The 115,343-nt window shown below is 29.5% G+C and carries 117 protein-coding genes (2 of these 117 only partly in view); 52 read left to right on the top strand and 65 right to left on the bottom strand.

Features of this window, described 5'->3' with window-relative positions; translation table 11 throughout:
- Positions 1-736, bottom strand: partial view of an acyl-CoA carboxylase subunit beta gene (locus tag ACFQZW_RS13695; RefSeq protein ID WP_386783713.1) — the beginning only. 893 nt of this gene lie to the left of the window's left edge; 736 of the gene's 1,629 nt are visible here — the first part of the coding sequence; it begins with the start codon at positions 734-736; its stop codon lies off the left edge, out of view.
- 131 nt (positions 737-867) lie between these two features.
- Here ACFQZW_RS13695 and ACFQZW_RS13690 point away from each other — a divergent pair, with 131 nt between their 5' ends.
- From ACFQZW_RS13690 to ettA, 6 genes are all read left to right on the top strand, one after another.
- Positions 868-1,236, top strand: coding sequence for a DoxX family protein (locus ACFQZW_RS13690; protein ID WP_298263911.1), 369 nt, complete (start codon positions 868-870; stop codon positions 1,234-1,236).
- Positions 1,237-1,767, top strand: a complete 531-nt coding sequence (locus tag ACFQZW_RS13685; RefSeq protein ID WP_298263913.1) for an NADPH-dependent FMN reductase — start codon at positions 1,237-1,239, stop codon at positions 1,765-1,767.
- A gap of 2 nt (positions 1,768-1,769) precedes the next feature.
- The gene (locus ACFQZW_RS13680; protein ID WP_298263914.1) at positions 1,770-2,207 is read left to right on the top strand and encodes a MarR family winged helix-turn-helix transcriptional regulator; all 438 of its coding nucleotides are present in this window, start codon (positions 1,770-1,772) and stop codon (positions 2,205-2,207) included.
- Positions 2,208-2,930: a pirin family protein gene (locus ACFQZW_RS13675; protein ID WP_298263916.1), complete on the top strand. Its 723-nt coding sequence runs from the start codon at positions 2,208-2,210 to the stop codon at positions 2,928-2,930.
- Between the two features lie 197 nt (positions 2,931-3,127).
- Positions 3,128-3,304 (top strand): CAL67264 family membrane protein, encoded by a 177-nt coding sequence (locus tag ACFQZW_RS13670; RefSeq protein WP_298263917.1) that lies wholly within the window; start codon positions 3,128-3,130, stop codon positions 3,302-3,304.
- A gap of 51 nt (positions 3,305-3,355) precedes the next feature.
- The gene (gene ettA / locus ACFQZW_RS13665) at positions 3,356-5,047 is read left to right on the top strand and encodes an energy-dependent translational throttle protein EttA (RefSeq protein ID WP_386783708.1); all 1,692 of its coding nucleotides are present in this window, start codon (positions 3,356-3,358) and stop codon (positions 5,045-5,047) included.
- Positions 5,048-5,091: 44 nt separating this feature from the next.
- Here the strand turns inward: ettA and ACFQZW_RS13660 are convergent, their stop codons facing one another.
- From ACFQZW_RS13660 to ACFQZW_RS13605, 12 genes are all read right to left on the bottom strand, one after another.
- Positions 5,092-5,493 (bottom strand): DUF4878 domain-containing protein, encoded by a 402-nt coding sequence (locus tag ACFQZW_RS13660; protein WP_372800446.1) that lies wholly within the window; start codon positions 5,491-5,493, stop codon positions 5,092-5,094.
- Between the two features lie 23 nt (positions 5,494-5,516).
- On the bottom strand, positions 5,517-6,011 hold the full coding sequence (locus ACFQZW_RS13655) for a YiiX/YebB-like N1pC/P60 family cysteine hydrolase (RefSeq protein WP_372800448.1): 495 nt from the start codon (positions 6,009-6,011) through the stop codon (positions 5,517-5,519).
- A 291-nt stretch (positions 6,012-6,302) separates the two neighbouring features.
- The gene (ric, locus tag ACFQZW_RS13650) at positions 6,303-6,986 is read right to left on the bottom strand and encodes an iron-sulfur cluster repair di-iron protein (RefSeq protein WP_386783705.1); all 684 of its coding nucleotides are present in this window, start codon (positions 6,984-6,986) and stop codon (positions 6,303-6,305) included.
- 61 nt (positions 6,987-7,047) lie between these two features.
- Entirely contained in the window at positions 7,048-7,365 is a 318-nt protein-coding gene (locus tag ACFQZW_RS13645; protein ID WP_367181332.1) for a DUF6122 family protein, read from the bottom strand.
- A 1-nt stretch (position 7,366) separates the two neighbouring features.
- Positions 7,367-7,981, bottom strand: coding sequence for a WbqC family protein (locus ACFQZW_RS13640; RefSeq protein ID WP_298263926.1), 615 nt, complete (start codon positions 7,979-7,981; stop codon positions 7,367-7,369).
- Positions 7,982-8,018: 37 nt separating this feature from the next.
- Positions 8,019-9,560: a signal peptidase I gene (gene lepB, locus ACFQZW_RS13635; protein ID WP_298263927.1), complete on the bottom strand. Its 1,542-nt coding sequence runs from the start codon at positions 9,558-9,560 to the stop codon at positions 8,019-8,021.
- 53 nt (positions 9,561-9,613) lie between these two features.
- Positions 9,614-10,321 carry a 4-hydroxy-tetrahydrodipicolinate reductase gene (dapB, locus tag ACFQZW_RS13630; RefSeq protein WP_298263929.1) on the bottom strand — a complete coding sequence of 236 codons (708 nt, stop codon included), beginning with the start codon at positions 10,319-10,321 and terminating at the stop codon, positions 9,614-9,616.
- Between the two features lie 2 nt (positions 10,322-10,323).
- Entirely contained in the window at positions 10,324-10,905 is a 582-nt protein-coding gene (locus ACFQZW_RS13625) for a DUF5683 domain-containing protein (protein WP_298263931.1), read from the bottom strand.
- Positions 10,905-11,804, bottom strand: a complete 900-nt coding sequence (locus ACFQZW_RS13620; protein ID WP_298263932.1) for a ParB/RepB/Spo0J family partition protein — start codon at positions 11,802-11,804, stop codon at positions 10,905-10,907. The genes ACFQZW_RS13625 and ACFQZW_RS13620 overlap by 1 nt, the downstream gene beginning before the upstream one ends.
- Entirely contained in the window at positions 11,788-12,570 is a 783-nt protein-coding gene (locus tag ACFQZW_RS13615; RefSeq protein WP_298263933.1) for a ParA family protein, read from the bottom strand. The genes ACFQZW_RS13620 and ACFQZW_RS13615 overlap by 17 nt, the downstream gene beginning before the upstream one ends.
- A 221-nt stretch (positions 12,571-12,791) precedes the next feature.
- Positions 12,792-14,249: an aminoacyl-histidine dipeptidase gene (locus tag ACFQZW_RS13610; protein ID WP_386783699.1), complete on the bottom strand. Its 1,458-nt coding sequence runs from the start codon at positions 14,247-14,249 to the stop codon at positions 12,792-12,794.
- Positions 14,250-14,282: 33 nt separating this feature from the next.
- A complete protein-coding gene (locus tag ACFQZW_RS13605; RefSeq protein ID WP_298263935.1) occupies positions 14,283-14,915 on the bottom strand; it encodes an NAD(P)H-dependent oxidoreductase in 633 nt (210 codons plus the stop codon).
- A 123-nt stretch (positions 14,916-15,038) separates the two neighbouring features.
- On the opposite strand from ACFQZW_RS13605, the gene ACFQZW_RS13600 reads away from it, so the two are divergent.
- Positions 15,039-16,310, top strand: a complete 1,272-nt coding sequence (locus ACFQZW_RS13600) for a DUF2851 family protein (protein WP_298263937.1) — start codon at positions 15,039-15,041, stop codon at positions 16,308-16,310.
- Here ACFQZW_RS13600 and ACFQZW_RS13595 read toward each other — a convergent pair.
- Complete coding sequence (locus tag ACFQZW_RS13595; protein WP_386783697.1) at positions 16,307-17,068, bottom strand: MBL fold metallo-hydrolase; 762 nt, start codon at positions 17,066-17,068, stop codon at positions 16,307-16,309. The genes ACFQZW_RS13600 and ACFQZW_RS13595 overlap by 4 nt on opposite strands.
- 149 nt (positions 17,069-17,217) lie before the next feature.
- Here ACFQZW_RS13595 and ACFQZW_RS13590 point away from each other — a divergent pair, with 149 nt between their 5' ends.
- The gene (locus tag ACFQZW_RS13590) at positions 17,218-18,714 is read left to right on the top strand and encodes a YfcC family protein (RefSeq protein WP_386783695.1); all 1,497 of its coding nucleotides are present in this window, start codon (positions 17,218-17,220) and stop codon (positions 18,712-18,714) included.
- Here the strand turns inward: ACFQZW_RS13590 and ACFQZW_RS13585 are convergent.
- The 5 genes from ACFQZW_RS13585 to ACFQZW_RS13565 all read right to left on the bottom strand — a co-directional run bounded on the left by ACFQZW_RS13585 (position 18,706) and on the right by ACFQZW_RS13565 (position 25,157).
- Entirely contained in the window at positions 18,706-19,119 is a 414-nt protein-coding gene (locus ACFQZW_RS13585) for a hypothetical protein (protein WP_298263941.1), read from the bottom strand. The two genes, ACFQZW_RS13590 and ACFQZW_RS13585, sit on opposite strands and share 9 nt — an antisense overlap.
- Before the next feature lie 162 nt (positions 19,120-19,281).
- On the bottom strand, positions 19,282-21,075 hold the full coding sequence (locus ACFQZW_RS13580; RefSeq protein ID WP_298263942.1) for an acyl-CoA dehydrogenase family protein: 1,794 nt from the start codon (positions 21,073-21,075) through the stop codon (positions 19,282-19,284).
- 28 nt (positions 21,076-21,103) lie between these two features.
- Complete coding sequence (locus tag ACFQZW_RS13575) at positions 21,104-22,288, bottom strand: thiolase family protein (protein WP_298263944.1); 1,185 nt, start codon at positions 22,286-22,288, stop codon at positions 21,104-21,106.
- A gap of 4 nt (positions 22,289-22,292) precedes the next feature.
- Positions 22,293-24,692, bottom strand: coding sequence for a 3-hydroxyacyl-CoA dehydrogenase/enoyl-CoA hydratase family protein (locus ACFQZW_RS13570; RefSeq protein ID WP_386783691.1), 2,400 nt, complete (start codon positions 24,690-24,692; stop codon positions 22,293-22,295).
- Between the two features lie 12 nt (positions 24,693-24,704).
- Positions 24,705-25,157, bottom strand: coding sequence for a MarR family winged helix-turn-helix transcriptional regulator (locus ACFQZW_RS13565; RefSeq protein ID WP_298263947.1), 453 nt, complete (start codon positions 25,155-25,157; stop codon positions 24,705-24,707).
- A 128-nt stretch (positions 25,158-25,285) separates the two neighbouring features.
- On the opposite strand from ACFQZW_RS13565, the gene ACFQZW_RS13560 reads away from it, so the two are divergent.
- The 12 genes from ACFQZW_RS13560 (at position 25,286) to ACFQZW_RS13505 (ending at position 37,077) form a co-directional block, all read left to right on the top strand.
- A complete protein-coding gene (locus tag ACFQZW_RS13560) occupies positions 25,286-25,978 on the top strand; it encodes a hypothetical protein (protein WP_298287003.1) in 693 nt (230 codons plus the stop codon).
- Between the two features lie 70 nt (positions 25,979-26,048).
- Positions 26,049-26,984, top strand: coding sequence for an ABC transporter ATP-binding protein (locus tag ACFQZW_RS13555; RefSeq protein ID WP_372800466.1), 936 nt, complete (start codon positions 26,049-26,051; stop codon positions 26,982-26,984).
- Positions 26,977-28,290, top strand: a complete 1,314-nt coding sequence (locus ACFQZW_RS13550; RefSeq protein WP_298263950.1) for an ABC transporter permease — start codon at positions 26,977-26,979, stop codon at positions 28,288-28,290. Before ACFQZW_RS13555 ends, ACFQZW_RS13550 begins: the two co-directional genes overlap by 8 nt.
- 23 nt (positions 28,291-28,313) lie before the next feature.
- A complete protein-coding gene (locus tag ACFQZW_RS13545) occupies positions 28,314-29,138 on the top strand; it encodes a mechanosensitive ion channel family protein (RefSeq protein WP_298263951.1) in 825 nt (274 codons plus the stop codon).
- 54 nt (positions 29,139-29,192) lie between these two features.
- Positions 29,193-30,356: a sigma-54-dependent transcriptional regulator gene (locus tag ACFQZW_RS13540; RefSeq protein WP_298286999.1), complete on the top strand. Its 1,164-nt coding sequence runs from the start codon at positions 29,193-29,195 to the stop codon at positions 30,354-30,356.
- A 141-nt stretch (positions 30,357-30,497) separates the two neighbouring features.
- The gene (locus tag ACFQZW_RS13535) at positions 30,498-31,139 is read left to right on the top strand and encodes a peroxiredoxin (RefSeq protein ID WP_298263953.1); all 642 of its coding nucleotides are present in this window, start codon (positions 30,498-30,500) and stop codon (positions 31,137-31,139) included.
- A gap of 13 nt (positions 31,140-31,152) precedes the next feature.
- Positions 31,153-31,467 carry a thioredoxin family protein gene (locus tag ACFQZW_RS13530; RefSeq protein ID WP_298286997.1) on the top strand — a complete coding sequence of 105 codons (315 nt, stop codon included), beginning with the start codon at positions 31,153-31,155 and terminating at the stop codon, positions 31,465-31,467.
- Positions 31,448-31,705, top strand: coding sequence for a DUF6952 family protein (locus ACFQZW_RS13525; protein WP_298263956.1), 258 nt, complete (start codon positions 31,448-31,450; stop codon positions 31,703-31,705). The genes ACFQZW_RS13530 and ACFQZW_RS13525 overlap by 20 nt, the downstream gene beginning before the upstream one ends.
- 93 nt (positions 31,706-31,798) lie before the next feature.
- Positions 31,799-32,647 carry a PPK2 family polyphosphate kinase gene (locus tag ACFQZW_RS13520; RefSeq protein WP_372800474.1) on the top strand — a complete coding sequence of 283 codons (849 nt, stop codon included), beginning with the start codon at positions 31,799-31,801 and terminating at the stop codon, positions 32,645-32,647.
- 175 nt (positions 32,648-32,822) lie between these two features.
- Positions 32,823-33,641, top strand: a complete 819-nt coding sequence (locus ACFQZW_RS13515; protein WP_298263959.1) for a 3'-5' exonuclease — start codon at positions 32,823-32,825, stop codon at positions 33,639-33,641.
- Between the two features lies 1 nt (position 33,642).
- Positions 33,643-34,131, top strand: a complete 489-nt coding sequence (locus ACFQZW_RS13510; protein ID WP_298263960.1) for an ABC transporter ATPase — start codon at positions 33,643-33,645, stop codon at positions 34,129-34,131.
- 18 nt (positions 34,132-34,149) lie between these two features.
- Positions 34,150-37,077, top strand: a complete 2,928-nt coding sequence (locus ACFQZW_RS13505) for a glycoside hydrolase family 3 N-terminal domain-containing protein (protein WP_386783684.1) — start codon at positions 34,150-34,152, stop codon at positions 37,075-37,077.
- Here the strand turns inward: ACFQZW_RS13505 and ACFQZW_RS13500 are convergent.
- From ACFQZW_RS13500 to ACFQZW_RS13475, 6 genes are read right to left on the bottom strand one after another with little or no spacing between them, the layout of a single operon-like run.
- Complete coding sequence (locus ACFQZW_RS13500; protein ID WP_298263963.1) at positions 37,061-38,110, bottom strand: 1-acyl-sn-glycerol-3-phosphate acyltransferase; 1,050 nt, start codon at positions 38,108-38,110, stop codon at positions 37,061-37,063. The two genes, ACFQZW_RS13505 and ACFQZW_RS13500, sit on opposite strands and share 17 nt — an antisense overlap.
- Before the next feature lie 3 nt (positions 38,111-38,113).
- Positions 38,114-39,019, bottom strand: a complete 906-nt coding sequence (locus ACFQZW_RS13495) for a bile acid:sodium symporter family protein (RefSeq protein WP_298263965.1) — start codon at positions 39,017-39,019, stop codon at positions 38,114-38,116.
- Between the two features lies 1 nt (position 39,020).
- Entirely contained in the window at positions 39,021-39,713 is a 693-nt protein-coding gene (locus ACFQZW_RS13490; protein ID WP_298263967.1) for a DUF4159 domain-containing protein, read from the bottom strand.
- Positions 39,714-39,717: 4 nt separating this feature from the next.
- Positions 39,718-40,425: a 16S rRNA (uracil(1498)-N(3))-methyltransferase gene (locus ACFQZW_RS13485; RefSeq protein ID WP_386783680.1), complete on the bottom strand. Its 708-nt coding sequence runs from the start codon at positions 40,423-40,425 to the stop codon at positions 39,718-39,720.
- Positions 40,426-41,544: a GTP cyclohydrolase gene (locus ACFQZW_RS13480; RefSeq protein ID WP_372801476.1), complete on the bottom strand. Its 1,119-nt coding sequence runs from the start codon at positions 41,542-41,544 to the stop codon at positions 40,426-40,428. It lies immediately after the preceding gene.
- Between the two features lie 14 nt (positions 41,545-41,558).
- Positions 41,559-42,500, bottom strand: a complete 942-nt coding sequence (locus tag ACFQZW_RS13475; RefSeq protein WP_298263971.1) for a transporter — start codon at positions 42,498-42,500, stop codon at positions 41,559-41,561.
- A gap of 74 nt (positions 42,501-42,574) precedes the next feature.
- On the opposite strand from ACFQZW_RS13475, the gene ACFQZW_RS13470 reads away from it, so the two are divergent.
- From ACFQZW_RS13470 to ACFQZW_RS13430, 9 genes are all read left to right on the top strand, one after another.
- Entirely contained in the window at positions 42,575-42,868 is a 294-nt protein-coding gene (locus tag ACFQZW_RS13470) for a DUF4834 family protein (protein ID WP_298263973.1), read from the top strand.
- Positions 42,869-45,295: a YfhO family protein gene (locus ACFQZW_RS13465; RefSeq protein ID WP_386783674.1), complete on the top strand. Its 2,427-nt coding sequence runs from the start codon at positions 42,869-42,871 to the stop codon at positions 45,293-45,295.
- Complete coding sequence (locus ACFQZW_RS13460; RefSeq protein ID WP_298286982.1) at positions 45,285-45,803, top strand: methyltransferase; 519 nt, start codon at positions 45,285-45,287, stop codon at positions 45,801-45,803. Before ACFQZW_RS13465 ends, ACFQZW_RS13460 begins: the two co-directional genes overlap by 11 nt.
- A 2-nt stretch (positions 45,804-45,805) precedes the next feature.
- Entirely contained in the window at positions 45,806-46,996 is a 1,191-nt protein-coding gene (locus ACFQZW_RS13455) for a glycosyltransferase family 4 protein (protein WP_298263976.1), read from the top strand.
- Positions 46,993-48,276 (top strand): glycosyltransferase family 4 protein, encoded by a 1,284-nt coding sequence (locus ACFQZW_RS13450; protein ID WP_386783670.1) that lies wholly within the window; start codon positions 46,993-46,995, stop codon positions 48,274-48,276. The genes ACFQZW_RS13455 and ACFQZW_RS13450 overlap by 4 nt, the downstream gene beginning before the upstream one ends.
- Positions 48,273-49,352, top strand: a complete 1,080-nt coding sequence (gene wecB, locus ACFQZW_RS13445) for a non-hydrolyzing UDP-N-acetylglucosamine 2-epimerase (RefSeq protein ID WP_386783668.1) — start codon at positions 48,273-48,275, stop codon at positions 49,350-49,352. The genes ACFQZW_RS13450 and wecB overlap by 4 nt, the downstream gene beginning before the upstream one ends.
- A complete protein-coding gene (locus ACFQZW_RS13440) occupies positions 49,352-50,812 on the top strand; it encodes a lipopolysaccharide biosynthesis protein (RefSeq protein WP_386783666.1) in 1,461 nt (486 codons plus the stop codon). The genes wecB and ACFQZW_RS13440 overlap by 1 nt, the downstream gene beginning before the upstream one ends.
- 189 nt (positions 50,813-51,001) lie before the next feature.
- Positions 51,002-51,616 (top strand): LysE family transporter, encoded by a 615-nt coding sequence (locus ACFQZW_RS13435; RefSeq protein ID WP_386783664.1) that lies wholly within the window; start codon positions 51,002-51,004, stop codon positions 51,614-51,616.
- A gap of 40 nt (positions 51,617-51,656) precedes the next feature.
- Positions 51,657-52,148, top strand: a complete 492-nt coding sequence (locus ACFQZW_RS13430; RefSeq protein ID WP_298263983.1) for a DinB family protein — start codon at positions 51,657-51,659, stop codon at positions 52,146-52,148.
- Here the strand turns inward: ACFQZW_RS13430 and ACFQZW_RS13425 are convergent.
- The 7 genes from ACFQZW_RS13425 to ACFQZW_RS13395 all read right to left on the bottom strand — a co-directional run bounded on the left by ACFQZW_RS13425 (position 52,145) and on the right by ACFQZW_RS13395 (position 59,217).
- A complete protein-coding gene (locus tag ACFQZW_RS13425) occupies positions 52,145-53,197 on the bottom strand; it encodes a D-alanine--D-alanine ligase (RefSeq protein WP_386783661.1) in 1,053 nt (350 codons plus the stop codon). The genes ACFQZW_RS13430 and ACFQZW_RS13425 overlap by 4 nt on opposite strands.
- 2 nt (positions 53,198-53,199) lie before the next feature.
- Complete coding sequence (locus ACFQZW_RS13420) at positions 53,200-53,424, bottom strand: DUF6095 family protein (RefSeq protein ID WP_298263986.1); 225 nt, start codon at positions 53,422-53,424, stop codon at positions 53,200-53,202.
- Between the two features lie 304 nt (positions 53,425-53,728).
- Positions 53,729-55,957, bottom strand: a complete 2,229-nt coding sequence (locus tag ACFQZW_RS13415) for an NADP-dependent isocitrate dehydrogenase (protein WP_386783802.1) — start codon at positions 55,955-55,957, stop codon at positions 53,729-53,731.
- A gap of 779 nt (positions 55,958-56,736) precedes the next feature.
- Entirely contained in the window at positions 56,737-57,087 is a 351-nt protein-coding gene (rplS, locus tag ACFQZW_RS13410) for a 50S ribosomal protein L19 (RefSeq protein ID WP_298263987.1), read from the bottom strand.
- A gap of 89 nt (positions 57,088-57,176) precedes the next feature.
- Positions 57,177-57,854, bottom strand: coding sequence for a tRNA (guanosine(37)-N1)-methyltransferase TrmD (trmD, locus tag ACFQZW_RS13405; RefSeq protein ID WP_372802534.1), 678 nt, complete (start codon positions 57,852-57,854; stop codon positions 57,177-57,179).
- A 17-nt stretch (positions 57,855-57,871) separates the two neighbouring features.
- The gene (gene prmC / locus ACFQZW_RS13400; protein ID WP_386783658.1) at positions 57,872-58,726 is read right to left on the bottom strand and encodes a peptide chain release factor N(5)-glutamine methyltransferase; all 855 of its coding nucleotides are present in this window, start codon (positions 58,724-58,726) and stop codon (positions 57,872-57,874) included.
- Positions 58,726-59,217 carry a GNAT family N-acetyltransferase gene (locus tag ACFQZW_RS13395; protein ID WP_386783655.1) on the bottom strand — a complete coding sequence of 164 codons (492 nt, stop codon included), beginning with the start codon at positions 59,215-59,217 and terminating at the stop codon, positions 58,726-58,728. Before ACFQZW_RS13395 ends, prmC begins: the two co-directional genes overlap by 1 nt.
- A 22-nt stretch (positions 59,218-59,239) precedes the next feature.
- Here ACFQZW_RS13395 and ribD point away from each other — a divergent pair, with 22 nt between their 5' ends.
- Entirely contained in the window at positions 59,240-60,289 is a 1,050-nt protein-coding gene (ribD, locus tag ACFQZW_RS13390; RefSeq protein ID WP_386783653.1) for a bifunctional diaminohydroxyphosphoribosylaminopyrimidine deaminase/5-amino-6-(5-phosphoribosylamino)uracil reductase RibD, read from the top strand.
- On the opposite strand, the gene ACFQZW_RS13385 is transcribed toward ribD, so the two are convergent.
- Positions 60,290-61,342, bottom strand: coding sequence for an isoaspartyl peptidase/L-asparaginase family protein (locus ACFQZW_RS13385; protein WP_386783651.1), 1,053 nt, complete (start codon positions 61,340-61,342; stop codon positions 60,290-60,292).
- Positions 61,343-61,410: 68 nt separating this feature from the next.
- Between ACFQZW_RS13385 and ACFQZW_RS13380 the strand changes: the two genes are divergently transcribed.
- Positions 61,411-62,043, top strand: a complete 633-nt coding sequence (locus ACFQZW_RS13380) for an IMPACT family protein (RefSeq protein WP_386783799.1) — start codon at positions 61,411-61,413, stop codon at positions 62,041-62,043.
- Here the strand turns inward: ACFQZW_RS13380 and ACFQZW_RS13375 are convergent.
- Positions 62,030-62,446 carry an acyl-CoA thioesterase gene (locus ACFQZW_RS13375; RefSeq protein ID WP_298263996.1) on the bottom strand — a complete coding sequence of 139 codons (417 nt, stop codon included), beginning with the start codon at positions 62,444-62,446 and terminating at the stop codon, positions 62,030-62,032. The genes ACFQZW_RS13380 and ACFQZW_RS13375 overlap by 14 nt on opposite strands.
- A gap of 167 nt (positions 62,447-62,613) precedes the next feature.
- Here ACFQZW_RS13375 and dnaA point away from each other — a divergent pair, with 167 nt between their 5' ends.
- Genes dnaA through ACFQZW_RS13360 form a run of 3 tightly spaced genes read left to right on the top strand, consistent with a single transcriptional unit; the run spans position 62,614 to position 65,216 of the window.
- Entirely contained in the window at positions 62,614-64,041 is a 1,428-nt protein-coding gene (gene dnaA / locus ACFQZW_RS13370; RefSeq protein ID WP_298263997.1) for a chromosomal replication initiator protein DnaA, read from the top strand.
- Between the two features lie 4 nt (positions 64,042-64,045).
- Positions 64,046-64,507: a low molecular weight protein-tyrosine-phosphatase gene (locus tag ACFQZW_RS13365; RefSeq protein WP_298286959.1), complete on the top strand. Its 462-nt coding sequence runs from the start codon at positions 64,046-64,048 to the stop codon at positions 64,505-64,507.
- Entirely contained in the window at positions 64,500-65,216 is a 717-nt protein-coding gene (locus ACFQZW_RS13360; protein WP_298264000.1) for an SAM-dependent methyltransferase, read from the top strand. The genes ACFQZW_RS13365 and ACFQZW_RS13360 overlap by 8 nt, the downstream gene beginning before the upstream one ends.
- Positions 65,217-65,270: 54 nt before the next feature.
- On the opposite strand, the gene ACFQZW_RS13355 is transcribed toward ACFQZW_RS13360, so the two are convergent.
- From ACFQZW_RS13355 to dapF, 4 genes are all read right to left on the bottom strand, one after another.
- Complete coding sequence (locus ACFQZW_RS13355; RefSeq protein ID WP_363317283.1) at positions 65,271-65,888, bottom strand: peptidoglycan-binding protein LysM; 618 nt, start codon at positions 65,886-65,888, stop codon at positions 65,271-65,273.
- A gap of 204 nt (positions 65,889-66,092) precedes the next feature.
- On the bottom strand, positions 66,093-67,127 hold the full coding sequence (mltG, locus tag ACFQZW_RS13350) for an endolytic transglycosylase MltG (protein ID WP_386783646.1): 1,035 nt from the start codon (positions 67,125-67,127) through the stop codon (positions 66,093-66,095).
- 1 nt (position 67,128) lies between these two features.
- Positions 67,129-67,650, bottom strand: coding sequence for a GNAT family N-acetyltransferase (locus ACFQZW_RS13345; RefSeq protein ID WP_386783644.1), 522 nt, complete (start codon positions 67,648-67,650; stop codon positions 67,129-67,131).
- Positions 67,650-68,429 carry a diaminopimelate epimerase gene (gene dapF / locus ACFQZW_RS13340; RefSeq protein ID WP_372801581.1) on the bottom strand — a complete coding sequence of 260 codons (780 nt, stop codon included), beginning with the start codon at positions 68,427-68,429 and terminating at the stop codon, positions 67,650-67,652. The genes ACFQZW_RS13345 and dapF overlap by 1 nt, the downstream gene beginning before the upstream one ends.
- A gap of 163 nt (positions 68,430-68,592) precedes the next feature.
- Here dapF and ACFQZW_RS13335 point away from each other — a divergent pair, with 163 nt between their 5' ends.
- Positions 68,593-70,002, top strand: coding sequence for a trypsin-like peptidase domain-containing protein (locus tag ACFQZW_RS13335; protein ID WP_298264004.1), 1,410 nt, complete (start codon positions 68,593-68,595; stop codon positions 70,000-70,002).
- A gap of 118 nt (positions 70,003-70,120) precedes the next feature.
- The gene (locus tag ACFQZW_RS13330; RefSeq protein WP_298264005.1) at positions 70,121-71,566 is read left to right on the top strand and encodes a glyceraldehyde-3-phosphate dehydrogenase; all 1,446 of its coding nucleotides are present in this window, start codon (positions 70,121-70,123) and stop codon (positions 71,564-71,566) included.
- A gap of 64 nt (positions 71,567-71,630) precedes the next feature.
- Here ACFQZW_RS13330 and ACFQZW_RS13325 read toward each other — a convergent pair whose 3' ends face one another.
- The 9 genes from ACFQZW_RS13325 to sqr form a co-directional block, all read right to left on the bottom strand.
- On the bottom strand, positions 71,631-72,890 hold the full coding sequence (locus ACFQZW_RS13325) for a DUF885 family protein (RefSeq protein ID WP_372801575.1): 1,260 nt from the start codon (positions 72,888-72,890) through the stop codon (positions 71,631-71,633).
- A complete protein-coding gene (locus ACFQZW_RS13320; RefSeq protein WP_298264007.1) occupies positions 72,887-73,423 on the bottom strand; it encodes a hypothetical protein in 537 nt (178 codons plus the stop codon). The genes ACFQZW_RS13325 and ACFQZW_RS13320 overlap by 4 nt, the downstream gene beginning before the upstream one ends.
- Before the next feature lie 127 nt (positions 73,424-73,550).
- Complete coding sequence (locus tag ACFQZW_RS13315; RefSeq protein WP_298286953.1) at positions 73,551-75,080, bottom strand: hypothetical protein; 1,530 nt, start codon at positions 75,078-75,080, stop codon at positions 73,551-73,553.
- A 1-nt stretch (position 75,081) separates the two neighbouring features.
- The gene (locus ACFQZW_RS13310) at positions 75,082-76,449 is read right to left on the bottom strand and encodes a PDZ domain-containing protein (protein ID WP_298264009.1); all 1,368 of its coding nucleotides are present in this window, start codon (positions 76,447-76,449) and stop codon (positions 75,082-75,084) included.
- A 10-nt stretch (positions 76,450-76,459) separates the two neighbouring features.
- Positions 76,460-77,551 (bottom strand): DUF2911 domain-containing protein, encoded by a 1,092-nt coding sequence (locus ACFQZW_RS13305; protein WP_298264010.1) that lies wholly within the window; start codon positions 77,549-77,551, stop codon positions 76,460-76,462.
- A gap of 169 nt (positions 77,552-77,720) precedes the next feature.
- The gene (locus ACFQZW_RS13300) at positions 77,721-78,815 is read right to left on the bottom strand and encodes a helix-turn-helix domain-containing protein (RefSeq protein WP_386783638.1); all 1,095 of its coding nucleotides are present in this window, start codon (positions 78,813-78,815) and stop codon (positions 77,721-77,723) included.
- Between the two features lie 129 nt (positions 78,816-78,944).
- Positions 78,945-79,421: a DsrE/DsrF/DrsH-like family protein gene (locus ACFQZW_RS13295; protein WP_298264012.1), complete on the bottom strand. Its 477-nt coding sequence runs from the start codon at positions 79,419-79,421 to the stop codon at positions 78,945-78,947.
- A gap of 17 nt (positions 79,422-79,438) precedes the next feature.
- On the bottom strand, positions 79,439-79,747 hold the full coding sequence (locus ACFQZW_RS13290; RefSeq protein WP_298264013.1) for a TusE/DsrC/DsvC family sulfur relay protein: 309 nt from the start codon (positions 79,745-79,747) through the stop codon (positions 79,439-79,441).
- A gap of 24 nt (positions 79,748-79,771) precedes the next feature.
- Positions 79,772-81,001, bottom strand: a complete 1,230-nt coding sequence (gene sqr, locus ACFQZW_RS13285) for a type III sulfide quinone reductase, selenoprotein subtype (protein ID WP_372802719.1) — start codon at positions 80,999-81,001, stop codon at positions 79,772-79,774.
- A 210-nt stretch (positions 81,002-81,211) separates the two neighbouring features.
- Here sqr and ligA point away from each other — a divergent pair, with 210 nt between their 5' ends.
- Positions 81,212-83,215 (top strand): NAD-dependent DNA ligase LigA, encoded by a 2,004-nt coding sequence (gene ligA / locus ACFQZW_RS13280; RefSeq protein ID WP_386783635.1) that lies wholly within the window; start codon positions 81,212-81,214, stop codon positions 83,213-83,215.
- A gap of 10 nt (positions 83,216-83,225) precedes the next feature.
- Here the strand turns inward: ligA and ACFQZW_RS13275 are convergent, their stop codons facing one another.
- The 11 genes from ACFQZW_RS13275 to ACFQZW_RS13225 all read right to left on the bottom strand — a co-directional run bounded on the left by ACFQZW_RS13275 (position 83,226) and on the right by ACFQZW_RS13225 (position 93,695).
- Positions 83,226-83,879 (bottom strand): Crp/Fnr family transcriptional regulator, encoded by a 654-nt coding sequence (locus ACFQZW_RS13275; protein ID WP_298264016.1) that lies wholly within the window; start codon positions 83,877-83,879, stop codon positions 83,226-83,228.
- Between the two features lie 109 nt (positions 83,880-83,988).
- On the bottom strand, positions 83,989-85,035 hold the full coding sequence (locus ACFQZW_RS13270) for a porin (RefSeq protein WP_298264017.1): 1,047 nt from the start codon (positions 85,033-85,035) through the stop codon (positions 83,989-83,991).
- Positions 85,036-85,152: 117 nt separating this feature from the next.
- The gene (locus tag ACFQZW_RS13265) at positions 85,153-86,154 is read right to left on the bottom strand and encodes a rhodanese-like domain-containing protein (protein WP_298264018.1); all 1,002 of its coding nucleotides are present in this window, start codon (positions 86,152-86,154) and stop codon (positions 85,153-85,155) included.
- A gap of 46 nt (positions 86,155-86,200) precedes the next feature.
- Entirely contained in the window at positions 86,201-87,190 is a 990-nt protein-coding gene (locus tag ACFQZW_RS13260; protein ID WP_298264020.1) for a rhodanese-like domain-containing protein, read from the bottom strand.
- Between the two features lie 314 nt (positions 87,191-87,504).
- Positions 87,505-88,122 (bottom strand): rhodanese-like domain-containing protein, encoded by a 618-nt coding sequence (locus ACFQZW_RS13255; RefSeq protein WP_298264021.1) that lies wholly within the window; start codon positions 88,120-88,122, stop codon positions 87,505-87,507.
- 18 nt (positions 88,123-88,140) lie between these two features.
- Complete coding sequence (locus ACFQZW_RS13250) at positions 88,141-88,806, bottom strand: rhodanese-like domain-containing protein (RefSeq protein ID WP_298286945.1); 666 nt, start codon at positions 88,804-88,806, stop codon at positions 88,141-88,143.
- 15 nt (positions 88,807-88,821) lie between these two features.
- Positions 88,822-89,412 (bottom strand): DUF6691 family protein, encoded by a 591-nt coding sequence (locus ACFQZW_RS13245; protein ID WP_298264024.1) that lies wholly within the window; start codon positions 89,410-89,412, stop codon positions 88,822-88,824.
- Between the two features lie 22 nt (positions 89,413-89,434).
- Positions 89,435-89,959, bottom strand: a complete 525-nt coding sequence (locus ACFQZW_RS13240) for a YeeE/YedE thiosulfate transporter family protein (RefSeq protein ID WP_298264025.1) — start codon at positions 89,957-89,959, stop codon at positions 89,435-89,437.
- 10 nt (positions 89,960-89,969) lie between these two features.
- Complete coding sequence (nrfD, locus tag ACFQZW_RS13235; protein WP_386783629.1) at positions 89,970-90,911, bottom strand: NrfD/PsrC family molybdoenzyme membrane anchor subunit; 942 nt, start codon at positions 90,909-90,911, stop codon at positions 89,970-89,972.
- 10 nt (positions 90,912-90,921) lie between these two features.
- Positions 90,922-91,455: a 4Fe-4S dicluster domain-containing protein gene (locus ACFQZW_RS13230; protein WP_298264028.1), complete on the bottom strand. Its 534-nt coding sequence runs from the start codon at positions 91,453-91,455 to the stop codon at positions 90,922-90,924.
- Positions 91,452-93,695, bottom strand: coding sequence for a molybdopterin-containing oxidoreductase family protein (locus ACFQZW_RS13225; protein ID WP_298264030.1), 2,244 nt, complete (start codon positions 93,693-93,695; stop codon positions 91,452-91,454). The genes ACFQZW_RS13230 and ACFQZW_RS13225 overlap by 4 nt, the downstream gene beginning before the upstream one ends.
- Before the next feature lie 241 nt (positions 93,696-93,936).
- Between ACFQZW_RS13225 and ACFQZW_RS13220 the strand changes: the two genes are divergently transcribed.
- On the top strand, positions 93,937-95,826 hold the full coding sequence (locus ACFQZW_RS13220) for a hypothetical protein (RefSeq protein ID WP_386783626.1): 1,890 nt from the start codon (positions 93,937-93,939) through the stop codon (positions 95,824-95,826).
- Positions 95,827-95,841: 15 nt separating this feature from the next.
- Positions 95,842-96,519 carry a lysoplasmalogenase gene (locus ACFQZW_RS13215; protein WP_372800991.1) on the top strand — a complete coding sequence of 226 codons (678 nt, stop codon included), beginning with the start codon at positions 95,842-95,844 and terminating at the stop codon, positions 96,517-96,519.
- On the opposite strand, the gene ACFQZW_RS13210 is transcribed toward ACFQZW_RS13215, so the two are convergent.
- Genes ACFQZW_RS13210 through ACFQZW_RS13195 form a run of 4 tightly spaced genes read right to left on the bottom strand, consistent with a single transcriptional unit; the run spans position 96,499 to position 99,667 of the window.
- On the bottom strand, positions 96,499-96,882 hold the full coding sequence (locus ACFQZW_RS13210; protein WP_386783623.1) for a DoxX family protein: 384 nt from the start codon (positions 96,880-96,882) through the stop codon (positions 96,499-96,501). The genes ACFQZW_RS13215 and ACFQZW_RS13210 overlap by 21 nt on opposite strands.
- Positions 96,883-96,942: 60 nt before the next feature.
- On the bottom strand, positions 96,943-97,983 hold the full coding sequence (locus ACFQZW_RS13205; protein WP_298264035.1) for a GMP reductase: 1,041 nt from the start codon (positions 97,981-97,983) through the stop codon (positions 96,943-96,945).
- Between the two features lie 14 nt (positions 97,984-97,997).
- Positions 97,998-98,909 (bottom strand): bifunctional metallophosphatase/5'-nucleotidase, encoded by a 912-nt coding sequence (locus ACFQZW_RS13200; protein WP_386783620.1) that lies wholly within the window; start codon positions 98,907-98,909, stop codon positions 97,998-98,000.
- A 5-nt stretch (positions 98,910-98,914) separates the two neighbouring features.
- Positions 98,915-99,667, bottom strand: a complete 753-nt coding sequence (locus tag ACFQZW_RS13195) for a 5'-nucleotidase C-terminal domain-containing protein (protein ID WP_386783618.1) — start codon at positions 99,665-99,667, stop codon at positions 98,915-98,917.
- 52 nt (positions 99,668-99,719) lie between these two features.
- Here ACFQZW_RS13195 and ACFQZW_RS13190 point away from each other — a divergent pair, with 52 nt between their 5' ends.
- From ACFQZW_RS13190 to ACFQZW_RS13130, 13 genes are all read left to right on the top strand, one after another.
- The gene (locus tag ACFQZW_RS13190) at positions 99,720-100,241 is read left to right on the top strand and encodes a DUF6913 domain-containing protein (protein ID WP_372800998.1); all 522 of its coding nucleotides are present in this window, start codon (positions 99,720-99,722) and stop codon (positions 100,239-100,241) included.
- Entirely contained in the window at positions 100,241-101,116 is an 876-nt protein-coding gene (gene dapA / locus ACFQZW_RS13185) for a 4-hydroxy-tetrahydrodipicolinate synthase (protein ID WP_386783616.1), read from the top strand. The genes ACFQZW_RS13190 and dapA overlap by 1 nt, the downstream gene beginning before the upstream one ends.
- Before the next feature lie 48 nt (positions 101,117-101,164).
- Complete coding sequence (locus tag ACFQZW_RS13180) at positions 101,165-101,686, top strand: ferritin (RefSeq protein ID WP_298264043.1); 522 nt, start codon at positions 101,165-101,167, stop codon at positions 101,684-101,686.
- A 117-nt stretch (positions 101,687-101,803) separates the two neighbouring features.
- Positions 101,804-102,622, top strand: a complete 819-nt coding sequence (locus ACFQZW_RS13175; RefSeq protein WP_298264044.1) for an outer membrane protein assembly factor BamD — start codon at positions 101,804-101,806, stop codon at positions 102,620-102,622.
- Positions 102,622-102,945: a DNA-directed RNA polymerase subunit omega gene (locus ACFQZW_RS13170; protein WP_298264046.1), complete on the top strand. Its 324-nt coding sequence runs from the start codon at positions 102,622-102,624 to the stop codon at positions 102,943-102,945. Before ACFQZW_RS13175 ends, ACFQZW_RS13170 begins: the two co-directional genes overlap by 1 nt.
- Before the next feature lie 3 nt (positions 102,946-102,948).
- Positions 102,949-104,163 (top strand): bifunctional phosphopantothenoylcysteine decarboxylase/phosphopantothenate--cysteine ligase CoaBC, encoded by a 1,215-nt coding sequence (gene coaBC / locus ACFQZW_RS13165; protein ID WP_386783612.1) that lies wholly within the window; start codon positions 102,949-102,951, stop codon positions 104,161-104,163.
- A complete protein-coding gene (gene porD / locus ACFQZW_RS13160; protein ID WP_386783610.1) occupies positions 104,156-105,043 on the top strand; it encodes a type IX secretion system protein PorD in 888 nt (295 codons plus the stop codon). Before coaBC ends, porD begins: the two co-directional genes overlap by 8 nt.
- A gap of 24 nt (positions 105,044-105,067) precedes the next feature.
- Positions 105,068-106,720: a DNA repair protein RecN gene (gene recN, locus ACFQZW_RS13155; protein WP_386783608.1), complete on the top strand. Its 1,653-nt coding sequence runs from the start codon at positions 105,068-105,070 to the stop codon at positions 106,718-106,720.
- Positions 106,721-106,774: 54 nt separating this feature from the next.
- Entirely contained in the window at positions 106,775-107,620 is an 846-nt protein-coding gene (locus ACFQZW_RS13150; RefSeq protein ID WP_298264052.1) for an enoyl-ACP reductase FabI, read from the top strand.
- Between the two features lie 188 nt (positions 107,621-107,808).
- On the top strand, positions 107,809-108,684 hold the full coding sequence (locus tag ACFQZW_RS13145; protein WP_372802006.1) for an electron transfer flavoprotein subunit beta/FixA family protein: 876 nt from the start codon (positions 107,809-107,811) through the stop codon (positions 108,682-108,684).
- A gap of 15 nt (positions 108,685-108,699) precedes the next feature.
- Positions 108,700-109,728, top strand: coding sequence for an electron transfer flavoprotein subunit alpha/FixB family protein (locus ACFQZW_RS13140; protein WP_298286924.1), 1,029 nt, complete (start codon positions 108,700-108,702; stop codon positions 109,726-109,728).
- Between the two features lie 52 nt (positions 109,729-109,780).
- A complete protein-coding gene (locus ACFQZW_RS13135) occupies positions 109,781-111,514 on the top strand; it encodes an acyl-CoA dehydrogenase family protein (protein ID WP_372802008.1) in 1,734 nt (577 codons plus the stop codon).
- A 117-nt stretch (positions 111,515-111,631) separates the two neighbouring features.
- Positions 111,632-112,585, top strand: coding sequence for a glycosyltransferase (locus tag ACFQZW_RS13130; RefSeq protein WP_386783604.1), 954 nt, complete (start codon positions 111,632-111,634; stop codon positions 112,583-112,585).
- Here ACFQZW_RS13130 and ACFQZW_RS13125 read toward each other — a convergent pair.
- From ACFQZW_RS13125 to ACFQZW_RS13115, 3 genes are all read right to left on the bottom strand, one after another.
- The gene (locus ACFQZW_RS13125) at positions 112,582-113,139 is read right to left on the bottom strand and encodes a thioredoxin family protein (RefSeq protein WP_386783602.1); all 558 of its coding nucleotides are present in this window, start codon (positions 113,137-113,139) and stop codon (positions 112,582-112,584) included. The two genes, ACFQZW_RS13130 and ACFQZW_RS13125, sit on opposite strands and share 4 nt — an antisense overlap.
- Before the next feature lie 19 nt (positions 113,140-113,158).
- Positions 113,159-113,518, bottom strand: coding sequence for a hypothetical protein (locus ACFQZW_RS13120; RefSeq protein WP_386783600.1), 360 nt, complete (start codon positions 113,516-113,518; stop codon positions 113,159-113,161).
- Positions 113,519-113,624: 106 nt separating this feature from the next.
- On the bottom strand, positions 113,625-115,343 hold the 3' portion of the coding sequence (locus tag ACFQZW_RS13115) for an ATP-dependent Clp protease ATP-binding subunit (RefSeq protein WP_298264063.1). The gene runs 822 nt beyond the window's last position; the window shows 1,719 of its 2,541 coding nt (coding positions 823-2,541); its start codon lies beyond the right edge, outside the window; the stop codon is at positions 113,625-113,627.

The following is a 115,343-nucleotide window of genomic DNA, read 5'->3' as shown; positions in this document are numbered from 1 at the left end:
CTTTATCATCAATGGCTTTGTAATCAGTAACACCACTAATTTCACAATGTGTTGTAGCTCCACCTAATGTTTCATTATCTATGTTTTCGCCTATAGCGGCTTTTACTAAATAGCTTCCTGCTAAAAAAATACTACCAGTTTTGTCAACAATCATTGCTTCATCGCTCATTATAGGTAGGTAAGCACCACCAGCTACACAACTCCCCATCACTGCTGAAATTTGTGTAATTCCCATACTACTCATTACAGCATTGTTTCTAAATATGCGTCCAAAATGTTCTTTATCTGGAAAAATTTCATCTTGCATAGGTAAATAAACTCCTGCACTATCAACTAAATAAATTATGGGAAGTTTATTTTCAATTGCAATTTCTTGAGCCCGTAAATTCTTTTTCCCTGTAATTGGAAACCAAGCACCTGCTTTAACGGTAGCATCATTGGCTACAGCAATACATTGTTTACCTTTTATATACCCAATTTTTACAATTACTCCACCAGATGGACAACCTCCGTGTTCAGAATACATGCCTTCTCCAGCCAAAGCACCAATTTCTAGGGTTTCAGAATTTTTATCAAAAAGATAATCAATACGTTCTCTAGCTGTTAGTTTACCTTTTTCTTTATGTTTTAATATGCGTTGTTCTCCACCACCTTTATATACTTTTAGTAGTTTTCGTTTTAACTCCGCTATTTGCAGCTTATTATGATCTTCGTTTTTATTGAAGTTGATGTCCATTTATAATGAGTTTGATAGGTGCTAAAGTACAAAATGAATGTTAAATATTGTTGAATAGGTACCTGGAAAATAAATACCTAGGTAAATAATAAAAATTTATTGTATATTTGTCAAAAATTAAAATATAAAAAATGAATTTAAATAAAATTATTTACTGGGTTAGTACTACACTATTAGGAGTTTTATTATTAATGTCAGCAGGAATGTATATCTTTAATTATTTAGCCATTGAAGAAGCATTTAAAAGCTTTGGTTATCCTACATATTTAATATATCCTTTAGCAATAGCAAAAACTACAGCGGTTTTAGTATTAGTTATTCAAAAGCAATCAATAATTAAAGAATGGGTGTATTCAGCATTGTTTTTTGAAATAGTTTTAGCTTTTTTTGCTCATTTTATGATTGGAGATGGTGAGCAAACAGCGGCTGTTATTGCAATGGCGTTGTTAATTTTATCTTATATATTTGGAAAAAGAACCTTTAAAAATTCAATAGTTTAAATGAAAAATATAATAACATTAGGAGGAAGCTCGAGTAGAAATTCAATTAATAAGCAACTTGCTGAGTATGTTGGAGAATTAGTAAATAACGTTACTTTAATAAAAATTGATTTAAATAAATTTGAAATGCCGTTATTTTCGGTAGATATTGAAGCAAAACAAGGTTTTTCAGAAGGCACTAAAAAATTAAATGAATTATTTGAAAAAGCCGATGGCTTTATCATTTCATTAGCTGAACATAATGGAGCTTATTCTGCAGCATTTAAAAATACATTTGATTGGCTCTCAAGAGTTGAGGCTAAGGTGTTTAGAAATAAACCTCTAATTTTGCTTAGTACTTCTCCAGGAGTTAGAGGAGGTCAATCAGTTTTAGAAATTGCTTTGAACAGGTTTCCTTATCATAACGCTAATATTGTTGGAAGTTTGGCATTTCCTTCATTTAATGAAAATTTTAATAACGGTCAAGTTACCAATATGGAATTGAAACAAAAGTTACTATCTGTGGTTCAAAAATTTGAAAATACTATTTAGTTATGGGTGATATTGCTAAAGATATAAATTCGAAGTTTCCAAACGAAAAAATAAAGGCTTTAATAAATATAAAATATACTGCAAACTGGTTAGATGGTTGTGGGAATGAAATATTAAAACCTTATAAAATATCTGTTCAGCAATATAATATTTTACGAATATTAAGAGGAGCCAAAAGGGCCATTACAGTAACTACAGTTAAAGAAAGAATGGTACAAAAATCACCTAACTCTACTCGTTTAATGGATAAATTATGCGATAAAAATTTAATTGAACGAACACGCTGTGAAAACGATAGAAGAGTGGTTTATGTTAAAATCTCAAAAAGTGGATTAGAACTTTTGGAAAAAATAAATAATTCTGAATTTGATAATCAAATGAAAAATTTAACCGAAAGTGAAGCAAAAAAATTGAATTCACTTCTAGATAAAATTAGATAAATGGAAAAAAATATATACAGAGCAAGTGAAAGAGGTACGGCAGATTATGGATGGTTAAAAGCAAATTATTCCTTTAGTTTTGCTAATTATTACCATCCAGAAAAAGTGAATTTTGGTGCTTTAAGAGTTTTAAATGACGATATTATTGAAGGAGGAATGGGATTTGGAACCCACCCTCATGAAAATATGGAAATAATTACCATTCCTCTAAAAGGAAGTTTGAAACATAGAGATTCTATGAGTAATACTTGGATTTCTATTAAAACTGGAGAGGTACAAGTTATGAGTGCTGGAAGTGGAATTATGCACTCTGAAATGAATAATTTACCAAATGAAAGCATTAATTTATTTCAAATATGGATTGTTCCAAACAAACAAAACGCAACTCCAAGATATGATCAAAAAGCGTTTAGCGCATTAGAAAGAGCTGATAAGTTACAAGTATTGGTTTCTTCAATTGATGAAGAGTTAAAAGATTCTTTAAAAATTCATCAAAATGCACAAATTTCAAGAATAGATTTAAGTAAAGGTAAAGAGTTCACATATCAACTTAAATCAAAAAACAATGGAGTATATCTAATGGTTATTGATGGTGAAATTACAGTAGATAACACTTTTTTATCTAAAAGAGATGCTATTGGTGTATATCAAACATTACAATTTTCAATACACTCTCAAACAGCATCTGAATTACTTTTTATTGAAGTACCGATGCAGTTTTAATAAAAATGATTTTTCATTAAATTATAGTTTAGAAAAATTTAACCGAAGTAGTTTAATTTTAACATACAATCAGTTTATTTTTTTAATATAGCACCCTTTTAATAGCGGGTGTTTTTTATGAAATTCATTTTAAAATTACGATATTTGCAAACTGCTCATTAAATGGGAATTTAAAAAAATAAGAAAGATTTATAAAAATGAATAAAAATACAGTATTAGCTTGGGCAACAGCCATAATGATAATTGTTGGAGTAATTTTAATTGGGTTAGGAGCTTTTAGGTACAACGAAATAGCAGGTTGGGGATTTGCAGCAGTTGGTATAGGTTTTTTTGCAATTGCTTGGGTATTTAATGCTTTAAAGGGTAGAGTTTAGTGCATTCAACTCTTTAAACTAAAATTTAAATAATAATTAAAAACATAAAAAATGTCAGACGATAAGAAAGTTATCTTTTCAATGTCAGGTGTTAGTAAAACCTATCAAGGAGCTAATAAACAGGTTTTAAAAGATATTTACTTAAGCTTCTTTTATGGAGCCAAAATTGGAATTTTAGGATTAAACGGATCTGGTAAATCTACATTGTTAAAGATTATTGCCGGAATTGAAAAAAATTATCAAGGAGACGTTGTTTTTGCTCCAGGATATTCTGTAGGATATTTATCTCAAGAGCCTCAGTTAGATGATTCTAAAACAGTGTTAGATATTGTAAAAGAAGGTGTTGCAGAAACCGTTGCTATTTTAGACGAATACAACAAAATAAACGATATGTTTGGTTTGGAAGAAGTGTATTCAGATGCTGAAAAAATGGATAAATTAATGGCACAACAAGCTGTGCTTCAGGATAAAATTGATGCTGCCAATGCTTGGGAGTTAGACACAAAACTGGAGATTGCTATGGATGCATTAAGAACTCCAGATGGTGATACCCCTATAAAGCACTTGTCTGGTGGTGAACGAAGAAGAGTAGCTTTGTGCAGATTATTATTACAAGAACCAGATGTATTATTGTTAGATGAGCCTACAAACCACTTAGATGCAGAATCTGTACATTGGTTAGAACACCATTTACAACAATATAAAGGAACAGTAATTGCAGTAACTCACGACCGTTATTTCTTAGATAATGTTGCTGGCTGGATTTTAGAATTGGATCGAGGTGAAGGAATTCCTTGGAAAGGTAATTACTCTTCTTGGTTAGATCAAAAATCTAAACGTTTAGCTCAAGAATCTAAGCAAGCTTCTAAACGTCAAAAAACATTAGAAAGAGAGTTAGAGTGGGTACGGATGGCTCCAAAAGGGCGTCATGCAAAATCTAAAGCTCGTTTGGCAAATTACGATAAGTTAATGAGTCAAGATCAAGTTCAACTAGATGAAAAGTTAGAAATTTACATACCTAATGGGCCTCGTTTAGGAACAAATGTAATAGAGGCCAAAGGTGTTTCTAAAGCCTTTGGTGATAAATTATTATACGAAGATTTGAATTTTAATTTACCTCAAGCAGGAATCGTTGGTGTTATTGGACCTAATGGAGCTGGAAAAACGACCATTTTTAAAATGATTATGGGAGAAGAAACTCCTGATAAAGGAGAGTTTAAGGTTGGTGAAACCGCTAAAATAGCTTATGTGGATCAAAGCCATTCAAATATAGATCCTGAAAAAACCATTTGGCAAAATTTTTCTGATGAACAAGAGTTAATTTTAATGGGAGGAAAACAAGTGAATTCTCGCGCATATTTAAGTCGATTTAATTTTTCAGGAAGTGAACAAAATAAAAAAGTAAATACATTATCGGGAGGAGAGCGAAACCGTTTACATTTAGCGATGACATTGCGTGAAGAAGGAAATGTGTTATTGTTAGATGAGCCTACCAACGATTTGGATGTGAATACATTACGAGCTTTAGAAGAAGGTTTAGAAAATTTTGCTGGATGTGCAGTTGTAATTAGTCACGACCGTTGGTTTTTAGACAGAATTTGTACGCATATTTTAGCTTTTGAAGGAAACTCTCAAGTTTATTTCTTTGAAGGATCATTTACTGATTACGAAGAAAATAAAAAGAAACGTTTAGGAGGAGATTTAATGCCTAAACGTATTAAGTATAAAAAACTAGTTAGATAATTGAAAAAAATCCCAGAAGAAATTCTGGGATTTTTTAATAAATGTTACATTTTTATAAACCACTTACCATTCATTTTTATGAGTTTGGCATCTTCTTTTTCACTATCGCCATTTTTAAAATGTACCGTATATTTTACTTTAGCACTGTTTCCATCTTCTGAAATGGTTTCTTCATCAATAACTATATTCTTTAAACCATTTTTTTTATCAAATTCTTCTTTAGAAGCCATTCCTAATAAACCTTCCATTTTTTTTGCTTCTTCTTCTGAAAACTTTTCGCCATCATGATTTACGTATAAAGCAGCTACTTTTTTAAAATTTTTAGATTTCATTAAATCATAAGCTGTTTTTATGGTATCACTTGGAGCAGAGCCACTGCTACAGGAATTTATACTTAAAAATACTGTTGTTAAAAACAGAACGAGAAAAAATTTTAATTGTTTCATAATTGTTTTTTTATTGATTTATATTAGATAACTCTTTTAAAATGAGGTTTTTTAGTGAATTCTGAAGGGAAGATGATGGCATGATTACCAATTACATATTTTATTTTTTTTGTTTGAACATTTAAATGAATCCCTGCGTTTTGAAATGATTTTAAAATTAACTCCGTACAGTAAAGCTTGGTATTTGTTTGCAAATTGTACTCATTGTCAAAAATGTACTTTTTCTCAAAAAATGTATTTGCTTGCATCACTACATTTTTTAAAATGGTTGAATTAAAATTGGTTCTATAAATAGCAACTTTTGATGCCTTTTTTGGATTAAGGAATTCATTTAAGCGTTCTTTTTTAATAAAATTATTTTTATGAGGAACTGCATGAATTACGTATGGTATGTTATTTTCTATTTTAATTATGCCAATATGAGTAAATTCAGCATTACTATCTGCTAAATGAATGGCATAACTTTCTGTAGATCTTCCACATCTTAAAATCAAATCTCCATTTTTTACATCTTTCAATTTGATTTGTGTGATGTTTCTTTTTAAATGATTAAAATTTTTATAATTTATAGTTATAATAAAAGTACTGCTTAGTAAAATAAATACTATTATAATTACTAAAGTCGAGTATGAGCAATACTTTTTAATCATAGTAATTGATTTCGATTGAAATACTTAACAGCGATTAAATTAGTAGTAGTACTATAAAATTAGTGAGTTTATTTTAAAAATAGTTTTTAAAAGGTAAAAAGTATTTTTAAATCGTAAAAAAACTTCAAGAGTTAACTTGAAGTTTTTAAAGTTTTGGGATTAATTTAACGATTTTACTTTTGGAAATAGTATATTGTTTTCTAAATGAATATGTTGATACAAATCGTTGATAAATTCATCTAATTTATGATATAAAGCTTTGAAAGTATTACATGCCCATACAGGAGGTGTAAAGTTGTTACTTAATTCTTGAATTTTTTTAACAATAGTTCCAGCACTGTCATGTTCATCTTCTAAAATTGCAATAACATTTTTATCGTAGCTAAAATTAGGGTCTTTAAGTTTAGACTTTATAGCAGGGAATAAAATTGTTTCTTCTTTTTCTAAATGTGAAATTAATTCATTTGAAAGAGTAGTAAATAAATGATCAATTTCAATTGTTTCAGGAGCATGATGCCCATGTACACTTGCTACTTTTGTAGAAAACTCATTAATTATACTTAAATTTTCTTTAACATAAGTATGATGAACATTTACAATATAATCTGCTAAAAATTCAGGATTCCAGTCTTTAAAATTTAATGTAGGAGCATCATTTTTTGGAGTATTGGAAAGTAAATCGTTGATTACTTCATCTACATTTATATTTGCCTTAATACAAGCTTTTTCAACTGTTTTTCCACCTCCACAGCAAAAATCTAAATTGTATTTTTTGAAAACTGAAGCGGTACTTATATCATCGCTAACAATTTCAGCAATCGTTTTATTTTTTATATCTAACATTGTTGTAAAATTTATACTGCAAATATAGTAAAAAAATAATAAAAGACAAATAAGTCTTTTATTATTTAATCCAACAACAATCTAAATAGTCAGTTAGTATATGAAAGAGTAACCCTATTGCAATAATTCTAGTTTTGGATGGTGCTAGCATAAAAAAATATAAAACAATAGCGTAATTGGTATGTAAAGGATGAAAATTGATGCTACATCTATTAGGGCTAAAGATTGGAGTAGCAAATAAGTGGTCAATATCTATTAACATAGTTAGTATAAATATGAGCCAAGTGGTTTTCCATTTATCTTTAAAAAAAATAAAAGCAATAAAACCAGGAATTAAGAAATGCATTCCGTAGTGAGTAACAAACCTTAAAATTTCCAAATTAAAATGTTATGTTTTGATTTTCTAAATAATTTAATGCATTTGGACCTTCCATAAAAAGTAAGTCTAAGATACTTAAATTAGAAATAAATCCATGGTGTTGTTCAAATACTTGAATATATCTTGTTAAATTATATTCTTTTTGACCTTTTGCGATAGCTAGATTTCTAAAATCTTTTAAATCAGAATTTTTTATATATGCTGATGTGATTAATGTTGAAAGTTCTATTTGAAGTGCATCCATAATAATTTCATGACACTTTAAATTTAAGTCTAATAAAAAGGTGTATTTTTTTTCAAAAATTGGAGATAAATCGTCTATATAAAATTCAAAGAAAGGAGAGGAGTTATAAGCTGTTTTTAGGGTTTTTAAGTGGAGCTTATTCCAATCATCTTTATAATCTATTTTAATATCTTTAGTTTTTTGTTTTATTCCTTTTAAATGTTGAATTGGAACATTTAACAAGTGTTTGCCATTTGATGTATAAACATAACAACGATTTCTATAGGTCTGTTTTTGATAGTTATCTTCAACTTCAAAAACAATACCATTAGATTTTGAAATGGCTAGGTATTGAATTATTGGTGAAAAGTAAGTAGGTTGTATTAAAACCATTAAATAATAGTTATACTGTTTATTCTAAGTTTACGATTTAAGATCCTTCTTCTTTTTTACGTTTTCTGTAAGTGTTGTATCCAAACCAAAGGAGTAGGGCTCCTAAGAAATAATACAAATAAGAAACCGGTTTTCCACTACCATGAACTGTAGTAAATACACGTTCCCAACGTATTTTATTAGCTAAACCTTGAGCATTACCATCCCAACTCATCCAAATAAATACAGGCTTTCCAACTACATGGTCAAATGGAACATAACCCCAAGAACGAGCATCTTCAGAGTTATGTCTATTATCACCCATCATCCAATAATAATCTTGTTTAAATGTATAGGATGTCGTTAGTTGACCATTAATAAATATTTCATCTCCATTAATCGTTAGGTTATTTTTTTCGTAAACTTCAATAATTCTTTTATAAAAAGGTAACGATTTTTTATTTAGTTTAACTGTCTTACCTGCTTCTGGGATATAAATAGGTCCAAAATTATCTATAGACCAAGCATATTGTTTGTTATGTGGAAAAACACCAGATTCGTAGGTTCCTTTAGGAGTAATTTCTTTGTCAATACTTTTTACTAGCGGGTTGTTTTTTAGTTTAGCAGCATTTTCATCAGTTAAATTTAAAAGGTAATAATCTCCATAAAAACCACCTTCTGTAATATCATATCTACTTAAAGTAGTAGCACTTAATTGTCCGTTAGTAACTACTTTATGCATATATTGAGGTTTAGCTCTATCGGGAAGTATAGTTTTGTCACCATTAATGTAAATATAACCATCTTTAATTTCTAAAGAATCTCCAGGAATACCAACACAACGTTTTACATAATTTGATTTTTTGTCGATAGGTTTATCAATATGAATATTAGATGTATCAAAAAACCTTTGAACTGTATCTACAGGCCAATTAAAAACAACAATTTCATTTCGTTTAATTTTCTCAAAACCAGGAAGCCTAAAATAAGGCAATTGAGGTTTTTTTAAGTAGGAACGTAATTTGATAAAAGGTAAAGAATCATGTACCATTGGAGCAGCAATGGTTGTCATTGGAGTTCTAGCACCATAATGGAATTTACTTACAAATAAAAAGTCACCCACTAAAAGAGATTTCTCAAGCGATGATGTAGGTATGGTGTATGGTTGCATAAAATACGTATGCACTAAAGTTGCTGCAATAATTGCAAAAACTATAGAACTAACCCACTCACCAAGCTCTGTTCTCGATTTTAAGCTTCTATCTTCAATATAAGTAACATTAGCTAAATAATTAATGTAATAAGTGTAAAACCCTAAAGTTAAAACAGCTAAAAATGAATCTATAGTTGAATTTTTACCGAAACTTCGAATAGTTTCAATCCAAATTACAGGAAACATTAAAAGATTGATGATTGGAATAAATAGTAATACAATCCACCAAACAGGTCTGTTAATAATTTTCATAAGTACAATAGCATTGTATATTGGTACTATTGCTTCCCATGATTTTCTTCCTGCTTTTACATATAATTTCCAAGTTCCCAAAAAATGAATTAATTGAACTATTAAGAAAAAAATAAACCATTGAGTCATTGTCATAATAAAAATATTTTAAACTTTACTTACATCAAAATCATGTGTAAAGATGAGTATTATTTGTTTAAACCAAGAACATCTTTCATAGTAAAAACACCTGTTTTTCCTACAAGCCATTCTGCGGCTACAACTGCTCCTAAAGCAAAACCATCTCTATTGTGCGCTGTGTGTTTGATGTCTATTGTGTCAACTTTTGATTTGTATTTTATTGAATGTGTTCCAGGAACATCATCAATACGTTTTGCCACTATTGGTAATTCAGTTTCATTATTTGTTACATCTAATGTCCAACTATTTTTAGATGAATGTTTAATGATATCTTCAGCTAAAGTAATAGCTGTACCACTTGGAGCATCTAATTTTTTAGTATGATGAATTTCTTCTAATGATATTTGATAATCGTCTAAATGATGCATCATTTTAGCTAAATAATTATTTAATTCAAAAAAAATGTTTACACCTAAACTGTAATTAGAAGCATAAATAAAAGCCCCTTTTTGTTGTTTACAAATTGTTTTAGCTTCTTCAAATTTTGCCAACCACCCAGTTGTACCACTAACTACAGGTACATTGTTTTTGAAGCAATTTGTAATATTGTTGAAAGCTACAGAAGGAATGCTAAAATCTATGGCTACATCAGCTATGGTAATATCATAATTCTTTGTGTTTTCGTCTACTTTTAAAACAATTTCATGACCTTTTTGTAACGCAATTTGTTCAATTGTTTTACCCATTCTTCCATAACCTAAAAGTGCTATTTTCATTGTTAAAATTTAAAGTTTATAGATGCACCAACAATAGTTTTATTGGTGGCGGTATCTTTAATTAATTGAGGCTTTACCGAAAGGGCATCGTCAACATTATGTTGTAATAAGTGTGCATTTGTACTAGCCTCAACTACTTGTAATAAATATAAGCCAACGGTAACTAAAAGTGATAAATCTCGATCTTTTTTATAAGATTTTTGCGCCCTTACTAGAGCATCATCTGATAAGAGGATGTTACCATTTGTTCCGTCAAACTCGTGAGGTTTACCGTCAATAGACAACTTATAGGCATTTCTTGCCCTTTTATAATTGGTATTATTGTCACTATAAAAGTAAATTCCTGAGCCTAAGGCAGCATATATAATAGGTATTTTCCAATACTTTTTATTGTAAGCCTGTCCTAATCCTGGTAAAACAGCCGAGTAAAAAGCAGCAGTAGCTGGTGCTAGAGGTTTAAATTCTTTGGATATACTTCCAAATTTATTTTTTATTTTTAAGGTGTCAGTCACTTCTTGAGAGTGAATTGCTAGCACTCCAAAGCTAAATAAAATTAAAAATAAATACAGCTGTTTTTTTAACACTATTGTAGTAATTTTTTTAACCTGTTAAAATCTTCTTCTGAATGAAAAGGAATGATAATCTTCCCTTTGTCGTTTCCAGATATTTTAACGTCGATTTTATGTCCAAAGTATTCGCTAAACGTTTTAATTCCTTTACTAACATATTTAGGAACTTCAACATCTTTACTGTTGGCTTTAGGTTTTGTTGAGCCTCCTTCTTTTAAAGCTTTTACCAATTGCTCTGTTTGCCGAACAGATAATTTTTGTTGAATTATTTTTTCGTAAATACTTAATTGATCTTCTGTATCTTCAATGTTTATAAGTGCTCTTCCATGTCCCATAGACAAAAAACCATCGCGCATGCCAGTTTGAATAATTGGATCTAATTTTAATAAACGTAAATAGTTAGTTATGGTAGAACGTTTTTTTCCAACGCGTTGACTCATTTCTTCTTGTGTTAAATCAATTTCGTCAATTAAACGTTGATATGAAAGTGCTACTTCAATAGGGTCTAAATCTTTACGTTGAATATTTTCAACCAATGCCATTTCCAACATTTCTTGGTCATTGGCAATTCTAATATAAGCTGGAATAGTTTTATTTCCTATTAGTTTAGAGGCTCTAAATCGTCTTTCACCAGAAACTAATTGAAACTTATTTCCATCTAATTTACGAACTGTAATAGGCTGAATTACACCTAACTCTTTTATTGAACTAGCCAATTCACGAAGCGCTTCTTCATTAAAATAACTTCTTGGTTGGTAGGGATTTACTTCAATTGTATCTAATTCAATTTCAATAATATTTCCAACAACCTTATCAGCATTTTTATCGTTTGCAGAAGTGATATCTGAACTCGTTTCTTTTAATAAGGCAGATAACCCTCTTCCAAGCGCTTGTTTTTTAGTAGCTTTTGCCATCCTTATTATGATTTTTTAATATTTCGTTTGCTAAGTTAATATAATTTACGGCACCTTTACTAGTAGCATCATAAGCAATAATACTTTCGCCATAACTTGGTGCTTCACTTAATCGAACATTTCTTTGTATAATGGTTTTAAATACCATGTTTTGGAAATGTTTTTTAACTTCTTCAACAACTTGATTAGATAAACGCAAACGAGAATCGTACATGGTTAATAATAACCCTTCAATATCTAAATCAGGATTATGAATTTTTTGAACACTTTTAATCGTATTCAATAATTTCCCTAAACCTTCTAATGCAAAGTATTCGCATTGTATTGGTATTATTACTGAATCGGAAGCTACCAATGCATTTAACGTTATTAACCCAAGTGAAGGGGCGCAGTCTATTAAAATATAATCATAATCATTTTTAATTTCCTGAAGAACCTCTTTTAACATATATTCACGTTGGTCTTTATCTACTAATTCAATTTCTATTGCAACTAAATCAATATGCGCAGGTATTAAGTCTACATTAGGTGAATTTGTTTGAATTATAGCATTTTTAGCTGAAATGGCATGTTCAAGTAATTGGTAAGTTCCCAATTCAACTTCTTCAACATCTACACCAAGTCCAGAGGAAGCGTTAGCTTGAGGATCGGCATCAATAAGTAATACTTTTTTTTCTAATACACCTAAGGCTGCAGCTAAATTAACGGTTGTAGTAGTTTTTCCAACACCACCCTTTTGATTTGCAACTGCGATTATTTTTCCCATAAAAGAAATACGAATTATTTAAGATGTAAAAATACAATTATTTATGGTTTTTAAAAGGGAATAATGTTAACAAACCTATAAAAAGAAAAAGGCTTGTTAAATAGTAGGGCTACTCTTTGTTTCAATTAAAATGAAGTTAAAGAAGCGCTTAAAATCAGTCTAATAAATGCGGTGGTAAATAAATGACTAATTTAAACTATTGAACAAGCCTTTTTAAATGACTAGTTTTTAAATGGAATATTCTCTAAAATTGTTAATAAGAATTTCCAAAATTTTTGAGTAGATTTAATATTCGCTCTTTCATCAGGAGAATGGGCTCCTTGTATAGTAGGGCCAAAAGAAATCATATCCATTTCAGGGTAATTGGTTCCTAAAATACCACATTCTAAACCAGCATGACAAGCAACAACATCAGCTTTACTATCAAATAATTTTTCATAAGTATCTGTTAATACTTTTAAAATTGGTGAATTTACATTTGGTTTCCATCCTGGGTATGATCCAGACATGGTAACTGTATAACCAGCCAATTCAAATGTTGCTTTTAATGCATTAGCCAAATCAAATTTTGAAGTTTCTACAGATGAACGTGTTAAACACATAATTTTGATGTCTTCATCTTTAACAATTACTCTAGCGATATTGTTTGAAGTTTCTACAAGCCCTTCCATATCATTACTCATACGATAAACTCCATTATGAGCTGCGTATAAAGTGTTTAATAATGTAGTTTGACTAATAACCGTCATCACTCTTTCAGGTGTTTTTATTTTTGAAAGAGTTATTTCTAAATTAGGATCAACTGTTTTAAATTCAGTTTTAACTTCCTTTGTTACTTTTTTAATTTTTTTTAAGAATGCATCTTTTTTAGATTCATATACAGAAACTATTGCAAAACTTTCTCTTGGAATAGCATTTCTTAAGCTACCTCCATTGATTTCAGAAATTCTTGAAAAATCTAAAGTTTCATAAAGCAAACGATTCATTATTTTATTGGCATTTCCCAAACCTTTATGAATATCCATTCCTGAATGTCCTCCATTTAAACCTGTTACAGAAATGCTATATCCAACACTGTTAGATGGTGAATGTACTTCGTTATAAGTATTTTCAGCAGTTATATCAATTCCACCTGCACAACCTATATCAATTTCATCATCTTCTTCTGTATCTAGATTTAATAGTATTTCACCGTTTAAATATCCTTCTTCAAGCCCTTTAGCACCAGTCATACCAGTTTCTTCATCAATAGTGAACAGTGCTTCAATAGTAGGGTGTTGAATGTTAGTAGAAGCTAAAACACTCATAATAGCCGCAACACCTAAACCGTTGTCTGCACCCAAGGTTGTTCCTTCAGCTTTTACCCAATCTCCATCAATTATCATTTTAATACCTTCTGTATCAAAATCAAAATTGGTATCGGCATTTTTTTGATGTACCATGTCTAAATGTGATTGCATCACCACCGTTTTTCTAGTTTCCATACCTTTTGAGGCTGGTTTTTTGATAATAACGTTTCCTACAGGGTCAACAACAGTTTCAAGGTTTAATTTTTTTCCAAAATCAACCATAAATTCAATTACACGTTCTTCTTTTTTAGAACCTCTAGGAACTGCATTTAAGTCTGCAAAATTGTTCCATAGTGCGGTTGGTTCAAGTGCTCTAATATCTTTACTCATGATTTAATTTATTTTTTTGATTTTAATTTTAATTTATATTATTTCTATAATGGTTTCATTCAAAGGTTTTCTAACCTTTTTCATTTCACTCATAATATCATCATCAGCTCTATATCCAACAGGGAGCATTAAAACTGATTTTAGTTTTTTTTCTGTTAAGTTTAATAACTTATCTACTTTTTCAGGAATAAATCCTTCCAAAGGACAAGCATCAATTTTTTCTACAGCACAAACGGTCATTAAATTCCCTAAGATAATATAGGTTTGGTAAATGGCGGAAAGTTGTTTTTCTTCAATTGTTTTATTTTCATACATTTGAAGTAGCTGTTTTCTAAATTTTGAAATAGTAGCCTCACTAACATTTCTAGTTTCTTTTTCTAAATCAAAATAAGCATTGATATCTTCCGAAGTTGTATCGGTATCTATACAAAGAATGAGTAGGTGTGAAGCATCTGCAACTTGACGTTGAAAGTAAGAGAGTTCTACAAATTTTTCTTGGAGTTCTTTATTTTCAATTACAATCATTTTTACAGGTTGTAATCCAAAAGAAGTTGCTGTTAGGTTAAAGGCATTTTTAAGTACTTCAACTTGTTTATTTGATAGTTTTTTTGAAGGATCAAACTTTTTGGTAGCATATCTCCATTTTAAACTATTTATAATATCCATGTTACTAATTTTTATTCTTAATTCTTACAAAATTACTTTAAAAATATTGAAAAACAGGTAAGTTACGACTTCAATTTTTTTAACTAAAAGTTAATTTATATTTTTAGGAATAAAATAAACGCTATGAAAGAAAATTTACTTCATTTTATATGGAAGTTGAAGCTATTTCCGACTTCTAAAATTAAAACAACAAGTGGAGAATTGTTAGAAATAAAGTCTTCGGGATTACTAAATTATAATTCTGGACCAGACTTTTTGAATGCTCAAATTAGAATACAAGATCAGCTTTGGGCTGGAAATGTAGAAATTCATTTAAAATCATCAGATTGGTACATTCATCGTCATGAAAAAGATGAAAGCTATGATTCAGTGATTTTACATGTGGTTTGGGAACACGATGTTACAATTTTTAGAAAATCTAACAAAACAATTCCTACTTTAGAATTGAAAAATTATATTTCAAAAGAGTTGTTAGAGAATTATCAAAAATTATTTAGTACGCCTAAAAAATGGATTAATTGTGAACAGGAAATAAATAGGATTGATTCATTTATTTTAGAACATTGGTATGAGCGATTGTATTTTGAACGTTTAGAGCAAAAGTCTGTACAAGTTCAAGATATATTCATAAAAACAAATAATAATTGGGAAGCCACTTTATTTAGTTTGTTAGCTAAAAGTTTTGGTTTAAATGTGAATGGCGAAGCTTTTTTAAACCTGGCTTTATCGGTTGATTTTACTACTGTAAGAAAGGTTTCTAATAACTTAAACCAGTTTGAAGCGCTGTTATTTGGGCAAGCAGGTTTATTGTTCGATAACATTGAATCTAATTATTTTTTAAATTTAAAAGAAGAGTTTAAATACTTGCAAACTAAGTTTAAATTAGAACCAATATCAAAAAATCAAATTCAATTTTTTAGGTTACGCCCCAATAATTTTCCTACCATAAGAATTTCTCAACTTTCGCAATTATACCATACACATCAAAATTTATTTTCAAAAGTTATAGAAAATGAAAAATTAGAGGAATTTTACGAATTGTTTTCAGTTTCAGCATCAACTTTTTGGGAAACGCATTATACATTTTCTAAAGAATCTAAAAAAAGTATAAAAAAAATCACTAAACCATTTATAGATTTGGTATTGATAAATACAGTAATACCCATTAAATTTTGGTATTTAAAAAGTTTGGGTAAAAATGATTTTAGTCCTCTATTACAGCTTATTCAACAAATGAAACCTGAAAAAAATAGTATTATATCAAACTTTAATATGTTAAAGGTTAAAAGCGATAATGCATTTAAAACACAAGCCTTGTTACAATTAAAAAATGAATATTGTTCTAAACAACGTTGTTTAGAATGTTCTATTGGAAAAGAATTACTTAAAAATTAGTTTTTTGGATACCAATTTCGTAAGCGTACTTCAATGTTTTTATTTTTGCTATTTACTAATTTTTTAAACTCCGCAATGTCACTTAAACCATCAGTTCCCCTGTAATGATATGGATATACAACTTTTGGTTGAAATTCTAAAACAGCACTTGCAGCCTGATTGATGTCCATTGTGTAAGGTAAATTCATGCAAATAAAAGCAATATCTATATGTTGTAAAGTTCTCATTTCGGGAATATCTTCGGTATCTCCAGAAATGTACAGTTGTTTATCATCAATACTTAAAACATAGCCATTTCCTCTACCTTTAGGATGTTTAGAATTTTCAATCTCAGGTAAATTGTACATTGCAATTGCTTTAAAAAAAATGTTTAATCTATGGATACCTTGTCCATTTTTCAGTACCTCTACTTTAGAAATCAAACTTTTGGGTAATTTTGAAGCAACTTCTTTTGGAGTAATAAATATTGTGTTTGAAGTATCAATAACATCTAATGTTTTATGGTCTAAATGATCTCCATGAATATCAGTTATCAACACAATATCAGGAGATTTAAAGCTTTTGTATAAGTCTGCACCACCATAAGGATCAACATAAATAGTTGTATTGTTATAAGTTAATACCAAGCTTCCATGTAAAATAGGATGAACTTTAATGATCCCATTTTGTGTTTTAAATTCATCAATTTCATTTTTTTGACTCCAAATGAAAGAAACTGTAAATATGAATGTGATTGTTAAAATACCTTTTAATTTCATAGGTGGATGTTTTAAATTTTAAAGAACAAAAATTCTGCTATTTAATATTAAAATTTATAGCGTTATAAATATACTATTAATTTAATTACTACTACTTTTGCATATGTTTTTATGTGCTAAAATGGATACATTCTTTTAAATATTTAAAAATGAAATTTTCCTTTAAATTCCCTTCTCCTTATACCGTTTTAATGATTGCTATTATGCTAAGTGCTATGGCAACTTGGCTTTTACCTGCAGGATCTTACGATACATTATCATACAATTCAAACACTAATGAATTCACCATTAATTCTGAGGTAAAACAAGAAAGTATTGCAGCTACTCAAAAGGTTTTAGATGATCATAATATTTTAATCTCTTTAGATAAATTTAAAGAAGGTAAAATTAAAAAGGCAATTTCTATACCAGGAACTTATAAAGAAGTAGCCTCAAAACCACAAGGAATTTTAGAAATTATATATGCTCCAATTAAAGGTATTTATGAAGCAATTGATGTAATTTTATTTGTTCTTATTATAGGAGGTTTTATAGGGGTTTTTAATAATTCAGGAGCTTTTAATGAAGGAGTTGGGTTTTTAGCAAGCAAATTAAAAGGAAGGGAAAGTGTTTTAATTATTATTGTTACCTCTTTAATTGCAGTTGGAGGAACTACTTTTGGTTTAGCTGAAGAAACGTTAGCTTTTTATCCAATTTTAGTTCCTGTTTTTTTGGCGGCTGGATACGATTTAATTGTACCAGTTGCAGTAATTTATATAGGATCCTCAATAGGAACTATGGCATCTACAGTAAACCCATTTTCAACCATTATAGCCTCAGACGCAGCTGGTGTAAATTGGACGATTGGAATTTATAGTAGGGTAGCTATGTTAATTTTAGGACTGGTGGTTTGTATTTGGTATATTATGAGATATGCAAAAAAAGTTAAAAAGGATCCAACAAAATCTCTACTATATGGTTCAAAACTAGAAAACCCATTTACCAAGGTTACTGAAACTGAATCTACAAATAAACTAAAAGGAATAACCAAAGTATTGTTAAGCCTGTTTGCATTAACATTTGCAGTAATGATATACGGAGTGTCAGTTTTGGGTTGGTGGTTTCAGGAAATGACGGCGTTATTTTTAGTTGCAGCTATATTAATAGCAGTTTTACAAAGAGTTGGAGAGCAAAATTTTATTAAAGAATTTATTAATGGAGCTAAAGATTTACTTGGAGTGTCATTTATTATAGGAATTGCTAGAGGAGTTACTTTTGTTTTAAATGAAGGGCAAATTTCAGATACCATTTTATTTTATGCTACAAACTTAGTAGAAGGAATGCCTCCTGGAATATTTTTGCCAATTTTAATGATGGTATTTTTTGTACTTACTTTATTTATATCCTCCTCTTCAGGAATGGCTGTAGTTACTATGCCAATTATGAGTTCTTTGGCTCCAGTAGTTGGGGTTCCTCCCGAAGAAATTGTAAATACTTATTTATTTGGAATGGGATTAATGAGTTTTATTACACCAACAGGATTAATTTTACCATCATTAGCAATGGTAAACGTTAATTATAATACTTGGTTAAAGTTTATTTGGCCTTTATTAACGTTGCTAGGTTTGCTATCCTTTTTGATTCTTTGGGGTGGGTTGTTAATCTAAAGATTTAAAATAATCTTTTACCCAAGCAACTATTTGATTTTCAGTTAAATAATTTACGCTAGAAACCCCAGCTAGTTTGTGGGTTAATTGCATATTATTTCTAATTTCTTTTTCAAAAATATTTTTCATTTTTGAAGGGCCAAAAACAACAACAGAATCACAAGTTTCAATTTCTTTTAATAAACTTTTTAGAAATTGATTGGTCATTTGAATGCGTTTGTTTTCTCTGTTTTTTTCGTATGTTAAATATTGACCTCCAAATCTTCCATATTTTTTAGTTTCTCCTTCAACTCTTTCACGAGTTTCAATATTAGATTCAATAGTTTTAAAAGTGTGTGAATTGTTAGAAAGTCTAATTACAAAAGCGTGTTTGGTATCTATCCAAATTCCAATGTTTTTTTTCATAATAGAAGTTTTTAATGATGAAACAATTGGGGCAATAAAGCTTATTTGTATGCTTATATAAAATTACAAAAAAAATAAACGAAAAGGTTAAAAAAATAAAAAAAGATACAACGAATTTGTTGTATCTTTTTAACGCGTAATTAAATTGATTGAATTTTAAAATTAAAAACAATAGCTGTTTTCAGTAATTACTTTTTCAGCAATTATTTTTCTTAAAGCTATAGGGTTAGGGTTGTTAGTGTACTTGGTAAAACGCTTTAATCCCATTAATAACATACGTAGTTCGTCACCTTCGGCAAAATATACGATAGCTTCTTTCCCCATTGTTGCTGATTTTTCTACGGCATTAAATAGATTTAATTTTGCCATAGCTATTTGACATTCAGCTTCTTTTTCTGAAGTTAATTTTGCAACTTTTTCAGCTTTTAAAATAGCAGATTCAGCCATATAAACTTCAATCATTACTTCAGCAGCAGCCAAAATTAATTGTTGATGATTTTCTAGATCCATACCATATGTTTGAACTGCTTTTCCAGAAATCATTAAAAAGGCTTTTTTTAATTTAGCAATCATTTCTTTTTCTTCTGAAAATAAAACAGTATAATCTGGCGTGTCAAATGAAGGTATTCCCAACAAGCTATTTCCAACTTCCATAGCTGGAGTTAATAAATCAATTTCACCTTTCATAGCTTTTTTAAGTAGCATTCCAACAGTTAAAAGTCTGTTTATTTCGTTGGTTCCTTCATAAATTCTAGTAATTCTAGCATCTCTCCATGCACTTTCCATTGGAGTGTCTTTTGAAAATCCCATTCCGCCAAAAATTTGAATTCCTTCATCAGAAACAAATTGAGAAACTTCTGACCCAAATACTTTTATAATAGCACATTCAATAGCATATTCTTGAAAAGCTGCTAGTTCTGCATCTTGGTGCGATTTCCCTTCAGCTAAGCCAGCATCAATCATATTTTGTATGTCTTTTGCAGCTCTATAGCAACCAGCATCAATTGTAAATGTTTTGGCACTCATTTCAGCATATTTTTTTTGAATTGCTCCAAAATTTGATATGGCGGTTTTAAATTGTTTACGCTCATTACCATATTTAACTGATTCTGTGATAATTCTTCTACTAGCATCTAAACAAGCAGCCCCTAATTTTATACGACCCACATTTAAAGAGTTCATGGCAATTTTAAACCCTTTTCCTCTATCGGATAACATGTTTTCTACTGGAATTAACGTGTCACTAAAAAACACTTGACGGGTTGAAGAAGAGGTAATTCCTAATTTTTTTTCTTCTTCACCTAGAGTTACACCATTTGGATTGTTTTTGTCAAATTCCATAATAAATGCAGTGATATTTTTATCATCCTCTATACGTGCAAAAACGATAAATATTTCGGCAAAACCTGCATTTGAGATCCACATTTTTTGTCCGTTAATTTTGTAATGTTTACCATCAGCTGTTAATTCAGCTGTTGTTTTTCCAGAATTTGCATCACTTCCAGCATCTGGTTCGGTTAAACAATATGCGCCAAATTTTTGACCAGAAGTTAATAATGGTAAATATTTTTGTTTTTGTTCTTCGGTTCCGTATAAAAATATTGGCATAGTACCAATTCCTGTATGTGCACCAAAAGCAGTTCCCAATGATCCGGTTGCTGATGAAATATAATCAGTGACTAACATAGTAGAAACAAACCCCATTCCAATTCCACCATATTGCTCGGGTATTGATACTCCTAAAAAGCCCATTTCTCCAGCTTTACGCATCACTTCTTCAGTTAATGCATAATCTTTATTTTCAAAACGTTCTTTATGAGGCCAAACTTCGCGGTCTATAAATTCGATAACCGCTTCTTTCATCATTTTTTGTTCTTCATTAAATTCTTCAGATACGAAGATATCTTCCGATTTAATTTCTTTTATTAGGAATTCTCCTCCTTTTATTGTTGCCATTATTCTGATAGGTTTTGATTTTAATATTTTATTTTAAAAGTTCATAAACACCTGCGGCACCTTGCCCAGTACCTACACACATAGTTACTATTCCGTATTTGTTTTTTCTTTTTTTCATTTCGTTGAACAACTGCACTGAAAGTTTTGCCCCTGTACAACCAAGAGGGTGTCCTAAGGCAATAGCTCCACCATTTACATTCACAATATCTTGATTAATGTTAAGCTCTCTCATTACTGCCAAAGATTGGGAAGCAAATGCTTCGTTTAATTCAATTAAATCGATATCATTTAAAGTTAAATTTGCTTGTTTTAATGCTTTTGGAATTGCTTTTACAGGACCAATTCCCATAATGCGTGGTTCTACACCTACAGCAGCAAAAGAAACCATACGTGCTATGGGTTCAATATTTAATTCTTTTACCATTTCTTCACTCATCACCAATAAAAAAGCAGCGCCATCACTCATTTGAGAGGAGTTGCCAGCGGTTACACTGCCTCCTTGAGCAAAAACAGGACGTAATTTAGAAAGTGCTTCTATTGAGGTTCCTTTACGTGGACCCTCATCTACAGAAACCGTATAATTTTTAGTTTGTTTTTTACCATTTTCATCTAAAAATATATTTTCAACGGTTATAGGAACAATATCTTCTTTAAATCTATTTTCAGCTTGAGCTTTTAATGCTTTCATATGTGAATTATAAGAAAATTCATCTTGGTCTTCACGTGAAACTTTAAACTGTTGAGCAACAGCTTCTGCAGTTAACCCCATTCCCCAATAATAATCTTCATGACCTTCTTTGGCTGATTTGTAATTTGGGACAGGACGGTAACCACCCATAGGAATATAGCTCATACTTTCAACGCCACCAGCGATGATACAATCTGCCATTCCAGATTGAATTTTAGCAACTGCAATACTCACAGTTTCTAATCCTGATGCACAATATCTATTCACAGTCATTCCAGGGACATCTTCAATTTTTAGTCCCATTAACGAGATTAAACGCCCCATATTTAAACCTTGTTCAGCCTCAGGCATGGCATTTCCAACAATAACATCATCAATTCTTTTTTTATCTAATTGAGGTATATCTTTTAATAAATGTTCTATGGTTTCTGCTGCCAATTCATCAGGTCTTTTAAATCTAAAAACTCCTCTAGGTGCCTTACCTACCGCTGTTCTATATCCTTGTACTATATATGCTGTTTTCATTTTTTTAGTTTCTTAGTGGTTTACCTGTTTTTAACATATGTTCTATGCGTTCTAACGTTTTTCTTTCTGTACACAAACTCATAAAAGCCTCACGTTCAATGTCTAATAAATATTGCTCAGATACGTAAGTTGGTTCCGATAAATCTCCACCAGCCATTACATATCCTAATTTATTGGCAATTTTTTTATCGTGTTCAGAAGCATAATGGCCTTTTTCTAAGCTATCAGTTCCAACTAAAAACATACCCAATGCTTGTTGACCATAAACCAATACTTTTTTTGGTACAGGTTGTGTATAGCCATCTTCCAATAGTTGAATTGCATGACGTTTAGCTGTTGCAATTTGTCGGTCTTTATTAACAACAACAATGTCTTTATATTCTTTTAAGAAGCCTAAATCATATCCTTCGTATGCAGAAGTTGCCACTTTAGCCATGGCTACATTAATGAAGTAATCGCGAAGTTTATTTAATTTTACATCATCTTTTAAAACCCCTTCCGAGGCTCTTAAAGCCATTTCTTTAGAACCTGCTCCACCTGGTATAATTCCTACGCCAAATTCTACTAAACCTATATAAGTTTCTGCAGCAGCTACTACTTTATCTGCGTGCATACTTAATTCGCAACCACCACCAAAAGTATAGCCGTGTGGAGCAATTATAGTTGGACAAGATGAATAGCGCAGTCGCATTACTGTGTCTTGGAAATATTTAACTGAGAAATTTAATTCATCGTACTCTTGTTCTACAGCCATCATAAATACCATTGCTAAATTAGCGCCTACGGTAAAATTAGCTGCTTGGTTTCCAAGAATTACAGCTTCGTATTCAGTTTCAGCCAAATCAATTCCTTTGTTGATTGCTTGTAAAACTTCACCTCCAAGCGTATTCATTTTAGATTGGAATTCTACATTTAAAACACCATCGCCTAAATGTTGAATAGATGCACCTGAATTAGACCAAATTGTTTTTGCTTCGCGAATATTATCGAGAATAATAAAGCTATCTTGACCAGGGATTTTTTCTTGTTTTTTTGAAGGAATTGAATAATAGTATTTAGTACCTTCTTTAACTGAATAGAAAGATATATTTCCACTAGCAATCATTTCAGTTACCCAATTTGCTATAGGAATATTTTCAGCTTGCATTAATTCAATCCCTTTTTCAACACCTATGGCATCCCAAATTTGGAAAGGACCGTGTTCCCAACCAAAGCCAGCTTTCATAGCGTCATCTAATCTGTATAATTCATCAGAAATTTCAGGGATTCTATTTTGAACATAACCAAACATAGCAGCGAAATTTTTTCTGTAAAATTCACCTGCTTTGTCTTTTCCTTTGATTAAAACTTTAAAACGATCAATAACTTTATCAATGGTTTTTGTTAATTCTAAAGTTGCAAATTTGGCTCTTTTATTTGGACGGTATTCTAAGGTGTCTAAATCTAAAGATTGAATTGATTTTTTTCCATTTTCAACAACTTTTTTATAAAATCCTTGACCTGTTTTGCTTCCTAACCATTTGTTCTCCATCATTTTATCAATAAATTCAGGAAGTTTAAATAGTTCGTGTGCTTCATCATTTGGACAATTTTCATAAATTCCATTTGCCACATGAACCAAGGTATCTAAACCAACAACATCAACAGTCCTAAATGTTGCAGATTTTGGACGACCAATCACTGGCCCTGTTAATTTATCGACTTCTTCTATGGTTAAGCCTAATTCTTTTACTTGATGAAACAAACTCATAATTCCAAAAATACCAATTCGGTTTCCAATAAAAGCAGGAGTATCTTTTGCTAAAACAGAAGTTTTTCCCAAGAATTTTTCACCATACATCATTAAAAAGTCGGTAACTTCTTGATTGCAGTTTGGTCCTGGAACTACTTCAAATAATTTTAAATAGCGTGGTGGATTAAAAAAGTGAGTTACAGCAAAATGTTTTTGAAAATCTTCGCTTCTACCTTCATTCATTTGACTGATTGGAATTCCAGAAGTGTTTGAGGTAACTAATGTTCCTTTTGTTCTATATTTTTCAATTTTTTCAAAAACTAGTTTTTTAATGTCTAGTCGTTCAACCACCACTTCAAGTACCCAATCTACATCTTTAATTTTATGTAAATCATCTTCTAAATTTCCTGTTGAAATTCTGTCAGCAAATTTTTGATTGTAAATAGGAGATGGTTTAGACTTTAATGAAGCTTTTAAGCTGTCATTTACTAAGCGGTTTCTAACAGCTTTATTTTCAAGAGTAAGTCCTTTAGCTTTTTCAATATCAGTTAATTCACGGGGAATAATGTCGAGTAATAAAACTTCAACACCAATATTTGCGAAATGACATGCAATGCCTGATCCCATAATTCCGGAACCAATAACGGCTACTTTTTTAATACGTCTTTTCATTATTTTGATTTTTTATTTAGTTGGTTCATGTTCAAAAATTGATTTTTCAGCAATTAGCTTATTGATGGTTTGGGTAACTTCAAAAAAGTGTTTAATTTTTTCTTCAGACACGTGTTGTTTTACAACTTTATTAAATTGAATTACGTGTTCTCTAGAAATATTTCTTTTTTCTATTCCAAACGCTGTTAGTTTAATTAAAACACCTCTTCCATCATCTGGATTTTTTTCTCTGTAAATAGCACCTTTTTCTTCCATGTTTTTTAAAATACGAGAAAGACTGGTAGGTTCCATTCCCATTTGTGGACCTAAAGCAGTTGATGGAGTTCCGTTTTCAATGTCTACATTTAATAAAACAAAAGCCATTGCCATGGTACTGTCATGTTTTACCGCTTGTTCGTTATACATCTTAGCTACTGATTGCCAGGTAGCTCTGAGTACATGATCTATTGTTTGTTCTTTTTGCATTTCTCAAATATATAAAAAAATACTATGCACGCATAATAAATATTTAAAAATTATTTGTTAAATTATTTTACTTGTTTATTTTAAAAAAAAAGGATAAGTTTAAAACACTAATCACAAACCATAAAACAATGAAAGCAAAAGAACTAATAGGAAAAATTATTATTCAGGAAAATATTGATACTGTTGATGAAAATAAAATACCAAAAACTTTTGTAATCAATGTTCCAGATCCATACGAATCTTATTATAGTCGTTTTACAGATATCAATAAGCCAATTTCAATTATTTTTGTTACAAAGAACCCAACGTCGTTTGAAAATATTTTAAGAGCTACTAAAAAAATTAATGAAGAGTATCATTTAGAATTAGATGCAGCAAAATGTGAAGTTACTATAGACTCAAGGAAGCTAAATGGAATAAGAGTTAAAGGAATTAATAGATATACGGAGATTGGTGAAATTCAACAACATTATGCAGATGAAGGATATGAGTTTGCCAAAAGTGAAAAGTTTACAGATGTTGATTCTTTAATAAGAATAAATAAGTTTTTTAATGTAATAGAACTAGAAAATGGTATTTATCAAGACCATCATGAAAATGATGTGTACTATATAGAAGTCCCTAGGTTAATGAGTTGGAGTGAGTTTAGAACCATTACTTTTGAAGTTAAAAATAACATGACTGATAAAAATTATGATATCGCCAAAGGAATATTTTACACCAATGGAGGTATTACAGAAATGTTAAGGATAGTTAAACCCAAAGCTACCATAGAACTCCTAAAAATAATTCAACAAAAATATATTGATAAACTTGATTAATTTTTTAAAAGATTAATTAAATATCTAACAAAATAAATCTATTTTCGTTTCGAAAAACAAAAAATTTAGAATGGAAAATGTATTAACGGTTGAAAATGTAAGTAAAAATTACGGGAATTTTACTGCATTAAACAACGTTTCTATCTCAGTACCAAAGGGTAGTGTATTTGGGCTATTGGGACCAAATGGTGCTGGTAAAACATCCTTAATTAGAATTATCAATCAAATTACTTTGCCAGATAGTGGAACTATTTATTTAGGAGGTGAAAAATTGCAACCTCAACACGTACATCAAATAGGCTACTTACCTGAAGAAAGAGGCTTATATAAAAGCATGAAAGTTGGTGAGCAGGCTTTATACTTGGCACAATTAAAAGGATTAAGCAAATCTGAAGCAAAAAAGAAATTGCGATTATGGTTTGAAAAATTTGATATTTCCAATTGGTGGGATAAAAAAATTCAAGAACTTTCAAAAGGAATGGCACAAAAGGTTCAATTTATTGTAACTGTTTTGCACTCACCAAAATTGTTGATTTTTGATGAGCCTTTTAGTGGTTTCGACCCTATAAATGCTAATTTAATTAAAGATGAAATTTTAAAATTAAGAGATGAAGGTGCGAGCATCATATTTTCAACACATAGAATGGAGTCTGTTGAAGAATTATGCGATAATATTGCATTGATTAATAAGTCGAATAAAATATTAGATGGAAAATTAATTGATATCAAAAAGCAATATAGAACCAATCAGTTTGAAGTGGGACTTTTAAGTAATAAAAATACTAAAGAAGTATTATTAAATCAAGTAAAAGAACACTTTAATGTTGAAACAGCAGCTACTAAATCTTTTTACAATGATTTAAGGTTAATTGTTAGTTTGAAGAGCAATGAAACTTCTACAGATTTGATTAATTTTTTAAATGATAAAGCTCAAATCAATCATTTTACAGAAATAATTCCAAGTACAAACGATATATTTATAAAAGCAGTTGGCGATAATGAATAAGTTAAAATTAATAATTAAAAGAGAGTTTTTAGCAAAGGTTAAAAACAAATCATTTATTGTAATGACTATTTTGAGCCCGCTTTTAATGGTTGGACTTTTTATGTTAATTATTTTTTTAAATCAAAAAAATAGTGAAGAAATACGTACCGTTGCTTTTGTTGATGACTCACAATTACTAACCGCAGTTTTTAAAGATACTGATAAAACAAAATATGTTGATTTAACAGCTATTGGATTAGAAGAAGCAAGAAAGCAAACAGAAAACTCTTATTACGGAATACTTTATATTCCTAAAAGTGATACGTTAGAAAACCTTTCCAAAGGTATTTTATTCTATTCTGAAGATTCTCCAAGTTTAAACTTAATAAGTGCTATTGAAAATAAACTTGAAAAAAAAATTAGAGATTTAAAAATTGAACAATTAAACATAGATATTAACCAAGTTAAAAGCGCTGAAACAGATGTAGAAATTACTTCCGAAAATTTTTCAGGAGAAAAATCTTCAAAAATAGGAAGCATTTTAAAAATGATAACCGGTGGCGGATTTGGATATTTAATATTCATGTTTATTATTATTTATGGCACTTCAGTTATGCGAAGTGTAATTGAAGAAAAAACCAGTAGAATTATTGAGGTAATTATTTCTTCAGTAAAACCATTTCAATTAATGCTGGGCAAAATATTAGGAAATGCTTTAGCAGGAGTTTTACAATTTATTATATGGATGGTTTCTGCAGGGTTTTTAATGTTTGTTATAGCCTCTGTTTTTGGTTTAGAGTCAGCAAGTTCTAGTTCAGCTATGGGACAAATGAATCCAGAAATGGTACAACAAGTTCAAGAAACAGCAATGAGTGAATTGCAGTTAGCATTTTTGGAGGTTAAAAACTTACCAATTTTAACCATATTTTTTTCGTTTATAGTATATTTTATTGGAGGTTATTTAATTTATAGCTCTATTTATGCAGCCATTGGAGCGGCAGTTGATAGTGAAACCGATACGCAACAATTTATGATGCCAGTAATGCTTCCATTAATTATTGCAATTTATGTTGGTTTCTCTGTAATAGAAAATCCACATGGACCAATAGCTTTAGGGTTTTCATTATTTCCATTAACATCGCCAATTGTAATGTTAATGAGAATTCCTTTTGGGGTACCATGGTGGCAAATTTTAACATCTATGATATTGCTGATAGGAACTTTTATTTTAATTGTTTGGTTTGCAGCAAAAATATATAGAGTGGGTATTTTAATGTATGGAAAAAAACCTACTTATAAAGATTTATATAAGTGGTTGAGATATTAATTTTTTAATTTAATTTTTTTTAAATGAAGAAGTTACTTGAAATTTTAAACTATGAATTTACATTTAGTAAAGATGTTCATATTTCAGTTAAAGCAATTATTATAGTTATTGTTGCATTAATTGTAACCTCACTTGTGTTAAAATTAATTAGAAAATTAATTACAAGAAAACTACCAGATGATGACAAAGTAAAATTTGTATCCTTGTTTTCATATAGCAAATGGTTTATTTATGTGATAATTATTTTAATGACATTTCACAATATTGGTATTAATGTAACAGCAATTTTTGCTGCCTCTGCAGCTTTACTAGTTGGTGTTGGTTTGGCATTACAAACGTTATTTCAAGATATTATTTCAGGTATATTTATCTTAGTAGATCAGTCGGTGCATGTTGGAGATATTATAGAATTAGATGGTAAAATTGGACGTGTTGAAAATATTAAATTACGAACAACTAGAGCTGTGACTATTGATAATAAAGTTTTGATAATTCCTAACCATTTATATTTAACAAATAGTTTGTATAATTGGACAGAAAATGGCTCAGAAACACGAGAACATGTATTTGTAGGCGTAGCTTATGGGAGTGATGTTCAATTGGTGAAAAAATTATTATTACAAGCGGCAAACTCACATCCATTAGTTTTAAAACAACCTGAACCAACAGTGTTTTTTTTAAATTTTGGTGATAGTTCTCTAGATTTTAAATTGGTATTTACTTTAAATAATAGTTTTGAAGCAGCAATGCCTAAAAGTGATATTCGTTTTGAGATTGATAAATTGTTTAGAGAACATAATATATCAATACCATTTCCACAAAGAGATGTTCACCTATTTCAAAAATAATTGTAAAACAAAAATTGGCTTAATATTTGCAATTTCTACTTAAAATTAAATTACATGCCTAAAATATTAATTATTGAAGACGAAGCTGCAATCCGCAGAGTATTAAAAAAAATAATTTCAGAAGAAAACGAAACCTACGAAGTTGAAGAAGCTGAAGACGGTTTAAAAGGAATTGAAATGATTTCAAAATCTGATTTTGACCTTGTTTTATGTGACATTAAAATGCCTAAAATGGATGGTGTTGAGGTGCTTGAAAAAGTAAAAAGTCTAAAACCTGAAATTCCAATTGTAATGATTTCAGGTCATGGAGATCTAGATACAGCTGTAAATACCATGCGTTTAGGAGCTTTTGATTATATTTCTAAACCACCAGATTTAAATCGTTTATTAAATACTGTTAGAAATGCGCTTGATAGAAAAGAATTGGTAGTAGAAAACAAGCTTTTAAAGAAAAAAGTGAGTAAAAAATACGATATGATTGGTGAAAGTGAAGGAATTACTCATATCAAAAACATGATAGAAAAAGTAGCGCCTACCGATGCACGTGTATTAATTACTGGACCTAACGGAACAGGAAAAGAATTAGTTGCGCATTGGTTACATGAAAAAAGTGATAGAACTAAAGCTCCTATGGTGGAGGTTAATTGTGCAGCTATTCCGTCAGAATTAATTGAAAGTGAACTTTTTGGACACGTAAAAGGTTCGTTTACAGGTGCAAATAAAGATAGAGCTGGAAAGTTTGAGGCTGCCAATGGAGGAACTATTTTTTTAGATGAAATAGGAGATATGAGTTTGTCTGCTCAGGCTAAAGTATTGAGAGCGTTACAAGAGAATAAAATTTCTAGAGTTGGAAGCGATAAAGATATTAAAGTAAATGTTCGTGTAATAGCAGCTACAAATAAAGATTTACAAAAAGAAATAGCAGAAGGAAAGTTTAGAGAAGATTTATACCATAGACTTGCGGTAATTTTAATTAATGTGCCTGCATTAAACAATAGAAGAGAAGATATTCCGCTTTTAATACAATTTTTTGCAGAACAAATTGCCCAAGAACATGGAACAACAGCTAAAACTTTTTCAGCTTCAGCAATAAAATTATTGCAAGAATATGATTGGACAGGTAATATTAGAGAGCTTAGAAATGTGGTGGAAAGATTGATAATTTTAGGAGAAAAAGAGGTTTCTGAACTCGATGTAAAACTCTTCGCAAGTAAATAATAAATATTGATACCAATTTTCAAGGTATAAGAAAAGTTTATATTGGAATAAAAAATAAGGATAAAAATTTAGGAATATCTTTAAAATACTCGCTTAAATTTGTCCTAAATAAAAAATATAAACAATAAAAAGATATTAATTATGGCAACACAAGTAGGTAAAAAATTTCCAGATTTAAATGTAGATGCAATGAATGAAATGGGAGATACATTTAAATTAAACATTTTAGAAGAAGCAGTTAATAATAAAAAGAAAGTATTACTTTTTTGGTATCCAAAAGACTTTACTTTTGTTTGCCCTACAGAATTACACGCATTTCAAGAAGCTTTAAATGAATTTGAAAAAAGAAATACCATTGTAATAGGTGCTTCATGTGATACACCTGAAGTTCATTTTGCTTGGTTAAATACTTCAAAAGATAATGGAGGTATTGAAGGAGTTACTTACCCTATTTTAGCAGATAGTAACCGAAATTTAGCAAGTAGATTAGGTATTTTAGATATTTTTAATGAAACCTATGATGAAGAAACTGGAACAATTCAAGTTGAAGGAGATAATGTAACTTACCGAGCGACTTATTTAATTGATGAAGAAGGAACTGTTTTTCATGAAGGAATTAATCATATGCCTTTAGGTAGAAATGTAAAAGAATTTTTACGTTTAATTGATGCCTACACCCATGTACAAGAAAAAGGTGAAGTTTGTCCAGCTAATTGGGAAGAAGGAAAAGATGCAATGAAAGCTAACAGACAAGGAACTGCAGAATATTTAGCTTCACATTAAAAATAAACTATCGATGTATCAAGAATTAACACAAGATAACTTAGAACAACTCGTTGCTGATAATACAACAGTGGTTGTGCAATATGCAGCAACTTGGTGTGGAAACTGTAGAATAATGAAGCCTAAATTTAAAAAATTAGCTTCTGAAAATACCGATGCAGTATTTGTAATTGCAGATGCCGAAAAATTTCCAAATTCAAGAAAGTTAGCCAATGTTGATAATTTACCAACTTTTGCAACTTTTACAAATGGAACTTTTGTAAATCAAGTGCAAACAAATAAGTTCGATGTATTAAAAAATTTAGTAGATGAAGTTACCAATAATTAAACATTTAATAAGTTTTATTGAAGAAAACGATGAAGATTATATTGTAGAAACTATAGAGACGTTAGAAGCGTTGACAGAAGTTTCTTCTTTAAAAGATGAAGAATTAGATGTTATAGGTGAATTAATTTCTAATTTATATGGCGCTCTTGAAGTTGATAAAATGGTAAAAGAAGGAACACCAAAAAAAGAAGCTTTAAATACTTTTATGAAACGTGTTTTAGGTTCTATTGATACTTAATAAAGAAATTACTACTAACTAAAAATTAAAAAATCCCGATTTATTCGGGATTTTTTGTTTGTGTCAATTATATTTATAAAAAAAATAAAACTTATGAATAATTATCTAGTAAAGAGCTCCATTCAATTAAAAAAAACTGAAACTAAAGAGGTTATTGACAAAGCTAAAAAAGAACTTAAAAAAATAAGAAAAGAAATTAGCAAGCTACAAGATACCATGTATGCAGAGGGTAAACACGCAGTTTTAATATGTTTACAGGGTATGGATACTTCTGGAAAAGATAGTTTAATACGCGAAGTTTTTAAAGACGTAAATGCTAGAGGTGTAGTAGTTCATAGTTTTAAAGTACCTACTGAAAGAGAACTAAAACATGATTATTTATGGCGTCATTACATTGCTTTACCCGAACGTGGTAAAATAGGTGTTTTTAATAGAACACATTACGAAAATGTATTGGTTACTCGTGTACATCCAGAATATATTCTTGGAGAAAAGATTCCTTCTGTAAAAAGAATAACGGATTTAGAGGACAGTTTTTATCATAAAAGAATGGAAGAAATCAACAACTTTGAACAGCATGTGGCAGCTAATGGTACAATCATTTTAAAATTCTTTTTAAACTTATCTAAAGAAGAACAAAAAAATAGACTTTTAAGAAGGTTGCGTTTAAAAGAAAAAAACTGGAAATTTTCTCCAGGAGATTTAAAGGAACGCAAATTATGGGATAAATACCAGTTTTGTTATGAAGAATTATTGAACAAAACTTCAAAAAAGCATGCGCCATGGTATGTGATACCTGCAGATGATAAGCCTACAGCAAGACTGCTAGTTGCTCAAATTATTTTAAATACCTTAAAGCAACATAATTTTAAAGAACCTGAATTACCAGCAAAATATAAAGTTGAAATTGAAAACTATAAAAAAGAACTTGAGTTAGAGTAGTTTAAGCTTTTTAATTTTGATGTTAGTAATGTTTGTTTATTACTATGAATGATTTTATAATTTATTTCTTTCTATAGAATTGTTTTTTATTTAAATTTTAACAAAAACAACTTCATTTAAGTCAAAATCGTAAATTACAAATTGTATCTTTACACTTCAATTTTTATAAAAAACTATGGAATTAAAATTAAAAAAGCCAATCATTTTTTTCGATTTAGAAACAACAGGAGTCAATATAGCAACAGATAGAATTGTAGAAATATCTATTTTAAAAGTGTTCCCAAACGGAAACAAAGAAAGTAAAACTTGGCTAGTAAATCCTGTAATTGAAATCCCAAAAGAAGCTTCAGATATACATGGCATAACCAATGAACAAGTGTTAAATGAACCAACTTTTAACGAACTTGCACCTTTAGTTAATGAAATGATAAAAGGCTGTGATTTGGCAGGGTTTAATTCCAATCGTTTTGATATACCTTTATTGGCAGAAGAAATGATACGTGCCAATGTAGATTTTGATATGAAGGGAAGAGTAGCAATTGATGTACAAGTAATTTATCATAAAAAAGAAGAAAGAACACTAAGTGCTGCCTATAATTTTTATTGTGGTAAAAGTTTGAAAAATGCACATTCAGCTGAAGCAGATACCAATGCAACTTACGAAATTTTAAAAGCACAATTAGATAAATATTCAGATTTAAAAAATGATGTTAAATTTTTAAATGAATATTCAACATTTAATAAAAGAGCCGATTTTGCTGGTTTTATTATGTATAACGAAGATGAAAAAGAAATGTTTACCTTTGGAAAGTATAAAGGAAGAACTGTTGCTGAAGTTTTAAAAGAAAATCCAGGGTATTTTAGTTGGATTCAAAATGCAGATTTTCCATTATACACCAAAAAGGTTTTGGCAGAGTTAAAAGAAAATTTATTTCCAAAAAAGAAAGTAAATACCTTAGAAGATTTACAAAATAAATTTAATAAAAAAATATAAAATGTTTGTTGATTTTGAAAGTTTAAAAGATGATTCAAGAGTTTGGATTTATCAAGCTGATAGAGAATTTTCAACTAATGAAGTAGAAGAAATTAGTGAAAAAATTAAGAACTTTGTTGCCACTTGGCAACGACATGGTGAAGATTTAAAAGCTTCATTTCAAATAAAATATAACCAATTTATTGTTTTGGCTGTAGATGAAAGTTTTAACAATGTTTCGGGTTGTTCAATTGATGCTTCAGTAAATTTAATAAAACAACTTGAAAATACACTAAATATGGATTTAACTAACAAGTTAAACATTTCATTTAAAGATGGTAATAATATTAATGTAGTTAAATTAGCTGATTTTCAAAAATACGCCAAAGAACAAAAAATTACAGTAGATACGGTAGTTTTTAATAATATGGTAGCCACTAAATCTGAATTTGAAAATAATTGGGAAGTCACTGCAAATAATAGTTGGCACCAACGATTTTTAGTAAAATAATAAAAATCCACTTATAGAATGTTCAAAAGAATACTATTTATAGTAGTAGTTTGTAATGCTCTTTATTTGAATGCTCAAATTAAAGATCCATTAATTGCTAAAGACACTTTAGCACAACAAAAGTGGGTAGATACTATGTTAAGTAGTATGACACTTGATGAAAAAATTGGTCAGTTATTTATGGTAGCTGCGTATTCTAATAAAGATAAAAATCATGAAAAATTTATAGCTAACTTAATAGAAAAGTACCATATAGGTTCATTGATTTTTTTTCAAGATGATCCCATAAAACAGGCTGAGTTAACAAATAAGTATCAAGCGTTGTCTAAAATTCCCTTACTTATAGGTATTGATGGGGAATGGGGATTAAATATGAGGTTAAAAGATACCTATCGTTTCCCTTGGAATATGACTTTAGGTGCAATAAATGAAAATTCGTTAATTACAGCCTTTGGAGTTCAAGTTGGTAAGCATTGCAAGCGGTTAGGAATTCATATGAATTTTGCTCCTGTTGTAGATGTAAATACGAATCCTGAAAATCCAATTATTGGTAATCGCTCATTTGGAGAAAATTATTTAAATGTAGCTAATAAATCGGTAGCTTTTACCAAAGGGCTTCAAAGCGAACATGTACTTGCTAGCGCAAAACATTTCCCAGGTCATGGTGATACGGCTACGGACTCACATCATACATTACCCACAGTTGATTTTGCAAAAGAACGGTTAGACTCTATTGAGTTAGTACCGTATAAAAAAACATTTGAAGCTGGTATTGCAGGAGTTATGGTAGCCCATTTAAGCATTCCAAGTTTAGAACCAACAACCAGTTTACCTTCTTCTTTATCAAAAAACATTGTAACAGGTTTGTTAAAAAATGAATTAGGTTTCCAAGGTTTAATTATAACAGATGCCTTAAATATGAAAGCCTCAGCTAATTTTGCATCTTCTGAAGAAATTAATCTAGCTGCAATATTAGCAGGAAATGATGTGTTAGATGTACCTTTAAATATTCCTGAAACAGTTATTAGATTTAAAGAAGCATTGCAAACAGGTGAATTAACAGAAGAACGTTTAGATTACTCTGTTAGAAAAATACTAAAAACAAAATATTGGGCAGGATTAAATAGCTACAAACCCATTGAAACACAGAATTTACTAGCAGATTTAAATTCTTTTGAAAATGAATTATTACATAGAAAATTAATCGAACATTCAATTACATTGCTAAAAAATAAGGAGGCTATTTTACCAATTAAAGAACTAGATAAAAAGAAAATTGCATATGTAAAATTAGGTGATGGAGAAAATGATAGTTTTATTTCCATGCTAAGGAATTATGACAATATTGATGTGATTTCAAGTGACAATTTAGATGAATTAATTTCAAAATTAAAATCATACAATTTGGTAATTATAGGTTACCATAAATCCAATACCAATCCTTGGAAAAATTATAAATTTAATAATAAAGAATTGGTTTGGTTATATGAAATTGCAAGAACCAATAAAGTAGTTTTAAATATTTTTGCAAGCCCATATAGTTTATTACAAATAAAAACCTTTGAAAATATTGAAGGATTAGTAGTTTCTTACCAAAATAGTGAACTCTCTCAAGAAATCTCGGCTCAAATAATTTTTGGAGCACTCGAAGCAAAGGGCAAATTACCAGTTTCTGTAAATAATGCATTTGCTGAAGGAGAAGGTTTAAAATCAACTTCTTTAAAACGTTTAGCTTATTCTATTCCTGAAGAAGTGGGTTTAAGTAGTAAAAAATTAAACAAAATTGATTCTATGGCCAATATTGTTATCAAAGACCAAATGGCTCCTGGATTACAAGTTTTAGTTGCTAGAAAAGGAAAAGTTGTTTATAGGAAAAGTTTTGGATATCACACCAATGAAAAAAAAGAAAAAGTTAAAAATTATGATATATATGATGTTGCTTCATTGACTAAAATTTTAGCAACATTGCCTTTAATTATGGAGTTAGAAGAACAACATGTTTTTCAACTAGAAACTAAGCTAGGTGAGTTATTACCAAGTTTAAAAAAATCTAATAAAGATACATTAACAGTTAAAGAAATTTTATCTCATACTGCCAGATTAAAAGCTTGGATTCCATTTTATAATAAAACTTTAGACAGTATAACCAAAAAGCCATCGGAAGAATATTATCAAAAGAAAATGTCGAGTAGATACAATATTAAAGTTGCTGACAAGCTGTATTTAAGGAATGATTATAAAGACTCTATAAATTTTATTGTTAAAACTGCAGAACAAAGAGAAAGAAATGGTTATAAATACAGTGACTTAACTTTTTTTATTTTTAAACAATATATTGAAGATTATTATAAAAAAGATTTAAATGCACTAACTCAAAATCACTTTTATAAACCATTAGGAGCCAATAGAACTACTTATTTACCTTTATCAACCTTGCCAAAAAGTAGCATTGTGCCTACTGAAATAGATGACTATTACCGTTATCAATTAGTGCATGGCTATGTTCACGATATGGGAGCAGCCATGCAAAATGGAATAGGAGGTCATGCAGGGCTGTTTTCAAATGCTAACGATGTTGCTAAAATTATGCAAATGTATTTGCAAAAAGGATATTATGGTGGAAAAAGATATTTTTTACCTAGTACAATGGATAAATTTAACCATCGTTATTTTGAAAAACAAGAAGTTAGAAGAGGTTTAGGGTTTGATAAACCTCAAATAAAAGAGAATGAAAAAGCAACTTGTGGTTGTGTTTCAGATAAAAGCTTTGGACACAGTGGCTTTACAGGAACTTATACTTGGGCTGATCCTGAAACGGAAATAGTGTATGTATTTCTATCCAATAGAGTTTACCCTACAATGGAAAATAAAAAATTAATTAAAAGTAATATAAGAACAGAAATTCAACAATATATTCAAGAAGCTATAATTAACGAACAATACTAGTTTTGGTAGTAATTAAACTCAAAACTATACTCATTGTAAAATAAATGAGTGCGTACCTAAAATTAAAAAAGTAATAAACTACAACCGCTTGAAGGCTATAAAAAAGTGGAAATAAAGTAGTAATTACTGCAAATCTAAATGTATGTGAAAATATAACTTCTTTTATGTTTTGCTTTAAATATTTCCATATAATCAATGGAAAAATACTATTAATTTTTGCAAGCAGGTGTAATGGATAAAACCAGTTAATATGATTGGTTTTTATTTTTTGAACCTTAGAAAGTAATTTGATATTTTTTATCATTTCATTTCCTTTTATAGGATTTAGGTAATCAATATTGTTATTTTCTAAAATTTTTATAGTTGTTTCATATTCCAAATCATTATTTACGTGCAATGTTAATTTTTTTAATTCATCAGAAGTAGATTTTAAGATATCATGATAATTTAAAGTCTTTTTATTGAAGTCAAAAAAACGGTTTGCTAAAATAGGTTTCCCATAATATATGGAAGTACTACAAGGAAAATTTAAATGAGAATCGTAATTAATTCCAACAGGTATAATCTGAATAGCTAATTCTGGATATTTTTTTAGTGCACCTTCAATAATTCTTGTGAATCCTTTTTTAAAAGGGAGCACTTTTCTTTGTAAATGATGTTCGCCTTCAGGAAAAATTTGAATGGCCTTTTTTTGCTGTAAAATTTCAATACATTGTTCAAAAACCTCAAAATTTTTCCCCATTTGATGTACGCCATCTCTAATTCGGTAAACAGGAATCATATTTAAACTCCTTAAAATTTTATTAGCTAAATTGTTTTTAAAAGCACTGGCTCTAGCTAAAAAATGAATATTTCTTGAAGTAGTTGTAGGTATTAATATGGCATCAATTAATGCGTTTTGATGATTTCCAATAAAAATGATGGCTCCTTTTTTAGGAATATTTTCTCTACCATGTACAGTTATTTTTTTTATTAGAAAAAACAAACCTGTTTTTACATAAATTCTCATTAAGTGATACCAAAAATGCTTCAAAATTTATGATTTTACTTTTTGTTTAGACCAATAACTTGCTAATAATAATCCTGAAAAGATATCCCAAATAGCCCAAAAAGCAACTAATAAAGCCATTCCTCCTAAGCCATGAAAAAAGCTAAAAATTAATAACAGTCCCAATCCAGAATTTTGAATACCTGTTTCAATAGCCAATGTTTTTTGATTTTTAAAGGAAAGTTTCATTGCTTTTGCAAAATAAAATCCTGTTAAAATTGCTAAAATATTATGTGCAATTACCAATAGTAAAACGTAATGTACATAATTAATAAAAATATCAAAATTGTCATAAAATGCAATAACAATAAAGAGCATAAAAATTATAAGTGAAATGGGTTTTAATATTTTGGCTAGTTTATTCGCTAAAACAGCTTTATGCCGTCTCACCCACATTCCAATTATAAGTGGGATTCCTAAAATAAGTGTAACTAATTTAACAAGCTGCCAAGGACTTAACTGAATGGTTTGTAAAATTTCGGCAGTAGGCGCATATAAATTACCCCAAAAGGAGAGGTTAAAAGGTGTCATAACCAGAGAAACTAACGTGGCAAATGCAGTTAAGCTAACAGATAAAGCAGCATTTCCTTTAGCCATTTGAGTCATAAAATTTGAAATATTTCCTCCCGGACAGGCCGCTACCATCATCATTCCTAAAGCTATACTTGGCATAGGATTTACTAATTTTATAAAAATAAATGTAACAAATGGAAGTAATAAAAATTGAGAAACAATTCCAGTTAATAATATTTTAGGATTGCTAAAAAGTCTTTTGAAGTCATTAGTTGTAATTCCCAAAGCAACGCCAAACATAATAATTGCTAAGGTAATATTTAAAACCCAGAGGCCTTCGGTATCAAAATTTATTTCGAGAGAATCTAAGTTTTCTTCCATATTAGTTTTTAAAGGCGTATTCAACAATATTAGCTCCCATTTTTAATGCTTTTTCACGAATTTCAAAAGAATCATTATGAATTTCTTCGTCTTCCCAACCATCACTTAAATCGGCTTCATAATCGTAAAAACAAACCAACCTTCCTTCATAAAATAAACCAAATCCTTGAGGCGGTTTATTGTCGTGCTCATGAATTTTAGGCACTCCATTTTCAAAATTAAATGTTTGATGAAAAATGGGGTGATTATAGGGTATTTCTTGAAATTCTAATGTAGGAAATATTTTTTTAATTTCAGTTCTTATAAATTTATCTAATCCATAATTGTCGGAAATATGTAAAAATCCACCAGCAATTAAGTAGTTTCTTAAATTTTTGGCATCCACTTCTGAAAAAATAACATTTCCATGACCTGTCATAAAAATTATGGGATAGTTAAATAAATCTAAGCTATTTATTTCAACAGTTTCTATGTTTTTTTTAATGGTAGTGTGAATGTTTTCATTGCAAAATTCAACTAAGTTAGGAAGTGCAGTTGGATTTGCATACCAATCGCCTCCACCATTGTATTTTAAAATTGCAATTTGTTGTGCTTGTATTATAGTGATATTTAGTAAAAAAAGAATTAAGCTACAAATCCAAATTTTGCGTATTAAAAATTGCTTTTTATAAGGTTTGTTAGAAAGTAAAATCATTTAGTTATTCATTTACAAAAGCAACACTATGAGTGGCAACAACTCCTGCAGTTTCTGTTCTTAGTCGGCTTTTTCCCAAAGATACAGGAATAAATTTATGTTCCAAACTTTGAGTAATTTCTTTGGTTGAAAAATCTCCTTCAGGACCTATTAGTATGGTAGTTTTTGTTGAAGGGTTTAATACTAATTTTAATGATTTTTTTTGGGTTTTTTCACAGTGTGCAATAAACAAATCTCCTTCAAACTTTTGGGTAATAAAATTTTGAAAGTTCATGGGCTCATTCAATTTTGGAAAATGAAATTTAAGTGATTGTTTAGCAGCTGACTGAATAATTTTCTCCATTCGATCAAGCTTCAAGGTTTTTCTTTCGGAATATTTACAAATAATGGGTGTAATTTCATCTATACCAATTTCTGTAGCTTTTTCTAAAAACCATTCAAAACGATCGTTTAATTTTGTAGGTGCAATAGCTATATGTAAGTAATAATTCCAAGGTTTTGGGTGATTTTCAATTTTTGAAATTTTAACCAAACATTTTTTGTCGTTTGCAACTAAAACTTTAGAACAAAATAATTGTCCTAATCCATTGGTAATATAAATTGCATCACCTTCTTTTTTTCTTAATACCCTAACTATATGCCTACTTTCTGTTTTATCAAAAGTAAATTGAGAAGTATTTTGAGTTATTTGAGAATTGTAGAATAATTGCATTTATAAGTTTTTTTTATAAGTACATCTTTTTTTATACGTAATAGGGTTGAAATTTTTCCATACCGCAGCTATAGCTTTGTTACTAGCTAATTCTGGAGTTCTAATACAATTTTCGATATTCATTTCTTCAAATGTTTTTTGATACTCATTGAAAATCAACGCATGAATTCCTTTATTTTGATAAGATGGATGTACTCCAATTAAATAAAAGATAACATCTTTACTTTCTTTTTTAGCTTTTAATAAATGAAATATTCCAAATGGAAATAATGTACCATTTGCCTTTTGTAATGCTTTTGAAAACGAAGGCATTGTAATTGCAAATGCTATCATGTTATGGTCTTTATCAACTACAAATTTTATATATTCTGGATTGATAAATGAAATGTATTTCTTTTTAAAATATTCAATTTCAATGGTTGAAATAGGAACAAATGAAGGTAGAGCAGCATAGGTAATGTTAAATAATTCAAACATTTTATCCACATAAGGCATTAAATCCTTAGTTTTTGTAAAATTAAGAGAGGTAAGCTGATACCTTTTTTTTAAAATAGTACTAATTTTTTCGATAGGCTCTTTAACCACATTTTTAAAAGGAAATTTATTTTCTAAATATTCTTTTTCAACGTTAAAGCCTAATTTTTTAAAGTGATCTTTGTAATAAGGGTAATTGTACCAAGTAATCATAGTTCCAATATGATCAAACCCCTCTGTAAGAACACCTACTTTATCTAAATTTGAAAAACCAACAGGACCTTCCATAAATTCTAGTTGATGTTGAATACCAATTTCTTCAATTTTTTTTAAAAGCATTTTAGAAACTTCAAGATCATCAATAAAATCAAACCATCCAAAACGCATTTTTTTTATTTTTTGTTCATTCAATTCTGTATAATTAATGATAGCGGCTATACGTCCAACAATTTCATTATTTTTTAGTGCAATAAAAAAACGAGCTTTTGCATGTTTAAAAACGGGATTGATGTTTTTATCAAAAGAGTCAAGCTCCTCTTTAATAATTGGAGGTACCCAAAAAGGATTGTTTTTATAAAGTTTAAAAGGAAATTTTACAAATAATTTTAATTCCTTTTTTGAAGTTAGTTCTTTAATGGTAATCATAAGTTGTAGGTCAGTTAATTGCGCTTTTTACTAAATAATCTTCCAAAGAAACCTTTTCTTTTAGAACGTTTTTTAGATGGTTGTTTAGGTTGGTTTTTGTATATAAATGAATCTTGATGCCTATCTAAACGCCAAGAAAAACCAGCGGTTAAATATAAATAAGAATAATTGTCAAAAAAATTGGTTCTAGCCGAGGCATCAATTTGTAAGTTAGGAGATAAAAGATAGGCGATTCCTGTTCCGAACTGTTGTTCAGGAGCAAGTTCTTCATAAATATTTCCTTGGTTTTCAATAAAATAAGACCATCTTTCATTAATGGCGTAAGTCATAGTTACAATATATGAATAGTACTGCTCTTCAGTACTTATTTTATCAGCTATTAAATTGGTAAGTAGTACTAAACGGTCAGTAAAATCGTTTTGTAATAATATAGCTCCTTTAAAACTTATACCTTCATCACTTTTATAATCTTTGCCTATAAAATTAGTATTTACACCAGCATAAACACCTACAGAAGGAATCAATCTTTTTTTATCAAAAGCCATTTTCCTTTTCCAGCTTCTAATTTCTTTGGACTTGTCTTTATAATTTTGTTGGTAAATTAAGTACTTACCACCAATAGTAATTTTGCTAATTCCATTAGTTTTAAAATTAGATTCAAATTCATGATTAAATTCATCTTTTTGATAAGCGATATGGGCATTAAACTCTAGCTTTTCAGAAAATCGAGCATATCTTAAAAACAATTCACCTCCAAATGATTTTGTATTGGCTAATGGCGCTTTATGGTTGCTGTCTTTAAAAAATAAACCACTTTCTACTTGATATACACCAGTACCTATCCCATAAGGACTTTCAGAAAAACCAGGTCTTTTAGAGTTGATAATTTCCGTGTATTGGGCTTTAGAAATTTGAAAAATGTGAAAGAAAACAAAAAGTAGAAAAACTCTTTTCATAGTTAGGTTGTTTAATGTGTCAAATATAAGATTTTATATAATTAAACGTTTTAGTTCTTTTCAAATTGTTATTTTTGAAAATTATAAAATACTTGAATGAAATGGGATTGTTAAGAACTATAGCAATTATTATAATTGTATATTATGTGTTGAAGTTTATTAGTAAGTATATTTTGCCTTTATTTTTAAAAAAAATGGTTGATAATGTTCAAAAAAAATATACAGAACAACAAGAACAACAACAGCAAAATACGTATGAAGGTAAAGTAGGTGAAACTATAATTGCAAAAAAACCAGCCGAACCAAAAGAAAGTAACAAAAATGTAGGTGATTATGTAGATTATGAAGAAGTAAAAGATGATAAATAAATGAATTTTTCTATTAAAAAAACTGTTCCATACCTAATAGCATTCGTAATTTTTACGGTTGTTTCTGTAGCTTATTTCTCTCCTGTTTTAGAGGGAAAGAAAATTTTTCAAAATGATATAAAGCACTTTATTGGAATGGCTAAAGAAGTAAACGACTTTAGAGCCGAAAATAAAACAGAACCTTATTGGACAAATGCAGCATTTGGTGGAATGCCAACCTATAGTTTAAGTGCAAAATACCCCAATAATTATATCAAACAATTAGATAGTTTATTGCGATTTTTACCTAGACCTGCGGATTATTTATTTCTTTATTTTTTAAGTTTTTTCATTTTACTCACAGTTTTAAAAGTTGATTGGAAATTATCAATATTAGGTGCACTAGCCTTTGGTTTTTCAACGTATTATATTATTATTTTAGGAGTAGGTCATAATGCAAAAGCACATGCTATAGCATATATGCCATTGGTTTTAGCAGGTATTTTAATGGTGCTGCAAAAAAAATATTTGTGGGGTTTTGTATTAACTACCATTGCAATGGCATTAGAAATTAATGCAAGTCATCCGCAAATGACTTATTACTTATTATTTACAGTTCTTATTTTAGGAATAATTTATTTAATTGATGCTTTTAAAGAAAAAGATTTAGCAACCTATTTTAAAGGTATTGGAATTTTAGTTGTTGCTGTAACCATTGCGGTTGGAGTTAATGCATCTAGTTTATTAGCTACAAAAGAATATGCTAAATACAGTACTCGAGGTAAAAGTGAATTAACTATAAATCCAGATGGATCTACAAAAGAAGCTGTTAATGGACTTTCTAAAGAATATATAACACAGTATAGTTATGGGATTTCCGAAACCTTTAATTTATTCATTCCGCGTTTTATGGGTGGAGGCAATTATGAAAATGTAGGTTTAGAATCTAATATTTATGAATTTTTAAAAGATAAAACTGATCCACGGCAAGCAAAACAATTTTCTGAGTTTGCACCTATGTATTGGGGGCAACAACCCATAGTTGAAGCACCTGCATACATTGGGGCTATTTTAATATTTTTATTTGTACTAGGAATTTTCTTAGTGAAAGGGAAATTGAAAAAATGGTTAGTTGGAGTGGTAATTTTTTCAATTTTACTTAGTTGGGGAAAGAATTTTGAGATATTGACTAACTTTTTTATTGATTATATTCCTTTATACAATAAGTTTAGAGCAGTTTCTTCTATACAAGTTATAACAGAATTAGCAATTCCATTATTAGGAATTTTAGCTTTAAAGGAATGGTTTTCCAATACTATTTCTTCGGAAAATAAATTGAATGCATTAAAAAAAGCATTTTATATAGCAGGAGGTTTTGCTTTAATTTTCACTTTATTTGGTTCAAGTTTATTTGCTTTTGAAGGGTTAAGAGATGCTAGTTACGATCAAATGTTACCTGGTTTATTGGATGCAATTATGGCAGATAGAAAAGCAATTTTCTTTTCAGACAGCTTGAGAACCTTAATTTTAGTTACATTATCAGCTGGAATATTGTGGTTATATTTAAAAAATAAATTAAAATTAAATACAACAATAATTGCTTTAACAGTTTTGATTTTGTTTGATTTAATAACTGTAGATAGACGCTATGTTAATAACGATGATTTTGAAGCAGCAAGTAAAATTGAAAAGCCATTTGTAGCTTCTGAAATTGATAAAGAAATTTTAAAAGACACAAGCTATTACCGAGTGGCTAACTTTATGGTTGATCCAATGAACGATGGAAGTACATCCTATTTTCATAAATCTATAGGAGGTTATCATGCTGCTAAATTGGGTATTTATCAAGAACTGTTTGATTTTCAAATTGCTAAAAACAATATTGAAGTATTAAATATGTTGAATACCAAATATTTTATTTTTGAAGATGGTAGTCAGCGAGCAACAGTTCAGCAAAATATTCAAGCAAATGGAAACGCTTGGTTTGTAAATACTATAAAAGTTGTTGAAAATGTCAATGAAGAAATGATGGTCTTAGATAGTTTAAAAACGAAAAATGAGGCTGTACTTACTAAAAATCGTATTCCAAATAGTTTCAAAACCAATTATGAGATAGATTCTTTGGCAACTATTAAATTAATTTCATACAAAGCAAATGAGTTAATTTATCAAGTTTCATCAACTAAAAACCAGTTTGCTGTGTTTTCAGAAATTTATTATAAAGAGGGATGGAACGCCTATATTAATACTAAATTGCAACCTTATTATAGAGTAAATTATGTGCTACGTGGTATGGAAATTCCTAAAGGAAAACACACCATTACTTTTAAATTTGAGCCGTCTGTAATTAAAAAAGGAACAAGCATCTCATTAGTATCATATGCTTTACTTTTATTAATTCCTGTTGGATGGTTTTTTGTTCAAAAACGAAAAAAAGATGTATCATAAATTACCTGTAAAACGTTATAAACATACGCTTGATTTTTTACAAAGTGTATTACCAGCACCTGCAACAATTTTAGATTTAGGTGTACGAAATCCTTTTTCTGAGATTATGGAAAAAAATGGATATACCGTATTTAATACATTAGGCGAAGATTTAGATGAAGTACCAGAAATTGTAAAAAAATACAAGGTAGATGCTGTTACTGCTTTTGAAATTTTTGAGCACTTGCTGTCTCCTTATGAGGTGTTAAAATCAATTGAAGCTAAAAAAATTATCGCAACAATACCGCTCAATTTATGGTTTGCAAAGGCATATAAAAGTTCAACCGATATGAGAGATAGACATTATCATGAGTTTGAAGACTGGCAGTTTGATTGGTTATTGGAAAAAACAGGTTGGGTTATTTATCAAAGGCAAAAATGGACAAGTCCTATTAACAAAATAGGAATACGACCAATTTTAAGAAAATTTACACCACGTTATTACGCTGTGTATGCAGAAAAAAAGTAACGATGCGTATAGGAATGATTTTAGACAAAACCTATCCACCTGATCCTAGGGTGGAGAATGAAGCTGTTTCATTAATTGAAAACGGTCATGAAGTTTTTTTGTTTTGTTTAAAATATGCAAATGAAAAAGGAGAAGAACTAATAAAAGGAATTCAAGTAAAAAGATATATTTCAAATAAGTTTATTTATAAATCTTCAGCTTTAGCTTATACCATCCCTGTATATTCTAAATTAATGTCTAATAAAATTCGTCATTTTTTAATTTCAAATAAAATAGATATTGTTCACATACACGATATTCAAATTGCGAAAGCAGCTTTTAAAGCAATAAAAAAAACAGGTTTAAAAACCATATTAGATTTACATGAAAATAGGCCTGAAATAATGAAGTTTTATCCTCATTTACAAAAATTTCCTGGGAGATATTTAATTGCAATAAAAAAGTGGAAACAAAAAGAAGAAGAGTTTATAAAAAAGGCAACTAAAGTTGTGGTTGTTACTGAAGAATCAAAACAGGAAATTATAAATAGAGTTGGGGTTCATTCAAATAAAATAGTAGTTGTACCAAATACGGTTCATCAATCGTATGTAAACAATGCAACTTTTAATCAAGAAATTATTGAAAAATATAGCACACAATTTACGTTATTGTATGTTGGTGATACCGGTTTAAGAAGAGGATTATCTACTGCTATTGAAAGTATGGATGTTTTAAAAGAGAAAATTCCAAATATTAAATTGGTAATCGTTGGAAGTAATTCTTCGGATGTGTTTTTAAAACAACAAGTAGCAGATTTAGAAATTCAAGATTATGTAGATTTTGAAGGGTGGAAAAATGAAAATTTGTTTCCTTCTTACATTAAAGCTAGTTCAATTTGTATATCTCCTTTGCATCGAAATTTACACCATGATACTACTTATGCTAATAAACTTTTTCAATATATGAGTTTTGGGAAACCGTTATTGGTTAGTGATGCTACGGCACAAAAAAATATAGTTGAAAAAGCAGCATCTGGATTAGTACATAAAGCAGAAGATATTGTAGATTTCACAGAAAAAGTATTGGAATTATATCATGTCAAAGTTTTGCAATCTAAATTGGGAGAAAATGGAAAATCTTTTATCGAAAATGAATTCTATTGGGAGAAAACTTCGAAAGATTTAATTGAGTTATATGCTAATTTAAATCTATGAAAAAAGTCTTAATTATAACATATTATTGGCCGCCAGCAGGTGGGTCTGGCGTACAACGCTGGTTAAAGTTTGTAAAATATTTTCGAGATTTTAACATTGAACCTATAGTATATACAATAGCCAATCCAAACTACCCAATTATTGATGATACACTAATAAACGAAATACCAAAAGATATTGAAATTTTAAGAAAACCGATTTTGGAACCTAATAATTTTCTTTCTTATTTTGGCAAAAAGAAAACGGAGAGTTCTGGATTTTTAAATCCTAATCCTTCTTTTATTGGTAAAATAATACAATATATTAGAGCCAATTTTTTTGTTCCTGATGCTAGAGTATTTTGGGTCAATCCATCTGTAAAATATCTAAAAAAATACCTTTCAAAAAATAAAGTTGAAGTTATAATTACTACAGGTCCTCCGCATAGTTTGCATTTAATTGGACTAAAATTAAAGCAACAATTAAAAGTTAAGTGGATTGCAGATTTTAGAGATCCTTGGACAGAAATAGACTATTTTCATCAATTACCATTTTCAAATCGAATACTAAAAAAACATCATAAGTTGGAAGAAGAAGTTTTAAAAACTGCCGATAATGTGATGGTTGTTGGTAATACAATGAAAGATAATTATAGGAAGTTTATTAAAAATATAAGTGTTATTACTAATGGATTTGATGATGAATTTACCAATAAAAATAACGAAGTTCAATTAGATTCAAAATTTAGTATTACTCATGTAGGTTTATTAAATGCTGATAGAAATTCAAAAACATTGTGGAAAGTTTTATCCGAGATATGTAGGGAGAATGTACAATTTAAAAAAGATTTAGAAGTTAAATTAATTGGAAAAGTTGATATTTCTGTAACACAAAAAATATTAGAATTTGGGCTCACCAAAAAAGTAAATATAATTAATTATATTACCCATAATGAGGTAGTTCAATTTCAAAAAAAAGCCCAAGTATTATTGTTATTAGTAAATAATGTACCTAGTGCAAAAGGCATTTTAACAGGTAAAATTTTTGAATATTTAAATGCCAAAAGACCTGTTTTAGCTGTTGCTCCATTGGATGGAGATTTAGCTGAAATTTTAAAAAGCACCCAAGCAGGTTTTGTAGTTGATTTTGAAGATGAAATAGGATTAAAAAATCAACTTTTAAAATTATATAAAGAATTTAAAAAAGGAAGTTTAAAAATACATTCAAAAAATATTGAACAATTTCATAGACGAGAACTCACAAAAAAAGTATCAGAACTAATAGAACAAATTACAGAATGAAAAAAATTGTAACCATTTTAGGTGCGCGTCCTCAATTTGTAAAAGCTGCTGTATTGAGTAGAGTGATTTCAAACCACAAAGAACTTGAAGAAATTATTGTTCATACAGGGCAACATTATGATGTAAATATGAGCGACATTTTTTTTGAAGAAATGGAAATTCCTAAACCAGCCTATAATTTGGCAATTAATGGTTTAAGTCATGGTGCTATGACCGGTCAAATGTTAATAAAAATTGAAGAGGTTTTAGAGTTCGAAAAACCAGATATAGTAGTGGTTTATGGGGATACAAATTCAACTTTAGCTGGGGCATTGTCTGCCAAAAAACTACACATTAAAGTTGTTCATATTGAAGCAGGTTTACGATCTTTTAATATGACTATGCCTGAAGAAATAAACCGTATTTTAACCGATAGAATTTCTGATTTATTAGTATGTCCAACTGAAACCGCAGTAAGTAATTTAGTAAACGAAGGTTTTTCAAATATGCCTTCAAAAATTGTGAAAAGTGGAGATATAATGAAAGATGCTGTTGAGTATTATAGTAAATTTTCGAAAGAAAAATCAACGATAATTTCCAATTTAAATCTAACACCAAATAACTTTGTTTTAGCTACAATTCATCGCCAAGAAAATACAGATGATTTGGAAAGTTTAAAAGCTATTTTTAAAGGGCTAGAAAAAATTAGCAAAATAAAACAAGTTGTATTACCATTACACCCTAGAACAAAAGCTATTTTAGAAGAAAATAAGTTAGTATTTGATATTAAAATAATTGAACCTGTGGGGTATTTTGATATGTTAGAGTTATTAAAAAATTGTAATTTAGTTATTACTGATAGTGGGGGACTTCAAAAAGAAGCCTATTTTAATAAAAAGCATTGTATTATTGCTCGTGATGAAACTGAGTGGATTGAGCTTGTAGAAAATAAATTTGCTGTAATTGTTGGGAATAACCCTCAAAAAATGGAAGATGCTTTCAAAAATTTTCAAAAGTCAACAGCTCATTTTAATTTAGATTTATATGGAACAAATGTAGGTGAAAGCATTTATCAAGAAATTTTAAATATTATATAATGGGAATTGTTTTAAAACAATCATTTATTAATACAATAATTCTATTTTTAGGTTTTGCTATTGGTGGAGTAAATGTATTGTTTTTGTTTACCCATTTTTTACATGAAGATTATTTTGGCTTAATCATTTTTTTGCTTTCTGCTGCAAACATATTACTTCCTTTATTGGTTTTTGGAATGCAGCATACCGTTATTAAATACTATTCATCCTATAAAACTCAAAAAGAAAAAGATGGTTTTTTAATTTCAACACTACTTATTCCGTTGTTAGTAATAATTCCAGTAGGTTTGATTGGAACTTATTTATATGAAACTATTGCAAATTGGTTATCATCAGAAAATATACTAATAAAAAAATACACCTATTTAATATTTATTGTTGCTATTTTAATGGGGTATTTTGAAGTTTTTTATGCTTGGACCAAAGTTCAATTCAATTCTGTTTTTGGAAATTTTATTAAAGAGATATTTGCACGTATTTGCACTACATTTTTATTGTTTGCAGTATATTTTGAATGGATTACAAACGAGCAATTTATTTATGCAATAGTAGTAGTATATGCTGTAAGAACTTTACTAATGAAATTATATGCATATATTGTTTATAAGCCTCAAATAATATTTAAAATACCTTCAAATATTAAAGAAATTTTATCATTTTCATTGTATATAGTTGTTGCTGGTTCTGCAGCTGGGATATTGTTGGAAATAGATAAATTCATGATTCCAAAACTGGAACAAATTGCCGAAGTAGCTTATTATTCTGTGGGTATATATATTGCAAGTGTAATAGCAATTCCTACACGAGCCATGCAGCAAATCACCACTTCAATTATTGCTAAAGAGATGAATGAAAATAAGCTGTTTGAAGTAGGTAAATTGTATAAACAAACCTCCATAAATTTATTGGTAATAGGAGGGTTACTTTTTTTGTTAATTAATTTAAATGTAGAAGATTTATATTTACTTATTAATAAACCTGAGTTTACAAAGGGTATCTCTATTGTATTAATAATTTCTTTAGCTAAATTAATGGAATTAGCCTTTGGAACGGGAAATGCAATTTTAGTAAATTCTAAATATTACAAAATATTTTTTTATTTGTCACTAGCAATGGCTATTACTGTTGTTGTTTTAAATAACTGGCTAATTCAATTAATTGGTATAAAAGGTGCGGCACTTTCAAGTTTAATTGTGGTAGTGTTATATACAATAATAAAAATAGGTTACATTAATTTAAAGTTTAACATTAAACCATTTAGTTTACAAACAGTGAAGTTACTTTGTTTAATAAGTTGCATTTTTATACTTTTTTATTTTTGGAATTTCTCTTTTCACCCACTTTTAAATATATTTTTAAAAGTAATATTAATTACTATTTTGTATGTTTTTTTAATTAAAAAGATGAACATTTCAGAAGATATCAATATGCTTTTTAAAACATATTTTAATAAAAAATAAAAAACCATCAGAATTTAAGTTTGATGGTTTTAATTATTAAAATTAAGAAAAATCTTAACTTTCAGCAGTATTGTTATAAGAATTAATTTCTAATACAAATTTAAGCTAATCTTTCATATAAGATTGTAATAAAAGTCACAGGAAAGACTCATTATAAATTAATATATTCGCAAAATTATATTTAAAAAGATGGATTATTTTTTACATGTATTTTATGGGGTTTTAATGGCTTATATTGGTTTAATTTCACCAGGAATGTTAAATATGACGGCCTTGAAAATAAGCTTATCTACAAATAAAAAAGAAAGTATCAAATTTGCTTTAGGAGCTTCTTTAGTAGTATTTTTTCAAGCTGGAATTGCATTGTTTTTTGCTGATTATTTTGTGAAAAACCCTAAAATAATTGAAGTATTAAAAGTTATTGGAGTTTTTGTTTTTTTTATACTTTCTGTCCTTTTTTTTATACTATCTCGAAAGGTATTGAATGCGAAAACGACCAAAGGTGCTAGAAATTATTTTTTAAAAGGTATTGCTATGTCAGTTGTTAATATGTTGGCTGTGCCATTTTATTTAGGAATAAGTATTTATTTAGCATCAATTAATAAAATAATAATTGAGCAACCATTTATCATATTATTTGTTTTTGGGTCAGCTTTAGGTTCTTATTTATTGTTTTACACCTATATTATTTTGGCGGATGTAATTAATAATAAAATAGCATTTATAGCTAAAAATATCAATTTAATATTAAGTATTTTATTTTTGATTTTAGGAATTTTAACATTGTTTAAGTTACTTCGCTAAAAATATTTTTATATTTACAAAAATTAATATTATTTAAAATATGATTGAAGCTATAGAGCACAATTTACGTAGAGGTCTTAATCTTTTAACGTGTATTTCTGATGAAGAATATAGTAATACGTCAATTGCTCCATATCATTCAAGCATTGGTGGTCATATGCGTCATATATTGGATGTTTTTGATTGTATATTTGAAGGAATTGAGTCTAAAAACATCAATTTAATTCAACGAAAAAGAAATCCATTAGCTGAAAATTATACCAAACATGGAGTTGATTATTTTAATTCAACTATAAAAAAACTTCATAAATTAAAAGAGGTAGATTTTAATTCAATGGTTTCTGTAACTGATGATTTAGGTCTTGGAGTTATAGCTACCAATTATACCTTAAGTGCCATATTAATACAAGCACACAGTCATGCAATTCATCATTTTGCCAGTGTTGGTTATGTAATTTCACAATTAGGAATTGAATTGCCTGATGAAGATTTTGGATTTAATCCAACAACACCTAAATCCAAGGTAAATTAAGAATTGTTAAGTTTTTTAATTTGTTTTAAATATTTTTTATACCTAAAATATAAGTTTATAAAATAGCTTAAGTTAGTAAACTCTCCGTTCCCTGTTTTTTTATTTTGAAGACTGATTTGATATAAAATTTTCCAATGGTTTTTTATAGATTTTAGAGCTTTTAAATAGGTTCCTTTAGAAGCATCATAAATATGAGTAGGCTCAGATATAATACCGTTAAGTTCTAAAACTTTAAAATTTTTACCTTCTACTAATTCTTCAAAAGTTGTATATTTTACATCAATTCTTCCATAATTCCAACCATCTATTTGGGTGTTTAAAGTATTTAAAAATGTAGTTAACTTTTCATTAATTAAATGGTTACCATTTATAAATTGAGTTCCTTTTGAATGATTTCCAATGATATTCAAAATTAATGCCTCATTGTTTTTTGGAATATATGAAAGTCTTTCTTTGTTAATTTCAGAAATCAATTCTGAATAAATTCGAGCCCTAGGATCTATACTAATTAATTGACTCAAATTGTTAATACCATCTCCAATTATAGTTAAATATTTTTTTAATGTGATAGAAGATATTTTTCCTTTTTGTTGGTTTGGAAATCTATAGAAAAAAATACCACATTCATTAGGTAAATTAATGTACTCTTGAAGTAATAAATTTATAGAGTTGTATTTGTTTACATATTTTATAAGTTCAATTTCAGAATTGAGTTTTTTTACTAGCAATCCTCTAAAACCAATATCTGGTTTAATTATTAAAGGGAATGTAAGTTGTTGTTCATTTATTTTTAAAGAAACAGCATCAAAACTTTCACCTTTAGCTATGTAAATTGTTTTAGGACAATATTTTTTTGGAATTAATTGAAGAGTTTTAAATTTTGATTCTAAACCATTACCAGCTCCTTCAATTGATGGATTTACAGCAGAAAAAAAACCAAAACTTTTTGCTTTTAAAGCCAAATAAAAAGCATAAGGTAGAATCGGAATGTAAAACATATAGGATGGCCAATATTCCCATTTAGTAATTTTATGTAACGTTGTATTCACTTTTATTTTTTGTTAAAAAGTGCATTTAAAATAATTTGGATACCCAAAAAGCCTAAGACAACAGCTAAAATTGCTAAAAGAATACCAATAATTAACCATAAATAGTTATTTTGTTGTTTTATAGCTTTATAACCAATGGTAATTAGTATAGGTGCCAAAAACAATAGCGGTAGAGCCGCTAATTCATATTTTAGTCCTCTAAAAAGTTCTTTTTTATCTGTTGCCATTCGTAAATTTTTCAATTGTTTTTTTACACTTTTATATGTTGAAAGTACTCCCTGAATTACAAGTAATGCAAGCGGTTAATATAATGTTCATTACATTTTTTTAAGTCACTATTTACATGATAAAACTCATAAAGCCAAAAATAATAAAATGTTGGTTATATTTTAAAAAAGGTAGTTTTTTTGTGACTTAATTTAATGTAAAGTGTCATAATTATAAATAGTTGTAAGGTTTAGTATAATTAGTTGGTAAAAAAAGAGCGAAAACATATGTTTTCGCTCTTTTGATTTTTAAATTGTTTAAGGCTTAATCAATAGATTTAATTATTTGGTTAAATGTTGTGCTAGGTCTCATTGCATTTTTTGTCAAATCTTCATTAGGTTCATAATAACCTCCTAGGTCAACGGGTTTTCCTTGAGCACCATTAAGTTCGTTAAGAATTGTTTGTTCATTTTCTTTTAAAGCCAGTGCAATTTTAGTGAATTTATCTTTTAATTCGATGTCTTTGTTTTGTTTAGAAAGTGCTTCGGCCCAATACAAAGCTAAATAATAATGACTTCCTCTATTGTCTAATTCACCAACTTTACGAGAAGGAGATTTTTTATTATCTAAAAACATATCAGTTGCATCATCTAGCGTTTCAGCTAAAATTAGTGCTTTAGAGTTGTTGTTAGTTTCTCCTAAATGTTCTAAAGATACTGCTAGAGCTAAAAACTCACCTAAAGAGTCCCAACGTAAATGTCCTTCTTCATTAAATTGTTGTACATGTTTTGGAGCGGAACCTCCAGCGCCAGTTTCAAATAATCCTCCACCATTCATAAGAGGAACAATAGATAGCATTTTTGCACTTGTACCCAATTCTAAAATAGGAAATAAATCAGTTAAAAAGTCGCGTAAAACATTTCCTGTAACTGAAATAGTATCTAAACCATCTTTTAATCTTTTTAAGGTATAAAGGGTAGCATTTTTAGGAGACATAATTTGGATATCTAAACCTTTGGTATCAAGTTTTGGAAGGTATAAATTTATCTTTTTAATAATTTCTGCATCATGTGCTCTGTTTTCATCTAACCAAAATATTGCTGGAGTTTGGCTCGACTTAGCTCTTTTAACAGCTAATTTAATCCAGTCTTGAATTGGTGCATCTTTTACCTGACACATTCTCCAAATATCTCCGGTTTCTACATTGTGTTCAATTAAAATATGGTTAGATTCATCTATAACTTGGACTACTCCGTTAGCAGTAATTTCGAACGTTTTATCGTGAGAACCATATTCTTCTGCTTTTTGTGCCATTAATCCAACATTAGGTACAGTACCCATTGTGGTTGGGTCAAAAGCTCCATGTTCTTTACAAAAATTAATAGTTGCTTGGTAGATACTTGCATAGCTACTATCAGGTATAACAGCTTTAGTATCTTGAAGTTTTCCTTCGGCGTTCCACATTTGACCAGAAGTACGTATCATTGCAGGCATTGAAGCATCAATTATCACATCACTTGGCACATGTAGGTTAGTAATTCCTTTGTCAGAATTTACCATTGCAAGTGAAGGACCATTTTTAAAACAAGTCTTTATATCTGTTTCAATTTCAGTTTTTAGATCCTCAGGAAGTGTTTTTATTTTAGAGATTAAATCTCCAAAGCCGTTGTTTTCTTCAACACCAATTTTTTCTAGTACCTCATGATGTTTATTAAACACTTCTTTAAAAAATACTTTTACTGCATGTCCAAAAATAATTGGATCAGAAACCTTCATCATAGTAGCTTTCATGTGTAGAGAAAATAAGATATTTTTCTCTTTAGCATCTTTAATTTGAGCTTCAAGAAAATTAATTAATGCTTTTTTGTTCATTACTGTTGCATCAATTATTTCTCCTTCTAACAATGAAGTTTTTTGTTTTAAAACAGTAGTGTTTCCGTTATTATCTTTAAAAACTATTTTTACATCCCCAGCTTTTGAAATGGTTACAGATTTTTCATTGGAGTAAAAATCACCACCATTCATTGAAGCTACATGAGTTTTAGAGTTTGGAGACCAAGCACCCATAGAGTGTGGGTTCTTTTTCGCATAATTTTTAACAGCTTTTGGAGCTCTACGATCTGAATTTCCTTCTCTTAACACAGGGTTTACAGCAGACCCTTTTACTTTGTTATATTTTTGTTGAATTTCTTTTTCTTTATCTGTATTCGCTTCTTCAGGATAATTAGGAATGTTATATCCTAAATTTTGCAACTCTTTTATAGCGGCTTTTAGTTGTGGAACTGAAGCAGAAATGTTGGGTAATTTAATAATATTTGCTTCTGGTTTTTTTGCCAATTCTCCCAATTCAGTTAATGCGTCAGAAACTTGTTGTTCAGGGTTTAAATATTCAGGAAATAAAGCTAAAATTCGATGTGCTAAAGAAATATCTTTTACCTCTATTTCAATGTCAGAAGTTTTTGTAAAAGCTTCAACTATAGGTAAAAATGAATAGGTAGCTAGAGCAGGAGCTTCATCAGTTTTTGTGTAAATAATTTTTGCGGTTTTACTCATCATTTTTTCATATTTTAAGTTTATAAATTGAATTTAAATTCAATTTATAACTGTACTAATTATTTTTAATTTGAAGTAGTGCAAATGTAGTAAATATAGATATAAAAACACCTATCGAAAACGTTATAAATATGGCATTTTTTTGGTTTTTTGATAAAAATAAATATAGAAAATTATGGGAATTATAATTGATAAAAACAAAAGCCATAATATTGATTTCTCACTATTATGGCCTTTTGCTGAAACATTTAACTTAATAAGTCTAAAGTTAACTTGTTAAAACTGATTTGTTGTTTTTCTTGTTAAAGAATCACACAATTTTAAAGTCTTTCAATAGCTTGTTGCTTTCTTACGAAACAACTTCTTATTAGCTTAAGTATTTCGTTTAAAACAAGTCTAAAGCTTTGTTGTAATTTCTAAAAATTACTCGCTTTAAAACACTATTTTAAAAATGCTTTTAAAACCATGTTTCCATCTATTCATGCTAAATACTTGGGCACATTACTCTTTTAAAGTTGGTTTTAAAAACGATGTTCAAGAACATTAAGAATGTTACTTTAAAATGTTTTACAGTATTAAAATTTGCATTTCAACAATGTAAATTAACATTTCTCCGTTAATTCTTTTGTAAAATAAATAGGTAAAATTCTAATTTCCAAATTTATAATGGGTTTTATATCAACAAGTTGTAAACTGTAGTTATTAACAAATGTTAATAACTGAAAAAGCCCAATTTTCAATTGAAAATTGGGCTTAAATTTTGTTGTAGAAAGTAGATCTTAACGTCTTCTTTCTTGGATTCTAGCTTTTTTACCAGTTAAACCTCTAAAGTAGAAAATACGAGCTCTACGTACTCTACCGTGTTTGTTAACTTCAATTTTTTGAATTGCTGGTAAATTAACAGGGAAAATACGCTCTACACCAACGGTTCCAGACATTTTTCTAATGGTAAATGTCTCTGAAGCTCCAGTTCCTCTTCTTTGAATAACTGTACCTCTAAAGAACTGTGTACGTGTTTTTTCTCCTTCTCTAATTTCGTAGTATACAGTAATAGTATCTCCTGCTTGAAATTGAGGAAATTCTTTTTTTGCTACAAATTCGTCTTGTACAAATTTTACTAAACTTTCCATTTTAAAATTTAATTAATGGTTTTTCATAAATCAACATTCACGAGTATCGTCAGAGGTTAATTTTGAGAGTGCAAATTTAGTAAAAAAGATTAGTCTTCCAATAAATCGGGTCTAATTTTTTTTGTATGTTCAAATGCTTTCTCATTTCTCCACTCTTCAATTTTAGGAAAATTGCCTGATAATAAGATATCGGGGACTTTAAGTCCTTTATATTCAGAGGGTCTAGTATATACTGGAGGCGATAATAGATTGTCTTGAAAAGAATCTGTAAGAGCAGAAGTTTCATCTCCTAAAACTCCTGGGATTAATCTTATAATTGTATCACATAAAACTGCAGCACCTAACTCTCCTCCGCTAAGTACATAATCTCCTATAGATATTTCTTTGGTTATAAATAAATCTCTAACTCTTTGATCTACTCCTTTGTAATGTCCACAAAGTATAATGATATTTTCTTGTAAAGAAAGTGTATTGGCAGTTTGCTGATTTAAAGTTGGCGCATCTGGAGTCATATAAATGATTTCACCATATGTTCTTTCTGATGTTAATTTTGAAATGCATTTATCAATAGGTTCAATCATTAAAACCATACCAGCTCCACCACCAAATTGATAATCATCTATTTTACCATATTCATTTAAAGCATAAGTTCTTAAATCATGAAAGTGGACTTCAACTAAGTTTTTATCAATGGCACGTTTGATTATTGAAAATTCAAACGGACTTTTAATCAATTCAGGTGAAACAGTAATAATATCTATTCGCATTTTGCAAATATACTTAATTATAGAAAAGCTTTTATCATTCTGTTAACTTCAAAAATATCTTTTTTTAATTGTATTTCTTTAAATCCTTTTTGGTGTAACAGTTGAACAGTTTCTTCTCCTAAATATTGATTGATTTCAAAATAAAGTGTTCCATTTTTTTTAAGATGTGTTTTAGCTAAATCAGCAATTTTATCATAAAATACTAATGGGTTTTCATCTTTTACAAACAGGGCTAAATGAGGTTCATTTCCTAATACATTTTGTTGCATTTGATTTTTTTCCAATTCTCTAACATAGGGGGGGTTGCTTACAATAATATCAAATTGATGCGGTAGCTTTTTAATGCTGAGGATATCTTCAGTAATAAATTGGATAGCTACGTTGTTTTTTAATGAGTTTTCTTCTGCAACTTTTAGTGCTTTTTTGGAAATGTCTAGTGCATAAACGTTAGTATTAGGTAAATTTTTTGCTAAAGAAATTGCAATACAACCACTTCCTGTACCAATATCAAGAATTTTTAATTCAGAATTTTGAACCTTATCTAGGTGGTCCTTTATAATCCAATGTACTAATTCCTCTGTTTCAGGTCTTGGAATTAAAACGTCATTAGTTACCTTAAATGGCAATCCAAAAAATTCCGTTTCACCAATTATATATTGAACAGGAATTTCTTTTTTTAATTTAGATATAGCATCTTGAAGAAAAATTAAATCATCTTTACCAATTATTAGGTTGGGCTGAAGAGCTATTTCAACACGATTCATTTTTAACAGGTGTTCAATTAATAAATTAAAGAATGATTGAATTTCTGTTTGAGGATAATTATCAGAAAGCTCTTTAAAAAATAACTGTTTAAATTCTTGAATTTGCATTATAAATCTTTAAGCATCCATAAATTACAAGAATAATGTCCTGTATCTCCCATTGGTTTATCCAAGTCTTTAAATCCAACTTTTCTATACAGTTTTCTGGCTTCTTCCATATAAGGAAGGGTTTCTAAATAACATTTCTCAAAACCAAAGTCTTTGGCTTTTTGTAAGCATATTTGCATCATTTTACTACCTAGTCCTATGCCTCTTGCAGCGGGTAGGAAATACATTTTTTGAAGTTCACATACTTTTCCAGTATAATTGTCCAATTGTTTTATTCCTGCGCCACCTAAAATTTCATTATTTTTTTCAACTACATAATAAATTGCATTTTCAACATTGTAGGCTTCAAATAAGGTGTCTAAAATTTTGTCGGCATATGCAGTGCCAACTTTAGGAACGCCAAATTCAATTAAAACTTCACGAATTGCTTTGGCTATTTTAACATTGTCTTCAGGTTTAATTTCTCTAATTGTAAAGTTATTAAGAGTCATTTTAAAGTACTATTTTTACGATGTGAAGATACACGAAAAATATATAAAAAGATGCATACAATTAGCTAAAAATGGTTTGGGCACTACGTATCCTAATCCTATGGTTGGAAGCGTTATTGTATACAATGATACAATTATAGGTGAAGGGTGGCATCAAAAAGCTGGAGAGCCTCATGCAGAAGTGAATGCAATTAACTCGGTTAAAGATAAATCGCTGTTAAAAGATGCTATTATTTATGTTAGTTTAGAGCCTTGCTCTCATTATGGAAAAACACCTCCATGTGCTAATTTAATTGTTGAAAGTGGAATTAAAAAAGTAGTTATAGGAATTATAGATTCTAATAGTGAAGTATGTGGTAGAGGGATTTTACATTTGCAGAAAAATGGTTGCGACGTTATTATAGGTGTGTTAGAACAAGAGTGTTATCATTTAAATAAACGGTTTTTTACCTATCATCAAAAACAGCGCCCATTTATAATCTTAAAATGGGCTGAAACTAAAGATAAGTTTATAGATAAAAAAAGAGAAAAAGGAGGGAGTAATTCTCCTAATTGGATTTCTAATAAATATTCTCAACAGTTAGTTCATAAAATGAGAGCAGAAGAGCAAGCTATTCTAGTAGGAACCAATACAGCTTTAAACGATAATCCAAGTTTAACCGTTAGAGATTGGTGTGGAGAGAATCCAATAAGAATCCTTATTGATAAAAATTTAAAAGTACCAAAAGATTGTAATTTATTAGATGATAGTGTTAAAACCGTAGTTTTAACGAATAAATTACCCGAAAAAAGTTTATTTAAAAATACGTATTTTGAGAAAATAAATTTTTCAGAAAATGTTCCTCAACAAATAATTAAGATTTTGTACAAGTATAAAATACAGTCTGTGCTAATTGAAGGAGGAGCTTATACTCTAAAAGCTTTTATAGATAAAGGTTTATGGGATGAAGCATATGTATTTGAAGGGAATACAAATTTTAAATATGGATTAAAAGCTCCAAAATTTAAAAAAGCACCATCTGAAATCCGAAAAATTTCAGATGATACGTTGTATATTTATAAAAATAGTTGATTAGTTTGTTTTTTCAAACATTTCAATTTTAGTATCTCCGTTTGATTTTTTGTAGCCTCTAAACATGCCTGTGGAATTAAAATCCCAGTAAACATCTCCATTTTTATCTAATAAAATCATTCCACCTTCTCCACCTAATTTACCAATTTGATTGAATAAAACTTCGTGAAGCGCTTCGGATGGACTTACTTTTTTATATTGAATTAAATTTGAAACTTCATGAGCGGCAACGGTTCTAATAAAATATTCACCTGAACCTGTACTAGAAATTCCACAAGTTAAATTATTAGCATACGTGCCTGCTCCAATGATAGGAGAATCTCCAATTCGTCCATATTTTTTATTGGTCATACCACCTGTTGAAGTACCAGCAGCAATATTTCCATTTTTATCTATTGCAACGGCGCCAACGGTTCCGTATTTATGATCGTCAATTAATTCGTTTTTTATTAAAAACGCAGTATGGTCTAACTGAGTTTGCTCTTTTCCCTGAATTTTTTTAAGCTGATTCATTCTTTTTTCTGTAAAAAAATAAGAACTATCTACCATTTCAATTCCGTATTTAGCAGCCATAATTTCTGCACCTTTTCCAGAAAGCATCACATGTGAAGAGCTATCCATAACTACACGCGCAGCTAAAATTGGATTTTTAATATGGTTTACGCCAGCAACTGCTCCAGAATTTAAGGTTTGACCGTCCATAATTGAAGCGTCCATTTCTTGAGCTGCTTCACTGTTATATACGGCTCCTTTACCTGCGTTAAATAATGGTGAGTCTTCCATAACATTTATTGTAGCTTGAATAGCATCTAATGAAATACCACCTTTTTCAAGTACTAAATATCCAGCGTTTAAAGCTTCTTGTAATTTTTCGGCATATGCTTTCTGTTGTTCTTCGGTAAAATACTCTCTTTTTATTCCGCCAGCACCTCCATGGATTACTATTGCGAAAGAGTTAGGAGTTCTTGTTTTTTTAATTTCTTTTTTTAAATCTTTTTCATGACAAGAAATAATTAAAAGAAGTGAATAAAGTAATAAAAAAATTTTTTTCATAAGTGGTTAAGTTTAGTATTCAAATATATTCATTTAAAAACAGAAAATTAAAATTTTACTTTTGATATATTTGTATTCTTAAATTATGCAATATTTTAGAAAAAGACACATATAAAACTATTGATGTAGCTAAAGGCGAGGCTTTATATAAGGAAAAAGGAAGTAAATTTATTGGTTATGTTTTTCCTGTTACTTCAGAAGATGAAATAAAAGAATGTATTGAAAGAGTAAAAAAAAAGCATCACACGGCAAGGCATTGGTGTTATGCTTGGCAGTTAGGTGTTGAAAACCTACAGTACAGAGTTAACGATGATGGAGAGCCTAATAATTCTGCAGGTCAACCAATTTATGGGCAAATTTTATCTAAAGAATTAACAAATATTTTGGTAATTGTAGTTCGGTATTTTGGAGGAACTAAATTAGGGGTTGGTGGGTTAATAAATGCATATAAAACCGCTGCCAAATTAATTTTAGATGAAGCTGAAATTGTTGTAAAAACGATAGATATTCATTTTCAGTTAATTTTTGAATATCAGTATATGAATAAAGTCATGCGAATTATTAAAGAAGAAAATCTAGAAATTTTAAATCAAAAAATGGAATTAAATTGTGATTTTATAATTTCGGTTAGAAAAAAGAATTCACAAAAAGTTAAAGATAGATTTGAAGATTTAAGGTGTTTAAATATTAAGGAAGTGTAGCATTAAGTTTTTTTAATTTGTTTAATAAATATTCAGGAGCTTTAGTAGGTTTATTAGTTTTCATATTTACAAATGCCAAAGTAATGTTAGCCGTTGTTAAAAGTTCGTCGTTTTCATTTCGTAATTCGTATTCAAATTCAATTTTAACAGTTGGTGTTTTTACAAGTGTTGTTTTTAACGTTAGTAAATCATCGTATTTTGCAGGCTTTTTGTAATTTATATTTAGATTAATTACAGGTAACATAATGCCAGTTTCTTCCATTTTTTTATACGAAACCCCCAATTCTCTTAGCCATTCTATTCTACCCATTTCAAAGTACTGAGCATAATTCCCATGATATGCATAACTCATTTGATCGGTTTCGCCATATCTTACTCTAAATTGAATTTTATTTGAAATCATTTTGTATATTTATACGTGTTATGTTACGTAAAAAAAAATTAATAATCAATAGATATTTAATTTTTTTATACTGAAAAATATTCACATTTTTGTACAACCAAAAAAGGAAAAGGAGTTTACTCTTTTTTAAAAACTAATTAACTTAAATACACCTTATTAGATTACCAATGAATAAAACTGCATCATCAGTTTGGACGGAATGCCTATCTTTTATAGAGGATAACATTAAGCAGCAAGCGTATAAAACTTGGTTTGAGCCAATTAAACCAATTAAATTATCAGGTGAAGCATTGACAATTCAGGTTCCTAGTAAATTTTTTTACGAATGGTTAGAAGAACACTATATTAAGTTATTAAGAGTTGCTTTGGTAAAACAATTGGGTGAGGATGCAAAGTTGATTTATGATGTAAGAATGGAAAATAATTACAGTAGTAACAATCCACATACTGTAAAAATACCAAGTTCTAATAGAAACCCAATTACACCTCAAGGAGTTGCGTTTCCACTAGATATTAATAAACGAGAATTAAAAAATCCATTTATAATTCCTGGAATTCAAAAGGTAAAAATTGAATCTCAATTAAACCCTAATTACAATTTCGAAAGTTTTGTTGAAGGAGATTCTAATAGGTTAGCTCGTTCGGCAGGAATGGCTGTTGCTAATAAACCTGGAGGAACTTCATTTAATCCTTTGCTAATTTATGGAGGAGTTGGATTAGGAAAAACTCATATAGCTCATGCTATTGGAGTTGAAATTAAAGATAAATATCCAGACAAAACAGTGTTGTACATTTCTTCAGAGAAATTTACACAACAATACATAGATTCTGTAAAGGGAAATACTAGAAATGACTTTATTCATTTCTATCAAATGATAGATGTATTAATTATTGATGATGTTCAATTCTTGTCTGGTAAAACAGGAACTCAAGATGTGTTTTTCCATATTTTCAATCACTTGCATCAAAATGGAAAGCAAGTTATTTTAACATCAGATAAGGCGCCTGTTGATATGCAGGATATTGAGCAACGTTTGCTATCGCGTTTTAAATGGGGGTTGTCTGCAGAGTTACAAGCTCCTGATTATGAAACTAGAGTGTCTATTTTGCAAAATAAACTCTATAGAGATGGTGTAGAAATGCCAGAAGAAATAGTTGAATATATTGCAAAAAATATAAAGTCGAATGTTCGTGAGTTAGAAGGGGTTTTAATCTCAATGATTGCTCAAGCTTCTTTTAATAGAAAAGAATTTACCCTAGCACTTACCAAACAAATTGTAGATAAATTTGTTAAAAATACCAAAAGAGAAGTTTCTATAGATTATATTCAAAAAATTGTTTCTAATTATTTTGAATTAGATGTGGCTACCTTGCAATCTAAAACTCGTAAGCGTCATATTGTTCAAGCTCGTCAATTGGCAATGTATTTTGCAAAAAGAATGACGAAAGCTTCGTTAGCAAGTATTGGTTCTCAAATTGGAAAAAGAGATCACGCAACCGTGCTTCACGCTTGTAAAACTGTTGATAATTTGACAGAAACCGACAAGCAGTTTAGAAAGTACGTAGATGATTTAACTAAAAAACTTACTTTTTAATAAAATGACTAAAGTATTAATGGTTTGTCTCGGTAATATTTGCCGCTCTCCATTAGCAGAAGGAATTTTAAAATCTAAACTTTTAAAACCAGGTTTTTTTATTGATTCTGCTGGAACTGGGGCGTATCATGTTGGTGAACACCCAGATAGACGTTCAATAGCAATAGCAAGACAATACGGAATAGATATTTCTACCCAAAAAGCTCGTAAATTTACCGTTGATGATTTTGATAAATTTGATGTAATTTATGTAATGGATAACTCCAATTATTCAAATGTTATAGCATTGGCTAGAAGTGAAGAAGATAAAAAGAAAGTAAACTACATTTTGAATGAAGTTTTTCCAGGTGAAAACTTAGATGTTCCAGATCCTTATTATGGAGGAGATTATGGTTTTAAAAATGTATATTTAATGTTAGATGAAGCTTGTGAAATTATTTCAAAAAAAATAAATCCAAATGAGTGATATAAAAGGGGTTTTGTATTTGATTCCTACAACTTTAGGAGATAGTGAACCTTTAGAGGTGCTTCCTTTGTCTGTAAGAAAAGTTATAGAAGAAGTCGATCACTTTATAGTAGAAAATGAAAAAACAGCTAGAAGGTTTATAAAACGAATTACCCCAAAAAAATCACAACCTTCACTTACCATTTATAAATTGGATAAATATGCTGATGAATTTGAAGTGAAAACTTATTTAGATGTTTGTGAAAAAGGTATTTCAGTAGGTTTGATTTCTGAGGCGGGTGTTCCTGCAATTGCAGATCCAGGAGCAGAAATTGTTAAATTAGCTCATGAAAAAGAAATAAAGGTGGTTCCGTTAGTTGGTCCTTCATCTATTATTTTAGCAATGATGGCTTCGGGTTTTAATGGTCAAAATTTTACGTTCAATGGGTATTTACCTATTGAAACTAATGAGAGAAAAAAGGTAATAAAAAGCCTTGAAAAACTTTCAAAAGAAAAAAATCAATCTCAAATTTTTATTGAAACTCCTTATAGAAACGAAAAAATGTTTGCCGATTTAAAAAGTACATTAACTCCAACAGCAAAATTATGTATTGCTTGTGATATAACATTGCAAAACGAATATATTAAAACGATGGAAATTAAAGATTGGAAACATCAGCAACCTGATTTACATAAAAGACCCACCATTTTTATAATTCATAAAGATTAAAAAAAAGCCTCAACACTAAGTTGAGGCTTTTTTGTTTAACCAAAATTATTCTAATTATAAAACAGGTTTCCTTTTAGCTTTAATAAAAGAAGTGTCATAACCTGAAAATTCTTTTAAATAGTGCCTAACTGAAGAGCCATAAGCATCTTCAAAAGTAAAAGCACCTTTGCTTCTTAAAAATTTCTTTACATTTCCAGCTCCAGCTAAATGAGCAGCTGCAATAATGCCGGATTCTGTAATTTCAATTCCGTGAATATTTTTTCCAACACTTCGTTTAATGTCTTTTCTTAAAATCCATTTATTAAGTGAGCATAAGGCTAAAAATGCATCTTCTTGTAATTCTGGATTTCTTAAAAAAGAGTGAGTGTCATAAATTTTAAATCTACTAAGGGTTGATTTTCCAAATTGATATTTTCCTAAATATCCAAGTGTATTAATAATTTCGTATCTACCTTGTGATTCTTTAAATGCTAAAGCCTCTCTAAACCCAACAAATTTGTTGCCAATAAAAGGAATGTTGAAATCTTGAAGAGCTGCTTCTTCTTCTGTAGGAACATAGGCTACAGATGTAGTTGTATTAAAGTTTATTTTCGAGTTTTTTGTGTCTTTTGAAAAACTAGAAATAATTATTCCTAATACAATTAAACTTAAAAATAGTATTACTTTTTTCATAATTTTAAGGTTTAATTACCTTATAAATTTCGGGGTGCAAATGTAATGTATATTTTTATATTGGCAATAAATTTAATAAAAAAATAATTATTTTAATAAATAATTAACAAATATTCTGTTTTATTAAATAATTTTTAACTTTTGTAAATTAAGATTACTTAGAGTTGTAAAGTTTTTAATAAACTTTTTTTTACAGACTAATAATTATCTATTCACGCCTTGTTTATTAAGCCAATTTTGATATTTAAGTGCATTTTTATTATGTTGTGATAGCGTTTTTGCAAATTCATGTGTGCCAATTTTGGTAATACTAGCGCACATATAATAGTAGTTATGGTTGGCTGGATTTAAAACTGCTTCAATTGAAGAAATATCAGGCATAGCAATTGGTCCAGGAGGTAATCCTAAATTTATATAGGTATTGTATGGAGAATTAATTTTTAAATCTTTTTTTAAAACTCTTTTTATTGTGGTATTTTCTCCATATTGCATTTTATAAGCAAATATAACTGTTGGATCTGCTTGTAATGGCCAATTATCTTTAAGTCTGTTTAAATATAACTTAGCTACCATTGGTCGTTCGCTCACTGTTGAAGTTTCTTTTTGTACGATTGAAGCAAGTGTAATTACTTCATTTTTTGTTAGATTTAGTTTTTTTGCTTTTTGCAATCTTTCATCATTCCAAAAGCGTTGATATTCTTTAAGCATTTTTGCTCTAAATGCTTCAGCGCTTGTATTCCAATAAAATTCATAAGTATTTGGAATATACATTCCAAGAGCCGAATTTTTTGTAAAGTGATGCTTGTTTATAAAATTTTGATCATAAAATGCATTTAATAATGAAATGGAATCAGCTTCAATTTGCTCTGATATTCTTCCTGCTAATTTTTTAAAATTGTCTTGATTGTTGAATGATAATTTTACAGGAGTTTGGTTGCCACTTCTTAATAGATTTACCAAGTCATTATTATTCATTCCTTTGGCAATATGATATTTTCCAGGTTTAATGGTATTGGTATATTTTTTTTTAGCTGCAACCCAGGTAAATGGTTTTACTCTTTTTAAAAATGGACGAACTAAATTTTCAACTTCAGTAAAATTACTATTAGAAGGAATGTATAAATAGCCTTCTTTTATAGTATTTGGTTTGTAAATTTTATTGTAAAAATTAAATGCTAAAAAACCAGCTATTATTAATAATAGAGAAATGATTAATAGGATAAGTTTTTTTAAATTCATGTTACGATTTAATCAGTTGGTATAATACTTCATCTTTAAAGTTAGGGTTTGAATAAATCCAATCTTTTTTTACACCAATTTTTTTAAAATGATGTTTTTCAAATAACCTGATGCTTTTGGTATTGTCCGAAGTAATATTTGCAAAAATTTGATGAACATCTAAGTAGGTAAATGCATAATCGATGATCATTTCAAGAGCTTCGGATCCATAGCCTTTATTTTGATATTGAGGTAGTAATAAAATTCCAATTCCAACTCTTTTATGAAGTGGGTTAAAATCAAATAAATCAATCATCCCAACAGGAATGTCGTCAAAATCACTAATTACAAACCTATATTGTTTGGCTTCATAAATATCCTGATGTGCGTTTTCAAGATATTTTTTTAGTACGTATTTTGAATAAGGTAACTGCGTGCTGCTTATTTCCCAAAAAAGTTCATTGTTTTCTGTTGAAAACAAAAAGTTTAAATCTTCAGGCTCTAAAGCTCTTAAATTGATATTTTTACCTAATAAAATAGCCATTAAATTGTAATATTCCCTTCAAATACAAATTGAGCAGGTCCTTTTAAAAAAACATTTGTGTAGGAGGTATTCTTTTTTTCAAAAGAGACTTCTAAGTTTCCTCCTAAAACTTCAATTTTAATAGTGTTAGAATTGGTGATATTAGTTTTATTTGCTGCAATTGCAACCGCAGTAACACCTGTTCCACAAGCTAAAGTCTCATCTTCAACACCACGTTCGTAGGTTCTAACTTTGAATGAATTGTTAGTTAATTGTTCAACAAAATTTACATTGGTTCCTTCTTCAAAATAAGGAGCTCCATATCTAATTTTTGAACCTACTTCTTTTACATTTATAGTCGATATATTTTTACAGAAGCTGATATGGTGTGGAGATCCTGTATTTAAAAAAGTGTATTCTTTAGCAATTTCTATTTCAGTTACATCAATCATTTTTAAGCTAACTATGTTATTTTCAATAGTAGCATAATGCAATCCGTCTACAGCATCAAAAGTAGTTTTATAAGTTATTATACCAAGCTGTTTTGCAAATGCAACCAAGCATCTCCCTCCATTTCCACACATGCTTCCTTCATTTCCATCGGCATTAAAATAAACCATTTTAAAATCTTGTTTATTCGAAGGTTCTAATAAAATTAAACCATCTGCACCTATTCCAAAACGTCTGTCACACAGTTTGTTAATAAGCGAAATGTTAGTTTTTGGAAACGATAAATTTCGATTATCTATCATGATAAAATCGTTTCCAGTGCCTTGATATTTGTAAAAATGTAATTTCATTAGTGCAAATGTAGTAAATTTCATTGTAGGTTTTTTGATTAAAGATAATGATGAAACCAAGAAATGTTAAATATGGTTAAATGAGCGTTAATAAAGCGTTAAAGGAGTTTTTGAAAAGCAATAAAATTTTAATTTTGAATGTTAATTTATAAAAATATTAAAGATGAAAAGAATAATTAGTATTGTGTTATTTTCGGCTTTAGGAGGAGCACTTACTTTAGGTGCTTATAAATTATTTATTGAAAAGCCACAAGTTGTTATTGAAAAAGCAGTTGAGTCAAAACCATTGGCGGTCAAGACAAATTATACAAATACGTTAGGAACTGCCATTGAAGATACTGATTTTACCATAGCTGCTGAAAAAACATTAAATGCTGTAGTTCACGTAAAAAACACGTCTTATAAAACAGTGAGAGACCCTTTTGCAGAGTTTTTTTACGGACAAGGAAATGGAATTAAACATTATTCGCAAGTTGGTACTGGTAGTGGTGTAATTTTTTCATCCGATGGATACATTATTACCAACAATCATGTAGTAAAAGACGCTACAGATATTGAAGTAACTTTAAATAATAAGAAAGTTTATAAAGCTAAAATTATTGGAAACGATGCTATAAATGATATAGCACTCCTTAAAATTGATGAAAAAGAGTTGCCCTATATTACCTTTGCTAATTCTGACAATGTAAAAGTAGGTGAGTGGGTGTTAGCCGTTGGAAATCCATATAATTTAACGTCAACAGTTACTGCAGGAATTATCAGTGCAAAAGGTAGAGATTTAGAAGGGAATGGTCCAATTACAGATTCATTTATACAAACTGATGCCGCAGTTAACCCTGGTAATAGTGGAGGAGCCTTGGTAAATGTTAGAGGTGAATTAATAGGTATTAATACCGCAATTTCTTCTAGAACAGGCTCTTTTATAGGCTATTCATTTGCTGTTCCTTCCAATATTGCAAAAAAAGTAATTGAAGATTTAATGGAGTTTGGAACTGTACATAAGGCAATTTTAGGAGTGCAAGGAGGTGAGTTAAATGGAAAAGTTGCTCAAGATTTAGATATAGATTTAACAGAAGGTTTTTATATTTCTTCTGTATCCGAAAACTCTGGAGCTAAAAAAGCAGGACTTAAAAAAGACGATGTAATCATTCAAGCTGATGGAGTAAAAATAACATCATATGCTAATTTAACAGGTTTTTTAAATACCAAACGTCCTGGAGATGTAATAAAAGTAACTTATGTAAGAGAAGGACACGAATATACTGCAAATGTTAAATTGAGTAAAAATGAAATGAGTAAAGTAAACTCTTTAGGTTTAGAATTGAAAAATTTAGATGCCAAAGAATTGAAAAAACTAAAAGTTTCTAATGGAGTAAAAGTTACAGATATTACCAATAAAGAATTGTTGTATTATGGAGTACGAAAAGGATATGTAATTACTTCTATCAATAATCAAAAAGTAAACTCTGTTGATGATGTTACTGAAATGATTTCTACCAAAGCAGCTAACGAGGTATTACGTATTGAAATGTTAAACTTAGATGGAGAGGTAGAACGCTATATTTTTAGGTAGTTGTTAGATTGTGTATAAAATCCTTTCAAAAATTGAAAGGATTTTTTTTACAAAAAAGAGTTGCGAAAACGTTTGAAATTGGTACTTTTGCAAAAATTTTTAACAACACACAACTAAAATGTCTTACAACGAACTTTACGAAAAAGAACTCGCCTTTCAAGCAGATAGGCGAAGAGCTACAGTAGAATTTATTAGAATTATTAGCGATTTATGGTATGATGATACCATAGAACTAATTCTTTTTAGAAATCAATTAATTGATAGAAATGTTAGTGAAATACTTAACTTAGTTGAGTATGCTAGTGAATTTGTAGAAAAACCAATTTCAATATTTGATGCTGTTGAAATTGCGCGTGAAATTAAGAATCAAAAATTATCGCCTTCAAAAATTGATATTGGTAAATTGGTGTATGAGTATCATATAGAGAGTAATAGTAAAAATATTGAAGACTTTATTGCTGAAAAATTAAGTGATGCAAAAAAAATAAATGGAATTGAGCCAAAAGACGTTGTATTATATGGCTTTGGAAGAATAGGAAGGCTATTAGCTCGAGAATTAATGACTCGTACAGGAAAAGGTAATTTAATGCGCTTAAGAGCTATTGTTACAAGAGGTGAAATAACAGAAACGGTTTTAGAAAAAAGAGCAGCATTATTAAGAAATGATTCCGTACATGGTGATTTTCCTGGAACTGTAAGTGCTGATATAGAAAAACAAGCTTTGATCATAAATGGAACTACAGTAAATATAATTTCAGCAAATTCACCTGAAGAAATTGATTATACTTCTTATGGTATTTTTGATGCTTTAGTAATTGACAATACGGGAGCTTTTAGAGATAAAGAAGCTTTAAGCAGGCATTTAGCATCTAAAGGCGTGTCTAAAGTTTTACTTACTGCGCCAGGTAAAGGAGTTCCAAACATAGTTCACGGTGTTAATCATTTAGAATATGAACCTACTAAAGTTGATGTTTTTTCAGCAGCTTCTTGTACTACTAATGCAATTACACCTGTTTTAAAAGTTATGGAAGATAGTTTTGGTGTAATAAACGGACATTTAGAAACGATTCATGCATATACAAATGATCAAAATTTAGTGGATAATATGCATAAAAAATATCGAAGAGGAAGAGCAGCAGCTTTAAATATGGTAATTACTGAAACTGGTGCTGGTAGTGCTGTTTCTAAAGCATTGCCTTCATTTGAAGGTAAGTTAACATCAAATGCTATTAGAGTTCCTGTGCCTAACGGAAGTTTAGCAATTTTAAATTTAAGACTGGAAAATGCTGCAAGTAAAGAAACAATTAATTCAGTAATGAAAAAGTATGCTTTAGAAGGTGATTTGGTTGAGCAAATTAAATATTCTTTAAGCAATGAATTGGTTTCTTCAGATATTGTTGGAACTTCTGCACCAGCAATATTTGATAGCAATGCAACCATTTCTAATAATGATGGAAAAAACGTAATTCTATATGTCTGGTACGATAATGAATACGGATATAGTCATCAAGTAATAAGGTTGGCAAGGTATATTTCACAAGTACGAAGATTTACGTACTATTAGTATATTGTTACTTTATATTTACACTATTTTATACAAAAAAGCCTCAACATTTGTTGAGGTTTTTTTATAATAACTCTAATGGAATATCACCATATTTTAATAGATGTTTATGAAAACTCTTATATGAAAATTCATTTTCTTTTTTTGCTTTATCCAACTTATTTAAAAATATGTTAGCGCCATATTTATATGTTACAACTTGTGCAGGCCAACGTTTCATTCGTTCAATTTCTCGTAAACCAATGTCGTCTTTATTTATGATATATTTTTTCCAAAAATTTTGTGCTTTTATGTCAGACCAACCATAATAGTTTATACCTACATCTAAAGCAACCCGTACTGAACGGATTAGATCCCATTCCCATTTCCCATACTCATCATAAATGGTTTTGTATGCACCTAATTCTTTTCCTAAAAACTCAACATAAGCTCCCCAACCTTCAGCAAAACCTGGATACCAAAATAATGCTTGAATTTCTGTTCTATGAATTAGATTGTTTATCATAAACTGGTAATGATGCCCTGGAATTGCTTCATGAATATAAATCCAATCAATTTGACGCTTGTTGAATGGCTTATCAAAATAATTATAGAAAAATGTTCCATTGTTATAATATGCAGGTACTTGTGCTAAAGAAGGGTTGTTACCTTTTTTAATTTTTACATCTTGAACTTTATTAATGTACGGAAACAATGTATCAGCCTTTTTGTTTACCAAGAGTTTGGTTTTTTCAAATGCTTTTTGAATATCACTTACTTTAAAATAGAAGAATGAAGAATCCTTTAAGAACTTATCAAAATTAATTTTATGGTGCCCTGATTTTTTTTGAAGTTGAGTCATTTGAGTTTTTACAAATTCAATTTCTCGTAAACCAAATTGAAAAATATCATCAGGATTTACGTTAGCATTTACCCAACGTTTTAATAAATAAGCATACCACTTTTTGCCGTTTTTAATTGTATAAATACTTTTATTATCATCTAATTTGATTGAGGTATCCCATTGTTTTTCGAGAGCTATCCGTTCTAAATTTAATACTGTTTCATACTTCATTATTTGATAATCTAACTTTTCATACTCCGTTAAATTCTGGAATGGAACCTGTTTTAAATTTTTTTTAATTTTCAAGAAGAATTTTTCTTGTTTTTCGATATCCATTTTATTTTTAATGGAGTTTAAATTTTGAACATAATTTATTTGAAGATTTGGAATTTCTAACGCAGTATATTCTTTTACAAACAGTTTTTGTAACTGGTTAAAACTATTTTGGGCAACAGAGAGTTGGGTTATATATAAAAATATTAGTATAGGTTTTAGTTTCATATTAACTTTTGGTTGTATTTTTCAGAATTAAAACGAATTATATAGTGATTAAAAAAGGTATTTTCATCAGTACTTCCTCTACTACTTGTAAAAATTAAATATTTTCTATCTTTAGTTACAAACGGACTTCCATCATATCCTTGAGAATTAATTTCTTTACCCATCCAAACTGGTACTGACCATGTACCATTTTCATTAAAGCTTATGTATAAATCTGATTTACCAAGATTTTGACCTCTTCCAAAACCAGCAAATATTAAATAACTTTCATCTGGAGATAAAAAGGCATCACCTTCTAATTTTTCTGAATTAATATTTATAAGTGGTGAAGGTTTTTGATAGTTCCCATTTTTATATTTAGAAACGTATAAGTCACTATTTCCCGAGCCGTGAGGTGTTATTGAAAAATAGAGATTTCCACTATTTGTTAAATACGGATAAAATCGATTTCCTTCTATATTTTTTTCAAAAAAAGGCATAGGTTTTTGCCATTCACCGTTTATTCTTTTTGATTTCCAAATATTCCAATCCATACAGAGTCTCTCTATAATGTTTCCTCACCTAATTTTACAGGTGTTTTTGTATTTGCATACAGCCGAAAATTATCAGTTTTATTAGAGCAACTACTAATTATAACAAAGGTTAAAGCTAAAAAGTGAATTATTGAATTTCTAATTCTAATTTTTTCCATACTAAAGAGTTTAAATTAATTTTTCCATTGTTATTTATGTATTTTAAGTAAACATTCTTTATGTCTGTTGAAATAATTCCTTCCGATTGAAAATAAAGTTCTGTTTTGATTTCAAAAAAACTTTTCATTTTTCTATTCATTGTTAAAAATAGCTGTTCTCCTTGAGTATTAATAGCAATTTTTCTTCCATTTATTTTATAAGTACCCTCAAGTTGTTTTGCGATTTCTTTCGGGATTTGTTGTTGATCTGAATTAAGTTTACAGTTTTCAACTGCTGTTAACCAAGTGTCTATATTTTCTTTATAATCAGAGTATTGATAGTTAACTTTTATTTCTGGATTTAAATAAGTACTGTTATCTTGCTTCCAACTTGTTGCCCAAAAAGTATGTGTTAATGATGCTTTTAATCCTGAATTTGGTAAAGTTATATATGTAATATCTCCAACAGTATTTACACCTTCAGCTGTAGGTTCCCCAACCAAAATAGCTTTAGTATTTTGATTTAAAATTGAAGCTAACTCTAATAAAGTTCCTCTTGTAGCTTTGCTAGTTAAAACAAATAGTTTCCCTTTTTGGTTGATGTTTTTTGAACTTTTCAATAAATCGGTAAACCCTTTTAACTTAAAACCATTTCCGCCACCTCCATAACGAATGTCGATAATTAGTTTTTCAGCTTTATTTGTATTTATCAATTTTTCAATAGTATCAACAAATTTGGAAAATGAATTATCTTTTTTATCATTAACGATTTGTTGTAGTTGAACAAATAAAGTTTTAGTGTTTGGGATAAGTTCAAACCAATAGTTTTTTCCTTTGTAGCTTTTATTTTTAACATTAAAATACCCATCATTTGGTAGTTTTCTATCTAATTTTGAATATTCAGAAATTGAAGCAGCCTTCATTGTTATCTGTTCTTCTGAATTGAGTTCTAATACAACTTGGTCGGTAAATTCACTTAACCCTATTGTTTTTAAAAGTGAAGGCATAAAGCCATATACTTGAAATAGATAGCTGCGATAGTAATCGTTATCAGCATTTAAATAGTTGTTAGTTTTTTCAAATACTTCTTCAAGTGAAAAACCATTAATTTTTGTAATTTTTTTTCCTATGAACTCTCTGTAATCAGTTGAAGCGTCTAAGATGTACATTCCATCATTAAACCAGTAGGGCTTTATTGGTAAAACCTGAAGGTCAAGCCCCTCTTGGAATAAAGGAATATTACAACCTTCATCGTTTAATGTATTTAAAACTCGTTGTAAAGCGTAAACTCTTTTTTCAATAGTTTGTATGTCAGAGCTCAGCGTTTCATTAAAAATACGTTCAAATTCATTTTTATGTATTGAGTTTTGAAAAGAAGGAAACGTCTTTTCAACTTTTTCTTTTAAAAAAATCAAATCCTCCTTCCATTGTTTGTCACTTATTAATAAATTCACTTCTTGTGAGCAACTAGTAAATGAAATGAATATAAAATTTAAAAATAATATTAGTTTTAGTTTCATCTTATTTTATGATTGATTTCATCCAATTTATACTTTCTTCGCCAATTTTTTTATTAAAATTATCTCTGGCATAATTCATATAAGTACCATTACCCAATGTTTCAACATTGTGTTGCATGGAGTTAAAATTGATAAATCCGTGATCAGCATTTTTAACTAAAATAAAAGTTCCATTTCCTCCATTTTTGTTTACTATGTTAATCAGTTCTTGAGCTCCATCGGAATTTATAGCTTGAATATCAAATTCTCCGTGAAGTGCCAATACATTGGTTTTTACTTTAGTCCAAGCTTTAGGGATGTTGATATCGGCTAAAGATTGCCAAAATTTAAAATGACGACCAATGTATTGATTCCTTTTAAAATCGTTAACGTTAAAAAATTCGGCATAGTCTTTGTTTTTTAACATTTCTTCACCTGATAATTTATTGATTAACAAATCGTTATTGAATTTTAAATTAACTTTATTATTTTCTTTAATTTCAGCATCTGATGTGCCAAAATGTTTTGGTTGAATGGTGTACAAATCAACCATATAATCGTACCAAGATTTTGCTACAGTTCCGTAAGTAATTATTCCTTTTGGTCTATAGTATTTATTTAACAGTGGTGCAATTACGCCTCCCATTGAATGCCCGAATAAAAAAATATTTGTTGAGTCAATACTTTGCTGTTGTAACAAATATTTATATCCTTCCTTAAAAGCCTGTAGTTCTTCAGTAAAACCAATCTCCAAACAATTCACTTTACACTTACTATCACCCACACCAGGTTTTTCAACTCTAAATACTGCAAATCCAGCATTTACCCAATCATTAAATAATTTTTTACTTGGATTGTGGTCAGAGGCAGTTTCAACTGAACCACAAGTGTAACCTTGTAGAAAATAAACAACAGGCGGATTCTTAATATTTTTAGGAGTTACCAAAATTGAACGTAATAAATTGTCTTTATAAGCCACTTCTCCATAAAAAACATTTCCGTTATTAAATTTTTCAATAGGTCTTCCTAGTAATTCAGTTTTTTTAAGTTGTTTTTTGTTTTTTGAATAAAACTCAGCTTCAATACTATCACCTTCAAAGAGTTCACTTGTAATAGTTAGTACATCTTGAATAGTATTTACTGAAATTCCATTTAGTTTGGTTAGTACATCACCTTGTTTTATACCCAAGTTTGAAAAAGTAGAATTTGGCATTACAGTGTTAATATACACCCCATTTTTGATAGTTAATTTATTTTGAGAAGCAATACTATCTGTTAAGTTTTGCATCATTATTCCCAACATCCCTTTGCGTTTAAGTGTTTGACTTTCTACAGAAGTTTGCACTAATGTGAAAGCTATAACAACCAATATAGTTTTAAGTAATTTCATTATTTTTATTTTAAAGTTTGTAAGTTCCTGACTTAATTTCTAAGATAATTTCATTTAAGCGGTTATGAAAATGCTCTGGAGCTACTTTTATCACTTGCTTTACATCTTTTAAGGCATCTTTAGTGTTATTTAAAAAATAGTTGCTTAAACCTCTGTTTAATAATAAAAACCACGAATCTGGAAATTGTTTAAATTTTTTGTTATTATATTCAAAAGCATCATTATAGAATCCATTTCTTAACAAGAAAATACCAAAGCTATTAGCTTCATTAGCAGTAGTATGTAACTCTTTAGCTTCTTTTTTTACCTTTTCAATTTCATTATTTTTATTTAACTTTTTAAGTATACTAATTTTTGTGGATAAATTGGTTAAGTTTTTATTGGCTGCAAACCCATTATAACCACCATTAATGGAACGATTAATCCATTTTAAAGCTTCATCAAGATTGGTATTATGATTTAAGCACCAGTTTGCAGCATCATTCCAAGCTTGCCAGTGATAGGTGTTAATTCCACGAAGTTCATTTCTAAAGCTTTCTATTACTGTTTTGTTTAAATCTACTTCTACTTTAAAAGGAATGCGTTTTTCTCCCCATTCCAGCCCGATAACCAGTGAATTATCTGTTCTATTTAGAAACTCAAAATCTAATTGTTCTGATTTTGTACAAGTCTCAGGGTTTACTTTTACTCGTAGTGTTACATCTTTTTCAATATCTAAGTAATAACTACCCCATTGGTTATTTTTATGAGCAAATAGTAAAGTGTATGAATCATTTTCGGGAATAATATGAAAACCGTATTTACCAGCAGCCAAAGTTTGTCCTTCTAAAGTTACATCAGTTGAAAAAGAAATGGTTGTATTCATGTCTGCGCCAGCGCGCCAAGCAATAGGTTTTCCTTGTTGAGGAATTACATTTGTATTGTTCCATACATCTCTATCTCTTAATTTTGGTGAACTGTATGTAATAGTAATATCTGTAACTCCTAATCGTTGTTTTTCAACAACAGGCTGACTTCTTTTAGGGATATTAAGCGTATGAAATTGCGCTGTGAGGTTTATTGTAAAAACACAAAATAATAATAGTAAGGTATTTTTTTTCATAATGATTGTCTTTGAAAATTTTAAATTAGTGAATCAATAGCGACAAATCTATATGAACTGATGGTTTTAGGCGACCTAATTTGTGTATTCGCAATTATTAGAACCTATTTTTAACTTTTTTTAACAGTAAAAATTAATTTTTTAGAAGATTTTAAGAAGTAATTTTAATTCAAAAATGGAGCATGTTTTTTTTAAATTCAGAAGGGGTAACACCTTCTTTCTTTTTAAAAGCAGCATTAAAAACAGATTTGCTATTGAAGCCAGCATCGTATAAAATTTTTAAAATAGTTAACTCCTCATTATTAGTTTTAAGTAGTTTTTTTGCTTCCTCAATTCGATAAGAATTAACAAAATCATAAAAGTTTGTGCCGTGAAAAGATTTGATAATAGCTGAAGTATTTCTACTAGAAATTCCTGTTAATTCTGATAGTTCTACTACTTTGAAATTTGGGTTTTTATACAATTCTTTTTCAAACATTAAATCGCATATTTTTTTATAATTAGCTTCATTTATGAACTTATTTTGAGTTTTATTTTTTTTAGTTTCAAATGCCTCTTGTAAAAAAAATACTTCAGGATTTTTTACCATAAATACTAAAGTTAGGTTCGATAAAATAAGTAATAAAAGGATTCCAATAAATTTAAAGTTGTTTGACAAATTAGGATTTTGGAAGTAGTTGTTTATTGCAAAATGAATAAAAAATACAAACCAAATAATTATAAATAGCAATAAGATGCTTTTTAAGAATTGAACTGTTTTATATTGGTGGTTGTATTCAAAATTTAAATTTTTAATAGTCTTAAGAGCAAAAAAAGTATAACTAAAAACCTGTATATAATATGCATAAGCCACAATTTCATTAAAGATTAAAGCAAAAGAGCTAAATGTATTACTCTTAATATTTAACTTGAATAAAAATACTTGAGTTATATTAAAAATAGCATAAATAATGAAAGGTATAAAATGTAAGTAATTTCTTTTGAAATTAAATTGAAGACTCGTTATAGCTTTTGCGAAAAAGTATAAAAATGGAGCATAAAAAAATAGAAATGAATTCAATAATACACCAAACAGAACTTCTGTAGAAACCTCAGTTATTTCTGATAAAAGTATATTACTTAATAGTGTAATACCTTTTCCAGCTAAAAAAAATGAAAAAATAATTACTGGAACTTTAACTTTTCGTTTCATTAAAAAAATTAAAGCAGCAATTAATAAAAAGTTAAAAACTGAAATATATTGTAGTGTCATTGTTAACTCCATTAAAATTTAATTTTAACAAAGCTAATAAAAATGAAAATAAAGAATGTATATGAAATGTTAAACAAAAAGCCTCTACATTTGTTGAGGCTTTTTTTTATTAGTCAAGTAAAAATAAAATTTTCACTTGTTTTAGATGAATAATATTTGAGTTCCTTCTACATCTGCTTTACTATAAAAATCTCCAATAGTTAAGATTCCATCAAGATCATCAATTAAATCTTCTTCTTTTAAATGGAACATGTCCACGGCTAGTTTACAACCCCACATTTTTACACCAGAAGCTGATAGAATTTCTAAAAATTCATCAACAGGAGGCATATCTAGTTTTTCCATTTCTTTTTTCATCATTTTAGTTGCAAGTGCTTCCATACCAGGTAATCCACCTAGCATTGTAGGGATATGCATTGCTGGGTTTCCTACTGTTGCAACGTGTAAATGATTTAATTTTTTCTTTTGAATTGCTTCTAAACCAAAGAATGTAAAAAATATTTCGGCTTCAATTCCTTCCATTCTAGCTCCGTTCGCCATTACAAAAGCAGCATATACATTTTCGATTGTTGCCTTTGATAAGATGAACATCATTTTTTTAACTTTTGTTTTGCTCATGACAGATATTTTAAATTTTAAATACAGCTTTTAGGTTTTGGTACACCTGCTATTTTTGTAGATACTTTAAGAGGTCCTCCAGGGAACAGAGCATAAAATTCTTTAATATCAACAACTCCACTTTTTTTAACTCCTCTTACTGATAAAGCCGTGCCAGCTTTAACTTGTTCTTGTATCCAATTGATTACTTCCCAATGACGGTCAGTCATTTCAATTCCTTCGTTTTTAGCGATTTCATTTCCAATTTCTTTATTCCAATTAGAAAAATCTTCTAAGTAGCCATCTTCAGTTACTATTACTTTTATTCCTGCTAATACTGCTTCCATAATTGTTAATTTTTATAGTTTTTATTATATTTTTTTTCCTTTAGTACTCATATTTCTACTTACAAATGGAATTGCTATTCCTTTTAATAACATATTCCAATATATCCATCTAAATGCTAATTTCCCCCAATGGTTAAAAATACTTTCTTTTAATAGTTTTAGAGGTCCAAAGCCTGCAAAAGGGAAAGTTCCTTCTACGGGTTCTTGTTCATAGTTAAAGTCAATTAATAATGCTTTATTGTGTCCTGTTTCAATAAAACAGTTTGCATGACCATCAAATTCTTCTTTTAAAGGTTTGTTATTTATAAATAATAATATGTTATCTGTTAGTGTTTCAGCCTCAAAATGCGCTACTGATCCAGCTTTTGAAGCAGGAACATTGGTAGCATCACCAATCACAAAAATGTTTTGGTGCTCTTTAGATTGTAAGGTGTTTGGGTGTGTAGGTACAAAGTTTAGTTCATCTCCCATTCCCGAACGCTCAATAACTTCATCTCCCATATTGGTTGGAACAGTTACTAACAAATCATAATCAATCTCTTTTTCAGCATAGTCCACTATTTTGTTATTTTCATTATCTACATGTTCAATGGCAAAATCAGTTTCTAATTTTATATTTTTTTCTTTTAAAAGATAGCTTAATGAATTTGAACAAGTTTGTTTAGTGAAAGCACCTGAAAGTGGGGTAACGTAAGTGATGTCAACCTTGTCTCTCATTCCTTTTTTTGTAAAATATGAATCAGCTAAAAATGCAAATTCTAATGGAGCTACAGGGCATTTTATAGGCATTTCAGTAATATGTACTACTAATTTTCCACCTTGCCATGTTCTTAATTTGTTACGTAATGCTAAAGCACCTTCGTACGTATAAAAATCAAATACATTTTTATGCCAATTTTTACCTTTCATACCTTCTACTTCATCTGGAGCAATTTTTGACCCAGTAGCTATAATTAAAAGATCATAACTAAGAATTTGATCTTCTAATTGCACTTTGTTTTCATTAGGTAAAATTTGTTCAATTTTTTTCTGAATATAGTTGACTTCTTTAGGAATAAATTTTTCGCCAACTTTTTTAACTTGATTTTCTGTATAAATATCAAATGGTAAAAACAAAAAACCAGGTTGATAGTAATGTGTTTTATATTGATCTACAATAGTTATCTTCCACTCTTTTTTATTTAACTTAGGTCTTAAATGATTTGCCATCATTGTACCTGAAGTACCAGCACCAAGAATTAATAAGTTTTTCATTTTTAGTAGTTTAATATTTTTTTAAGACTTGTTTATGTAATTTTTATTACACTGTAAAGTTACTTAAGTAGCATAATGTGATTTATGATAAAAATCAGTCTACACTGTTACATTAGTTACATAATATGCTTAAATATAAGCAAAAAACGTTAAAAAAATGTCTGATATAAGTTAAAAAATATGATTACTTTTAGCCAAGAATTTTTGAATATGAAGCTAACAATTGAGCAAAAAATACAAAGGTTAAGAACAGAGTTAAATGAACATAATTACAACTATTATGTATTAGATAATCCTACAATTTCAGATTATGAGTTTGATTTAAAATTGAAGGAATTAGAGAAACTAGAAATCGAGCATCCTCAATTTTTTGATTCAAATTCTCCGACTCAGAGAGTGGGAGGTGAGGTAACTAAAAGTTTTGAAACTGTTGTTCATAAAAATAGAATGTACTCTCTAGATAATTCATATTCTAAAGAAGATTTATTAGACTGGGAAAAAAAAATAAAAAAAATGTTAGGTGTTGATGAGGTTTCCTATACTTGTGAATTGAAATATGATGGTGCTTCAATTAATTTATTTTATGAAAATGGAACATTGGTTAGCGCTGTAACTAGAGGAGATGGTTTCCAAGGAGATGAAGTAACCACTAATATAAAAACCATAAGATCTATACCCTTGGTTTTAAAAAGGCCCTTTGTGGAAAGTTTTGAGATTAGAGGTGAAATTATTTTACCTTTTGAGGGGTTTAATAAAATGAATGAAGAAAGAATTGATATTGGAGAAGAACCTTATAGAAATCCTAGAAATACTGCAAGTGGTAGTTTAAAACTTCAAGATAGTGCAGAAGTAGCCAAACGTCCGTTAGATTGTTTATTGTATCATATAGTAACCAATAATAATCCTGTAAAAACCCATTATGAGATATTAAAAAAGGCTAGAGAAGTAGGTTTTAAAGTCCCTAGCACAATAAAATTATGCACTTCTATTGATGAAGTTTTTACATTTATTGAAAAATGGGATTTAGAGCGTTTTAATTTACCTTATGAAACAGATGGAGTGGTGGTTAAAGTTAATTCATTAGACCAACAAGAAGAATTAGGATATACTGCTAAAGCTCCGCGTTGGGCCATAGCTTATAAATTTAAAACCGCTCAAGAAAGCAGTGTTTTAAAAGAAATTACTTACCAAGTTGGTAGAACAGGAGCTATAACTCCTGTCGCTAATTTAGAACCTGTGCAATTAGCAGGAACTATAGTTAAAAGAGCTTCTTTACACAATGCAGATCAAATTGAGAAGTTAGACATTAGAGTGGGGGATACTGTGTTTGTAGAAAAAGGAGGTGAAATTATTCCTAAAATAGTTGGTGTAGATTTAAGTAAAAGACCTTCAAATTCTGAGCCCACAAAATACATAACGCATTGCCCAGATTGTAATACAAATTTAATTAGAAAAGAGGGTGACGCAAAGCACTATTGTCCAAATGAATATGGCTGCCCAACTCAAATAACAGGTCGTATTCAACATTTTATTAGTAGAAAAGCAATGGATATTGATGGTATTGGTGCAGAAACAATTGAATTGTTGTTTAAAGAAGGCTTGATAAATAATTATGCCGATTTATATGATTTAAAAGTTGAACAAATTATTCCTTTAGAGCGTATGGCTGAAAAATCAGCTCAAAATATGATTATTGGAATTGAAAATTCTAAACAAATACCTTTTGAAAAAGTGCTTTTTGCCTTAGGAATTAGATTTGTTGGAGAAACTGTAGCTAAAAAATTAGCCAAACATTTTAAATCAATTGATAATTTGATGAATGCAAGTTTTGAAGAATTAATTGCTGTGGATGAAATTGGAGAACGGATAGCACAAAGCGTGATTGATTTTTCAAAAAATTTACTAAATATTCAATTGGTAGAGCGGTTAAAATCTTATGGAGTTCAGTTAGAGCTTTCGGCTGAGTCACTAGCTAACACTACTACAATTTTAGAAGGTAAAACATTTGTTGTTTCAGGAGTGTTTACCATATTTAATAGAAATGACTTAAAAAAATCTATTGAGGATAATGGTGGTAAAGTGGCAACATCAATCTCTAAAAAAACAGATTATGTAATTGCTGGAGATAATATGGGACCTAGCAAAAAAACAAAAGCTGAAAATTTAAATATACCAGTTATTTCAGAAAGTGATTATTTAAATATGTTAAAATAGAATTTAAGGTTTAGATATTATCAATTATAATTCTATTACGTCTAATTTTAATTTTACCTTCGTTTTCTAACTGTTTTAACAATCTTGAAACTACTACTCTAGAGGTGTTAATATCATCTGCTATTTCTTGGTGAGTAATAATTAAAGTGTTTTCTTTCATTATTTTAACCTTGTCTGTTAAATATTTTAATAATCTATTATCTAACTTCATAAAAGCTAAACTATCAATAGATTCTACCATCTCAATAAGTCGCATATGATAACTATCTACAATAAAATAACGCCAAGTTTTGTATTTTTTTAGCCATTCATCAACTAAACTGACAGGAATAAAGATGCCTTCAGTTTCTTTTTCTGCAAGACCTCTAAACATACTTTTACTACGGTTGATACAATTTATAAATGAAATAGCGCATGTATCACCTTTTTCTAAAAAATAAAGTGCTATTTCATCTCCATTTTTATCTTCTCTAATAATTTTAACAGCTCCACTAAGTATCAAAGGAACATGGGTCATTTTATCATCAATATCAATTAACATTTCCCCATTACTAATGGTTCTAAAAATACCATTTTCAACAATTTCATCAATCAATTCTTTTTCAAAAATTGATGAATAATAATCGTTCAATTTACTTCTTAAAATATCTTTATCTGTTGTCATATTTTATATTTAAATGGAGAATATTCCATTTAGCAAAAATACGAAAAAAAACATAAAAAACTCCTAACATAATTGTTAGGAGCTTTTCCTCAAATAATTACTTAATTAATTAAAACCTTACTTGAAGTTGCATTAATAAAGCATCATTATCAATGCTTAATCCAGTTTCAATTTTGTTTTGGTAGTTAACTTGTAATCTTGTTTTAGCATTTATAAAATAGTTTACACCTAAAGTCATCATTTCTTGGTATCCAACTTTTTTAATATCTAAATCTTGATCAAAGTATTCATATTTAAAAACAGGTTGTAATTTTTCATTTACATTATAAGTTGCCATTACATAAGCACCTGCTCTTTTTTCACCTAATTCTAATGGAGTAGATCCACAACCACCATCAGCAGCTCTGTTATAATCACCTTCATCATAAATATACTCACCTTGTAAAGCAAAATCTTTATAGTTTACTAAAAATTCAGCTCCATAGGTGGTTCTGTCTAAATCATTATTATTTGGGTATCCATATCTAAAGCTACCACCAACAGTTAAAAAATCGAATAATTTATAAGAAGCTCTACCAATTACATCTTTCTTAGTGTTGTTGTCTTTAACACCTAAACCTCTACCATTCATTAAAGCTAAAGAGTAGCGAAATTTTGTTTTGCTAGTTCCACCTAACATCATTACCCCTAAATCTCTTTGAGGTGCTACTAATTGATCTGAAACAATAGCTCTATCAATAGTTGTTAAGGCATGACAAGCAGTAGTAACTTCTAAACCAAAAGGCTGTTTAAATGATCCCATTGAAAATTTTGTCCACTCATGTTTATCATAAGTAATAAAGGCATCTAATAAATAAACATTGCCATCTGATGATACAAAGTCACTAGTTTCTAGGGCAACATAGTAAGAGAAAGAACGATTAACTCTACCACGTACTCCTAATCTAGCTCTTTTAAATTTGAAGGTATTTTCGTTTGCATCAGTAAAATGAGATTCAAACATTGGTTGTATATAACCGAAGAAAGTCATATTACTTGTTGATGGTACCCCTGAAGTACTAGAGGCTGGAGCATCGTCTTCGCAACCTTGTGCAAAAGAGCTATTAGTTGTAAAAGCAAATAGTGCGATGAATATTAATAAAATTCTTGTTTTCATATTGTTTAGTTTTTTAAAAGCCCTAAAAAGTAGGTTACTTAGTATTTGCTAAAGAATGCAAATAATTATATTTATGAATTAGATTTTAGGGCTTTAAATTTTTAATTTTTAGATTATTTATTGAACTAATGGTAAATCTTTAGGCTTGCTATCAGCTCCCCATTGGTTTGAGCTAAATGCAGAATTTGTATTGTATAAACCATTCATACCAAAGGTTAAGCTATAAGCGTCATATCCTAAAACTCTTAAGCAGGCGGTAACCACAGCTGAGGTTTGCCCTGTATAACAGTAGGTTACCACTTTTGCATTGGTTGCAGGATCTAAGCCTTTATAGCTATTATCAGCTAAGGTTAAAGGTAAAATTCTGTAAGCACCATCAATATGTCCAAATCCTGAGTAGTCTGCTTCAGAAAAGTAGTTGTTGATATAATAATTAGTTGGATTGTTTAAAACATCTGTTCCAGTAACTGTTTTAAAACCAGCTTCTACAGCATCTTCCACTCTTTTTCTAAGAATTGTTCCACCATCAGTTGATAAAGATGTAAATGAAGGGTCACTAAACACATTATTTGTTGGAGCTCCACCATAAGACCAATTTGAGTGTCCTTTAGCTTCTTCAACCCCAATTTTTCCATTCCAAGGTCCTGCAGTAGTTGCATTCCAACCAGACATTCCCCATTTTAAAGCTTGGGTATGTGAAAATCCATACATACGCATTAAAGCTGTTGCATAGCAAGCAGTTTGTCCAGTATAACATACCATTAGAACAGGTTTGCTAGCAGCAGCTCCTTCAGTTAATATATCTTTAAATGCTATGTTTTTTGCACCTTCTATATGACCAGCAGCAAATGCATCAGCGCTTCTAATATCTAGAATAGTATATTTTGCGATAAATGCAGGAACATCTGCAGCTGTTGCAGGAGGGGCAGTTACAAATTTTTCACCGTCTGTATTTGTAATAATTTGATTAATATCCATATTATTTGTAATCAAATAATCTTTCATAAGTGTAAAAGCAGGAGCTGATACCACATTTAGATCATCTCCTTTATCACAGGAGGTTAAAAAAAGTGATGGAATTAAGAATAATCCTATTAAAAATAATGATAGTTTTTTCATGATTTGTTTGTTTTGATTTGTATAATTGATTGCTTAAAAGCGTTGTTTATTCTACTACAGGGAAGTTTTTTATCTCACTGCTGCTAAAGCCATTCCAGTTTTTTTCTACTAGATTTTTATTCATATAGCTATTAGCGCCATACGCTAAATTAGCAACATCGTATCCTAAAACATTTAAATAAGCTACTACATAAGCTGCTGTTTGTCCAGTATCACAGCTAACTAGTACTTTTTTATTTGTAGGTAAAGTATATAGATTAGTTGTTGATGAAAGAGATGTTCTTGGTTCATACTTGATAGCGCCAGGAACGTGTCCGAAATTATATTTTTCTTCATTCACATAATTTATTATGTAGAAATTTTCAGGAGCTGCAAAAACATCTTCTACTTTTGTAATAAACTCTTTGTAAGGTGTTTCAAAGGCTTTTCTAATTCTTTCTTTTAAAATTTCAGAAGCTTCTGTTTTACCTGTATTTAATGTAGGATATTCACCTTTTTCTGGCATTGGATTGGCAGTTTTCTCAACTTGATCAGCAAAATCATTTTTAGAATTTTTTACCCAAATATTTTGAGCAAATTCTTCAGCCCAAGAACTCATACCCCATTTTAAACTATATACATTATCAAAACCATAAAGTCTTAAAAGGCTTGCATAATAAGCTGCAGATTGTCCTGAATAGCATACGATAGTTATTTTTTTGTAATCAGAAGGTGTAATTTCGTTTTCAAAATAATTAAGTAATTCAGGACCTTTTACATTTTTGGCATTTTTTATATGACCATAATCGAACCAGCTTTCACTTCTAATATCTAATACTAAATATTCTTTATTTTTTAGGTTCTCTTTAATTTCATCAGCTAATACAATTGCAGGTGCATGATTACTGTTTATAAAGTTTCCATTTGCCTCTAAATGTTGAACTAAAAGTTCAAATTCTGTTGGAGGGTTATTTTCTTGTTGTTGATTACTTTTAAAACTACTAAATAAGGTAGCTGTTATAAAAAGTAGTACTAAATATGATGTTAATTTTTTCATCGTGTATTAATTTTAATTCAGTAATTAATGTTTGTTTTATACTATAAAATTAAGTACCAATGACATGTGTTTTTATGATAATTGTCATTTTTAAGTTATATATATTTATTCTCTACAGTAACTTTAGTAACATAATTAACTATCTGATAACTAAAAAGTTAAGTATGATTTTTTTATTTTTTTTGAAAGTGGGAATGACTTTGTTTTTGGAAGTATTATTTTGATAGGTTTTGAATAACAAAACGATGGAATTTTTTTAAGTAAGTTTAAAAAAAAAGCTGTTTTTTAAAAAACAGCTTTTCAATAATTAAAAACTAACAACCGCCTTCAACAGGCATTTTCTTTTTCTTTTTAATTGGAATAATTTTTTTAGGAGTTTTAATAACTTTAGGTGTTGGTTTTGGTTGTAAAGCAGCTTTTTTAATGGATTCGCTTATAAATGCGTTTATATCGGCTTCCGATTTTTCAACAACTATATTTTGTGTGATTAATTTGTTTTGACTGTAACTGTTTTTTATAGTTGCAATTTTTAGGTTTTGATATCCTAATTGATGTAAAATCATAAATGGAACCACTACTTCTTCAGGAGTATTTCCATACATTATAATGGTTTTATTTGTGCTTTTTAACTCTTCTAAAATACCTGTATTTTCTTCATTTAAAATTTCAGGAGCATACATATTTAGGGCATTGTTTAAATGTCCTTTTTCAAATTCATATTGATTTCTAATGTCTATTAAAATAACATCTGAGTTTTCAATTTCATTTAGGGAAATTAAATAATTTTCAGTGGTGATATTTTCTAAAGTAGTTTTAGAATTTACTGCATACATATGTTTTGGTCTTTTATACGTTAAAAGTCCAATAAGTACTACAAGTATAAAAAGTACTGAAGCTATAGATATTCGTTTAGTTTTTTCTAATTCTTTCATATAATAGATATTTAACAATTAACAACCTCCTTCAACAGGCATTTTCTTTTTCTTTTTAATTGGAATTACCTTTTTTGGAGTTACTTTTTTTACTTCAGGTTTTTTTTCTATTTTAAGCTGTTCTGGATAAACTACGCCAAAAAACATACTCGCAGATTTTCTAAATGAATATAGTTCAAAATCTTCTGCTGGCATATTTTCAGTAGGTTTTGTAGGATTTATAATTGTTAAATACCAATTATTGATCCCACCTTTTAGAACTCTTAAATTTTTATAATCTAATCTATTACACAATACCCAAGCTTGATCTGCGTAAAAGTGATCATTTGAAATAAATATAACATCATACTGATTTTGATTAAGATATCCAATAGCATCTTCATCTAATAATTTTTTTAATGGAATATTTATTGAATTAGGGATTGAGTATTTATTAAATTCGGTCTCATTTCTAACATCAATCATTATAAATGATGGATCTTGATTTATAATTTTATTTGCTAATTCATCAGTTGAAATATATCTTTCTGGACTTATAGCATTACTCAATAATTCTTCAGGCTTTATTCCTTCATGTTTTTCGTACTTTGGAAGTAGTACTAAACCTGCAGCTAGTAATAAAAATATGCCAGCGAGTATTTTATATCTAAAAGTTAAAACTTTTGCTACTTTTCTATTAACCATTCTAATTTTTTTAAATTAATAAAATATTTTTTTTCTTCTTTTTCTGATTAAATCTGAAATTACAAAGGCAAGGATTGCAATTATAGTAAAAACAAATACAAACCAATAACGATTGATACCAAAGGAATCCATTAAAGTTATATTACCATAAAAATAACCTTCATAGAGTGGTTGAAATACGGTATATAATTCAGAAAAAATAAATATTCCTACCATAATACCAATTACATAAACTATAGCGTCAATTTTTCCAATGGCAACAGCACATAAGCTTGTTCCAGGGCAAAAACCAGCTGAAACAAAACCTACTCCCATGATAACGCCTCCAATTATTGCTCCCCATAAATAGGTTGGGTGAACATATAGTTGCTCCATATTTATATAACCAAGGTAATCCATATATAAAATACCAATAAGTGATACTAATGCAGCAGTAAAAAACACTTTAAGCACTGCAAAATCGTATCCGTAAAATACTCCTGCTAATTTTCGTGAAGAAGAAAACCCTGATGCTTCTAAAACAAATCCGAAAACAATTCCAATGATAATTGCTATTATGTTGTTCCACTCATAAGGTATGACTCCATTAGGAATTAAAGGTCCCATATATTTTTTTATTTTTTAATTATTAAATCCAATTTTTTCTAAAGAAATATGCTACTAAGAATCCTGTTCCAAAAATAGCAAGCATAGTTATAAAACCACCTGTTGATAATACCGCCATACCACTTAAAGCAGCACCGCTTGTACAACCACGAGCAACTTGTGCACCAATACCAAATAATATTCCACCACCTAAAGCAAATAGCAATCTTCTGTTTTTAGTTATTTTAGGTGAATGTTGAGTTCTCCAGCCAATTCTACCGGCCAATCCACCCGAAATAAAAGCTCCAATTAAAACGCCTAAAGCTTCAAAAACTAACCAAGAGTTTAAGGGAGATTTTTCATCTTTTACAAATTTACTGTAGTAGGCATTGTTTTCAGCATGGTTTGAAGCCAATGCATCAACAATAGTTACTACACCACTTTTCATAGCGCCACTTGCACCTAGTCCTCTTCCTGTCATATAAAAAGTGAAAAGAATAAGTATTCCTAGAAGAAAACCACCAAAGTATGGATTCCAGTATGTATGTTTATTTTTTTGAATATTCATAATATTTGTTTTAATATAAGTATCTAGTTATTTGTCCAGCTTCTACCATTACAAATCTAAAAACTAAACCACCTATTAAAATTAAGATTGCTGGCACAGCAACTGGTACTTTGTACCCAATTAATTCTGTTAGTTCTAAAATAGCGGGAACTATAAGTCCTAAAATAATTACAAAGCCAAAAAACATAAGAGTAAACTCACCTCCAACTAATAGTTGCATGGCCTCTAATTGTACTTCAGAACCAGCGTACATTCCCATCAGCATATGGATTATCAACCCTAACTCAATAACAATAAGGGCTAAATCAATTTTGCTGAAAAGATGTCTTTCTTTAGTGTTTTTAGCTAATAAAATAATGGTTGCTGCTCCTGTTGATAAACCAGATGTTAAAAATAATGGACCTAGTATTGCATTATTCCACAAAGGTCTGGCATTAAAAGCTGATAATAATATTCCTGTATAAATACCTAGTACAATTGATAATGGAATTAAAGCTATCGCCATATTCATTCTATTTTCTTGAAGGAATTTTTCGAACGTGTTTAAAAAATTAAACTTCAATTTCCATTTAGGAAATAATTCAGTATAATAACTAAATACCCATAAAAATGAAATAGGGGTAATGATTAATAATACCCAAGCACCCCAACTCATAGGAGATTCAATTCTGATAGTTGTGTATAATCTCCAAAAATATAATTTGTGAGTTAAATCATAAAATAATGCCAATAAACCTAATGTTAAAGCAATTGGAGATACAATTGATGCAAACTTAACCGCTGCAGGATATTCTTTGTCCTTTTTTAAAACAGTAATTAATGCTGCAAAAAACAGTAATCCAGCAGCCAAGCCTCCTAAAAATAAGTATACAGATATTGGCCAGTGCCATATTTGTAATGAAGGATCTATATTTGGAATATTTCTTCCACTTGTAAATAATTCTTCTTGCATAATTTTTAATTTATATTAAATAATAAACTTGAGGCTTAGTTCCTGCTTCAGGAGCCAATGTTTTATGTTTTCTATTTTTTAACAATTGCGAAACTTCACTATTTGGATCATCTAAATCCCCGAAATACATACATTTAGTTGGGCAAACAGAGACACAAGCTGGAAGTTGTCCTTTTTCTAATCTATGATGGCAGAATGTACATTTGTCTACATAACCATCAGGGTGTTGGTAACGGGCATCGTATGGACAAGACTCTATACAAGCACCACATCCAATACATTCATCAGCCGTAACTAATACAATGCCATTGTCTAATTGATGACTAGCACCTGTTGGACAGCATCTTACACAAGGAGCATTATCGCAATGATTACATCTTTCAGATTTTAATTCTAATTCTATACTTGGATAAGCACCGTTAACAGTTTCGGTTATCCAATCTCTACAGTATCCAATAGGAACATTATTTTCGGTTTGACAAGCAACTACACAATCGCTACATCCAACACATTTTAAGGTGTCAATTACCATTGCATATCTCATAACTCAATATTTTTATGTGGATTTTCAGTTAAAATTGATACAAAATTTCCTCTCATACCAGTCCCACCCATAATTGGGTCGATAGCTACTTTTGAAATTAGTTGAGTATCGTTAATACCTTTTCCAAAGGCGCGACTTAATTTTTTATTGGTGTGTCCAAAACCATGAACCATATAAACAGAATCCCAACGAACTCTTTCCGTAACTCTAACTTTAATTGGGAAATTAGAAGTTATTTCATCCTGATTTTTCAGCCAAACTTCCTGCCCTGTTTTTAAGCCTAAAATTCTAGCAACTTTTGGGTTCACCCATAAATTATTTTCACTTTTTAAATCGTTTAGATTTGGGTTGTTAGCTGTTCTACTAAATGTATGCATTGGAGCTCTACCATAATTTAATCGGTAAAAACCTTGTGGAGGTTCTGGGTGTTTTATATAATTAGGCAATGGATCAAAACCTAAATTTTTTAATTCTTGAGAATACAATTCAATTTTACCACTAGCTGTTGGAAAATGATAGGCTTCATTTTCATTTAAGTATAATGGTCCCGATGTTCTTGAAAAGTTTTTCACTCCAATTTTATTCATTTCGTCTAATGAGGTTCCCATTTGTTGTAACTGCCATTCAATTACTTCTTCATAATCATCATAATTAAAATAGTCACCTAAACCTAAACGTTCTCCAATTTGTTTTGCTACCCACCATCCCGGTTTAGAATCGTATTTTGGTTTAACAGCTGGTACTCGAACAGCAATTGAAGGCTCTCTATTAGTTGCAGATCTTATATCATCATAACGTTCTAAATAAGTACATTCAGGTAAAACTACATCTGCATATCCAGTAACATCCATCGGCATGGTATCCATTACAACCATAAATTCTAATTCATCCATTGCTTTTTCAAGCATTTCTTTTTCTGGAATAGATTTGGTAATATTAGTACCGGCAACCATCCAAGCTTTTATAGGATATTTATTATCTTTACTAGGGATTGAACATTTAATAACTTCACTTGTAATACCCATTTGAGCTACAGGATATTTCTCTCCAATATTTTTCCAATCCCACTTAGGATGAGGGTATTTTGGTGAAGGGTATTTAGGAACTTTAATACTTTCTTTAAAGTAGAAACCACCTCTACGACCCCAAGAACCTAATAAAGCATTTAAAATAGCTATTGAACGAGCTCTTTGAGTATCATCTCCATACCAACTTACATGGCGTCCTGGATGTATAATAACTGATGGAGAAGCACTTGCCATTGCTCTAGCAGTTTTTCTAATTTCTTCAGGTTTTATGGTGGTTATTCCATAAGCCCATTCAGGAGTAAAAGTACTTACATGGTCTTTTAATTGATTAAATCCAGTAGTGTATTTTTCAACATATTCTTTATCATATAAACCTTCCTCAATAATTACATTCATCCAAGCAAGCATTAAAGCTATATCTGTAGCAGGTTTGATAGCTAACCAATGTTTTGATTTGCTAGCTGCTGTTGAAAAGCGTGGATCTACTGTAATGATTGTAGCACCATTATCAATTGCATCTGACATTTCTTGCACTTGAGAATTGTGCATGTTTTCACCAATATGAGATCCAATTAACACTAAGCATTTGGTGTCTCTAATGTCAGTTGGTTCAGGTGAACCAACCCAAGATCCATAGGTTAATGCAAAACCTGCTTCACGAGCACCTCTACATTGTGCATAAGCTGGTTCTGCGATGGTGTCTGATCCAAAAGCTTTAAATAAATGTTCTAAATGTTTTCCAGGTGACCCATGTTTTAATAAGGCAATAGCTTCTGGGCCATATTTTTCTTTAATATTGCTAAATTTTGAAGCAATTAAATCAAGAGCTTCTTCCCAACTGGCTTCTCTAAACGTTTCTTCTCCATTAATAGTTGTTCTAATTAAAGGAGTTTTTAATCGATCTTCATCATTATACATTCCAACACCACCAGTTCCTCTTGGACATAAACGTCCGTAGCAATGTGAGTCATTTTCATTACCAATAATTTTTTGAATATTACCTTCTTCATCGGTATAAGTCCAAGCAGCACATTTCCAAAAACAAACTTCGCAATAAGTAGGAGTTCTCTTAAATTTTTTGGTAACATTTTGTTTTACAAGCTCATCTAAATATGAGTTTGCACCAAACATATTTAGTGCACTTGTAGTAGCTGCTACACCACCCAAACCTAATGCAGAAATTTTAATAAATTTTCTTCTTGAAGTAGTCATAAGTTTAATTATTTATTTCTTGTGTAAAGGTATTTACAGATGTATTTTTATAGTATGATAAATGTCATTAAAAATGGCGTAAAATAGTAACAATGGTTACATTAATAGCTTGAAAATCATATATTTATATGTAACAAAAGTAGCATAACTAAACTCCTTGATTGGTTATCAGTTAATTACATTTTTTAGTAAAAAAAGCTAACATTTTAAATTGTTGTAAATTTGTACAAACGCTCTATTTATGAAATTAAAATACTCTAAATTTTGGTTTTTTTTGGTAGTTACAATTTTAATTGTAGCTCTATTTTTTGTTAAAAATTTTAAGCTTCAACAAGAAATAATAAAAGAAGATAATTATGTTAAAATTGAAACTATTGAAAAGGAGACTTGTTTAGAGTGTCATCAAAATACTAAGGGATATTCTAATTACCATAATCCAGAATTAATAGGTTGTATAAGTTGTCATTTAGGAAATCCAAACACTATGGATAAGGATGATTCTCATAAAGGAATGGTTCTAATTCCAGGGAATTTAAAAGATGCTAAAGCAACTTGTGGAGTTTGCCATCCAAATGAATTAAACAAGATTGAAAACTCTTTAATGACCACTAATAGTGGTTTGGTGGCTGTAGATAAATATATTTTTGGAGAAGCTGATAGCCCAAATGGTAGATACCACATTCAATTAATTGAAAACTCAGCTTCAGATAAACATTTAAGAGATTTATGTGCAAATTGTCACTTAGGAGCACAAAAAGAAGAATTTGGACCAATAACACAGTTGAGTAGAGGTGGAGGTTGTAATGCTTGTCATTTAAATTATTCTGATGAAGCAATAAAAGATTTAAAGACTTATTTAACTTCAAATAAAAAGGAATTACCTCAATTTCACCCAGCAACTGATATTTTTGTAACCAATGAACATTGTTTTGGTTGCCATAGTCGATCTAGTAGAATTTCAACAAATTATGAAGGATTTCAAGAAACACTGCTAGATGAAAGTGAAGTGATAGCTAAAGATGGATTTAAGGTAATAGAAGATAAAAGAGTTTATAAATATATTGGAGAAGATGTACACCATACAAAAGGAATGTTATGCATAGATTGTCATTCTTCACATGAAGTAATGGGCGATGGTAAGCGTTATATTCATGAAGAACAAGCTGTTAAAGTACAATGCTCAGATTGTCATTTTAAAGAGCAACCCAATACTGTACCTTATGATTCTTTAGATGCGGAAAGTTTATTGGTTTTTTTACACAGAGATTATAAACATTCAGATAAAGAGATAATTGCAGTTAAAAAAGGAGGGCACCCATTAGTAAATACATTTGTTGATTCGCTTGGAAATGCTTTTTTAATTGGAAAGAGAGATGGAGAGTTGCACCCTTTAAATCCACAATCAGAGGTTTGTTCAAGAGATAATGCACATAAAAATGTAAGTTGTGCAACTTGCCATTCTTCTTGGACTACACGTTGTATAGGCTGCCATAATGAATATGATCAAAACGAACCACGAGCTTTTGACTTGTTAGATAGAAAGTATGGCAAAGGACAATGGAAAGAATTTGTAGCAGAGTTTTCATCATCATTACCAGCTATGGGAGTTCGAGAAAATTCGGAAGGCACACATATTGAACCTGCCGTTCCTGGAATGATTTTAACGATTGATAAGGGTAGTTATTCTGGAAAAGAGTTAGGAGAAGATGTTTCTTTTCATAGATTATATGCACCAAACTCGCCTCATACAACTACTGCTAAAGTTAGAGATTGTAAAAGTTGTCATACCAACCCAGCTACTTTAGGTTATGGTAAGGGTGAATTAATTTATGAAATTAGTGAAGGTGTTGGAACATGGAGTTTTACTCCAGCCTATGAATTAAATCCAAATGATGGTTTACCTGAAGATGCTTGGATTCCTTTTTTAAAAGAAGTGGATAAAAATGTAGTTAATTCTACTAGAACAGATTTTAGACCATTTACTGTAAAAGAGCAACAAGAATTGTTGTTAGTTGGAGCTTGTTTACAATGTCATAAAGAAGACTCTAAGGAGATGAAACAAAGTTTAATTACTGGTATTCAGCCATTATTGAAAAAATTAGATAAAAGTTGTATATTGCCAACATGGTAATAATTGCTTTAGATTATGATTAAAAAAATAGCTCTAATTGGATTTCTGCTAGTTTCAATTTTAGATATTATTGGAATCGCTTTTAAAATAGAAAGTTTAATTTACTTATTTAAACCTTTGATACTTTTATCTCTATTGTTTTTATATTCAAATTCTGTGGTAGATAGAAACAAATGGTATTCAACTGCGTTAGTTTTTTCTTTTTTTGGAGATGTGTTTTTAATTTATTCAGGAGATTTTACTTTTAAAGCAGGTTTAATTTCATTTTTAGTTGCACATATATTATTTATAAGTATTGTTATTAAAAGAATACAAAAAGCGTCTTTTTTAAAAGCTTTACTAGCTGCTATTCCATTTTTTATTGTGTTAACAGGCTTAATTTTTTTAATTAAAAATGCTTTAAATGAATTGTTAGTTCCCGTTGTAATTTATGGAATAACTATTTCAATTTTTGGAATGGTATCTCTCTTAGACTATAGTACTAAAAAAACGAAAGAATCTTTATGGATGTTATTTGGAGCTATTGTTTTTATGATTTCTGACTCTATATTAGCCATCAATAAATTTTATGAATCTTCATTATTTTTTGAAATAATTGTAATGATTACGTATGTTTCGGCACAATATTTAATTTATAAATCAATGGTTTGCGAACAGGTAGAGGAGGCTGAACTAAAAAGTTTTGCCAATTAATGGCAAATTTTTACGTTCATTCCATAAAACAATACTACTTAATATAAAGGTACTTATAGCCATAAAAAAGAGGGTGCCTCCATCATTATTAACTTCAATTCCAAGTAGGGTAAAGTGTATAAATATTGCACCACTGATAACACTTAAGATTAATATTGCTCCAACCCAAACAGTTTTTGGGATTAAAATGAGTATGGCTCCTATTAATTCTAAAATACCTATACCTATTCTTCCATAAGGTTCCATACCTGCCTTTGAAAAAATATAAACACTATCGGGATGTGCAGTAAATTTAAAGCGAAGAGTTTGGATTAAAATAACAGCAATTATAAGTCTTATGGTAACTAATAAGTATTTTTTCATCATAAAAAACTTTCTCGTTTAGACGAAAAAGTTTTAAATAATTACAATAAAGCTTTCTTTTTATTTAGAAAAAACTTCGTTATGCTGTTCTTGTACTTTTATAAAAGTAGTTCTTTTAGTGAGTTCTTTTAACTTACTAGCTCCAACATAAGTGCAAGTAGAGCGTAAACCACCTAAAAAATCTTGAACAGTATTTTCAACGGTTCCTCTATAAGGAATTTCTACTGTTTTTCCTTCAGAAGCTCTATAGTTGGCTACGCTACCTGCATGTTTTTTCATAGCGGTTTCAGAACTCATACCATAAAACTGTTTATACTTTGTTCCATCAATTTCAATAGTCTTACCACCACTTTCAGTATGTCCAGCTAACATGCCTCCTAACATTACAAAATCAGCACCGCCACCAAAAGCTTTGGCAATATCACCAGGTATTTTACATCCGCCATCAGATACAATTTGACCACCTAACCCGTGTGCTGCATCTGCACATTCAATAATTGCAGATAATTGTGGATAGCCAACGCCGGTTTTAACACGAGTTGTACATACAGATCCAGGACCAATACCTACTTTAATAATGTCGGCTCCAGCAAGTAATAATTCTTCTACCATTTCACCAGTAACTACATTTCCAGCCATGATAACTTTATCAGGATATTGTTTTCTTGTTTTTTTTACAAAGTTTACAAAGTGTTCAGAATAGCCATTAGCCACATCAATACAAATAAATTTAATTTGTGGATGCTGACTAAATATGTTGGTTAATTTTTTTGAGTCTGCTGTGCCAGTTCCAGTACTTACAGCAAAATAATCAATCATTTCATCAGGAACACTATTCATAAAGTGTTTCCATTCATCTAACGTATAATGTTTATGTATTGCAGTAAATATTTTATGTTTGGCTAATGCCTTAACCATTTCAAAAGTACCAACGGTATCCATATTTGCTGCCATAATTGGTACACCTTTCCATTGGTAATTACTATGTAAAAATGTAAAATTTCTTTCTAAGGTTACTTGTGCTCTTGAGTTTAATGTAGATCTTTTTGGACGAATCATTACATCTTTAAAGCCTAATTTTAAATCTGATTCTATACGCATTTTAATAATTTGAGTTATACAATGATGCTTTTTCCTTTACTTGCTTTATTTTGATCGGCGTCAAAATAAAAATCAATTCTACCCACATTTAAACCATAGCAACCTACTTGATTTACCAATACATTTTCTCCAATACTATTTTTTGTAATGGTAGGTTTAGGTAGAAAAGTGTGTGTGTGACCCCCAATAATTAAATCGATATCTTTTGTTTTGGAAGCCAAAACTAAATCGCTAATTTTTGCTTCGTTTTTGTAGTGATATCCTAAATGTGATAAACAAATTACTAAATCACATTTTTTATCTTCTTTTAAAATTCGACTCATATCTTGAGCAATTTCAATAGGGTTTAGATACACAGTTTCTTTGTACATTCTTGGGTCAACTAATCCTTCCAATTCTATACCTAAACCAAATACACCAATTTTAATACCATCTTTTTTAAAAACTTTATAAGGTTTCACATGGGTGTTTAAAATAGTGTTTTTAAAATCGTAATTAGCTATTAAAAAATCAAATTTAGCGTTTGGTAGTTGCTTGTATAATCCATCTATACTATTATCAAAATCGTGATTGCCAATAGTTGCAGCATCATATTTAAGCATGCTCATAAGCTTGAATTCCAATTCGCCTCCATAAAAATTAAAATATGGTGTTCCTTGAAAGATATCACCAGCATCTAATAATAATGTGTTAGGATTTTCTTGTCTTATACTATCAATTAAAGTAGCACGTCTTGCAACACCCCCTTGATTTGGACTTTTATAATGATCATTAGGAAATGGTTCAATATGACTATGCGTGTCGTTTGTATGTAAAATAGTAATATGTTTTTTATTCTCTTTTGCAAATGATTGAAGGGATAAACCACCTAATGTTACAAAAGCTGTAGCAGCCGTTGATTGTTTTATAAAATTTCTTCTTTCCATAATTTTTAAATCTCTTTTCTAAATCTTCCGTCTAATTTAACTTTTACAGTATCAATTTCTTTAAAATAATCAATAATTGCATTTCTTACTTTGTAATCTAATTTATGAAGTGTAACAGGTTCTTTAAAGAAAACCATATTGTCTCCACCGTTTTGTAAATAATCTGATGTTAACACAAAGTAAGTTTTATTTTTTTCAATTGTTTTATGATTGATTTTTAAATCAAAACCATCTTTGGTAACTACTAAATTAACTTGTTTTGAAATTGGATGCGCTCTTTTACCATTGATTAAATATTGAGCTAATTCATTTATTTTCTCATAAGTTAATTCAGTAACAACTAAACTGTTTTCAAAAGGCATTAAATTAAAAGCATTTTCGGTAGTTATATTTCCTTTAGTAATTCCTGCTCTAATTCCACCATAGTTAAACATAGCAAAATCGATATTTTTTCCAGTTCTTGAGTTAAAAACGGGGTTGGCTCTTTCAAAGCATAAATCTGCCATTAAATTTCCTAAGCTGCTTTCTAGTTGACTATCTGTTCTAACTAAATCTGTTTTAGTATAGGAAAGAACAGTATTCATTTCTTTTTCGACTTTCTCTTTATGAGGTTGAATAAAATCTTCAATTTCTTTAACAGATTCTAATTTTTCATTAACAGGAAGTAATTTTCCTTCAATTTTAACCAAATGTTGAGGTTCATTTTTACAGCTAATTACAAGTAAAAGTGTAAAAAATGAAATAATAAATTTTTTCATTGTTGAAATACTAATGATTTTAATTAATTTTGTGAATCAACCGTAAATATAGATGATTTTTACAGGATTCAAACGAAAAACCAATCAAATATTTTTCAACAAAAGAATAGCAGAATTAACAGAAAATTCAACTAAAACAACTTCAAATAAAGTAAAAAATATTATGGTTGTTATTGATGATTCTTCTTTGAAAGATGCCGTTGTAAATGAATTGTCACAACTTTTTTCTATTTCAAAAGATAGTATTGAAATACTTGTTGTTAAATCAAAAAGGGCTAAAAATGAAGTTGTAGAAAATAGTATATCCCCAAAAGATTTTGGCTGGTATGGAAAAATTAAAACCGAATGGCTAAAAGAAATTTTAACAAAAAAATACGATTTGTTAATAAACTATAGTAAAGTTGAAAACTTATATACCAACTTATTATTATTGCATTGTAAAGTAATATTTAAAGTTGGTTTTGCACATCTAGATAATAGATTTTACGATTTAATAATTAAATGCGAACCAACTGAAATTACCTTATTTAATAAAGAGTTAAAGAAGTATTTAGAGATTTTAAATAAAATATAATGAAAGAATTGTTAGGGACTGGAGTAGCATTAGTAACACCATTTAATGAAGATAAATCGGTAGATTATGTAGCGTTAGAGCGTTTAGTAAACCATCAGATTGACAATGGTATTAATTATTTAGTTGTTTTAGGAACTACAGGTGAGCCAGCAACTTTAACAGCTGAAGAAAAGGAACAAGTTAAAAATACTATTATTAGAGTTAATAATGGAAGACTGCCATTAGTATTAGGCATTGGAGGAAATAACACACTGGCTGTTGCTAATGAAATTAAAACAACAGATTTAACTGCATTTTCAGCAATACTCTCAGTTTCTCCATATTATAATAAACCAACACAAGAAGGTGTTTACCAGCACTTTAAAGCAATATCTGAGGCTAGTCCATTACCAATTATTTTATATAATGTGCCTAGTAGAACAGGTAAAAATGTTGAACCAGCTACAATTATTAGACTGGCAAATGACTTTGAAAATATAGTAGCTGTTAAAGAAGCTGCAGGAGATATCGTTCAAGCAATGCGTTTAATTCAACATAAACCAAAAGAATTTATGGTGATTTCAGGAGATGATATGATTGCTTTACCTATGACTTTAGCTGGAGGATCAGGTGTTATTTCAGTCATTGGACAAGGGCTTCCAAAAGATTTTTCAGAAATGATACAGCTTGGTTTACAGGGAAATGTAGGTGAAGCTAATAAATTGCACTATAAAATTATGGATAGTATAGATTATATTTTTGAAGAAGGAAACCCGGCTGGTATAAAGGCATTATTGCAAAAAATTTCAATTTGTTCAGAAAATGTGCGTTTACCTTTAGTAAATGCAACTTCAAAATTACACCAAAAATTAGCAAATTTTATAGATAATTATTAGTATTTTTACAGTTCTAAATTTCAAGTAGAATAAATAAAAAATAAGATTATGTTATCAGAAAAAATGCAAACAGCTTTAAATAATCAAATTAGAATTGAAGCTGAATCTTCACAAATATATTTAGCAATGGCTTCTTGGGCTGAAGTAAAAGGTTTAGAAGGAGTTTCTGAATTTATGTACAATCAGTCTGATGAAGAACGCCAACACATGTTAAAATTCTTTAAATATATTAATGAACGTGGAGGTCATGCAATTGTTTCTGAATTAAGTGCCCCAGCTGTCGAGTTTGGTTCTATTAAAGAAATGTTTGAAACGTTATTTAAACATGAGGTTTTTGTTTCACAAAGTATAAATGAATTGGTTCATATTTCATTAGAAGAAAAAGATTATGCGACACATAATTTCTTACAATGGTATGTGGCTGAACAAATTGAAGAAGAAGCTCAAGCTCGAACAATTTTAGATAAAATTAATTTAATTGGTGACGATAAAGGAGGCTTATACTTATTTGATAATGACATTAAACAGCTTTCAGTAGTTAGTTCAGTAGCTCCTCCACCTGCTCAATAATTAACAAACAATTAAGATTGTTAAGCAATATTTATTGTAAAAGCTAGTTATTTTTGTGGTAGAACATACTAAAAAAAATCATTTTAATAATCCATAATAAATAACTAATTTTGCCAAATGCAAAAAAATAAAATATACATATTCATTTTATTGATAAGTATTGGTGTTTCATCTTGTGGTGAATATCAAAAAGTATTGAATAAAGGTACCGTTCAAGAACAGTATCAAATGGCTACCAAAGTGTATGAAGAACAAAAGTATAATAAAGCCATACAATTGTTTGAGAAAATTACACCAAGTTACCGAGGAAAACCTCAAATGGAACGCATTCAATATATGGTCGCACAATCTCACTACAATACAAAACTATATAGCTTAGCAGCCTATTATTTTGATAAGTTTGTTAAAAATTACCCTAAAAGTTCTAAAGTAGAAGAAGCAGCATATTTATCAGCTCATAGTTACTATTTAGCTTCTCCAGTATATAGTTTAGATCAAAAAGATACTCAAGAAGCCATAACAGCTTTGCAAAATTTTATATTTAAATATCCAGAGTCTGACAAAGTAATTGAAGCAAATAAAAATATTAAAGAGCTTACTTTTAAATTAGAAAAAAAATCTTTTGAAATAGCTAAGCAGTATTATCATACAACTGATTATATAGCGGCTATAGTAGCTTTTGACAATTTATTGTCAGATTATTTAGGAACTTCTTTTAGAGAAGAAGCGATGTATTACAAATTTAAATCGGCTTACGAATTAGGTATTAATAGTTTTATTGCTAAAAAAGAAGATAGAATTAAAGATGCTTTAAAATCGCATGAAAGATTTAAGCGTAATTACCCAAAGTCAGATTATTTAAATGAAACTGAAAAATTAGTAAACAACTTAACTGAAGAATTAAACTCTTTATTAGCACTAAAAACTGAAAACTGATGGATTATAAAAACACAAAGGCAGCTTCTACTACTGTAACGTATGATAAAACTAAAATAGAAGAGCCAACCAATAACATTTACGAAGCTATTACAATAATAGCAAAAAGAGCACAGCAAGTTAACGGAGATTTAAAAAACGAACTAATTGAAAAGTTAGAAGAATTTGCAACTTATACTGATAGTTTAGACGAGGTTTTTGAAAATAAGGAACAAATAGAAGTTTCTAAATTTTATGAAAAATTACCAAAACCAACTGCAATTGCAGTAGAAGAATGGTTAGAAGGTAAAATTTATTACAGAAACCCAGAAGAAACTAAATAACACATGTCTATTTTAAGCGGTAAAAAAATTCTTTTAGGTGTTACAGCCGGTATTGCTGCTTATAAAACGGCACATTTAGTGCGACTTTTTATAAAATCGGGAGCAGAAGTTAAAGTTGTTATGACTCCTGCTTCAGTTGATTTTGTAACCCCATTAACCCTTTCAACCCTTTCACAAAATCCAGTTTATACTTCTTTTTATGATAAAGGAGAAGAAGAAACGGAAGAATGGAACAGCCATGTAGATTTAGGTCTTTGGGCAGACTATATGATAATAGCTCCTGCTACAGCAAATACCTTGTCTAAAATGGCAAACGGTGTTTGCGACAATCTGTTGTTAGCCGTGTATTTATCCGCCAAGTGTAAAGTCTTTTTTGCTCCAGCAATGGATTTGGATATGTATAAACATCCAACAACAAAAAAAAGCATTGAAAAATTACAGAGCTACGGAAATATTTTTATTCCTCCATCTACAGGATTTTTAGCAAGTGGATTAGAAGGTGAAGGCAGAATGGAAGAACCAGAAAATATTGTATCTTTTATTGAGAATGATATTGTTACAAAATTACCATTATACAATAAAAAAGTACTAATTACAGCTGGACCAACTTATGAAGCAATTGATCCAGTTAGATTTATTGGAAATCATTCTTCAGGAAAAATGGGTTTTGAATTAGCTAAATCAGCAGCCAACTTAGGAGCTACGGTGTATTTAATTTCAGGACCTTCTAATGAAAAAATTACACATTCTTTAGTGTATAGATATAATGTTGTAAGTGCTGAAGAAATGTATCAAGAAGTTCACAAACATTATCAATCTGTTGATATTGCAATACTATCTGCAGCTGTTGCAGACTATAAACCTAAAGAAATTTCTGCAACAAAAATCAAAAAATCTTCTGATTGTATGACAATTGAAATGGTGCAAACAAAAGATATTTTAGCTTCATTAGGAAAACAAAAAGAAAATCAATTTTTAGTAGGTTTTGCTCTTGAAACCAATAATGAAATTGAAAATGCGACCATAAAACTTCAAAAGAAAAACCTAGACTTAATTGTGTTAAATTCTTTACAAGATAAAGGCGCAGGTTTTAAAAATGAAACAAATAAAGTAACAATCATTGATAAATTCGAAAAAATTTCAGAATTTAGTCTAAAATCTAAGGCTGAAGTAGCTGAGGATATTTTTAAAGAAATTTTGAACAGAATTTATGTATAAAATAATTAGAATATTTTTTTTGTTAACATTTATAACTCAATTAAGTGCTCAAGAGTTAGATTGTACAATTACAGTAAATGCAGACAAAATTCCTGGTTCTAACAAGCAAGTTTTTTCAACCTTAGAAAGTTCCTTAAATGAATTTGTAAACCAAAAGCGTTGGACAAATTTTAATTATAAAGCACAAGAACGAATAAGTTGTAATTTAACATTAACTATTTTAGAGCAAACAGGAAACGACTTTAAAGGTCATATTCAAATACAATCGTCTCGCCCAGTATTCAATTCTACCTATTTAACACCAGTTTTTAATTTTAAAGATGATAATTTTTCATTTCAATATACTGAGTTTGAACCTTTGCAATATAATGAGAATACTTTTGAGTCTAATCTAGTATCTGTAGTAACATTTTATGTGTATACTATTTTAGGAATGGATGCAGATACTTTTGCTTTAGAAGGTGGATCACCGTTTTACACACAAGCACAAAATGTTTTAGTACTGGCGCAACAAAGTGGTTACAAAGGCTGGAACCAAAACGACGGTACAAAATCTAGATTTACATTAATAGACAATCTTTTATCGCCAACCTACACTATGTTTCGTACTTCATTGTATGAATATCATTTAAAAGGTTTAGATGTAATGAGTACCAATAGTAAAAATGGGAAAAAGAGCATTGCAGAAACTATTTTAAAACTTAAATCAATTTATGATTCTAGACCCAATGCATTTTTATTACGTGTATTTATGGATTCAAAAGCTGATGAAATAGTTTCCATATTTTCAGATGGACCACGTTATGATACGTTTAAATTAAAAGAAGATTTACTGAAAATTTCTCCAATTAATGCGGCGAAATGGAATAAAATAAAGTAATATTCTTAATCCTAATTAATTAGAATGCTTACAAATCTTTCCATAAAAAATTATGCTTTAATAGAACAATTAAAGGTTAGTTTTAAAGATAATTTATCAATAATTACAGGTGAAACAGGTGCTGGAAAATCTATTTTATTGGGTGCCTTAGGCTTGGTTTTAGGGAAAAGAGCAGACTCTTCAACGCTAAAAGATACAACAAGTAAATGCATAATTGAAGCTCAGTTTTCAATTAAAAATTATAGATTAGAACCTTTTTTTGAAGAAAATGATATAGATTTTGATCAAGAAACGATTATTCGTAGAGAAATTTTACCAAGTGGAAAATCACGTGCATTTATAAATGATACCCCAACAACATTACAAGTTTTACAGCTATTAAGTGAAAAATTGATTGATATTCATTCTCAATACCAAACCTTACAGTTATCTGACGTTAATTTTCAATTTGAAATTATTGATAGTTTGGCTAACAATTCAGCTAAAATTGAATCTTATAAAAGAGGATTATTAGTTTTTAATAAATTAACTAAAGAGCTAAAAAAAATAAAAGAACATCAGGCAGTTGCAAATGAACAATATGAATATAATTTACATTTGTTTGAAGAATTAGAAAAAGCCAATTTAAAACCTGATGAGCAAGCTATTTTAGAGCAACAATTAGATAAAGAAAATAACATAGAAGAAATTAAATTAAATTTAACAGAAGCACAAGCTTTGGCGCTCAATGAAGAAATTGGGATACAGGCATTGTTGAGTTCTTTTACATCTAATTTAAATAAAATTAAATCTTATGCTCTAGAGTATAAAGAGTTGTATGAAAGGTCTTTAAGTTTAAAAATTGAGTTAGATGACATAACTAATGAATTAGAAAACTTAAATGAAACTATAGAGTTTGACCCTTTAGAATTGGAAAAACTTAATGATAGATTGCAACTCATTTATAATTTGCAAAAAAAACATGCTGTAAATTCAATTTCAGAATTGATAAGTATCAAAGAAAATCTTTCTATTAAAGTAGAAGCTGTTGAAAATTCTGCAACTTTGATCAATGAAAAAGAGAAGGAAATAAAAGTAGTTGCTGAAAAAATAGACAAATTAGCATTCACTATATATAACGAAAGAAAAAATGCAATTCCTATTTTAATTCAAAAATTAGAAACGGTACTTACTAATTTAGGAATGGAAAATACCCGATTTAAGTTTGAAATTACTCATAGTACAAGTTATTTTACAAACGGTAAAGATGAATTGAGCTTACTTATTTCAGCAAATAAAGGAGCTAATTTTGGAACGTTAAAAAAAACAGCATCAGGTGGAGAAATGTCTAGAATAATGTTAGCTGTAAAAGCTATTTTATCTGAGTATTCCAATTTACCAACCATTATTTTTGATGAAATTGATACAGGGGTTTCTGGTGATGTTTCACAAAAAATAGCAGACATTATGCAACAAATGAGTGCTAATATGCAAGTAATTACGATTACTCACTTACCGCAGATTGCCGCTAAAGGCAAACAGCATTATAAAGTTTATAAACAAGATTTAGATAACAATATAGTTACAAAATTAATGCAGTTAAATGAACATGAACGAGTTAATGAAATTGCAGAAATGCTCAGCGGTAAAAACTTTTCAGAAACAGCCATTGAACATGCAAAACAGCTGTTAAATTAAGAATTTACTATATTTGCAGCCAATTACACTAAAATCGAAAACAAAATTAGAACTATGCATAATTTATTAAAAGGTAAAAGAGGTATTATTTTTGGAGCATTAGATTCAAAATCAATAGCTTGGAAAGTAGCTGAAAGAGCACATGAAGAAGGAGCAACATTTGTTTTAACCAATGCTCCAGTTGCATTGCGTTTAGGAACTATTTCAGAACTAGCTGAAAAAACAGGGTCGCAAGTAATACCTGCTGATGCAACTTCCATGATGGATTTAGAAGATTTGATTGATAAATCAATGGAAATTTTAGGGGGTAAAATAGATTTCGTATTACACTCAATTGGAATGTCGGTTAATGTAAGAAGAGGAAATCATTATACCAATCAAGATTATAATTTTACAAAAACTGGTTTTGATGTGTCAGCACTTTCATTTCATAGAGTAATGAGTATGTTATACAAAAAAGACGCAATGAATGAATGGGGAAGTATAGTAGCACTATCATATATGGCTGCTCAACGTGTTTTTCCAGATTATAATGATATGGCTGATAACAAAGCTTATTTAGAATCTGTTGCGCGTAGTTTTGGTTACTTCTTTGGACGTGATAAAAAAGTTAGAGTAAATACAATTTCTCAATCTCCAACACCAACAACTGCTGGTAGCGGTGTAAAAGGTTTTGATGGTTTTATTGCTTATGCTGAAAAAATGTCTCCTTTAGGGAATGCAACAGCGTTAGAATGTGCTGACTATACAATCAGTCTATTTTCAGATCTTACAAAAAAAGTAACACTGCAAAATTTATATCATGATGGAGGTTTTTCTAATATGGGAGTTAGCACTGCTATAATGGAAGAGTTTATGAAAGACAACCAGTCTGAAGAACAAGTAGTATCAAAAGAATAAAATAAAAATAAGTTTAGAGTTTATTAAACACAAAAAAAGCGATGATTTTTAAATCATCGCTTTTTTTGTGTTTTTACAGAAATAGTATCGATATCTAAAAATATGTGAAGTATGAGTATTATCACGTTTTTCCCCAATTAAAAACTTTAATTTTGAGAGAAATAAACATAAATTTTTAAAATAATACTATGAGACCACTTAAAATTGTAGTACTAGCTAAACAAGTTCCAGATACGAGACACGTAGGACCGGATGCTATGAAACCAGATGGTACTGTAAATAGAGGTAAACTTTCCACTGTATTTAACCCAGACGATTTACATGCGTTAGAGTTGGCATTAAATATCAAAGATAGAATTCCAGGAACAACTGTTACTTTATTAACAATGGGACCACCAAAAGCGGCTGATATCATTCGAGAAGGATATTATAGAGGTGCTGATTTTGGTGTAATGATTTCAGACAGAAGATTTGGAGGTGCTGACACCTTGGCGACAAGCTATACTTTAGTGAAAGGAATAAAAAAGTTAGCTCCTTATGATTTAGTTTTAAGTGGAAGACAAGCCATAGATGGAGATACAGCTCAAGTAGGACCACAATGTGCAGATAAGTTAAATATTCCTCAAGTAACTTATGTTGAAGAGGTGGTACAAATAACAAATGATAAAATTATTGTTAGAAGACGTTTGTCTAAAGGAGTTGAAACAGTTTCTTCTCCATTCCCTTGTTTAATGACGGTTCATGGCTCATCTCCAACTTGTAGATCAAGACATGCAAAAAAAGTGATGCAATACAAATATGCTCGCACCAAAACAGAGTTGCGTTCAGCAGATGAAATGTTACTTTCATTACATCAAAAAAGACCCTATTTAACAATTCCAGAGTGGAGTGTTGAAGACATTGAAGCAAATGTGGAAAAAATTGGGTTAAATGGCTCACCAACAAAGGTAAAAAGTGTAGAAAACATTGTTTTAACAGCAAATGAAGCTAAATTTTTAACAGAATCTGATGCTGATATTGAAATGATGATAAAAGAATTAATAGAACATCATACCATAGGGTAATTTAAAACTTTTAAAATGGAAAAAATAAAAAGTGTCTTAGTCTATTGTGAAGTTGAAAATCAAAAAGTAGCAGATATAAGTCAAGAGTTATTATCAGCAGGTAAACGATTAGCGGAAAAATTAGGAAGCCCTTTAGAAGCTATGATTTTTGGTTCTGATTTACATGGAATTGAAAGTCAAATTGCTCCTTTTGGTGTAGATAGATTATTTATTGGAAATAGTTTGAGGCTAGAACCTTATAGAACTTTACCTCATGCTGCGTTAGCTGCACATATATTAAAGGAAGAAGATCCGCAAATTGTATTGTTTGGAGCCACTTCAGTTGGAAGAGATTTAGCTCCAAGGCTAGCTTCAAAATTAAACTGCGGACTTACAGCTGATTGTACAATATTAGATATTGGAGATCATTTTGTAAAAAAGGAAAAGAAAGAATATAAAGATTTATTATACGCAATTCGCCCAGCTTTTGGAGGTAGTATTATGGCTAATATTATCAATTGGGATATGCATCCTCAAATGGCAACTGTGAGGGAAGGTGTTATGAAAAAGGAAATTTTTGATGAACATTACAACACAGAAATTGTTGAAGTAGATGTGCATTCAATTGTAAATGAAGAAGATTTTGTAGTTGAAATTATAGATCGTCAAATTAAAGAATCTGGTGTCAATTTAAAAGAAGCACCAATTATTGTAGCAGGAGGGTACGGAGTAGGCTCTAAAGAAAATTTTGATTATTTAAAAGAATTAGCAGAATTGTTGGGTGGAGAAGTTGGTGGTTCAAGAGCAGCTGTTGATGCAGGTTTTATTGAGCACGATCGTCAAATTGGCCAAACAGGAACAACTGTTCGTCCTAAATTGTATATCGCAGCGGGTATTTCAGGAGCCATTCAACATACAGCAGGAATGCAAGATGCCTCCATGATTATTTCTATAAATAATGATCCAGAAGCACCTATAAATAAATTAGCAGATTACGTAATACATGGAGATTTAGGAGTAGTTGTTCCTAAAATGATTAAGTACTACAAACAAAATGCAAAATAATAAGCAATAATATTAAAGAGTTATAAAACTCAAACTATAAAAATGTATAAAAATGGATAATTTTTTTAAAGATACTCCAGATTTTAAATTTCATTTAGAGCACCCTATCATGAAAAAGATAGTTGCTTTAAAAGAACGCAATTTTTCAGAATCAGAAAAATATGATTATGCTCCAATTAATCATGAAGATGCTATTGATACTTATGAAAAGATATTAGAAATTGTTGGGGAAATTTGTGCAGATACCATTTCGAAAAATGCTGAAGGAGTCGATGTTGAAGGACCTCATATTGAAAATAACAAAGTAGTTTATGCAAAAGGTACTACAGCAGATTACAAAGCATTGTATGAAGCAGGTTTAATAGGTATGTCTTTGCCTAGAAAATATGAAGGATTAAACTTCCCGTTATTGCCTTATGTAATGGCAGCCGAAATGGTGGCGAGAGCCGACGCTGGTTTTGCTAACATTTGGGGGTTGCAAGATTGTGCAGAAACCATCTATGAATTTGGTTCCGAAGAGCAACGTGAAAAATACTTGCCAAGGTTTAATAGAGATGGGGCAACAGCAGCAATGGTTTTAACGGAACCAGATGCGGGGTCAGATTTACAATCAGTAAAACTAAAAGCAACCTTTAATGAAGAAGATAAAAAGTGGTATTTGAATGGGGTTAAACGTTTTATAACCAACGGTGATGCCGATATTTCATTGGTTTTAGCACGTTCAGAAGAAGGAACTACGGATGCTCGTGGATTATCTATGTTTATATATGATAGAAATGATCACGCTGTCCAAGTTCGTCATTTAGAAAAAAAACTAGGCATTAAAGGTTCTCCTACTTGCGAATTAGTATTTAAAAATGCTCCTGCAGAATTAGTGGGTAAAGAACGATTTGGATTGATTAAGTATGTAATGGCTTTAATGAATTCTGCACGTTTAGGAGTTGGAGCACAATCTGTTGGTATTGCTGATGCAGCTTACAGAGAGGCATTGAAATACGCAGAAGAAAGAGCACAATTTGGAAAAGTAATTATTAATTTCCCTGCTGTTTATGAAATGATTACAAATATGAAAGTACGCATTGATGCTTTACGATCATTGTTATATGAAACTACACGATTTGTTGATGTCACCAAAGTTTATGAAGATGTAATGCAAGAAAGACCTTTGGAAAAAGAGGAGCGTATGGAGATGAAGGGTTATGCCAAATTAGCCAATGTTTTTACACCTCTTCTAAAATTAATGGCTAGTGAAGCATGCAATGTTATTGCTTATGACTCATTACAAATTCATGGTGGAACTGGATTTATGAAAGATTTTCCAATTGAACGCATTTATAGAGATGCCAGAATTACTTCAATTTATGAAGGAACAACTCAATTGCAAGCAGTGGCTGCAATTAAAGGTGTAACAACTGGAGTATTTTTAGAACAAATTAAAAATTACGAAGCAAAAGTTTTTGAAGAAAATGTAACTTTAAAAACGAAACTTCAAGAAATGACTGTTTCATTTGAAGAAATTACTCAACAAGTAATTGATACTCATCATACAGAATTATTAGATTTTCATTCAAGAAGATTGGTTGAAATGGCTGGTAATATAATTATGGGATATTTATTGTTATTGAATAGTCAGAGAGATGAAAAATTTAATAAATCAGCTAAATTATTTATCAATTTGGTTAGTTCAGAAAATAAAGAGAAGTTTGATTATATCAATAATTTTAATATTGAAAATTTAGATTTATACAAGTTAGTGCCAACTGAATTATTAGAACCTCAAGTTTAATTGCTTTTAATAATTAAAAGCAAGCCTACTTTTAAACTTAAAAGTGGGCTTTTTTTGTGCCATAATTTATAGTTTCTTTTAAAAAACACTAAATTTGAATTCCTAAAAAATTAATTTGTGGAATTGCAATTTTCAATCATTGTTCCAGTGTATAACCGTCCTCAAGAAATTGAAGAATTATTTTATAGCCTAACAAAACAAACATATAACAAAAGCTTTGAAGTACTTGTAATTGAAGATGGTTCCAGTTTAAAAGCTGATGAAGTTGTAAAGAAGTTTTGTGAAAAATTAGACGTAACATATTTTTATAAAACCAACAGTGGAGCAGGAGATAGCAGGAATTTTGGAATGAGAAAAGCTTTAGGTAATTACTTTATTATTTTTGATTCAGATTGTATAATTCCGCCAAATTATTTAGTTGAAGTTGAAAAAGCTTTGCGTAAAAATTATACAGATGCTTATGGAGGAGCAGATGCTGCACATCAATCGTTTTCAACCATTCAAAAAGCAATAAATTACAGTATGACTTCTTTTTTTACAACAGGAGGAATTCGGGGTAATAAAAAATCTGTAGGGAAGTTTCAACCAAGAAGTTTCAATTTGGGGATTTCAAAAAAGGCTTTTGAAATAACTAAAGGTTTTAGTAAAATGAAAATTGGAGAAGATATAGATTTAACATTTAGACTTTGGGCGTGTAATTTTGAAACACAATTTATTGAAAATGCTTTTGTATACCATAAAAGAAGAGCCACCTTTTTACAATTTTTTAAACAAACTTTTGCTTTTGGAAAAGGACGACCTTTTTTAAATAAAAAATATCCTGAAACTGCAAAAATTACCTATTGGTTTCCAACATTATTTATAATGTTATTAGGTTTATCAATTGTATTTTTATTTTTAAAAATTTGGATATTTGTAGTATTTTTTGGCATCTATTTTGTTATTTTATTTTTTGATTCATTTATAAAAAACAAAAAAATATCCGTAGCTTTTACAAGTGTACTAACAACTTTAATACAATTTTTAGGCTACGGACTAGGCTTTTTAAAAGGGCAGCTTTTTAAAAATTAATGAGAGCTATTTTGTCTAAATCTTTTAGAAATAATTTTAAGTTCTTCATTTGTTAATGTCGAAGTTTCTTTTAATTTGTATATAAAAGCATCAACTTCTTCTTGTGTACCTGGGCAACCAATATTATTTCCTTTTTCTTTTAAAACAAGTTCGCCTTCAACCATTTTAGAATCGGCTAAAAGATTTCCATTAGGATCAAAAATTAGCCAATAGGGAATACCACTTTTATCGCCTCCATATTTTGATAAAATTTCATCTGCTCCTAGATTTTCAAGATTCTTTTTATTTGTGGCTTCTTTTACAACTAGCTGTTCAATAACATAGTTTTTATTAAATAAATTTTTTGTTGTTTCATCTTTTATAGAGGCATCCATTTTTTTACACCAACCACACCAAGATGCTTTAAACATAACAAAAACATTTTTGTTTGTTTTTTTAGCTTGGTCAAAAGCATTAGATAAAACTTCTTTAGCAGGTTCTGGTTTTTCTTGTGCTGATGTTATATTAAAAAAAAGGATGGTTAGGGTTAAAATTGTGATTGATTTGATATTCATTTTAAATATTGTTAAGGGTTTATTTAATAGTTTTTAAAGGTGTAATTTCAATAAAATAATATACAATTGAAGCTACTGTTCCACCAAAAATAAGAATTAAAGTCCACATGATTTTTTTATTGGTATCATTTGTTGGATTGTTATTAGTGTGAACAATATAATATATTTTAAAACCTATACTTACTAAAGCTGTTAAAATAATTAAAATAAAGAATCCGATAAAAGATTGAATTAATTCTATAGGAAATTCTTTTTGATGAGTTTCTAATGCTATTATGTTTTCAAGAAAAGAGGAAAAGAAAAAAATAAAAATTAAAATGATGAAAACAATAGGTAAAAAAGTGAAAATTGTGAGCCAAAATTTTGTAGAAAATTTCATGATGATGAATTTATAGATGTACCTTTTTAAAGGTATAATATTTAAAGCAAAAAAAATCCAGAATTTATTTAACAAATTCTGGATTTTTTTTATGAGTTAATATACGTTATTCTACTTTGTCTTTTCCTTTTCCTTTGGTAATTTTTATGGTTAATTCATTGGTTTTTTTGTTTAAATCCATAAAAATTGTATCGCCTTCATTTAATTTAGAATTTACAATTTCTTCGGCCAAAGCATCTTCAATATATTTTTGAATTGCACGTTTTAGGGGTCTTGCACCATATTGTTTATCAAAACCTTTATCTGCAATATAATCTTTAGCTTCTTCTGTTAAATTAAGTTGGTAGCCTAAATCTTCAATTCGCTTAATTAATTTGCTTAATTCAATATCAATAATAGAATGAATATCTTCTCTCTCTAAAGCGTTAAATACAATAACATCATCAATCCTATTTAAAAACTCTGGTGCAAAAGATTTTTTTAAGGCATTTTCAATAACACTTTTGGCATTTGCATCAGCTTGTGCAACTTTTGCAGCTGTACCAAAACCTACACCTGCACCAAAATCTTTTAATTGACGAGAACCAATATTAGAAGTCATAATAATTATGGTATTTCTAAAGTCAATTCTTCTTCCAAGACTATCAGTAATATGACCATCATCTAAAATTTGAAGTAGCATATTAAAAACATCAGGGTGTGCTTTTTCAATTTCATCAAACAATACCACTGCGTATGGTTTACGTCTAATTTTTTCAGTAAGTTGCCCTCCTTCTTCATAACCAACATAACCAGGAGGCGCTCCAATTAAACGAGATACCGCAAATTTTTCCATATATTCACTCATATCTATTCTAATCAAAGCATCTTCACTGTCAAAAAGTTCGGTAGCTAACACCTTGGCTAGTTGTGTTTTACCAACACCTGTTTGACCTAAAAAGATAAATGAGCCAATAGGTTTGTTAGGATCTTTAAGTCCAACTCTATTGCGTTGAATGGCTTTGACAACTTTAGATACAGCTTCATCTTGCCCAATTACTTTTCCTTTAATTAAATTTGGAAGTTCATGTAATCTATGGCTTTCAGCTTCAGCAACTCTGTTTACAGGGATGCCAGTCATCATTGAAACTACTTCAGCAACATTATCTTCTGTAACAATTTCACGGTGTAATTTTGAAGCCTCTTCCCATTTTATTTGTTCTGCTAAAAGCAATCCTTCAACACGTTTTTCATCGTCTCTTAAGCGTGCGGCTTCTTCATATTTTTGACCGTTTACAGCAGCAGTTTTATCTTCTTTAATTTTTTCAAGTTGAGCTTCTAACTGTAAAACTTCTTTAGGAACTACAATATTTGTGATATGAATACGAGAACCAGCTTCGTCTAAAGCATCAATTGCTTTATCTGGTAAATAGCGGTCTGTCATGTATCTGTTGGTTAATTTAACACAAGCTTCAATGGCTTCATCTGTAAAATCAACGTTATGATGTTCTTCGTATTTTTCTTTTATATTATTTAATATTTGAATAGTTTCTTCAACAGAGGTTGGTTCTACAATTACCTTTTGAAAACGACGTTCTAAAGCACCGTCTTTTTCAATATTGGTTCTAAACTCATCTAGAGTTGTAGCTCCAATACATTGAATTTCACCACGTGCTAATGCTGGTTTTAACATGTTTGAAGCATCTAAAGAACCTGTTGCTCCTCCAGCTCCAACAATGGTATGAATTTCATCAATAAAAAGAATGATATCATCATTTTTTTCAAGTTCATTTACCAAGGCTTTCATGCGTTCTTCAAATTGTCCTCGGTATTTAGTTCCTGCAAC

Source organism: Lutibacter aestuarii (assembly GCF_042676885.1).
In the GTDB taxonomy this organism is placed as follows: domain Bacteria; phylum Bacteroidota; class Bacteroidia; order Flavobacteriales; family Flavobacteriaceae; genus Lutibacter; species Lutibacter aestuarii.
Note: the sequence above shows the minus strand (reverse complement) of the source record. Positions and strands in the feature narration are given on the sequence as shown.

Excerpts from the sequence above, each read along its gene's own strand:
- ACFQZW_RS13365 (WP_298286959.1), top strand. The coding sequence starts at position 64,046 with ATGACTAAAGTATTAATGGTTTGTCTCGGTAATATTTGCCGCTCTCCA.
- ACFQZW_RS13575 (WP_298263944.1), bottom strand. The coding sequence starts at position 22,288 with ATGAAAACAGCATATATAGTACAAGGATATAGAACAGCGGTAGGTAAG.
- dapA (WP_386783616.1), top strand. The coding sequence starts at position 100,241 with ATGAAAGAATTGTTAGGGACTGGAGTAGCATTAGTAACACCATTTAAT.
- ACFQZW_RS13345 (WP_386783644.1), bottom strand. The coding sequence starts at position 67,650 with ATGGCTATTTTATTAGGTAAAAATATCAATTTAAGAGCTTTAGAGCCT.
- ACFQZW_RS13615 (WP_298263933.1), bottom strand. The coding sequence starts at position 12,570 with ATGGGAAAAATAATCGCAGTTGCAAATCAAAAGGGTGGTGTTGGAAAA.
- ACFQZW_RS13200 (WP_386783620.1), bottom strand. The coding sequence starts at position 98,909 with ATGGAAAGAAGAAATTTTATAAAACAATCAACGGCTGCTACAGCTTTT.
- ACFQZW_RS13685 (WP_298263913.1), top strand. The coding sequence starts at position 1,237 with ATGAAAAATATAATAACATTAGGAGGAAGCTCGAGTAGAAATTCAATT.
- ACFQZW_RS13175 (WP_298264044.1), top strand. The coding sequence starts at position 101,804 with ATGCAAAAAAATAAAATATACATATTCATTTTATTGATAAGTATTGGT.
- ACFQZW_RS13395 (WP_386783655.1), bottom strand. The coding sequence starts at position 59,217 with ATGACTCTTAATAACTTTACAATTAGAGAAATTAAACCTGAAGACAAT.
- wecB (WP_386783668.1), top strand. The coding sequence starts at position 48,273 with ATGAAAAAAATTGTAACCATTTTAGGTGCGCGTCCTCAATTTGTAAAA.
- ACFQZW_RS13565 (WP_298263947.1), bottom strand. The coding sequence starts at position 25,157 with ATGCAAAAAGAACAAACAATAGATCATGTACTCAGAGCTACCTGGCAA.
- ACFQZW_RS13590 (WP_386783695.1), top strand. The coding sequence starts at position 17,218 with ATGAAATTTTCCTTTAAATTCCCTTCTCCTTATACCGTTTTAATGATT.
- ACFQZW_RS13450 (WP_386783670.1), top strand. The coding sequence starts at position 46,993 with ATGAAAAAAGTCTTAATTATAACATATTATTGGCCGCCAGCAGGTGGG.
- sqr (WP_372802719.1), bottom strand. The coding sequence starts at position 81,001 with ATGAAAAACTTATTAATTCTTGGTGCTGGTACTTCAGGTACAATGATG.
- ACFQZW_RS13420 (WP_298263986.1), bottom strand. The coding sequence starts at position 53,424 with ATGGCAACAGATAAAAAAGAACTTTTTAGAGGACTAAAATATGAATTA.
- ACFQZW_RS13640 (WP_298263926.1), bottom strand. The coding sequence starts at position 7,981 with ATGGTTTTAATACAACCTACTTACTTTTCACCAATAATTCAATACCTA.
- ACFQZW_RS13465 (WP_386783674.1), top strand. The coding sequence starts at position 42,869 with ATGAATTTTTCTATTAAAAAAACTGTTCCATACCTAATAGCATTCGTA.
- ACFQZW_RS13385 (WP_386783651.1), bottom strand. The coding sequence starts at position 61,342 with ATGAAAAAAATTTTTTTATTACTTTATTCACTTCTTTTAATTATTTCT.
- ACFQZW_RS13205 (WP_298264035.1), bottom strand. The coding sequence starts at position 97,983 with ATGCGTATAGAATCAGATTTAAAATTAGGCTTTAAAGATGTAATGATT.
- ACFQZW_RS13145 (WP_372802006.1), top strand. The coding sequence starts at position 107,809 with ATGAGACCACTTAAAATTGTAGTACTAGCTAAACAAGTTCCAGATACG.
- dapF (WP_372801581.1), bottom strand. The coding sequence starts at position 68,429 with ATGAAATTACATTTTTACAAATATCAAGGCACTGGAAACGATTTTATC.
- ACFQZW_RS13310 (WP_298264009.1), bottom strand. The coding sequence starts at position 76,449 with ATGAAATTACTTAAAACTATATTGGTTGTTATAGCTTTCACATTAGTG.
- ACFQZW_RS13540 (WP_298286999.1), top strand. The coding sequence starts at position 29,193 with ATGCCTAAAATATTAATTATTGAAGACGAAGCTGCAATCCGCAGAGTA.
- ACFQZW_RS13190 (WP_372800998.1), top strand. The coding sequence starts at position 99,720 with ATGATTTTTACAGGATTCAAACGAAAAACCAATCAAATATTTTTCAAC.
- ACFQZW_RS13545 (WP_298263951.1), top strand. The coding sequence starts at position 28,314 with ATGAAGAAGTTACTTGAAATTTTAAACTATGAATTTACATTTAGTAAA.
- ACFQZW_RS13120 (WP_386783600.1), bottom strand. The coding sequence starts at position 113,518 with ATGAAATTTTCTACAAAATTTTGGCTCACAATTTTCACTTTTTTACCT.
- ACFQZW_RS13440 (WP_386783666.1), top strand. The coding sequence starts at position 49,352 with ATGGGAATTGTTTTAAAACAATCATTTATTAATACAATAATTCTATTT.
- ACFQZW_RS13300 (WP_386783638.1), bottom strand. The coding sequence starts at position 78,815 with ATGGAGTTAACAATGACACTACAATATATTTCAGTTTTTAACTTTTTA.
- ACFQZW_RS13595 (WP_386783697.1), bottom strand. The coding sequence starts at position 17,068 with ATGAAATTAAAAGGTATTTTAACAATCACATTCATATTTACAGTTTCT.
- ettA (WP_386783708.1), top strand. The coding sequence starts at position 3,356 with ATGTCAGACGATAAGAAAGTTATCTTTTCAATGTCAGGTGTTAGTAAA.
- ACFQZW_RS13605 (WP_298263935.1), bottom strand. The coding sequence starts at position 14,915 with ATGGATATTATAAATAGTTTAAAATGGAGATATGCTACCAAAAAGTTT.
- ACFQZW_RS13690 (WP_298263911.1), top strand. The coding sequence starts at position 868 with ATGAATTTAAATAAAATTATTTACTGGGTTAGTACTACACTATTAGGA.
- ACFQZW_RS13245 (WP_298264024.1), bottom strand. The coding sequence starts at position 89,412 with ATGGGACCTTTAATTCCTAATGGAGTCATACCTTATGAGTGGAACAAC.
- ACFQZW_RS13125 (WP_386783602.1), bottom strand. The coding sequence starts at position 113,139 with ATGAATATCAAATCAATCACAATTTTAACCCTAACCATCCTTTTTTTT.
- ACFQZW_RS13170 (WP_298264046.1), top strand. The coding sequence starts at position 102,622 with ATGGATTATAAAAACACAAAGGCAGCTTCTACTACTGTAACGTATGAT.
- mltG (WP_386783646.1), bottom strand. The coding sequence starts at position 67,127 with ATGAATTTAAAAAAACTTATCCTATTAATCATTTCTCTATTATTAATA.
- ACFQZW_RS13150 (WP_298264052.1), top strand. The coding sequence starts at position 106,775 with ATGCATAATTTATTAAAAGGTAAAAGAGGTATTATTTTTGGAGCATTA.
- ACFQZW_RS13480 (WP_372801476.1), bottom strand. The coding sequence starts at position 41,544 with ATGATTACCATTAAAGAACTAACTTCAAAAAAGGAATTAAAATTATTT.
- ACFQZW_RS13325 (WP_372801575.1), bottom strand. The coding sequence starts at position 72,890 with ATGAAACTAAAACCTATACTAATATTTTTATATATAACCCAACTCTCT.
- ACFQZW_RS13555 (WP_372800466.1), top strand. The coding sequence starts at position 26,049 with ATGGAAAATGTATTAACGGTTGAAAATGTAAGTAAAAATTACGGGAAT.
- ACFQZW_RS13320 (WP_298264007.1), bottom strand. The coding sequence starts at position 73,423 with ATGGATTGGAATATTTGGAAATCAAAAAGAATAAACGGTGAATGGCAA.
- ACFQZW_RS13140 (WP_298286924.1), top strand. The coding sequence starts at position 108,700 with ATGGAAAAAATAAAAAGTGTCTTAGTCTATTGTGAAGTTGAAAATCAA.
- ACFQZW_RS13585 (WP_298263941.1), bottom strand. The coding sequence starts at position 19,119 with ATGAAAAAAAACATTGGAATTTGGATAGATACCAAACACGCTTTTGTA.
- ACFQZW_RS13520 (WP_372800474.1), top strand. The coding sequence starts at position 31,799 with ATGAATAATTATCTAGTAAAGAGCTCCATTCAATTAAAAAAAACTGAA.
- ACFQZW_RS13180 (WP_298264043.1), top strand. The coding sequence starts at position 101,165 with ATGTTATCAGAAAAAATGCAAACAGCTTTAAATAATCAAATTAGAATT.
- ACFQZW_RS13375 (WP_298263996.1), bottom strand. The coding sequence starts at position 62,446 with ATGATTTCAAATAAAATTCAATTTAGAGTAAGATATGGCGAAACCGAT.
- ACFQZW_RS13250 (WP_298286945.1), bottom strand. The coding sequence starts at position 88,806 with ATGGTTAATAGAAAAGTAGCAAAAGTTTTAACTTTTAGATATAAAATA.
- ACFQZW_RS13355 (WP_363317283.1), bottom strand. The coding sequence starts at position 65,888 with ATGAAAAAAGTAATACTATTTTTAAGTTTAATTGTATTAGGAATAATT.
- ACFQZW_RS13225 (WP_298264030.1), bottom strand. The coding sequence starts at position 93,695 with ATGACTACTTCAAGAAGAAAATTTATTAAAATTTCTGCATTAGGTTTG.
- dnaA (WP_298263997.1), top strand. The coding sequence starts at position 62,614 with ATGAATAAAACTGCATCATCAGTTTGGACGGAATGCCTATCTTTTATA.
- ACFQZW_RS13275 (WP_298264016.1), bottom strand. The coding sequence starts at position 83,879 with ATGACAACAGATAAAGATATTTTAAGAAGTAAATTGAACGATTATTAT.
- ACFQZW_RS13255 (WP_298264021.1), bottom strand. The coding sequence starts at position 88,122 with ATGAAAGAATTAGAAAAAACTAAACGAATATCTATAGCTTCAGTACTT.
- dapB (WP_298263929.1), bottom strand. The coding sequence starts at position 10,321 with ATGAAAATAGCACTTTTAGGTTATGGAAGAATGGGTAAAACAATTGAA.
- ACFQZW_RS13535 (WP_298263953.1), top strand. The coding sequence starts at position 30,498 with ATGGCAACACAAGTAGGTAAAAAATTTCCAGATTTAAATGTAGATGCA.
- ACFQZW_RS13295 (WP_298264012.1), bottom strand. The coding sequence starts at position 79,421 with ATGAGCAAAACAAAAGTTAAAAAAATGATGTTCATCTTATCAAAGGCA.
- ACFQZW_RS13330 (WP_298264005.1), top strand. The coding sequence starts at position 70,121 with ATGTCTTACAACGAACTTTACGAAAAAGAACTCGCCTTTCAAGCAGAT.
- ACFQZW_RS13220 (WP_386783626.1), top strand. The coding sequence starts at position 93,937 with ATGAAATTAAAATACTCTAAATTTTGGTTTTTTTTGGTAGTTACAATT.
- ACFQZW_RS13580 (WP_298263942.1), bottom strand. The coding sequence starts at position 21,075 with ATGGCAACAATAAAAGGAGGAGAATTCCTAATAAAAGAAATTAAATCG.
- recN (WP_386783608.1), top strand. The coding sequence starts at position 105,068 with ATGCTTACAAATCTTTCCATAAAAAATTATGCTTTAATAGAACAATTA.
- ACFQZW_RS13460 (WP_298286982.1), top strand. The coding sequence starts at position 45,285 with ATGTATCATAAATTACCTGTAAAACGTTATAAACATACGCTTGATTTT.
- ACFQZW_RS13490 (WP_298263967.1), bottom strand. The coding sequence starts at position 39,713 with ATGATTTTACTTTCTAACAAACCTTATAAAAAGCAATTTTTAATACGC.
- ACFQZW_RS13230 (WP_298264028.1), bottom strand. The coding sequence starts at position 91,455 with ATGAGATATGCAATGGTAATTGACACCTTAAAATGTGTTGGATGTAGC.
- ACFQZW_RS13620 (WP_298263932.1), bottom strand. The coding sequence starts at position 11,804 with ATGGCAAAAGCTACTAAAAAACAAGCGCTTGGAAGAGGGTTATCTGCC.
- rplS (WP_298263987.1), bottom strand. The coding sequence starts at position 57,087 with ATGGAAAGTTTAGTAAAATTTGTACAAGACGAATTTGTAGCAAAAAAA.
- coaBC (WP_386783612.1), top strand. The coding sequence starts at position 102,949 with ATGTCTATTTTAAGCGGTAAAAAAATTCTTTTAGGTGTTACAGCCGGT.
- nrfD (WP_386783629.1), bottom strand. The coding sequence starts at position 90,911 with ATGCAAGAAGAATTATTTACAAGTGGAAGAAATATTCCAAATATAGAT.
- ACFQZW_RS13675 (WP_298263916.1), top strand. The coding sequence starts at position 2,208 with ATGGAAAAAAATATATACAGAGCAAGTGAAAGAGGTACGGCAGATTAT.
- ACFQZW_RS13505 (WP_386783684.1), top strand. The coding sequence starts at position 34,150 with ATGTTCAAAAGAATACTATTTATAGTAGTAGTTTGTAATGCTCTTTAT.
- ACFQZW_RS13530 (WP_298286997.1), top strand. The coding sequence starts at position 31,153 with ATGTATCAAGAATTAACACAAGATAACTTAGAACAACTCGTTGCTGAT.
- ACFQZW_RS13600 (WP_298263937.1), top strand. The coding sequence starts at position 15,039 with ATGAAAGAAAATTTACTTCATTTTATATGGAAGTTGAAGCTATTTCCG.
- ACFQZW_RS13290 (WP_298264013.1), bottom strand. The coding sequence starts at position 79,747 with ATGGAAGCAGTATTAGCAGGAATAAAAGTAATAGTAACTGAAGATGGC.
- ACFQZW_RS13210 (WP_386783623.1), bottom strand. The coding sequence starts at position 96,882 with ATGAAAAAATACTTATTAGTTACCATAAGACTTATAATTGCTGTTATT.
- ACFQZW_RS13260 (WP_298264020.1), bottom strand. The coding sequence starts at position 87,190 with ATGAAAAAATTAACATCATATTTAGTACTACTTTTTATAACAGCTACC.
- trmD (WP_372802534.1), bottom strand. The coding sequence starts at position 57,854 with ATGCGAATAGATATTATTACTGTTTCACCTGAATTGATTAAAAGTCCG.
- ACFQZW_RS13360 (WP_298264000.1), top strand. The coding sequence starts at position 64,500 with ATGAGTGATATAAAAGGGGTTTTGTATTTGATTCCTACAACTTTAGGA.
- ACFQZW_RS13135 (WP_372802008.1), top strand. The coding sequence starts at position 109,781 with ATGGATAATTTTTTTAAAGATACTCCAGATTTTAAATTTCATTTAGAG.
- ACFQZW_RS13475 (WP_298263971.1), bottom strand. The coding sequence starts at position 42,500 with ATGAAAAGAGTTTTTCTACTTTTTGTTTTCTTTCACATTTTTCAAATT.
- porD (WP_386783610.1), top strand. The coding sequence starts at position 104,156 with ATGTATAAAATAATTAGAATATTTTTTTTGTTAACATTTATAACTCAA.
- ACFQZW_RS13510 (WP_298263960.1), top strand. The coding sequence starts at position 33,643 with ATGTTTGTTGATTTTGAAAGTTTAAAAGATGATTCAAGAGTTTGGATT.
- ACFQZW_RS13435 (WP_386783664.1), top strand. The coding sequence starts at position 51,002 with ATGGATTATTTTTTACATGTATTTTATGGGGTTTTAATGGCTTATATT.
- ACFQZW_RS13240 (WP_298264025.1), bottom strand. The coding sequence starts at position 89,959 with ATGAATATTCAAAAAAATAAACATACATACTGGAATCCATACTTTGGT.
- ACFQZW_RS13485 (WP_386783680.1), bottom strand. The coding sequence starts at position 40,425 with ATGCAATTATTCTACAATTCTCAAATAACTCAAAATACTTCTCAATTT.
- ACFQZW_RS13305 (WP_298264010.1), bottom strand. The coding sequence starts at position 77,551 with ATGAAAAAAAATACCTTACTATTATTATTTTGTGTTTTTACAATAAAC.
- ligA (WP_386783635.1), top strand. The coding sequence starts at position 81,212 with ATGAAGCTAACAATTGAGCAAAAAATACAAAGGTTAAGAACAGAGTTA.
- ACFQZW_RS13610 (WP_386783699.1), bottom strand. The coding sequence starts at position 14,249 with ATGAGTAAAGATATTAGAGCACTTGAACCAACCGCACTATGGAACAAT.
- ACFQZW_RS13270 (WP_298264017.1), bottom strand. The coding sequence starts at position 85,035 with ATGAAAACAAGAATTTTATTAATATTCATCGCACTATTTGCTTTTACA.
- ACFQZW_RS13680 (WP_298263914.1), top strand. The coding sequence starts at position 1,770 with ATGGGTGATATTGCTAAAGATATAAATTCGAAGTTTCCAAACGAAAAA.
- ACFQZW_RS13660 (WP_372800446.1), bottom strand. The coding sequence starts at position 5,493 with ATGAAACAATTAAAATTTTTTCTCGTTCTGTTTTTAACAACAGTATTT.
- ACFQZW_RS13430 (WP_298263983.1), top strand. The coding sequence starts at position 51,657 with ATGATTGAAGCTATAGAGCACAATTTACGTAGAGGTCTTAATCTTTTA.
- ACFQZW_RS13570 (WP_386783691.1), bottom strand. The coding sequence starts at position 24,692 with ATGAAAAGACGTATTAAAAAAGTAGCCGTTATTGGTTCCGGAATTATG.
- ACFQZW_RS13215 (WP_372800991.1), top strand. The coding sequence starts at position 95,842 with ATGATTAAAAAAATAGCTCTAATTGGATTTCTGCTAGTTTCAATTTTA.
- ACFQZW_RS13560 (WP_298287003.1), top strand. The coding sequence starts at position 25,286 with ATGAAAGCAAAAGAACTAATAGGAAAAATTATTATTCAGGAAAATATT.
- ACFQZW_RS13455 (WP_298263976.1), top strand. The coding sequence starts at position 45,806 with ATGCGTATAGGAATGATTTTAGACAAAACCTATCCACCTGATCCTAGG.
- ACFQZW_RS13335 (WP_298264004.1), top strand. The coding sequence starts at position 68,593 with ATGAAAAGAATAATTAGTATTGTGTTATTTTCGGCTTTAGGAGGAGCA.
- prmC (WP_386783658.1), bottom strand. The coding sequence starts at position 58,726 with ATGCAAATTCAAGAATTTAAACAGTTATTTTTTAAAGAGCTTTCTGAT.
- lepB (WP_298263927.1), bottom strand. The coding sequence starts at position 9,560 with ATGACAATGACTCAATGGTTTATTTTTTTCTTAATAGTTCAATTAATT.
- ACFQZW_RS13525 (WP_298263956.1), top strand. The coding sequence starts at position 31,448 with ATGAAGTTACCAATAATTAAACATTTAATAAGTTTTATTGAAGAAAAC.
- ACFQZW_RS13195 (WP_386783618.1), bottom strand. The coding sequence starts at position 99,667 with ATGAAAAAATTTATTATTTCATTTTTTACACTTTTACTTGTAATTAGC.
- ACFQZW_RS13415 (WP_386783802.1), bottom strand. The coding sequence starts at position 55,957 with ATGAGTAAAACCGCAAAAATTATTTACACAAAAACTGATGAAGCTCCT.
- ACFQZW_RS13550 (WP_298263950.1), top strand. The coding sequence starts at position 26,977 with ATGAATAAGTTAAAATTAATAATTAAAAGAGAGTTTTTAGCAAAGGTT.
- ACFQZW_RS13265 (WP_298264018.1), bottom strand. The coding sequence starts at position 86,154 with ATGAAAAAACTATCATTATTTTTAATAGGATTATTCTTAATTCCATCA.
- ACFQZW_RS13515 (WP_298263959.1), top strand. The coding sequence starts at position 32,823 with ATGGAATTAAAATTAAAAAAGCCAATCATTTTTTTCGATTTAGAAACA.
- ACFQZW_RS13315 (WP_298286953.1), bottom strand. The coding sequence starts at position 75,080 with ATGAAACTAAAACTAATATTATTTTTAAATTTTATATTCATTTCATTT.
- ACFQZW_RS13495 (WP_298263965.1), bottom strand. The coding sequence starts at position 39,019 with ATGGAAGAAAACTTAGATTCTCTCGAAATAAATTTTGATACCGAAGGC.
- ric (WP_386783705.1), bottom strand. The coding sequence starts at position 6,986 with ATGTTAGATATAAAAAATAAAACGATTGCTGAAATTGTTAGCGATGAT.
- ACFQZW_RS13670 (WP_298263917.1), top strand. The coding sequence starts at position 3,128 with ATGAATAAAAATACAGTATTAGCTTGGGCAACAGCCATAATGATAATT.